This window comes from Roseibium salinum, from assembly GCF_026240905.1.
GTDB classification, from domain to species: domain Bacteria; phylum Pseudomonadota; class Alphaproteobacteria; order Rhizobiales; family Stappiaceae; genus Roseibium; species Roseibium salinum.
This window is the reverse complement of the sequence record NZ_JAPEVI010000003.1, coordinates 1,316,850-1,432,192: the sequence shown is the minus strand read 5'-3', so window position 1 is coordinate 1,432,192 and position 115,343 is coordinate 1,316,850. Positions and strand designations below refer to the sequence as shown.

Here is a 115,343-nt window from a genome sequence, read left to right as displayed (position 1 = left end):
GGATGGTCTGTGAGGTCACGATTTCAGTCCTCCCTTGTGGAGTGTTCAATGGGTTGCCGCAACGGGTTCGAAATGCATCGTGCCATATCTGCAAAAAATTAATGTGGCGAATGTCACTAAACTTCGCTTTGATACCAGTATGTCGTATCGTCACCAAGAAGCAAGGGAATAGGGTGGGGCATGACGTTGCTGGCACGGTTAAGAATCTACAAACGATAGCGCCGAATTTTGTGGTCAGCTGCGTAATGCGGATCCCAATTTGCCGTAGGCTTTGGGGGAGGCGTTCAAAGCAATTGCAACAACTGTGTTATTGAGCACATATTTTTTGCCGGAAACGACATAGGAGACTGAATGAATGGCAGTTCATGCGCTGCCAAAGTCAGGAACCGCAGTATTTCCGAGGAGAACTTCGTGGCCCAAGGTCAACTCAAACAAGCAAACCGGATGGCCGAACTGACTTCGGTCTTCGGGAAGGATGAGCTCTCCGTTGTCACTGTCGAGTGTGACGAAGGACTGAGCGAGGATTTCGAGATCCGGCTGGAGGTCGTGAGCCAACAGGAAGACCTGGATTTCGACAAGGCGATTGCCACTCATATGACCGTCAAGGTGGTCACCAACAATGGTGACACCCGTTATTTTGACGGCCTCCTGACGGATGCGAAGTGGCTTGGTCACCAGGGCGCTTATTACGTTTACAGGCTGACCATGCGCCCCTGGTTCTGGCTGCTGACCAAGAACTCCAATTGCCGGATTTTCAAGGACAAATCGGCTCCGGACATCATCTCCCAGGTGCTGGGCGAGCATGACTTCGCCGATTTTCGCAACAAGCTGACCGAAAGCTATGATCCGATCCACTATTGCGTTCAGTACCGGGAATCGGATTACGACTTCTGCTGCCGGCTGATGGAAGAGTTCGGGATTTCCTATTGCTTCGAGCACCAGGACGGCAAGCACACAATGATCCTGGCCGACGCCAAGTCTTCCTATACTCCGATCACCGGCAATTCGACGATACCGTTCATTCCCCTGGGCGGCGATAGCCAGCGGGACGAGGAGCACCTCTCTCACTGGGTACCGAGCCGGAAATTCAGGACGGGAAAGTTCGCGTATAACGATTATGACTTCGAGAAGCCGAGTGCATCGCTCGAAGCCGAAAAGGATGCCGGTTCCAAATACAGGGCCGGTTCTCTTGAAAACTACGACTATCCGGGCCGCTACGTCGAGAAGGACAAGGGCACGAAATTCAGCGACATCCGGTTGCAGGCGGAACAGGCCGAGGACAAGCGCATCGAAACGTCGGGTGAAGTTCCCCGCATCTATGCAGGCGGGCTGTTCACCCTGAAGGACCACCCACACGGACCGCAAAACAAGGAATATCTTGTTGTCCGTGCAAGCCACCGGCTCATCACCGAACAGTACAGAAGCGGCAGCGCGGGGCCTCAGGGGAGGCCTATACCGGAACCTATGATGTACTGTCGACCGACATTCCCTTCAGGACGCCGGCATCGACCCGCAAGCCCCGCATTCCGGGCCCTCAGACTGCAAAGGTGGTCGGGCAAGGCGAAATCGATGTGGACGAGTACGGTCAGATCATGGTCGAATTCCACTGGGACCGTGACAAGACCCAATCCAGGCGCGTGCGTGTGGCTCAGGTGTGGTCTGGCAAAAAATGGGGCGGTATCTACATCCCGCGCGTCGGTCAGGAAGTGATCGTCCAGTTCCTGGAAGGAGATCCGGACAATCCAATTGTTATCGGAACCGTGTATAATGCGGAAAACATGCCGCCCTACAGCTTGCCGGGTGAGAAAAACAAGGCTGGGATAAAGTCCGACTCCACGACGGGCGGCGGCGGCTACAACGAGTTTGTTCTGGACGATACAAAAGGCCAGGAAGAAATCGGCGTACACGCTCAAAAGGACATGAATACGGTTATCGAAAACGACGAGACGCTGCATGTCAAAAACAACCGTGATACCAAGATCGACGTGAACCGCACCGAAAAGGTCGGCAAGAACGTGACCGAAGACATCGGCATGGTCTGGAAGGTGAAGGCCGGCACGATGATCCAATTCGAATGTGGTGCCAGCAAGATCACCATGACACCGGCTTCCATCAAGATCGAGTCGACGATTATCGATGTTGCGGCAACGGGTACACTATCCGCCAAGGGCACCATGACCAGTGTCACCGGCAATGCGATATTGACGCTGAAAGGCGGCCTCGTACTGATCAATTGATACCCGTGTCTGACAACGCGGTATCGGACCAACGGAGTGGAGCTGATGGGATCGCGTATCCGCTTTACCAAGGCCAAACAGGTTTTTGAAACCTATCCTGAACTGTCCGAGACGGTCAGCGAACCGTCCTCTGACGTCACGCCGGAAGACTATGCTCTGGAGCTTCAGGACGGCGATGCCCCGCTAACGGCGCTTGCCTATTTCGCTCATATGCTGCCCAAGCGCGAAGCGGTATGGTGGGGAGTGAAATGCGTTGTCGGCCTCCAGGGGGCCCGGAGCGAGACGGACCGCCGGATCCTGGCTCTCAGCGAAACCTGGGTGCGTGAAGGTGACGAAGATGCCCGTGCAGCGGTCCGCGCTGCCGCTGAAGCGGAAAAAGCCGACAGTGCGGCCGTTTGGCTCGGCCTGGCGGCCGGCTGGTCGGGTGGGTCGCTGTCGCCCAATCCGGATTACCGTGTGGAAATGCCGGACGATTTGACCGCGAAAGCGGTAAATACCGCGGTCGTGATTGCGCTCGGCAATGTGGAAGCAGGCAAACGGCAGGAAGCGCTGAAGTCGTGCCTGTCCGCTGGTCTGTCCTTCGCCGCAGGGGGCGCGATGCCCATTGTGACCGTGAAAGGGCAGGCTCCGGCCTTGCCGTAAGTTTGTTGGGGGACTTGCTGGAATGCGAATTACGCTGCAGATCGAGAATGTCGATCGGCTCGAGACCGGTGGCCAGGTATCTTATAGCTGTGCCGACCGCGGCTTCGATATCGGCCGGCATGAGCATCTCGACTGGAGCCTGCCCGATCCGCACCGGGTCGTGTCCGGCAAGCATTGCGAAGTGCGTTTTGAAGGCGGGCAGTTTGTCCTCTATGACATCTCCACCAACGGCACCTTCTTGAATGGCAGCCCCAACCGCATGGACCAGGCCCATGTGCTGCGGTCCGGCGACCGGCTGATGATCGGCGACTATGTCATCTCGGTCGCACTGGAGGCGGGAGAGAGTGTCGGGAGTGGAATGGGCGGGTTGTCCTCGGGGGCGATGTCTTCTTCCGGCAGCGCGCCATGGCAAACGCCGCAGCCGGTGGCCCCGGCCACACCCGAACCTTCGTGGCCTGCCGCCCCGCCGTCACAGCAACAATCACCTTATCCGCATCACGAACCGGGCGGTCCGTGGGCGACCCCGTCGTCGGGCATGGAAGGACGTCATGCGCCGCCCTCGTCGGCCCCGGGTGTCGGAACTCCGGCGGACGACGTCTGGAGCCAGCAAGGGCACGGCTGGGGAAGCGCCGATCCGTCTCTCTATGACCCGAATGCGCAATATCCCGACCGCGAAGCCGGCAGGCCGTCTCAGGCCGATCCGATGGACCACCTGGCGGTCCAGCCCGATCTGGAACGCCGGGAAGAACCGGCCGCGCCTGCCTACGCACCGCAGGACCAGGGGCCGGCATCGCCATTTTCACAATCATCGGGCGAGCCTGGACAGGAGCAACCGCTGTTTGGCATGCCTGATCTTGGACCGTCAGGGGAGGCGGCACCTGGCGCCGAAGCGCCCTGGGCGGAGGCCGGGCCACCGGTGCAGGAGGAAAAATCGCCGTTTCCCGATGCGTCACCACCAGCGCAACCGGCCCCATCGCAACCAGCCCCGGTGCAGCCCACACCTGCGGAGCCGGTTCAGGCCGCCAGCCAGCCCGGACCGGCGTCTCCGGCAGAAGCCCCGCCTTCCGCAGCGTCTTCCGGCTTCGCGCAGGAAACACCACCACCGCCCGCCACCCAGCCCGACGTCGCAGCTCAGTCACCGGCGACCAGCATCGATTTCATCAAGGCGTTTGCGGCGGGAGCAGGCATCCCGGAGAATGTTCTGGCTGATCGCGATCAGGAGGAATTTGCTCGTGAGCTCGGTACGATCCTCCAAGGTATCACAGGTGATCTGATGGGCCTCTTGCAGGCGCGCAGCCAGGTGAAGGCGATGACGCGCAATGCCAACCGGACATTGATCAGCCGGAGCGGCAACAACGCGCTGAAATTCTCGCCGACCCCGCAAATGGCTTTGCAGACGATGCTTTCGCAAAGCGCGGAAGCCAACGGCTATCTGCCGATCGACAAGGCCATGCGCAATGCGTTCAAGGACATCCAGAAGCATCACGTGTGGACCTATGCGGCGATGCAGAAGGCAGCCGCGCGATTTGATGAGACGCTTTCTCCGAAAGCGATAGAACGCGAAGGGCAGGGGGCAAAGAGCACGTTCGGCAACCAGAAGGCCAAAAACTGGGACCGGCTGCAGGAACGCTGGACTTCCCTGTCCGGGGCTTATGACGACGGGCTTGTCGGTGTTTTCACCCAATACTTTACCGAAAGCTACGAGGAATTGACCGGAGAAGATCCGGAGATGGGCTCCGGGGCCGGCAATTCCGGGCGCATTGATTGAAACGTTTTGAGATTTGACGGGCGCGCGAGCGCTTACGAGTAAGGGAGCAGTGCCTTAATGTCGTGGTATAGCAAGGTTGCATGGACCGAGGGCCTGTTTTTGCGGCCGCATCACCTCCAGCAAAGCGACCGCTATCTGGAGCACCTGCTGGATGAAAGGGTAAGGCTTGCCTCTCCCTATCCCTGGGGCTTTGCCGATTTCGCGATCGACAAGGATGTCGGTCAGCAATGCCGCTTCGCACTGCGCCACGGCCGCGGCATCTTTCCCGATGGCACCGTGTTCAACTTCCCCGCGGACGGCACGCCGCCTCCGGCGATCGACGTTCCGGAAGATGCTGCGGGCCAGATCGTCTGGCTGGGCATTCCCGAGACCACCGTCAATGCGGTTGAGGTGGCCAACGGGCGCGACGATGCGGCCACGCGCTATCTTCAGGGCCGCGAGACGATCATCGATTCGACCTCTTCGATCCGGCAGGAGGAGGAAATCGACGTCGCCCATCCGCGCCTCATGTACTCGATCCGCTCGACGCCGCATCCCGGGCATGTATGTCTGCCGGTTGCCCGCATCACGGAGATCAAGGACCGGATCGTCATCACGGACGGCACTTTCGCACCGCCGGTTCTGGCCTGCCATGTGCACCCGGTGGTGACCGGCTGGATCGACTCCGTCATCGGCTGGGTGGAGCGCAAGCTCAGTGAATTGGCGCGCTATGCGGCGGACACATCGGCCGGCGGCGGCCTGCAGAATTTCGATTACCTGACCTTGCAGTTGCTCAACCGCACCCATCCGCTGCTGATGCACCTGCGCAAATCCGCTTATGTGCATCCCGAACGGGTCTATTCGGAATTTCTGCAGCTGGCCGGCGAACTGGCGACCTTCGCGACCGATGAACGCCGGGCGCGGAACTATCCGGTGTACGACCACGACAAGCTGCACGACATCTTCAAACCCTTGTTGGCAGACATCCAGGCTTTCCTGTCCGCAGGCTACGACCGGCGGGCGATCCGGCTGCCGCTGGAGCAGCTTGCTCCGAACGCTTTCAAATCGACGATTGTCGATCGCAACCTGTTCTCCCAGGCCAGCTTCGTGATCGAAGTTGCCGCCCGCAGGCCGCTGACGGAGATCCAGACGGAGTTTCCGCGCCTCTTCAAGGTCGGGCCGTTCAGCCAGATGCGCCAGATCGTCTATTCCAACCTGCCGGGCATTCCTCTGATCCACATGCCTGTCCCGCCGGCACAGATCCGTGCCTTGACGGATCGCGTCTATTTCAGGCTCGACAAGACGACGCCGCTCTGGCGCGAGTTCAGCCAGGATTCGGCGATCGGTCTGCAGTTTTCCGGCAACTGGCCGGATCTGCAGCTTGAATTCTATGCTATCCGGGAGGGCCGCTGATGGCCGAAAATGACGATCCCTTTGGCGTCTCCAAGCGCAAGGGCAAAACGATCGTCCGGCCAAATCCGGGCGGCCGTTGGAGCGAAACGCAGCCTGGCGGAGCGCCGCAACAGCCTGCCTATCCTCCCGCGCCGCCCCATGCTGCGCCCGGACAGGCGCCCCAGCCATCGCGCCCGGCCAGCGCGCCGGATCCGTGGCAGAGCGGAAGCGGGTCGGGCCAAGACCCCTATGCTCCCACGCCGGCGGGATATGAGTACGGCCAGCAGGAGGCGCCGGACCTGCGAAGGCCGCCGCCTGCCTACCAGTCGGCGCCACCGCCACAGCAAGCGGCTCCGGGCCCCCAGGCGTCTACGCCTCGAGGGACGGGACAGCTGGCGCAGACGCCGGACATCAACCAGATCCGCGTGGCCAACCGGAATCCGATTTCCCGCGCGGCCGCCCCGCTCCTGCTGCTTCTGGGCCGGTTGCACCTGACGATGACCGCCGAGCAGTTCGATGCATTGATGCGGGACGTCTACAATTCCATCAAGACCTTCGAGAAGGAGCTGCGCAACGCCGGCATTACCGACGACCAGATCCGCTCGGCCGCCTATGCGCTTTGCGCCACATCCGACGATATCGTCCAGAACCTTCCCACGGCCGGCCGGCATCAGTGGACGCAGTATTCCATGCTGACCCAGTTCTTCGGACAGGCAACCGGCGGCGTCGAGTTTTTCCAGCTGCTGGAAAAGGCGAAGCAGGACCCCGGCCGGAACTATGGCGTTCTCGAAGTCATGCATGCCTGCCTGTCGCTCGGCTTCTACGGCAAGTACCGCGCCATCCAGGGCGGGCAGCAGGGGCTGGAGCGGGAGCGCCGGGACCTGCACGAGATCCTGAGGCGGGTTCGCCCGCGTCCGGGAGATGATCTTTCCCCGCATTGGCGCGGACTGGAGCTGTCTCAGAAGCGCACGGGCTTTTCCGTTCCCATCTGGTCCGTTGCCGCGGTTGCGGGCGCCTTGCTGCTTGGCGGCTACGTCACGCTGATGCTGCTGCTTTCAAGCGGCAGCGAGGTGATTGCCAGCCGTGCCGCGGCTCTTTACCCGACCGGACCGGTCGAATTGGCGCGCGAGGGGTATCAGCCGAAACCGCCCCCGGCACCGCCACAGCCGGACAACGCGCCCATCGACCAGGTCACCGCACAGCTGGCCGGGCTGGAAGGCCTGGAAATTTCGCAGGCTGGTCCCGCGATCATGTTGCGCATGCGCGCCCAGTTCGACGTCGCCGCGGCAACCCTGCGGCCGGAGTTCCAGCTTCTGGTGGAACAGGTTGCGCAGACGCTTGACGAGGTGGGCGGCGAGATCCTCGTGGTCGGCCACACGGACAGCGACCCGATCCGCAACAACCCGCGCTTCCCGACCAACTGGCACCTGTCGGTTGAAAGGGCGAAGTCGGTGGCCGGTGTCATGCAGTCGATCCTGCGCGAACCCGACCGGGTCGAGGTGGAAGGGCGCGGAGCGGATGAGCCGATCGCGCCAAACACGAGCCGGGAAGGCAAGGCGCTGAACCGCCGGGTGGAAGTCTTTCTGAAGCCGGCGTCCGAAGGGCTGGTGATTAACAACTAGGGTCAACTCCGGGGCAACCGCAGTACAAGGCTTTATCTATGAAATTCTGGCTCGGAATAACGGCAATCGCGATAGGCATTCTTGCCCTGATCGCTCTGATCTGGTTTGGCGGCCCCTTCCTGGCGATTGCCGGCGTGCGTCCGTTCGAGCCGCTCTGGGTGCGATTGCTCCTGGCGTTGTTTTTCCTCCTGACCATCGGTGGCTGGCAGGTCTACCGCATATACAAGCGCGTCGCTGCAAACCGTGCGCTCGAGCGGGAAATCATGCAGCCGAAGGCCAGCGATGAGGATCTTCAGATCATGTCGGAGCGCATGAAAGACGCGCTCAAGACACTGAAGTCCGCCAGCGGCAACACGCGCACCTATCTTTACGATCTTCCCTGGTATCTGATGATCGGCCCGCCGGGTGCGGGCAAGACCACGGCTCTGATGCACTCGGGCCTGAAATTCGCCAATTCCCGCGGCAAGGGCGAAGCGCAGAAGATTGAAGGCCTCGGCGGTACGCGCTACTGCGACTGGTGGTTTGCGGAAAATGCCGTCCTGATCGATACGGCCGGACGCTACACGACGCATGATTCAGATGCCGAACAGGACCGGGAAGCCTGGCTGGGTTTCCTGAAGATCCTGCGCAAGGCCCGGCCGCGCCAGCCGGTCAACGGGGTGATGGTGTCGATCAGCCTGGAAGACCTGATGACGCTGTCGGACGCGGACCTGAAACTGCACACCGACGCGATCAGGGCCCGCCTGATCGAACTCTACAAAACCCTGAAGATCGATTTCCCGGTCTATGTCATCTTCACCAAGGCGGACACCGTCGCCGGGTTCATGGAATTCTTCGGCTCCTATCCGGAAAGCCGGCGCAATCTTGTCTGGGGCGCGACGTTCCAGACCCGCGAGAAGACCAAGAACATGGTCGCCGAGGCGCCCGCCGAGTTCGACCTCCTCGTTGAGCGTCTCAACGAGGAGATGGCGGACCGGCTGCAGGAAGAACCGGACCCGCGTGCCCGGTTGATGCTCTACGGCTTTCCGACCCAGGTCGCGGCCCTCAGGAGCCGGATCACCGGCTTTCTGAACGCGGTCTTCGAGCCGAGCCGCTATTATCCCAACGCCGTCCTGCGCGGCTTCTATTTCACCTCCGGCACGCAGACCGGAACCGCCATCGACCGGGTGATCGGCTCCATGAGCCAGGCCTTCGGCACCGCCTATCAGGCGGCCGCGCTGTCAGGCCAGGGCAAGAGCTATTTCCTCAGGGACCTTTTGAACAAGGTGATCATAGGGGAAGCCGGTTGGGTCACGCACAACCGACAGGTCGTCAGGATGGCCACGGCCGCGCGCATGGGAGCCTATGCCGCCATTGCGCTCGTTGCCATTGGCCTCGGCAGTTTGTGGACGATCAGCTATCTCAACAACAGGGCCCTGATCGACGAAACGGCCAAAGCCGTCGCGGCTGTCAGCGCCGAGGGCGAGGGTGTCCTGGATCAGCGGATCGTACGCGATGACAGCCTGCGCGATGCAGCTTACATCCTGTCGCTGCTGAGGGGCTTGCCGGCCGGATATGACAGCCGCAACAACCCGACTCCGCTGACCGAGCAATTCGGTCTCAGCCAGCGCGAACGCCTGGAAGCCGCGGGTGTCACGTCCTATCGCAGCGGACTGGAGCGCCTGCTTCGACCGCGCCTGCTTCTCAGGATCGAGGAGCAGATGACAGACGTGCTTGACAACCGGACGGGACCGGGTGGCCAGGATATCGATACGCTGTACAATCTTGCCAAGCTCTACCGCATGGTTGCGGGTGACGCGCCGGAGATCGACAAGGATCAGATCAAGAATTCCTTCAGGGCGGACTTCCTGCAGAGCTTCCCCGGCCCACAGGGCGAAATTCTGCGCAACGAGCTGAACAATCACATCGAGGCGATGCTCGATCTCGACTTCGGCGGCAACGTGCTGACCAGTCAGCTCGACGGCGTTCTGGTTGCCGAGGTCCAGCGGGAGCTCGCCAGGGTCAGTGTCGCCGAACGGGGATACGCCCTTCTGAAATCCCGGTCGAAAGGTCTCGCGAGTGAAAACTGGATCGCGGAACAGCGGGGCGGTCCGGATATGGAGACTGTCTTCGAGACAGTGAACGGCGACACGCTCGACACCGTGACCGTCGACAAGTTCTTCACGTATTCGGGCTTCCACCTGTCCGTTCTACCCAATCTTGCCGGCATCCGGGAGGAGCTTGAGCGTGACAAATGGGTCTTTGGCGAGATTGCCGAAGCCGACGCGATCACGGATCAGTACCAGTCGCTGCCCTCGGAAATCCTTGAACTTTACACCCGCGATTTCATCGAGGCCTGGGAGGAGGCGCTCTCAAACCTCAAGTTCCGGTCCATGCGCGACGACAAGCCGCTTTACACGACATTGCAGGCGGTCTCCGCACCGACTTCGCCGGTCGTCCAGCTTCTGGAAAGCATTCGCCGCGAAACGCTCCTGACGCAGGATCTGACCAGCGACCAGCTGTCCGATTCAGTGTCCTCGGGCAACGCACAGGATGCGGGCTCGGATGCGGCCCAGAAGGTCTTCCAGCGCTATGTGCTGGATCTCGTCGGGCGGCCTGAAACGTATCGGTCTGGAGGCAGGTCTCAAGGCGCTGGCGCCGGACGGTCTTTCGGGAGCGCTCGGAAGCGCTGACAGCGGTGGCCCGCAGGTCGTTCCCGGCAAGGCCATCGAGGACCATTTCCGGCCCTATCACGTGCTTGTTGAGGGGGAAAACAATCGCAAGATCGACGCGCTTCTGGTCAATTTCAAGAACATTCTCGACAACTTGCTGGTGGTTGCCAACAACCCGCTGCAGAGCGAAACGGCAAATTCCAATGTTCAGATCCAGGCATCGCTCCTCCGGAGCAACGCGACACGGTTTCCCAATCCGTTCGACGATCTGATCCTGCAGGCGGCGAAGGAGTTTGACGAGGAGTACAAGGAAACGTCGATCACGCAGCTCAACGAGAAGCTGAAATCGCAGGTGGTCGGTGAATGCCAGCGGATCGTCGCGCGCAACTACCCGTTCGCGAACGGCCGTTCGGAAGTGCCGATGACGGAATTCGCCAAGCTGTTTTCACCCAGCGGAATCATGCAGCGGTTTTTTGACGAAAATCTCAAGGCTCTCGTCGATACGTCCACGAAGCCCTGGAGCTGGAAGCCGGGGTCGCGCAGTCCGACCGTCTGTCGAATGCCACCCTGCGTCAGTTCGAAAGAGCCGATCTGATCAGACAGGCCTTTTTCCCCACGGGTAATGCCTTCCCGTCAATCGGCCTCCAGGTCGTGCCCCGTGCGCTGTCGCAACAGGCGGATGCCGCCAGTCTCGAGGTCAACGGCAACCTCGTTCTGGTAACACGCGGGCCCGGCTTCAACGCGGAGATCGAACCGTTGCCTGCCAGTTTCGACTGGCCGAGCAACACGGCGACACCACGTGTGGTTCTGGTGATCCAGCCTGAAGTGCCGGGATACAGGTCCCGTCAGGAGATCCATGGGGACTGGGCGTTCTACAGGTTTATCCAGTCCAACCGGGTCAGTTCCGATCCCAACAAATTCGTTGTCCGGGAAACCCTCGGCGGTCGTCAGGTTGCGTTCACAATTACGCTCCGAACGAAACCGAATCCGTTTTTCCTGTCTGCCGTGGGCGACTTCAGCTGCCCGACGAGCTTTTAGGCGATGGCAATCTCTTCCGGACGCCCCGGCTATTTCGGCAAGTTGCCGGCCCGGGCGGACTTTGTAACCCGGGCATGCCCGGCCGGGTTCCTGAGACTGTGGGAGGCGTTTCTTCTCAAGGGACTCGCACAGTCCAGGCTGGACCTGAAGGACACCTGGAAGGATGCCTACATGACCATGCCGGTCTGGCGGTTCCGGCTGTCGCCTTGTGAGACCGGCGGATTGCTGACCGGCGCGGTTGCCGGGGCGCTCATGCCGAGCATCGACGGCGTGGGGCGCGAGTTTCCCCTGACGATCGTCGCACCCTTCGATGCCGACGGGGTGGCCGCGGCGCCCGCGGATGCTTGGTATGATGAGGTTGAAACGGTACTGTTGAATGTGCTGGAGGACGGGGCCGCGCTTGAAGCGTTCCAGACGGCAGTGGCCCGCCTCGATCTTCCCGTTCCTGCATCGGGCCGAATGGAACTCGAGACGGACGGGGACCTTGCGGCGATGGCGGAGACGGAAGGTGAAGTCCGCTCCGATTTCTGGTGCCGGGCCGGGGAGGGGCACTACGCGTTCAGATGCTCCGGCCTGCCGGACGCAAACGCTTTTCGCTGGCTCTTACTGCCGGATGCTTATGGTTCGGCCGGCGAGGAGAAGGAAGAGGGTGGGAAATCTCGTGGGCTGTATCATCCGGAGGATAATCGGACATGATCGGAAGAGCACAGGAAGCCTTTCGGGGACATGCGGTCGGGGTCACCCATGTCGGACGGGTGCGGGAGGAAAACCAGGACGCCTATTATGTCGATGAGGGCAAGGGTGTGTTTGCCGTCATGGACGGCGCCGGCGGCATGAATGGCGGGGCGATAGCCTCCGGACTGGTCAAACAGTCACTGACAACCATCACCCAGCCGCGCAGCGCGGAAGATCTTCTGGAACAATTCGAGAGCCGCGTAATCGTGGCCAAGGACCGGATTGAAAACGCTGCCGAGAAAGCCGGTGGCGGCGCGATGGGAACGACGATCGCGGCCCTGCTGACCTACGGAACGAACTTTGCTTGCGTGTGGGCCGGCGACAGCCGGGTCTACCGGCTCCGCAACGGACATCTGGAGCAATTGACGACGGATCACACGGAAGCCCAGGAACTGATCGACCAGAATGTTCTGACGGCGGAAGAGGCCAGGTCCTTCGCACGGCGCCACGTGATCACGCGTGCCATTGGCTCCGGACTTGAACTGGAACTGGAAATGGTCTCCGGCAATCTCAGGCCGGGCGACAGATTTCTGCTGTGTTCGGACGGTTTGACCGGACATCTCGACGACACGGTGATAGGAACGTTCCTGATGAACGGAGCTCAGAATGCCACCGCGCAAAGCCTTTTGAACGGAGCTTTGGATGGCGGGGGAACGGACAACGTGACCGTGGTCCTCGTGGACATCGACCGCGTCTCCGCAGGTGAAGGAGAAGCGAGCAGATGAAGCCTGGTGACAATCTGCTGCCGGCGGGAACGAGACTGAACAATCTTTACGAGATTGAAGAGCACATTGCCGACGGCGGCATTGGCACGGTTTACCGGGCACGGGACGTGGAAAGTGGCGACCCGGTCGCCATCAAGGTGCTCCTGGCAAGCTTTGCCAGAGATCCAATGATCCTCGACCTGTTCAAACGCGAAGCCAAGATCCTGCGCAAGCTGAAGCATGATGCGCTGACGCACTACTTCGTTTTTGCCAAGGAGCCGACGCTCGGCATCTACTATCTCGCGATGGAATTCGTCAGTGGGCCGTCTCTCAGCCAACGGCTTGAAGCCGGTCCGCTGGAGCCGGAAGCCGTCTACCGGCTTCTTCAGCGGGTGGCCTCCGCGCTCCAGGCTGTCCACGACCGGGAGGTCATTCACCGCGATCTTTCACCGGACAACATAATCCTGCAAAACGATGATGTCGGTCAGGCGAAGATCATCGACTTCGGAATTGCCAGGGCCAATACCGGCGGGCCGACGATCATCGGCGACGGTTTTGCCGGCAAGATCAACTACGTCTCTCCGGAACAGGTCGGCATTTTCGACGGAAAGGTCACTGCCCGCAGCGATATCTATTCGCTCGGCCTGGTGATCGCCGAGGCGTTGACCGGTAAGCAGATCGACATGGGCGGCACCCAGGCGCAGATCGTCGACAAACGCCGCCACGTCCCCTCTCTGGAAGGCATGGACATCCGGTTCCGGCCCTTGCTTGAAGCCATGCTGCAACCCGATCCCGCGAACAGGCCTGCCACCATGGCGGAGATTGCGGAATGGACCCTCGGGGCGCCGATGATGCGCCAGATGCCGGACAAGACCATCATCAGGCCGTCAGGACCATCGCCGGAGCAATCCGCACTGGACGAACCTCAACAACCGGCAAGATGGGGCCGCCGGATCCTGGTCGCGCTGTCCTTGTTGGGATTCGCAGGTGCAGGAGCGGGCGGCGTGTATTTCCTGGTCGGCCAGAATGTGCCGGAGGTCGTGCAGCGGCCCGTGCTGGTGGCGCCTCCACGGGACAATGCGCCCGACGTACCGATCAAGCCGACCAATCTGCAACCGGATGACACAAAACCGGAGACGGGAACCGGGGCCAATACCGTTCCCGAAATCCCCACGCAGCCGGTGGACGAAAGCAATGGCGGACAGCCGCCTGTCGCGGATGATCCGGTAATCGAGGATGGTCCGCCGGAGGTCATACCCGCACGGGAAGAGCCGCCGGAAGAAGTCGCGCCGGAAGATCGGATCCGGAATTTCGTCAGCAGCTACCAGGCAGGGGACTGCATGTATCTGCAGCCGGTCAGGATCGCCAGTCGCATAGCGGAAATCGAAGGCTTTGCCTCAAGAACGCCGCCCTTCATCTCCTTTGACAGCGATTTCACCCAATCGCAGGGGTTCGAAGCGAAGATCCAGGTCAACCTCGTCAGTGATGAACAATGCCCGGCAATCGCCTTTTTGCGGGCGACGCCTCAAGGCAGCGCGAAAACCAAGTTGCACCTGGATATGCAGCGGACGGTCGTCCCGAACGGCGAAAGCATGGCCGGTCGCATCTCCGGATATGACCCCTCGACCGGCGGACTGGGGCTCCTTTTCGTCGGCAGCAAGGGAGAGGTCACCAACCTGTCTCCGTATCTCCAGACGGACGATGGCGGCGCAGGTTTCGTCATCCCGCTGAATCTCAAGACCGCCGTCGAAGAAACCGGTCTGGTCATTGCCATGGTCGGCAAGGATATCACCTCGACCCTGGCAAAGCGGCAGGAAAAGCAGGCGGAGCCGTTCTTTGAAAACCTAATGCGGGATGTACCGGTCTTGCGGGCGACCGCCACGACAGTCAAAGTGGTGCCGTAAGCAACAGCGGGAATGCGATCGCGAAACAGGCATGAAGCGTTATACGAAACCGATCCATGTGCCTCAGGTGGTGAAACACCGGGCGGCGGACAGCTCGCTGGCGCTGATCAACGTGGTGTTTCTGCTGCTCATGTTTCTGCTTGTGGCCGGAACCTTGAAACCGGCATTGCCAGAAGACTTTTCCTGGGCGGAAACCACTGCCGATACGGGCAGCGGCAACATCCAGGGCAGTCTGGTTCTGGCGCAATCCGGTGAGGTGTGGCTCGAGGGCAGGCGGCTGGATGCCGCGCTGGTCGAGGCCTATCTGGAGGAACTGGCCGGGGTCACGGACCGACTGTCGATCCAGGTCGACAAGCGCACCAGGATGGAAGCTGTCGCCAGCCTCGCTGACAGGCTCAGGGCAAGCGGCATCCGGCATCTGACCCTTGTGACGATCGAGGCGGATCAGCCGTGACTGCAGCGGTCTATAACCGAAATGAGCAAGTGGGAATTCCCGCCTACATGTGGCCGGTCGTCCTCGGCGCGTCTGTTGCCATCCACGTTTCGGTGCTGATTTACGGTCTTCCAGATATGTCCTGGCTCACGGAGAAAGAGCCGCCGCCGCCCGAGACAGAACTTATCATCGAAAGTGGCGGCTTCACCTTCGAGCCCGTTGCCGCCATTGAAACCGTTCCGACACAAAAGGCGGTTCCCGAAGCGGTGCCGACAGTTGCCCCGGTGGAAACACCTCTCCCTGTCAGGCCCCAGACGACCGCCGTTCCGGTCCGTCCGGCCCAAAGTGACGCCGTGCAGGCGGTGAAACCGGACGCAGCGTCGCTTGAGATCTCACAGGCCACTGTTATTGAAGAAACGGCAGACGCCGCCATCGTCCAAACGCAGGAAGCCGCCGAAAGCGCCGCGCCGCTGAAGGTCGAGGCAACTCCGGACAATCAGACGATTGCCGCCGTTGAACCGTCGCCGGTGGAGAACCAGGTGTCGACGCCTGCCGCTTCCCCGGTTGCTGCCCCGGTTCTCCCGGCACAGAGCAGCAGCCCGATCAGCCGTATCACTGCGCCGGATGCGGTGGAGGTTGCCGTTGTCAGCCCTGTGGCACGGCCGTCTACTGGCACAGGTGTCCGCGTTCAGGGGACTGACGTACCGTCGGTGTCTGTGCCGGTTGTCCAGTCGCCGGCTGCGAACAAGGTGACAGGTTCCGGGGCACAGCAGGTCACGGCATCGTCTGTTCAGGCAGCCAGGATTGATGCCTCGTCTGCAACGACCGTGAACGTAACCGGCAACGCGGTCACGTCAGCGAAGCCCGCTCCAACGCCGGCAAATCCAGTGGCAAAAGCGCCTCAAAAGGTCGCCGCCAGCAGCGTGCAGCAGGGTGGGGCCGTTTCCGTTGTCAGGCCGCAGATCGGGGCCGGAACGGTTCAGGCCGTCAAGCCCCTGGAATCGCAGGTCGCGGCGCTCCGGCCGGCCGATGATGAACCGGCCGCCATCGCACCCGCGCGGCCGGATGCCTCTCAAATTCCCGCCGCGCCCCAGGCATCCGTACCGGCGGCAAGCGTTCCGCCGGTGGAGCTCGCCAGCATCGACCCTCTCGCAAAGGTCACGTCCTATGTGGCCAATTATGATGTCGGCGCGTGCGCGCATCTGACGGTAACCTCGGCGGGCTCGGAAAGTGCCGCTGTGACCGCCTACGGGATGGGCATTACTCCAATCGCCATGTTTGACCAGAGGTTCGCGGCAGATCACGGCTATGAAGCCAACGTCGAACTGCGTCTTGTGACCCAGCAGCAATGCGCCCTGCTGGATGCACTGGGTCTGTCCGAAGGAATTGAAGCCGCCGATCTGGTGGAACTCGACAGGACGGTTGTGCGCAGCGGAGCAAATGTTTCCGGTCTTGTTCAACGAGACTTGCCCCTGGGCCGCATCGCGGCCGCGGAAGCTGCCGGTGTCGAGTTGAACGGAAAGGGGCCGCCGGAACTCTATCTGATCGATGACGGCGGACGGATCCACGACGGCCGGGACTATATCCTGCCCGAGTCGAATGCCATGACTGCGGGAAGCTGGCGCTTTTCGGTGCCGGTCACGCTCATGTCGAATGCAGAGAGCGAGACCGCCCTTGTGCTTGCAATCTGGAACCGGCCGAAGGCCAGGCAGCCGGCACGGTTCGATACGCTCCCGGCCGAGCGGATCGCCAGCGTCCTTGCCGAGCCGGGCGTCTACTCGCTCGCTGCTTTCAAAGTGTCGCGTTAGGGGCTCTTGCGGTTGCGGCATGTTCCGCCAGTTGCGGAGCCCCGGCGCCGGCCGTGAAGACGCCCGTCAGAAGCACTTCGAGCGTGGCCCGTTCCTTTTCCAGCCGCGTTTCGAACCACGTCACGGCGACGGAGACGGGCATGGCGACGGCAAGGCCGCAGGCCGTCGTCAGCAGCGCAACCCAGATGCCGCCGGCAAGCGAAGCCGGATTGGCCGAGGAGCCCGACTCCTGCAGCGTCTGGAAAGTCTCGATCATGCCGAGGACCGTGCCGAACAGGCCGAGCAGCGGCGCAATCTGTGTGACCAGATCCAGAGCCTTCAGCCAACTTGCCAGGGCGAACAGGCGGTCGGCGGCCCGCGCCGAAATCTCCTCTCTCAGCCGTTCCTCCCTGATGTCCCGTTCCTGGGAGGACATCGGCTGCTGATCCAGCAACTGGATGGCGTCCATGGCGCCGCGCACGAGCGCTCCGGACAGGGAGCGGTCTTTCAGAAGGTTCTGCGACGCCTTGCTTCTCTCCCCCTTGCGCCACTGGGCAACCGCACGCCGGACATGGCCGTGGCGTCCCACACGGGCACTTGAAAACTGGAACGCCTTGGCGAGGATCACCGCTAGCGCGGCGATTGAAATGCCCAGCAGGACAAGGACGACTGGTCCTCCCAACTGAAGCAAAGAGGAAGATGTCTCAACCATGCGGCCGAAATTCCCTAAATTGATGCAATGCCTCAGTCACCGAACTCGATCGGTGTGCGGTTCTTCAGTTCCAGGAGGTCCGGACAGTAAACATCGGTAATGCTCGGCGGCACGCAATTGAGGACATCGTTTATGTGAAGGCGGGAAATGCTGTCGCACGCCTTTCCGGCAAGGTCGAATTGCAGAACCTTGGTCTTGCCGGCTGAAATGCGCGAAAAATCGAGGCGGAGAAACTGATCGACCAGCCCCTCCGTGTTGAAGGCGACGATTTCCAGGCCGAGTTCGTTAATCGGCCGCTCGAGACCGTTGGTGGCGATGATTGAAAGACGGCAGCCGCCGTCCTGCGTCGCTTGAACGTGATTGAGCTCAAGTCCGATCTTGCCGGTCACCTCCTGGGCCGCACCGGGTGCGGCGAATGACAGGGAAATCAGTCCAAGCATGAAAGTTCGAAACATCAAGCGCATTAGCATCCCCCAGGTAACGCTTTGGCCGTGGTTCCGGCGATGGCCGTTCGTCCGTCATCCGGAACCGGTATCAATCATAGGACAGGAGCACGGTCCAATCCGGCGCTCCTTCGGTTTCGATCTGAAAGAAATCCGCTTCGATCAGTCCCCGCTGCCAGCACTGATCGCCATCATACAAAACGAATTTTTCTTCGCGAATGCAAAGGGTAATGTCGCCGGCTAGCCGGCTTTCGCTGAATCCATCGGCGACGTGAAGATAGTAACGGGCGCTCGAAAGCGGCTCCTGGATTATCTGACTGCAGGCATTGGAGGTGATCGTCCACCATCCTTCGGTCCGCAAGCCCTCATCGGTTTCGTAGCCGATCGCCACGTTCACCAGGTCGACAGATCCGTTGCAGACACGAAGACCAGCCTCTGCAGCGCGGGGAATGACCAGAGCGATGCCGATGGCGGCGATCCCCGAAAAGACCTTCAGCCAACTGATCCGGAGATCGAAGGTCTTCGTGTGGAACTGGGCAATCCGCATCGTGAAGCAGAATCCAAATGGCGTTCTTCATTGACACGCTACGGAAATGCCGGCGCGTGGTCAATTTCCCATTAGCGATTGCGATTGCACAAAAACTACAGTTCAATCGGCATCGACCGTATTATCGAAACAAATGTCCATCCCATGATCTCGATCCACAGTCCAACGGGAAATCGGCGGCGGATTCCGCTAACGCCGCTGATCGACGTGATCTTCATCCTGGTCATGTTTTTCCTGCTGTCATCGACCTTTGGCGTCTGGCGACCGCTGGACGTCTCGCTCGGTCCGGAGAGAGAGGGGGAGGCGGCTACGCAGTCTCCGGCGGGCGCCCCCGCGGTCCTTATTCTCGTGCGCACGGACCAGGCAAACGGTGGAACGCGGATTTCCGTAAACGGGATTGATGTGCCCCTCGATAACCTGGCCGGCGAGTTGGACAGGTTGGCTGGTCGCGGTGCCGAAGATGCCGTCCTTGTTCCAGCTCGCGGGACCAGCTTCCAGCAGGTGGTGCGGATACTGGACGAGGCAAGGTTGTCTGAGATCAAGAGGGTGAGCCTGAAACTGGATTAGCGGCTCCGAATGCAGGCAGCGGGAATCAAACGTGCGGTTGAAAAAAAGCCCGGCAAGGTGCCGGGCTGATGATGCTGACAGGACTGTTGGATCGTCAGTGCCCGGCAAGTTCCGGGCACTGTTTGCTTCGCGGTTCAGCGGCCGATTGCGCCACCGAGGATGCCACCAACGACGCCGCCGATGAACGCGGCACCGGCCGGGTTGAAGGTACCGCCATTGTTGGTGTTGGTGGCGGGCGCCGGTTGGCGCTGAGGAGCAGTCGTCTGACGCGTAGGGGTCGCACTGCGTGACGCGGCTGCCTGCTGCTGCTTGCGCCGGATCTCAGCCATGTACGCGGTGTACTGCGTGGCGGTCTGGGTGGTCAGCAACGCGTACTGGGCTGCCGTGAAATAGCCGGTCTCGGGCATGCCGTTTGCGGCCTGCCATGAGGAGACGCCGGACCGGGTTTTCGGACCGAAGGCACCATCGGGACGGCCAACATCGTGACCTGAAAGATTCAGGCGGGTCTGGACCTCACGCCGGTCATTCCGGCTCCAGCCGAGAGTGGATTCGGTCGCGTCCGTCCCGGCAACCCCTACCTGCGGATCGGGGAGTTTCGCGGCTTCAGCCTGGGCGCCGGTTCCGGCCGCTGCGGAGGGATCTACCGAGGCAACCTGGGATTTGGTTTCCAGCCGTTTGATTGCGTTGCGGGCAAAACCTGCGAAAGTGCCACTCGGATAGCCTTCCAGGTAGGACTTATAGTCCGCAACCGTGTCATTCGACTTGACGGTCTCCCAGACCAGCTTTTCCTGTTCCCAGGCAATGGCGGACTGGGTATTCGCATTGACCGCCGCCTGGTTGACTGCCGAGGCCGGTGCGGTGGTCGCGGCATTTCCAAGCGAGGCAACTTCGGTGCCTTCAGCCGTGGCCTGCTTGTTCAGGAACACTTCACCGATCAGCGAAGCGTTCACCCAGGGACGCTGGCGCTTTTCGGTCTCTTCATAGACGTCGCCGGTCACCCGGGTCATCACGGTCTGGATCGAGACATTCGGCGTATCGATATGCCGGATGAGCGCGGAGGTGAATGGTGAATTGTCGCCGTCGCCGTCCAGGGCCACGTCGCCGGGGCTGGTGGCGAACGCGATGACGGAACCTTCGCCGCCGGTTTCCTCGGTCCTGATTTCAGCGAGTCCTGACCCGATGTTGGCCGAACGACTCGGGCCCATGCGGCGCGCCAGAGTTCGGGCCAGCGGATTGTCGCGGCACGCATCCAGGAACACCATCTGCACCTTCACGTCTTTCGACATCTGGCGCAAGATGAAGTCGACGGAGATGGTTTCAAAATCGAGAGATGTTTCGTCTTCGATCTTGGCGTCGACCGGAATAAGAAGGTTTTGGCCAGCGATCTGCATGCCGTGCCCGGCATAAAACAGGAGCGCAACCTCGGCACCATAGGCTTTCTTGGCGAACTCCATAACGGTACGACGCATTTCGCTGTATGTCTGGTCCTGGCCCGCCACAACCTCGAAACCGAGTGCGCGCAGTTTTCCCGCCATCTTCTGTGCGTCATTGGCGGGGTTGGGAAGGGTTACCGTATGCTCGTAGGCGCCATTGCCGATAATCAGGGCAACGCGCTTTGCCAGTGCCGGGGCAGTTCCTGCAATCAGAATTGCCAACACGGCGATTATTCGTTTGAACATGTCCTGTCCTCTCGTCGATCAATATTTCCTGTCGGTTTGACCGATCTTCACTCGAGGTCTGTGTCCTCTTGAGACCAGGATTACCTCGAGCAGCAATTTGGTTCTGTAATGCGTGTCACAGGAACTCGACTTATAAAAAACTGCCCCCACGACAGATAAATGCGGCCCGACCACGGGCCGGTTCAATTGCCATCACTCAAAACAAGGCGATATAATAGCTAATTCTTCCGATGAACACCATTACTAACGCCTAGCTTCCGTGTCATTTTATACAGGTTGGTTTAACAAGCCGTGCCGCGTCGGTGCTCGATTTGGTCTTCATGGGCAAGACGCGGGAAACCTTTCCGCTGCTCAGGGGCAACCACACTTGAGAAGCTGAACTCAGTGACGAGCGTCACGGTCGCATGAAGGCACGTTTTGCTATGCTGCTATCCGTTGGCAGGTCGGACCGGACCTGGTTTCAGAGGAGGCCGACATGGCCGGAAATTCGGATATTCTCAAGCACATGCTTCCCAGGCATGTCGGCGTCTTCAAGTCCGCGGCGCGGCTCTACAACGTGGCAATTCTCGTCAGGCGGACCAATACCGCCTCCCTTCAGCACATCGGCCAAAGCTATGCCAGCCCGAAGCGTCTGGACTGCAAGGCCAAGACAGCGGATTTCGACGTCGCGCCGAAAGGGTGCCGAGTGCCGGAGAGCAAGCGTGGCTGCATCGCCGGGCTGGTGGTCGATCCGGGGATCGTCGGTGAAAGAGCCTACACGGATGGCAAATATGTCAAGGCGTTGGAGGCGTGGCGCGCATTCTCCGGTCAATTGCGTCCGGAAATGTCTTCCCATGAAAATCAAAAGCAATTCACCTACGTCCCGGGCGGCGGACTGTATTTTGTCGAACGCAATCCGGAGGATCCGTATTTTGGCTGCGTGAAGTTCACGTCCAGTTCGCTGATAACGGCCGGAAAGTGCATTCACGGCGATTTCGATCTGTACGGTATCGTCGATATGGAGGCGCCGGGGCAGATTGTCCGGGTCAAGGAGGAGAGGCTGGGTCAGACCCACGCGCGCTCGCCGAAATTTTTCGACGTCCAGAATTTCGTCAACAGCAGGATCGGCGTGACCATGGTTCTGCACGGCTCTCAGGAAACCTATGCCTCCAGGCACGAAGACGATGATCTGGACGTGTTCTTTCCCGACGGTCGGGTCGACTATGCGGGTCCGTCAGCGGCGAGCATTACCCAGTTCTATCAGCGGGAATTTCCCGGCAGAACGTTGTTTCGCAAAGATGAGGCGGCACAGCAGGTCCAAGGCCGCTACATTTCTCCCGGCAGCGCCTGAGACCGGATATTCTGGTCAACGTGTGTGGTCTGAAGGGGGGAGAAATTGGCACGCCCAACGGGACTCGAACCCGTGTTTCCGCCGTGAAAGGGCGGCGTCCTAGACCGCTAGACGATGGGCGCGCGGTCGACGCGGTTGCGTCGTGGGGAGGCTTATAGGCGGGAATGGTCTTGCCCGCAAGAGCCTTTGAAACAATTTTTTGCAGGCCCGGATTACCGGACCTGCGCTTGTTGAAAACTGCCCGAGTTACCACTCGCCGACATTTTTCATGGACGCCCAAGGCTCTCTGATTTCAAGAGCTTCGCCCTTCTGCAGGATCTCGATTGAGATATTGTCCGGCGAACGAATGAAGGCCATGCGGCCGTCGCGCGGGGGCCGGTTGATTGTCACGCCGCTGTTCTGCAGGTTTTCGCAGTACTCATAGATATTGTCGACCTCGTAGGCGAGGTGGCCGAAGTTGCGTCCGCCGGAATACTCTTCCGGATCCCAGTTGTAGGTCAGCTCAAGAAGCGGGGCCGAGGCGGCCTCCGCAGACGCAAGATCTTCTGAGGCGGCCAGGAAGACCAGCGTGAAGCGACCCTTTTCGCTTTCGTTCCGGCGGACTTCGGTCATGCCCATCTTGTTGCAATAGAAGTCGAGGGAGTCTTCAATACTGGTTACGCGAACCATCGTGTGCAAATAACGCATAGCTTATCCTGTTCCTCGATCGAGGGGTTCTTGAAAAAGATCATCGGACCCATCCATGACACTCATCACCAGCCTGCCCGAAGCTCAGCGATTTGTGGCACAATTCCTGGACGGCTCCAACCGGCGGATCGTCGCTCTGACCGGCGCCGGTATCTCGACTGACTCCGGCATCCCGGATTTCCGGTCTCCCGGCGGGATATGGTCCAAACGCCAGCCTGTTCAATACCAGGAATTCGTCGCCCATGAGGAAAGCCGCATGGAGGACTGGGAGCGCCGGTTTGAGATGCTGGACTTCTTTGAGCGGGCGGAGCCGAACGCGGCTCATATTGCTCTCAGCAAGCTGGCGCGGGCCGGCCTGCTAAGGATGCTCATCACGCAGAATGTCGATGGCTTGCACCAGGCAGCGGGAATTGACGAAGACCGTCTGATCGAAATCCATGGCAATTCCACATATGCAACCTGCCTGTCTTGCGGGGAGAGGGCCGGGCTCGAAGAGCAAAAGCCCCATGTGCAGGAGGGCAGGAGCCCGCTCTGCGTCCGGTGTGGCGGCTATTTGAAGGCCGCGGTGATCAGTTTCGGGCAGCAGATGCCGGTCAGCGAACTCCAGAGAGCCGCCGAAGCGGCGCAGGACTGTGACCTGTTCCTTGTGCTGGGCTCCTCGCTTGTCGTGCAGCCGGCAGCACAACTGCCCGCCATTGCGGTCGACTGCGGTGCTGAACTGGTGATTCTCAACGGTCAGGAAACGCCGCTCGATTCGCTGGCTTCAACCATCATCCGCACCCCTTTGGCCGAGACGTTCGCGAATTTTGGCCTGGAATAGGCGGAAATATTGCAAATGGCCTGTGGTTAGTTCCACAATTTCCCTTCTCGCAATAATACGCAATGTTATCCTTTTATTAGGAATCGACTGAATGGTGAGTCGTAGTAGCGCCTCCAGTCGAATATTGCGGACCAGAGACGGGACAAATGGCTATGGGGGTTAAAACCGCACGGGAACCCCGCGCACTCGACACACTGGCAGAAGATGTTGCTCTGGATGTGTTCGAGATTGCCGGAACGATTAAATGGTTCGATGTCGGTAAGGGTTACGGCTTCATTGTGCCGGATCGCGGCGATGGCGACATCCTGCTTCATGTGACGTGTCTCAGACGCGACGGCTATCAGACCGCCTATGAGGGGGCCCGGGTCGTCTGCGAGGTCCTGGACCGGCCGCGCGGCCTGCAGGCGTTCCGCATTCTTTCCATGGACGAGACAACGGCAGCGCATCCCTCGCAACTGCCTCCGTCGAGAACCCACGTTCAGGTTGTTCCGGAAAGCGGGTTTGAGAAGGCGACCGTAAAGTGGTTCAACCGCGTGAAGGGCTTCGGCTTTCTGACACAGGGCGAGGGAACGGAAGACATCTTCATACATATGGAGACCCTCCGCCGCTTCGGCATTACCGAATTGCGGCCCGGCCAGGACGTTCTCGTGCGTTTCGGCGAGGGGCCGAAAGGCCGAATGGCTGCGGAAATCAGGCCGATCGGCGCCGGGACGCATATCCCCGCATCCCATTGACGGCGACAAATCGTTGGCACAGCCAGGTCGGCCGGACATGATCCGGCCGTTTTGTTGTTCGCAATTCCGCCGGCCTGAGGGATCGTTAATTCCGGGACCAGGCTGCCCGGTCTTGCAAAAGCCTGAAATCTGCCGGATCAATGCTGGGTAAGGGCATGCGGACGAACAAGGGTTGTCACAATGATTTCACGCTTCTTTCTTGACGCCATCTTTGGTTTCACGCTTTGTCTTGTCGTTCTATTTCCCTCGTTTTCCGCAACGGCGCAGACGCCGCAGACAGGCCTTCCCACGGAAGACCTGGTGATCCGGTCCGCAGAGCAGGAACATCGTTTCGTCGCGGAAATCGCCGCAACCAGCGAGCAACGCGCGCGCGGGCTCATGTTCCGGGAGGAAATGGCCGCCGATCACGGCATGCTTTTTATCTTCGAGGGGGAAAGCAACCGAAGCTTCTGGATGAAAAACACGCCCCTGCCTCTCGACATCATCTATATCGACGCCGCTGGCCGGATTGTCAGCATTGCCGCCGACACGACGCCCTTTTCCGAAGCAGTCATCCCGTCGGGGGCACCGGCCCGGTTTGTGCTGGAGCTGAACGCAGGAACCGCGGAAAAGATTGGTATCGAGAGGGGCGACCAGGTCTCCAGCCCATCCATGAGCGAGTAGACGCAAGATCATCCGGCGGTCATGGCATGTCGCCGACCCCAATTGATAGGGCAGGGCCGGTATGGCCCCATTCGAATGGTCCGGCGGCTCGACGGACCAAGATCACTCTTCGGGACAATTTCGAGACTCGTTTGTCCCGAACTGTTCACAAATGCCCGCTGCTCCCGGTTCGTTCGCTCTTGACGCAGGCGTTCGGTGTCTATAAATCCCCTGAAACCAGCAGTTCGGGGCATAGCGCAGCCTGGTAGCGCATCTGGTTTGGGACCAGAGGGTCGCAAGTTCGAATCTTGCTGCCCCGACCATTTTCTTTCCAATCATTTTCCTCACGGCGCCTCGAAGCGCATCCGGATGTCGTGTTGCATGGTTTCGGGCAGATGCGACATGGAAGTCGCTCTCTCCTCACCGGGTGCAAATGCCGGGATAACTATGGGGAAGCTGCACGCGTGCCCTTGTGCAACCTCTCGAGCCATAACACTCTGTTTGTCCGAAAATTTTTTGATCTTCGGGGGAGGCGCTGCGCTTATACCCGCCGCGCATTGGGCAGGGGCATATGTTTCCGGATCCAAATGACCAGGCCACTCTGGATGTTTCGGCTGCGATCGCCGTATTACAGTCCAGGATTTCCAAGCTCGGGCTCACCTTGAAGGAAAGCGCGGATTTCGATCTGTTCGAGAAAACGATCAGGGCCACTGAAGACAGATACCTGATGGAGGACTTCTCCCCGCGTTTTTTCGACCTGCACGGAAAAACCGCGTTCTGGGTGGGGGCCTATAACAGCCACGACAATGTCGTCTCGGTCCAGGCCGCCAAAGTCGAAGAGCTCCAGGATCGCAGCCTTGCAGAACACTGGCAGCAGCAGCAGCGGCGCATGTTCGTGGACCCGAACCCTCAGGCGCGAATTGGAACCACGCATGCGCACGACGCTTATTTCATGCGCGGCAGGATTGTTTACCACGGCAATCTGTGGCTGCGTAAAGACGTTCGCGGGCAGGGGCTCGCGGAGCCTTTGACCCAACTCGGCTTCCTGCTGTCGCTTCTGAAATGGTCGCCGGACTATCTGTACGGCCTGATGGCGGCAAAGAGCGCCGAAAAGGGCTTTGGAATCCGGGTCGGCTACCGCCGCTTCGTTCCCAGAGGAACACATTGGGAAATTGCACCGGGCCACATACGGCACGACGACTGGCTGGTCTATTCCACCCGCGCCGATCTTTTCGGCCTGGCGAAAACCATTCTCAGAACTTCCGGTGAAGATCCTGAATGATGCCGAGATAGGCGCAGAACCTGTAGTCCGATTTTAGGGACGGGCGCATGGCGATGATCAGGCGCTCAAAGGCCACTTCGAACTTCCCGCCGTTTACATCGACCAATGTCCTTGCATAGCCGTAATACGGCGTACCGCTGAGCGCATGGCGGTATCCTTCGGCCGAGGCCAGTTCAAGCTGCGGGTCGGGAGTCCGAAGCGCGGGACCGGTGCCGGTAGGGGTCGCCCAGTCTTCTCCGAAGAGTTCCCTCTGACCGCACTTGCCTCCGACATAGAAGATCGGCGGGGGCGCGTCGCTGGACATCTTGTCCGAGCACAGGCTCAGATGCGGCAGGAAGGGTTTCAGCTTTTGCTGCACTTCCTCCGGCCTTGCGGACATGACGGCTTCATAGAATTCAGACAGCAGCGGATCCGCCAAGCCATGTTCGATGGTCTTGGTTCCGAGTTCTGTGAAAACTGTGTCGGGACGTGTCAGCACGGTCTTTCGAAGCCCAGAGTTAAACTTACCGGTCGAATGCTTTCAGGAGCAGCGACATGACATTCAGGAATTCATCGCGTTTTTCAGGCGACAGTTCCTCAGGAGTGGACGCGGCATAATCCAAAGCCAGAATCATGTCCCACATCTCGGTGAGATTAGCCTTGTCTATGGCCGCTTTGAGGTTGACCGGTACTGTCGCGCTTGGTTGCACGTGCTCCGGAACATAGGCACCAAGACCTCTCGTAAATCCATATTGCATCAGCGTGCCCTGTTATTGTGGTTCTGGCAACTTGCCGTGTCTTTCACGCGGCAAATGCAGCGGCTACCTGTTCCAGTCACAGCGTATCCGGCAAATGCGGATGCCTGTTTCGGTTAAAATGCACGAAAATCACAAGTCAAAATAATTCAACCCGATCGCAGATTGTGCGAATTGTTTTCAGAGCCGTGACCTTTGCGCGGACAGCGGGCACGCTTGCCGTGTATTTGGCGAAGTGACCCTAGGGGACTTGTAGCATAGGTTGCATTGGGACGCCATGTCACAAGATCGTCATATTCACAAGTTCCGAAGTATCGTTAACGCAGGATTGCCGGGATCCCGTAATTGTCCGCAGGCCCTTGATTAGGCGTGGCATCGTCAAAACGGTGTTGACTTCCTTGGAAAAGGCGGGAAAAAGCTCCTAGGAGAAGTCGTCAATCTCCGGAACCTATTTAGGGACACTGCACATGGTCGCGCGCATTTACCGTCCGGCAAAAACCGCCATGCAGTCAGGCAAGGCGAAGATGCATCGCTGGGTGCTGGATTACGAGCCGGAAGTCGCGAAATCCGTCGAGCCGCTGATGGGGTACACGTCGTCTACCGACATGAAGCAGCAGATCAGGCTCTATTTCGACAGCCAGGAAGACGCCGTCGCCTATGCCAAGCGACACGGCATTCCGTATCGCGTCGAGAAGGTGCACGAACGGCAAGTCCGCGGTGCGGCTTATGCGGACAATTTCAAGTTCAACCGGGTCGCTCCCTGGACCCACTAGGATTGGCCAGAGGCTGATCCAAGTCTTTCCCGGTGCCCGAAGGGATTGGCTGTTGAAACCGGCAAAAGCGGATCGACACAGGCAAAACTTTTGGCGCATTAATGGGGCTGCGGGCAGAAGAGCTGCCCCGACGCCCACACCGGGCCCCGTAGCTCAGCCGGATAGAGCACTCGCCTTCTAAGCGAATGGTCGCAGGTTCGAATCCTGCCGGGGTCGCCATTTTCTTCGTATTGTTGTTGTAAAACAATCGCTTAAGGGAAGATGCGGGAGCGTTGGAGCGCTAGCTGTGGGAGTTCCCTTTCCGGTCCAAAAGAGCGCCGTGCTCGAGGCCTATTTTCTTCCGCTTTGCCTTCCTAGTGTACAGGCTTGCCATGCTCTCCGAGGTCCAGCCAGAGATCGCAACCATCTGTCCCGTTGTCGCCCTGCGATCGGCGGCAAGCACCGCGCCAGCTTTTCGAAGGCCGCGCGCGCTTGGGTCGATTTCCCGTCAACTGCGCCTAAACGCGTTGAACAAGAAAATACCGGCCTCCTCGCGGGGAAGAAGCCGGTGTTTGCTACTGCGATTCTCGGACCGTTCAAGCGGACTCGGATTTGTTTGCATTGTGCTGGCCGACCATGATCGGCGTGACTTTGGTCTTGAGAATCATGTCCAGGTCTTCAGACCCGTCTTCCAGGGACTGCAGCGCCATATCAAGGAAGTAGGAGCAGAACGTCCGTCCGTCTTTGTCCGCTTCCTTCTTGGTGTAGCGGATCATCCGTTTGATCGCTTCAACCGCATCCTGTTGTTGAGCTTCTGAGAATTCCGGTTTGCCAACTGTCTTAGACATACTACTTACCCACCAGTATTAAGTTTGCCGTTTGCAGCACCGCTGCCGTGACCATCCGCAAAAAGCATGCAGTTGCAGCGTGAAAGGAGCGTGATAAAGTGCTGTTGTGTTTTCGGCATCGTGATATTCGCGGTTGCGACACCACGCTGCCGGGATTGTGTAATCCAAATACGGGGAATTGATGGCAAACGCTTCCTGCTTCGCTTGCCTAGGGCGACCTTTGCTGCTCAGCAAAAGTCAGGAGCCTGTTGCGGTCAAGACTCGTAAAGCTTTGGCCATACTGGGTTATTTGAGCCGAATGGGGGGTATGGCTGCGCCGAGAGAGACGCTGGCCGATCTGCTATGGAGCGGTGCGGACCGGCACAAGGCGATGCAGTCCCTGCGTCAGGCTCTGCGCCAGCTGAAAACGGCCGAGCAGGAAGCGGGAATCGACATCGTCCTATCTTCTTCCGGTCATGTTCAGCTCAACGGCGCGGTCTTCTCGTCCGATCTGATCGAGCTCTTCGCGCGATTGAAAAAGGGCCGGGCCGTGGACTTTCGCGAAGCCGAAGATCTTTGGCGCGGCGATTTTCTGGCCGGCTTTGAGGATATCGATCCGGAGTTTTCCGATTGGCTGATGGTCGAGCGTGAACGTGTACGCTCCGAAGTGACATCCGCAGCGTTCCAGCATCTTAACGATATCAGAATCAACGACGGCGGAATGCAGGTCGAGGCCGGTGGACGGTTCCTGTTGAGGGTCGATCCCGCCCTGGAGTCGGCGCACCGCGTTCTAATCCGTCTCTACAAAAAACTGGGGCAACATGACCGGGCCGAGCAGCAGTTCAAAGACTGCGAGCGCGAATTGCGGTTGCATTTTGATGTCGAACCGGAGCCCGAAACACGCGAACTCCTGGAGGAAAAGGAAGGCGATGCCTGGCGGCCGCCGACTTACCGGCTGGCGGGCGAAGTCGGGCCGATTCCATCATTCCTTTCCAACAGCGAAAATGTCGTCCGTCTGCCCGAGATTTCGATTATTTCGTCATCGATCCAGAAGCAGGGCCTGAACGATGCGCTGCATCTGCGTGAAGAAGTCGTATCCGGACTTTCCTCGTTTCGTTCGTTCGATCTGTTCCAGGCCGAGTACTTCACCGAGGGGGATGTTCCAAAACCGACGCTGGTCGAAGGCCATGAACTGGGCAGCTATTTGCTCCGGTTCAGGCATGACGAGCGCTCGGGAAAGATCGTCATTCAGTTCGAAGACCGGACCAGTGGTCAAATCGTCTTCAACGAGATTGTCGATCTAAGTCTTTGGAATGGCATTACATCCGTTGCCAGTCAGATCGTAAGTCGTATCCATGTTCATGCGACGGGGCGGCTCCGGAATCCTGCCAATACCTCCGCATTTGCGCGCTGGTGTCAGGCGGAAGCATTGTTGTGGGACTTCACGCCGCAATCGGACGAGAAGGCGATGCGGCTTCTCGATGATCTGGAGCGGACCAATCGCAACTTCTCGATGACATATGCCGGCAGGGCATCCATCATCATGAAGCAGGAACTGCATTTTCCGCTCCATGACAGAACAACGTCTGATGGCCTGAGCGGTCTGTTGGATATGGCGGAACGAGCCATCGTTCTCGATCCTTGGCAAGCGGTCAACCAACGGGTTTACGGCTGGGCGCTTATCCTCTCCAACATGCCCGGAGAAGCCCGAAGAGCCTTTCAGAATGCCGGACGCTTGAGTTCTGCAGATCCGGCGAATTTGATGTCGGTTGCGGAGGGGCTTGCGATTTCCGGGGATGTTGGCGAAGCACGGGCCACTGCCGAGCGTGCATTCTCACTATTCTCATTCGTTCCAAGGGTTTTCTTTGAGTATCTTGCAAACATTCACTTTGCGGCAGATGACTACGACAGCGCAATTCGTGAGATCGAACGAGGCGCAGGAGTAAGCATCGGCGGACTGACAACACGGATTGCAGCACTTATTTGTTCCGGACGACGGGAAGAAGCAGTGCAGACCCTGCACCGCTTTGGTGACCATCGCGCGTCCCTGCTCAAGAATTTGCCCCAGTCAGCGAAAGATCCCGAAAACTGGAGACGACGGGTCAATTTTTTCCAGGATGCGAGAGTCCGCGCTAACTTTGATAAGGGAGCCGCTCTGGTGCAGAGCTTCTTGTTCGAAGGCAGTGGGTCAATTTAGCCGTCCGTCCGTTACTAGGTTCGACAGTGCGGTCAGGTATTCTCGGTTCGAAGACTGAAGCTTGCGTTCGTTCAAGCGAAATGGAAGTGCAATGCATTTCGCGCCCGGCATTTGCTCGACAACCTTGAATCTGAGCAGTTCCGTTGCCTGTGGCGGAAGACCTGCCGACCTGAGAACCGACTTGGGATCGTTGCGCAATTGCTCAGCCAGTTCGGGGTTCAAACTTGCCGTTGCAAGCAGTCTGCCAAGGGCACTCACATTCTTCGCGTAATACGGAAAGCGGGCCATTTTCGCCTCCTGACCTCGAAGGGTGCCCATCTTTGCCGGTGGGCAGCAAAGATGGGCAAGAGCGCTGAAAGATTCAGCGCTGCTTATTCAGAACGGACAATTATTCCGGGAGATCGTCGTAGAAACAGGTGCCAAGTGCGAGCCTGCCCAGTTCCTCGAAATAGGCTTCATCACCTGCCGCAACGCGGTCTGCGTCGACGTTCGCCGGAATGATCAGATGCACCAGATCCGCTGTGTCGGCATAGATCGTCAGATCGGACTTCGCGCCGATTTCACTCAGCGCTTCAGCCGGATTTTCGACCAGACGGGCACGGGCCGTAGTATCCTGAATCATGGCACCAAGTTTTGCGCCGATTTCCAGATCTCTTTCAGAAGCTTTATGGACGTGCATGGCGTGTCTCCAGAAGTTGAAGTTGCATTCTGTCTTAGCTGGTGGTCGTATGGTCATCCGGCTAATCTGAAATAAGTCAAACTTTAGTAAAAACTCTAATGCAGAGCGTCTGTTGCTGCTGAGTGACTTCTTTCATGGGTAAAGTATGACCGAAATTGGCCTTGTCTCAATAGTAGACGTCGCAATTTACGGGAAGTGCAATTGCAGGCTGAGTGAAAGTATTTCGCGGTTACTTGAGAGGGGTCCGTATGGAAGGTGAGGTAATGCACCTACATCTGGGTAAAGACGGCGGAGACGTTCATCTGCCAGAACCCGTGGCGGCTGATCTGATCCGGGCGGGATTGCTGGTGCGTGACGGAAGCGAAGACGCAGGGCGTTTGCGGATGACAGATGCGAGTCTGTCCATTTTTTTGCCGTTGTTGACGGCCTTTAATGTGAGGTTGGTGCCGGTCGCCAGGGAGGGGTGTCCGGTTTACTTCTGCTCCGGAATCCTGAAAGCCGCTCCGGGCACTGCCAATGTGAGCGGGAATCGAACAAGCGCCATCCCGGCTGGCGGGCAAGGTGCGGCGGCTATATATGCAGCCCTTAGTTGTCTTGGCGAGATTTCGGAACGTCTAAGTCTTTGCACTCATGGCATCAATGATAGCCGGATTCTGGTTAAGGAGAATCTCCAACCGGAAGTTGCGTTTTCCCGGCTGCTGGGTCTAAGCAGAAATCAGGAACAACAACTGGCCGGGAACATGCGACTAAGGGGAGTCGTGTCGGATGATAGGCCGGACTGGGAAGGTCTGTCGGAACGCAGGATCCAACTTCGATCGATCGATGGACGCGCAACCGCGCAATTTCCTAGTTTCGGCGTTCTGTTCAACGAAATGGAACTGATCGGCGTGCGCGGGATTTCGCTCGCCTCGAGTGCCGGCTGCGCAGTTTGGCGTGACCTCGGTGGGGCGCGCGAGCGGGCATTGCTGGAACTCGTTGAGCGCGATGCGGTCGCCCAAGCCTGGTACAACCGCCTGGGGATAACTTCGTTGAATAGGGCGTTCTTGCGCGAGATTTTGCCCGCTCCGTTGTTTTCATTCTTGGCCGATCGGCGACGGCATTGGAGCCTTTGCCTGGCGTCTACCGATCTCGATGCATTTGTAGTCATGGCTTTGTCCCATGACGACGGCGGTCGCCGTGCCGCGCTGGGGACGTCAGCGGGATGGGACATCGCTTCGGCGTGCGAAAGCGCAATCCAGGAGTTGCTCCAGTCGGAATACGCGTTGGAGCTGATGGAGAGAGCTCATCCGGAGACAGGCCGCCCGGGTCAATCGTCGTCGCCGGTGCCACGTCAACTGGCTTATGCCAGGCATGGGAACATCCTTGAGGATTTGCCTCTGCCGGATGCGCCTGCTGCCGACGAACGGCAGCTCCGACGAACCGCCAGCTATGAGAACCTGCTGCAATCCTGTTTCGACAAGGGCTTGGAGATCTGGGAGTTCGATGCAACCCGTCAGGACCTGAACATACCCTGTATCAAACTTCTCTCATCGGATCTGTGCAGCTGGGAGCCCCGGTTTGGCAAAAAAAGACTGTTTGAAGGTGTCGTTCAGCGCGGCCTTCGTGCGACGCCGGCAACGGAAGCCGAATTCGCCGCACGCCCTTTTCCCTTCTGACGATTTGACAGCTGGCGCGCGGCGGGATAGAGAAATATGACTCTTGCATTCAGGTATTTGAGTGCCGGATGTCCGGATGAGACTGGGTCATCCGATCTCTGGAAAACTTTACGGGCGGGGGAAACCCCGCCATTTTTTATCTCACGACGACCGGGCGCCCGTCCGCATGGGGCCGGGCGAGGGTCATGACCCAGAAATTGCGCCATTTGCCCGTGTTCCGGTTGGTTCGGGCAATCCCGACGCGGGTCACATACGAATTAAGCAGGTTCCTGTTGTGCCCTTCCGATCCCTGCCAGCCACGGAAGGCGGCGGACAGGTCGGCATAGCCGGCACCCAGGTTTTCGGCGGCCGCGTAGTTTGCATATCCAGCCTTGTCCAGCCGCTGCGACAGGCCGAACGCACTGTGAGCCCAGGTATCCATGCTGTCGCGCCCTGCGATGTGGCGCGCCATCTTCTGGGAAACGGCATCCAACTCCGGATCATGTCTGATCTCCGGCAGGCCGTTCTGTTGTCGATAGGCATTGATCATGGCCACCATCTGGCCCCTGTCGACGGGCTGGTCCGTAAGAATGGTTCGTTCTTCCATGTCGCTCGGCAGGACGCTGCAGGCGGCGATTGTCCATGCAGCCAGTCCGACCGTAAGGGCGACTTTGAACTTGTTTGCAAGGCCCGGAACGCGCATCAGGCTTCATCTCCCGGCCAGACGACGCCATCATCGGCGAAGAAGTGATGCGGTCCGGGGAAAGCCTCGACATAGGCCATGTGGGATACGACTCCCGTCCGCTGCGAATAGTAGTGGAGGAAGTAGGCGGCCGGTTCAAAGTTGAACAATGCCGGGCCGTTTTCCGTCAGATCCAGAACCACTTGGTGACTGGTGCTCGGCGAGAGGGTCATGACCTTGCCTGCAAAGCTGGCGATGATCGGTCTGTGCAAATGCCCGCAAAGCAGCCGTTCGACGTGATCGTGCGGCGCAATCACTTCCGCGAGCGCCTCGGCGTCGCTGAGGCCGATATCGTCCATATGGGTGATGCCTGAAAGAGCCGGCGGATGGTGAAGGGCGATGAGGGTCGGCTTTGTGCCTGCACGGAGCGTCGAGATCGAGCCAGGCGAGCTGTTCCGCCCCGAGTTCCCCTCCGGCTGCACCGGGCAGGTGCGTGTCGAGAGCGATCAGCTGAACGTCACCGATATCCGCCGTGTACGAGATTTTGCCGGTTCTGCTTTCCGCAAAGCCTGGAAAATCCTGCATGGCCTCACGCATCCCGGCGCTGCTGTCATGATTGCCGGGGATCAGATAGACCGGCATGTCGAGACGGGAAAGCAACTCCCGCGCAACTGCATATTCGCGCGGATCGCTTCCGTCCGTCAGATCTCCTGTAATGACCAGGGCATCGGGTTTCGGAGTGAACGCAAGCAGGGACCGGATCGCGCGTTCGGCCAACATGTTCGTATCGGAAACCCGGTAACACGCCAGGCCCCTCGGGCGCAGGTGCAGGTCCGTCATATGGGCAATCAGAGTCATACAGAACCTTGAGACTCAACAGGTGTTTCAGGAAACCGGACGATAGCTCAGCGGGCCGTGAGGGCAAGCACTTGTTTCCCTTTTTGAAAAGCTCATGTAGGACATGCCTTTGAAAACAGGGCCTGCGGCAAATCGGGTCCGGAAGCAGGTATTCGGAAACGCGAATTGATGGCTGATACAAGCGACGTTCAAACGGCTCACGCTCAAGAGAAGGCGCTCGGATCTGGAAGTTCCGCAACGGCCGCGGACGCTGCCGGCGCGGAAAAAACGGAGGAACGGTCCGCTCAGCACGTCGGCGGGGCAGGCAAAATGCGCAAACCCGTCTGGCTGCGGGTTTTCGGCCACGATATCACGGCACCCTTCCTGCTGCTCTTCCTTTCCCTGATGCTTTTCGTTCCCGGGCAATGGACCATTCCGCCGCTCGACAGGGATGAGCCCCGCTTCACCCAGGCTACCAAGCAGATGCTGGAAACGGACGATTATATCGACATCCGTTTTCAGGAGGAGGCGCGCCACAAGAAGCCTGTCGGCATCTATTGGCTTCAGGCTGCTGCAGTGAAACTGACCGGGCATGGCCCGGATGCGCCTCTGTGGGTCTACCGGCTGCCATCGCTCATCGGCGCTGTAATCTGCGTCCTGGCAAGTTTCTGGCTGGCACGCGCATTCATGGGTCCGGCCGGAGCCCTGCTTGCCGGCAGTTTTGTGGCTCTGGCAATCATCACAGGCGTTGAGGCACGGCTTGCCAAAACCGATGCGATGCTTTTTGCCACGATCATCATTGCGCAGGGGGCGCTCGCGCGGGTGTGGCTGAAAGACCCGGAACGCAGATTGTGGCGGCTGAGCTTCCTGTTCTGGACGGCGCTTGCGGCGAGCGTGCTCATCAAGGGGCCCGTGGGGCCCATGGTCGTCGGTTTGACCGTTGCCGGGTTGATGGTTTTCAGTAGAAGGGCTGCCTGGTTTAAAGGAGCGTCGCCGCTGCTGGGAGCCATCTGGTTTGTGCTGCTCGTGTCGCCCTGGTTCGTAGCCATCTGGATTGCGACCGACGGCACCTTTTTCACCGAATCCATCGGCAAGGACCTGCTTGGCAAGGTAGGGCAGGGACAGGAGGGCCATGGCGCTCCTCCGCTGACGCATCTCGGGGCAATGCTGGGAATCTTCTGGCCGCTTCCGGCGTTCTTTCTTGTTACCCTGCCGCTGATCTGGCGCGAGCGCTCCAGCCCTGTTGTGGTATTTTCCGCCGCCTGGTTCCTGCCAAGCTGGATCGTGTTCGAACTGGTGGCGACGAAGCTGCCACACTACACCATGCCGCTGCTGCCGGCGCTGGCGCTTCCGGTGGCCGCGGCACTCCTGGACGGGGCGGGAACGCATACAAGAACCTGGATCTCGCTGGATTGCGGCGATCCTGCTGGCACTGCCTGCCATCGGCCTGGCCGTGGCCGCTTTCGCCGGGCCGGTCTTCCTGGGTGCGTGGCCGTCGCCCCCGGGGTTGTGATCATGGCACTGGGCGCCGTATTTGCGATCGGTGCGGCCTCAAGGGTCTTGCGCGGACGGGCAATTCACGCATTCCCGGCTGTAATCCTCACCGCCATATGTGTCGCTGTCGGCTTTTGGGGCTTTGTCGGGCCGGCTCTCACGCCGATCTGGGTCAGCCCGCGGCTCATTCAGGCAATCGACGAGATCCCGGGTTGCGCCGACCGGCAAACCCGTGAAGTGGTCACGTCCGGATTCCACGAACCGAGTTTCATCTTCCTCGAAGGAACCCGAACCCGCATCATTTCACCGAAAGGAGCTGCTGAGTTCCTGGCGCAATTCACGGGCGATGATCCCGGCATCTGCCGGGTTGCAGCTGTAGAAAGCCGGGAAGAACCGGCCTTTTTGGCGGCGGCCAAGGAGATTGGTCTTGTGCCGGAGGCGCGAAAAAGGGTAGACGGCCTCAATATCAATGGCGGTGATAAAGTCGATATAGCGCTTTATCAAAATGCCAGGGTCGGCACGAGTGCAGAAGACGGCAATGAAGAGCAACAGTGAATTGGTCTGGCGGATACTTGCGCGGATGCGCGGGAATGCCAGGCGCATTGCCATTCTGTTTTCCGGCCGCAAGGAGCGCGCGCGCCACAGCATGGATCCGCTGCCGCCCGGGCAAAGACCGCAGGATATCCTGGCGGTTTTGCTGCTGACGGTCGGCATCGCCGTTGTCGCCTTCGATTTCCCGACCTATCCGTGGCTGCGCTCTCTGCCGGGCGAATACCGCTCGGCTTTCCGCATGTTTACCGATCTGGGAAAATCGGATTGGATCCTGGGGACGACCGGCGTCGCGTGCCTGGCGCTGCTTGCTCTGGACGCCGGCCGGTATGCCTTCCGCCTGCGCATGGCAATCGGCGCGCTCTTCACCTACTGCGCGTTCATCTTCTATGTGGTCACGGCAACGGGGCTTCTCGCCATCGCCTTCAAATGGACGCTCGGCCGTGCCCGTCCGAAGCTTTATGAGCAGGTCGGCCCGGTTCATTTCGAGTTTCTGGCCTTCGACGGAACCTACACCAGCTTTCCCTCCGGCCATTCGACGACAGTCGCAGCGCTTGCCACTGCGCTGGCCTTCATCTTCCCTGCGTATCGCTGGCTGATCGTCGTCGCTGCCTTCTGGCTGGCCTTCAGCCGGGTGATGGTCGGCGCGCATTATCCGAGCGACGTCATCGCCGGTACGTTGCTGGGGATGACCTTCACCTTCTTCACCGTCCGGGCCATGGCCCGGCGGCGGCTCGGCTTTCATCTATCTTCTTCCGGAAAAATCATGCCCAACATGAACGCGTTGTCCGCCAGGGCGTGTCTGCGTGCGGTCTGGCAGGTGGTCCGGGGGCTGCGCGGCGCTGACCGCGTTCTTCTGGAAGTGCCCAGGGCGGACGAGACGGAACGGACGGGTTCATGACACAGAGCTTTCTGGAGGGGTTGGCGGCGAACAGGGGTGCGCTGGCTGTCACGGTCGTTGTTCCGGCCAAGGATGAAGCGGAAAACCTGCCGTTTCTGCTTGACGAAATCGAGGGCGCGCTCGAGGGGCGGCAGTTTGAAGTAATCGTCGTGGATGATGGCTCCTCGGACGGCACCGATATCGTCTTGCAGGACTATGCGGCCACCCATGACTGGCTGCGGCCGATCCGTCATGAAAAATCCTGTGGCCAGAGTTGCGCGGTGCGCACCGGGCTGCAGCATGCCCGAGGGAATATCGTTGCCACGATCGATGGTGACGGGGAAAATGATCCCGCCTACATTTCCGATCTCCTCGATGCCCTGGAGGCGGCCGGCCCGGAGGTTGCGCTTGCCGCCGGCCAGCGGCTCGGCCGCAAGGCCAGCCTTGCCAAGCGCTATGCGTCCAGATTTGCCAACAAGCTCCGGGGCGCAATCCTGAAGGACAACACGCGCGACAGCGGCTGCGGCCTGAAAGCCTTGCGCAGGGAGGTCTTTCTGCAGCTGCCTTACTTCGACAGCTGGCACCGCTTTCTGCCGGCTCTCGTCATCCGCGAAGGCTATGGCGTGACGCATATCGACGTGCAGGACCGTCAGCGGCGGCACGGCACGTCGAAATATGGAATCTTCGACCGGGCGCTTATCGGCGCTCTGGATCTGGTCGGCGTCTGGTGGTTGCGCAAGCGGCGCAAGAAAGTCCCCGACGTCCGGCCCCTGACCTGACTTTGGCCTGCATCAAATTGGCGGTGAGCCCGAAAACACTGACTGGATCTTCCAAATGAGCGCCCTTCTAGACTGGTTGCATACGGTATTTGTCGAGCAATTCGATTTCTGGATCATTCTGGGCTTCTTCGCCCAGGCCATGTTCATGATGCGCTTCGTCATTCAGTGGATTGCATCCGAACGGGTCGGCCGTTCAATCGTGCCGGTCGCGTTCTGGTTCTTCTCTATTGCCGGCGGCTCGCTGCTGCTGATCTATGCCATACAGCGAAAGGACCCGGTTTTTATTGCGGGTCAGGGCCTTGGACTTGGAATCTACTTCCGGAATCTCTGGCTGATTTATAAGGAAAACCGGGACGATCCAACCATTTGACCGCCCCGCTGTCCTCATCGGTCAATCCGGCCCAAAGGCGCGGCCGCTAGGCAAACGCCTTCTTCAGTGCCTGATCGATGTCATTGATCAGGTCTTCCGGATGCTCCAGGCCAATATGCAGACGGACGGAATGCAGGTCCTCGGCGACTTTCGTCGCCGTCCGCTGACCTTTCAGCCTTACCGGGATCGCCAGACTTTCATATCCGCCCCAGGAGAAGCCGAGCCCGAAGAGCGCAAGCGCATCAAGGAAGGCGTGGGCCTGCTCCCTGGCGGTATCTTTGACGAAATCGAAGGCGCAAAGACCGGAACTGCCGGTAAAATCCCTTTTCCAGAGATCGTAACCGGGATCCGAATCAAGGGCCGGATACCTGACCGCGCCGACCTGGGGCTGGTTCTTCAGCCAGTTCAGGACGGTCAAGGTGTTCCGCTGGTGACGTTCCAGGCGCACCGAAAGTGTCCGCAGTCCACGCAGCCCGAGATAGACATCGTCGGGCGCCACATGGCAGCCCATGGCGCCGTGAAGGGCGTTGAGGCCTTTCCAGGCCTTCTCACTCGCAGCGACGGTGCCGAGCATCACGTCGGAATGTCCGACGATGTACTTGGTTCCCGCCTGGAGCGAGAGATCGACGCCGAGGGCCAGGGGCTGGCAATAGAGCGGGCTCGCCCAGGTGTTGTCCATCAGTACGGTTGCATCGATCTCGCGCGCGGCGGCAACGATCGCCGGAATGTCCTGCATTTCAAAGGTGAGGGATCCCGGCGCCTCGGTAAAGACGGCCGCCGTCTGCGGACGGAACAGGGACTTGACGTCGCCTCCCAGCAGCGGATCGTAATATTCGACGCTGACACCGAAGCCGGGAAGAACGGTATCGGCAAAATGCCGTGTCGGGCCATAAGCCGTGTCGGGCAGAAGAAGGTGATCGCCGGACCTGACGCAAGACAGGATCGCCAGCGCGATCGCGTTAAGTCCCGAATTGGCAAGCTTTACGCCAGCTGCCCCCTCCATTTCCTTGAGCGCATCCTCGAGCGCGTCGGTCGTGGGGTTTCCGCGCCTGCCATAGGAATATGTCTGCTTTCCGCTCACCATTGTCTCGACATCCGGGAATAGAACCGTGGATGCATGAACAACGGGCGGGTTTACAAAACCATGGAAGGCCAGGGGATCCTGGCCGGAGTGAAGGAGCCTGGTATCTGGTTTCAGGGGCGCGCGGGATTCGGATCTGGACATGATGGCACATCGGTCTTGGGTGATGGGGGCAGAGCAGCCAACCCTGGGTGGGGCCACTTTAATCATTCACTTATCGTCCGCAACCAGGTTCTGGCATTGCTGCCGTATCTTGCATTTCATGAGAATTTTCAGATCAGCGTTAACGATGACGATGGTGTCGCTAAATGGATTGAAGCTATTTTAGGCATTGCATGATTTCGCTTTAGCCACATTCGCTGACAATGCATCAATCAGGGTCACAATGACTGGCGGTTCCGGAAATTTGACGAGATAAGTGCAGCAAGTACTTGACCCGAACGGCTAAATGCCATCGTATGGGATCGTTGGGTGGGACGGAAGTCGTCTGGAGGAAGCAGCCGGTAAGGCTGGCATACGTCCGAAATGAGACGGCGAAGATGTCTTTCGATCATTCCCAGCAAGACAAAGTATGGGTAACAAAATCAAAGGCTGCATATCCATGTCAAAAAAATCCTTCCGCTCGTAATCGGCGCTGCTATGGGAGTCGCCGCGACGACGGCTGCCGGTGCAACGACGCTGGAAGACGTCAAGGCAAAAGGCTTCATTCAGTGTGGTGTGAGCCAGGGGCTCCCCGGTTTTTCCAATCCTGACGCTCAGGGGAACTGGACAGGTCTGGACGTTGACCTTTGCCGCGCAATGGCTGCCGCGGTGTTTGGCGATGCGTCCGCTGTAAAATTCACTCCGCTGTCCGCTAAAGAGCGCTTCACCGCTCTGCAATCCGGCGAAGTTGACGTTCTGTCCCGGAACACCACCTGGACGATGTCCCGTGACACTCAGTTGGGTCTGAACTTTGCCGGTGTCAACTACTATGACGGTCAGGGCTTCATGGTCCGCAAGGACCTTGGTGTGACCTCCGCTCTGGAGCTGTCCGGCGCTTCCGTCTGCACCAACACCGGTACGACAACCGAACTGAACGTTGCTGACTACTTCCGCGCCAACAACATGCCGTACGAAATCGTTGCTTTCGAAAAAGCTGACGAAGTTGTCGGTGCATATGACGCTGGCCGTTGCGACGTCTACACGACCGACGCCTCCGGCCTGTACGCACAGCGCCTGAAGCTGACCAGCCCGGGCGACCATGTAGTTCTGCCGGAAGTCATTTCCAAGGAGCCGCTGGGTCCCGTGGTTCGTCAGGGTGACGATGAGTGGTTCAACATCACCAAATGGACGCTCAATGCGATGATCAACGCAGAAGAGCTCGGTGTGACCTCTGAAAACGTCGATGAGATGAAGTCTTCCGACAATCCGGAAATCAAGCGTCTTCTCGGTGCCGAAGGTTCGTTTGGCGAGGCGATCGGCCTGTCCAACGATTGGGCTTACAACATCGTCAAGCATGTTGGTAACTACGAAGAAACCTTCAATGCGAATGTTGGTCCGGACACTCCGCTCGGCATCTCCCGCGGCATTAACGCCCTGTGGTCCGACGGTGGCATCCTGTACGCTCCGCCGGTGCGCTAATCCTCATTTGAGTTGAGGGTTTAAGGGGTTCCGGCGGCACGCCTGCCGGAACCCTCAATAAATTCCACGCACGAAAAATCGGGATATACCGACCGACGCGTGGGGGGAGCATGCTGCTTCGAGCCGATAGGGGAGCGCGAAAACGCGCAGCAGAAGCAGTTCAAGACGTGAAAGAGGAGAGGCATCCAGCCGGGCTCTTTCCGTATAACTTGGGCGAGGTTCTATGTCAGTAATGGAGCAGGACTCGGCGGGGGTGCCGGCACGTGCTTCGCTGTTCAACGATCCCAAGGTCCGCGGCATCTTCTACCAGTTGCTACTGGTTGTCGTGTTGGGTTTACTTGGATATTTCATCGTTTCGAACACGATCACCAATCTGGAGCGGCAAAACATTGCGTCCGGTTGGGGTTTTCTTTCAAATACGGCAGGGTTCGGAACCAACCAGTCTTTGGTTCCCTATTCCGAAACGTCGAGCTATGGCAGGGCGATCTACGTCGGGTTCCTGAACACCCTTCTGGTCGCCGGCGTTGGCATCTTCTGTGCCACAGTGATCGGGTTTGTCGTCGGTATCGCCCGGCTTTCCAATAACTGGGTCATCAACCGGCTGGCGTATTGCTATGTCGAGCTGGTCCGCAACATTCCGCTGTTGCTGCAGATATTCTTCTGGTATTTCGCGGTGTTGCGTTCGATCCCGAGCAAACGCGAAAAGTGGTCCTTCTTCGACACGTTTCACCTGAATATCGGCGGATTGCGGGTTCCGAAACCGATCTGGGAACCGGGGTCCCAGTGGATCGGCTATGCGCTGATCATCGGGTTCATCGCCTCCTTCCTCATCTCCCGGTGGGCACGCAAACGCCAGGAAGCGACAGGTCAGCAATTTCCGACCTTGGCGACAGTATTGGGGCTCATCATCGGTCTGCCGCTGATCGCCTATTTCATCGCCGGAATGCCGGTCAGCCTGGAACATCCGAATTTCGTGGAAAGTGGGCCCATCCTGCTCCAGGGATTCGAATTGAACGTGGGGATCAATGTCATCCCTGAGTTCCTCGCGCTCACTGCGGCGCTGGCAATCTACACGGCATCCTTCATCGCCGAGATCGTTCGTGCAGGCATCCAGGCAGTCAGTCACGGCCAGACCGAAGCAGCGCACGCTCTTGGCCTGCGCAACGGACAGACGCTGCGTCTGGTGGTCATTCCGCAGGCAATGCGCGTGATCATCCCGCCGCTCACCAGCCAATATCTGAACCTGACCAAGAACTCGTCCCTGGCGGTGGCCATTGCCTACCCGGATCTTGTGTCCATGGGCGGCACGGTATTGAACCAGACCGGTCAGGCAATCGAAATCATCGGCATTTGGATGATGGTCTATCTGTCGCTCAGCCTGATCACTTCCGCCTTCATGAACTGGTACAACCAGCGCATGGCGCTCGTGGAACGGTAAGGAGCGCACAACATGGCAAACAGTAACATGTTCCAATTCAGAACCGAGGAGGCGCCGACGTTGTCGGCGCCGGTCTCGACCAGAGGCATTATCGGCTGGATGCGGCAGAACCTGTTCTCGTCGGTCGGCAATACCATTCTGACGATCATCGGCATCCTGCTGGCCTATTCGATCTTTGCGCCGCTCATTCAATTTGCATTGATTGACGCGGTGTGGACCGGCCAGAACCGTGAAGCGTGTCTTCCGCAGGAAGGTGGGCACAGCGGCGCCTGCTGGGCTTATGTGAAGGCCTACTTCCCCCAGTTTATCTATGGTCGGTATCCGGCTGAGGAAATCTGGCGCGTCAATCTCGTCTACTTCCTGTTCGCGGCGCTGCTGATCCCGCTGGCCACTCCGACGATTCCGTTCAAGCGGCTCAACACAATCCTGTTTTTCGGCGTGTTTCCGTTCGTCGCGCTTGTCCTGCTGACCGGCGGCGACTTCGACATCGGTTTCTGGGCGTGGTCGCTTGTCGGCGCAATCGCGCTGATCGGCATCTTGCTGGCTGCCTTCCAGATGCTTGCCGGCGGACGCGGATTGTCCGACGTCACACCTGTCCTGACAGCTTTTGTGGGAACCGCGGTCGTTATCGCCGCGATACTCCTGTTCGTGTCGGTCGACTTCGGTCTCGTCGTCGTCGAAACGGCTGTCTGGGGCGGCCTGCTGGTTACCCTGGTCATCGCGGTTACCGGTATTGTGGCTTCCCTCCCGCTCGGCATCGCGCTGGCGCTGGGGCGCCGGTCACAGATGCCGATTATCAGAATGTTCTCGATCGTGTTCATCGAGTTCTGGCGCGGAGTGCCGTTGATCACCGTTCTGTTCATGTCGTCCGTGATGCTGCCGCTGTTCTTGCCGGAGGGGGTCACGTTCGACAAGCTGCTGCGCGTGCTTATCGGTGTGACGCTGTTCTCCGCCGCCTATATGGCGGAAGTGGTCCGGGGCGGTCTGCAGGCTATTCCGAAGGGGCAATATGAAGGGGCAATGGCGCTCGGCCTGCGCTTCTGGCAGATGATGTATCTCGTCATTCTGCCGCAGGCGCTGAAGATGGTGATCCCGGGGATCGTGAACACCTTCATCGGCCTGTTCAAGGATACGACCCTGGTCTTGATCGTCGGCATGTTCGATCTTCTCGGCCAGATCCAGTCCTCCTTTACGGACCCGACCTGGTCGTCGCCAAGTCAGGGACACACGGGGTATCTGTTTGCAGCCATGGTGTTCTTCTGCTTCTGCTTCGGCATGTCGCGATACTCCATGTTCATGGAGAAGAAGCTGCACACAGGACACAAGCGATAGGACATGACCGGGGCGCGCGAGATCGCGCTTGCGCCCTGGCCCAATGACATTCTTGGAGCTAGAAATCATGACTGGAACCACAGTGCGCGACGACGAAATCGCCGCAGATCTGACAAAAATGAAGATTTCGGACACCGATGTTGCTGTCGAAATCAAGAACATGAACAAGTGGTTTGGAGACTTCCACGTTCTGCGCGACATCAACCTCAAGGTCATGCGCGGCGAGCGTATTGTCGTCTGCGGCCCGTCCGGTTCGGGCAAGTCCACCATGATCCGTTGCATCAACCGCCTGGAAGAACACCAGGCCGGCGACATCATCGTCGACGGCATCGAACTCACCAATGATCTGAAGAAGATCGACGAGATCCGGCGGGAAGTCGGAATGTGCTTTCAGCACTTCAACCTGTTCCCGCACCTGACCATTCTGGAAAACTGCACCTTGGCACCCATCTGGGTGCGCAAGATGCCGAAGAGGCAGGCCGAGGAAGTCGCGATGCACTACCTGGAGCGCGTCAAGATCCCCGAGCAGGCTCTCAAATACCCGGGGCAGCTTTCCGGCGGCCAGCAACAGCGCGTGGCGATCGCCCGTTCACTGTGCATGAGCCCGAAGATCATGCTGTTCGATGAACCGACGTCGGCACTTGATCCGGAAATGATCAAGGAAGTTCTGGACGTAATGGTCGGTCTTGCTGAAGAAGGCATGACCATGGTCTGCGTGACCCATGAAATGGGCTTTGCCCGCAAGGTTGCCAACCGCGTCATCTTCATGGATGCAGGACAGATCGTGGAAGAGAACGAACCCGAGGAGTTCTTCACCAATCCCCGCCATGAGCGGACCAAGCTCTTCCTCAGCCAGATCCTCCATCACTGATCTCGCTCAAAGAGACTGACAAGTGCGGTTCGTTCGAAAGGTCCTGTTTGGGCTGGGCGCAACTGCCTTGATCGTCCTGATCGCAATTGGCCTTGGGACCTTGGTTCCAAGGCCAATTGCGTTGATGGCCGCATCGAGCAACGCGGGTGATTTGCAAGAGCGCACCCGGCGCGTTCTCATTCTGTCCAATCCAATCCACACCGATATTGCGCTTCCCGCGGACCCCGATGTCCTGGTGGCCTTTTCCTTCGTCTCCGATGCCGGTTTGACGCTGGACCATCCCGGTGTGTTCTGGGTTGCCTTCGGTTGGGGAGGCCGGTCCTTCTATGTCGAAACACCGACCTGGGCCGATCTCAAACCCAGTCCCGTCTTCAATGCGCTGACTTGGGATGCCTCCGTCATGCATGTGCGCAGGGCCGGCGATATCCCGCTAGAGCTGGAGAGTGTCATGCCTGTCGATTTGTCGCCGGACGCGTTCGACAGGCTTCTGGAAGGTATAGGGAACAGTTTTCAGTCCAAAGCAGGCGCTGTCCCGCAGGCAATTGAAGGTGCCGCCTATGACGGCCACGATATTTTCTTTCCCGCAAAAGGTGGGTTCAATGCCTTTGCCGGCTGCAATGTCTGGACGGCCCGCATGCTGCGTGAAGCCGGGCTCCGGACGGGGGCCTGGACATCTTTGCCAGTGACGCTGAACTGGTCGCTTCAGTTGCATAACCAGGGTAAGGACCGATAAAATTGAATGCACTGGTCGCTCTGGAGCTGACTGTATTCAAGGCGCGAAGGCGCAGGAAACCCGGCCGGTTTTCAAGTCTTCGCAACGCAGGAGACGGTCCGCCCCAGAGCTATCCGAAGGACGCCAAAACGGCTGCGAGCGGCAGCGTCAAAGCCCTTGGCCGATGCACCGGCATCGACCTGCGGACTTTTCCTCCCCGCTCCTGGCCGTTTTGACGCCAGTGCGTTCAATTTTATCGGTCCGTACCCTAGAGCGTTTCCGGACTTGCGGCAGGGATGATCCTGTCGACGGCGCATTCAGCCAGCTGTTTCAGCCTCTCCGGCTTTTCTCCTGCCCTGGCGCGGATTGAAAGCCCATGGAGCATCAAGGCAAGCAGTTGGGCTGCGGTGCGTATTTCCTCCTCCACGATTGCGCCCTGCATTTCATGCCGGATGAGGCTGGCAAAGCCTTTGTCCATTCTTGCGGTCACTGTCTCCAAAGCGGATTGAATGTCCTTGTCCCGGGCAGCTTCCGACGGAAGGGTGGAAATCGCCAGGCATCCGTAGGGAGCACCGCTCAGACCGGTTCGGCCGGTGTACAGGTCTATGGCGGCGGCCATGATTGCCTTCAGGCGGCCTTTGGCGCCCTTCGCGGTTCGTCCGGCTTCGCGCAGACGGCTTTGCACCTGATCTGCGAAACGTTCGACCACCTTGAGATATATGTCCTTTTTACCGCCGAACGCGGCATAGAGGCTTGGGCGATTAAGATTTGTTGCCGCACAAATCTGATCGAGGCTCGTTGCGGCGTATCCGTGCTTCCAGAACACCTGCATGATCTGGTCGAGTGTCTCGTCTTCGTCAAATTTGCGTGGACGGCCACGTCTGGTTCCAGCTTTCATTTTTTACTGAATCGCATAAAAAGATCGACCTGTCTATTTTTGTGCGATACGGTACATAAAAATGGAGGAAGACTTATGGATAGCTTTTGCGTATCGCCGGAACCAAAGTCTGCCATGGGGACGCTCACATGGGGCAGGCGAAAGGGTCCGTTTGGGCAGGGCCGCCTGAAGGCTGCGGAAAAACTTAAGCTTGTCGTAAGTCTCGGCCGGATTTCGGCGCTGGAGGCGATAGATACCATCCTGGACAAGGCCGGGCTGCTCAAGGCCTATGGCGCGGATTTTGAGGGGCTTGTGCCGCCGCAAACTCCTCTGGTGCGCGATGCTCTTGCCTTTGCGGATGAAGTGCAGGGCATGGAATTGATGCGGCACAGTTGGCGCACGTACTATTGGGGCATGCTTCTGGGCGGTTACAGAGGTCTGGAGATCGATAGCGAGATCCTGTTCGCAGCGTCAATTCTGCACGATGTCGGCCTTGCCCGGGGCAGAACATCCGAGCCGGGAGACTGCTGTTTCGTCGTTTCTGGCGCCGAACGCTGCACCCATCACCTGGTGGGCAAAGGTCATGACCGGGCGAAGGTTCGCAAGGTGGCTGACGCGATCGGCCTTCATCTCAACGCCTATGTGTCTGCGCGCGTTCACGGCATCGAAGCGCATTTGCTTTCGCGCGGCGCAATGTGCGACGTGTTCGGCATGGGCCGTCGCCGGATCGCAGCGAGCTCGCGCGGCCGCATAGATGCTGAATATCCGACGGGGGACCTGATCAATGAACTCGAGATCTGGCCGGGCCATCACCTGCGCGGAACAAGAGCGGACGTCCTGATTCTGTTTGGGAGGCAGGACGTCCCGTCGGCCCAATACACCATCCGGATATGCCGATCGTCAGGACGGCCCGGTTGCAACGTCGGTGTCTTCCCGGCTTCCCCATTCCGCCCATGACCCGTCGTAGAGCGCAAGATCCCGCGAACCAATAATGGTCAGCGCAAGGGTCAGGATGGCCGCGGTTACTCCCGAGCCGCAGGTCGTCGTGACCGGCTTGTCCGGATCTACACCGGCGTCCCGAAATGCAGCGGCAAGTTCCTCTTTCGACCGGAATGTTCCGTCGTCGCGGATAAGCTTCGTGAATGGCAGGTTCAGGGAGCCTGGAATATGACCCGAGCGCAGGCCGGCCCGCGGCTCTGCCGCGGTACCTTCGAACCTTCCGGCTGATCTTGCGTCGACGATCTGCCTGGTTCCGGTGGAAACGGCGTTCTGAATGTCGCCGATATCCGCGACGGCACTGTGGTTCAGCCGTGAAGAGAAGTGACTCTGGACGCGGCGGGTTTCGGTGTCTGCCACCGGCCGGTCTTCCGCCTGCCACTTGGGAAAGCCGCCGTCCAGTACATGCACTCGCGTGGCTCCCATGCTGCGCAGGGTCCACCAGACTCGCGGTGCGGAATAGAAGCCGAAATCATCGTAGACCACCAGCGTCTGGCCGTCGCCGACACCAAGCTTGCGCATGGCTGAGGAGAACACATGGGGAGCCGGCAGCATATGCGGCAGGTCGGAGGATTTGTCACAGACTTCGTTGACGTCAAAGAAGACCGCGCCGGGAATATGCGCATCCGGATAGACCGGCCGCAGATCGGGCGTATTGACCGGCGGCATCCAGGCATTGATCACGACGAGATCGGGAGAGGCAAGATGATCGGCCAGCCATTGGGTCGATACGAGCGGATGGTCGGTCATTGGATCTCCTTAGGGTCTTAAATGCGAACGCGCCGATCGAATTGAAGCGGACTTGTTTTGACACGGAACAAAGGCTCGGGAAAACCTGTCTCCTGGATCAACCCGCCGTCAGCGTGACACCCGAACTCACAAAGGTTGACCGCTCCACTAAAAGCAGGACCATCTTGCCTGCGTCATTCGGTGATCTAGCAGTCGTAGAGGCCCTTCGCCTTGTGCCAGTCCTCGATTGACAGCTCGGGATAGCCCTGGAAATGGACATGGCCCGGGCCTTCGGGAACCTCGACCCAGTCCGGCTTGAATTCAAGCATGATATGGACGGTCTCAGGCGGCGTTGGCAAGGCAGAATCGATTGCGCCGGCATGCGGGTGGACGAGTTCGGGCCAGCGCGGATCCCAGAGCCATAGATGGCTGCCGCAGGAGACGCAAAAATGCCGTTCTGCCGGGCTCTTCTTTCCGTCGATCTCGGCATTGTAGACAGCCTTCGATTCCGCGCCCTCGATCCTGAGGCTTCCGGCATCCCCCATGAGATTGATCGCGGATCCGGAACTCCCTCCGGTCTTGCGGCAGATGGAGCAATAGCACCGCATGCAAGGGTAGGGCGTCTTGCTCTCCACCTCGAATTTGACGGCCGCGCAGCGGCAACTGCCTGAAAGTTTCATGTTTCCCTCCCTCTCGGTCCGATCAATCGCTCAGGCGAATCCGGACCCGTCTGTTCTGTTTGCCTTTCTTTTCAATCTTGCCGAGTGCGAGCGGCCCGATTTCCGACGTCCGGGAAACGTGGGTTCCGCCGCAGGGCTGCAGGTCGACATTGCCCCCGATCCGCACCAGCCGGACGCGGCCCGAGCCGCGGGGCGGTTGGACGGACATGGTCTTGACCAAGCCGGGATTGGCATCGAGTTCGTCGTCCGTGATCCACTCCATGGTGACCTCGTGGTCGCCGGAAGCAAGTCCGTTGAGTTCTTCGAGCAGGGCTTCCTTGTCGATGGTCTCGTCACCCATGTCGAAGTCGAGCCGTCCCTCGGGATCTCCGATCTGTCCTCCCGTCACCGGGAAGGGCAGCGCTACGGACAGAAGATGCAGGGCGGTATGCATGCGCATCAGCCGGTAGCGCCGCGCCCAGTCGATGTGGGCGGTGAGCGCCGTTCCGGCAGCGGGCAAGCTCTGGCCTTCCGCCGGCACATGGACAATCGAGCTCTTGTCATCGTCATAGACCGCCGTGGCAATTTGTATCCGGCTGCCGTCTTCCAGCTCCAGATAGCCGCAATCACCGGGCTGCCCGCCCCCAGCCGCGTAAAATACGGTCCTGTCGAGAAGGATGCCGCCACGATCATTTACCCCGACCACCTCGGCTTCGCAGGTTCGAAGATAGGCATCATCGCGAAACAGCGGCGTGGTCATGGTGGTCTCCCGAAAATTGTTCCTGCCCTGAATTGAGCAATGATCCAAGCCCCTTGCAAGACCCAATTGATGATCTTGCCCGGATGGAGTAGGCCTCTAAACCGGTGGCCTCAGAGAACCGTCAGTTCGATGCCTTGGCGGCCAGCAGCTTGAGCGCAAAGCTGCCCATGATGCCTGCAAAGACCCAGTCAAAGGCGCGCATGACTTTGGGAGACGATTTCAGAGCTCCTGCAAACGCGCTGGCACCTGTCACCATCAAGAGACATATCGGCAGGCCGAGCGCCAGAAAATAGCTGCCAAGGAACAGCAGCTTCTCAACGGCGTACGGATCCGTCGCACTGACGAATTGCGGCAGAAAGGTTACGAAGAACAGGACGATTTTCGGGTTGAGAATGTTGATGCCGAGTCCTTGCAGCCAAACCCTGTGAAGCGGTTGCCGCGAGGCCTCGATCGGGTCAAGCCTGAAGGACGAGCCGTTGCGGACAGCCTGAAAGGCAAGCCAGATCAGATAGGCCGCCCCGACGATCTTCAGGACGGTAAAGGCCAGCGCCGATGCCGCCAGCAAGGCGGATACGCCGATGGCGGCAAGCACGGTGTGAATGACCAGCCCGGCGGTTGCGCCCAGAACGGCGGCAATGCCGGCCTTGCGGCCCTGGGTGAGCGTCTTGCTCATAAAGAAGGTCATGTCCGGCCCCGGAGTAACGGCCAGCACCAAGGCTGCTACGGTGAAGGCAGCAAGGACGGAAACGGACGGAACGAAATCGGGAAGCATCTGCGGCACCTCAAACGAACGGCTTTAGGCCCAGAAGAACACCGACCAGGGGCCTCGTGTCAAAGGCAAAAGCCGACCGCTGTGCCAAATGCGTGATCGGCTTCGCCTGGCTTCGGGGTGGTGGGCATCCTGCCGTCCGCGAGAGACCTGCGTTCAGAACGCAGATCAGACACTCACGCGCTAGCGCCGCTTGCCGAACACCTTGTTGCCCGGGCGCCCCGGAGGTGCTGCAGCTGCTGTCTGACGGGGCGTTTCCGGAGTGCGTGCTTCGGGAAGGCCTGCAGGAACCGGACCGGCTCTTCGTCCCAGCATCTTCACGAGGAGGAAGACGCCTATCAGAGGGAAGATCACCAGGGTTGCAATGCGATTGAACAGATGGTCCTGACCGACGTCGGAGGTAATTGCGCCGGTCGCCGCGTTTTTCAGAAGCATGATGGAATCCGGTGCTCCAAGCGCAACGAAGATGTAGTCCTGGTTGTGCTTCTCCGGGCCAATCTCATAGTCGTAACTGCAATGGTGAAAGAGAAAGACCCAGGATTTGCACTTTCTGTCCGAAGTCGCGATCAGCGCGGGAGAGAGTGTTTGTGACCGAAGGCCCAGATCCTTCGCGATGCTTCCGTCCAGCACATAGAAGAACGGGGCGCTCAGTAACATCATGGCAATAAAAAGTAACGCTCTCATGGAAAACCTCAATCAAAAATTGCAGAGGCAGAATTCGCGTTTTCTTTTAAAATTGCATTAAACGAATGGGCAAAAAGGTGGCAAATGGTTTACAGGATCGGGGAAAGCAGCCTTGCACCCTGGGCCAGCACGCGGAACACATAGCTGCGCGACTGAAACGCGTCCGGCCAGGTCAGCCTGGCACGGCTGAAATCCTCTTCCAGCATCTCCGTTACGTTCTTGATCATGCGCTCGTGGGTGAACCACAGCGTGAGCTCGAAGTTGATCTGGAAGGAGCGATTGTCCAGGTTCACCGTGCCGATCGACACCAGATCGTCATCGAGCAGTGTGACCTTCTGGTGCATGAAGCCGTCCGTGTAACGGTAGATCTTCACGCCCCGCTGCACCATCGTGTCCTCATAGGCATGACTGGCCAGCCACACGGTCCAGTGATCCCGCTTTTCCGGCAACAGGATCCGAACATCGACACCTCGCATGGCCGCGGCACACAGCGCCGTCTGCACGTCGAGGGACGGCACGAGGTAAGGCGTCGTGATCCAAAGGCGCTCTTTCGCCCGGGCGGCGGTTTCAACGAAGGCAAGCGCGCATTCTTCCAGCTTGTCGGCCGGCCCGGTCGGCATGACGAGAACGGCTTCGTCGCCCGGCAACGGTGCTTCCGCCGCCTGCGGCATGTTGATCTGCTCACCGCTTGCCCAAAGCCAGTCCTCGACGAAGGAAAGTGCACAGGCAACCGCGGCGGGGCCTTCCACACACACATGGGTATCCCGCCAATGGCCGAACCAGTTGTCCCGTCCCACATACTGGTCGGCAACGTTGTGACCACCCACGAAAGCCTTGCCGAAGTCGGTCACGACCAGCTTGCGATGGTTGCGGTAATTGAGCCGCATGGGGCCGAGAAGACGGAGAAACCGGTGTTTTTCGTTGAAGCCGCAGACCTTGACGCCGGCTTCTTTCAGTCTCAGCAGAAACGCCTTCGGGAGCGAATGGCTGCCGACATCGTCATAGAGGAAATAGACGCGTATTCCGTCCCTGGCGCGCGCGATCAGGGCGTCCGCCATTTCCCGTCCGAGTTCATCGTCATGAACGGCAAAAAACTGAAACAGGATTACGTCCCGCGCCTCGGCGATGGCTTTCCTTATCGCCGAGAAGGTGGCGTCACCGTCAATGAGCAACTCGGTTTTGTTGCCGGCCAGAAACGGAACGCCGGCGACACGGGTCAGAACCGGCCAGCCTCGTGTTTCCTTGTGGTCCGTGAGCCCGAGTTCGTCGGCCCGCCGGGCTCGTTCCGCACGGCCGAGTGTCGACTGGATCTTGGCGTAGTCGGTGAACGAGCGCCAGCCGAACACAAAGTAGAGCGGAACGGTCAGGTAGGGCAGGAAAAACAGGGACAACAGCCAGGCGACCGATCCCTGGGAGGTCCGGGAGTTCATTATCTCCCTGACTGCGCAAATGACCCCGACGACGTACATGACCGCGACGAATGCGGCCACCAGGCCAAGATTGTTGGCCATGACCTCAACGATATCGAAATCCGTCACGGCATCCTGAACGACTGCGTCGGTCACAGCAGCGTCCTGCGCCAGATTTGGATCATCCGACGGCATGGAGTTTCAGGCCCGGATCAGGAAAATCATACAAACGGCGGCTCGATATCGACTTTGCGTTCCAGCCATGCGGGCACCGGCAAATCCTTCGAGCGCAGGAACTCCGGATTGTATAGCTTTGACTGGTAGCGTGTGCCGTGGTCGCACAGAATGGTGACAATGGTTTTCCCAGGACCCATTTCCTTTGCTAGGCGGCGGGCACCCGCGAGGTTGATTGCCGTCGAACCGCCGAGGAGCAGTCCCTCCTGCGCGGCGAGATCGAACATGAGGGGGAGGGCTTCCTTGTCGGAAATCGTGTAGGCGTGATCGACCTTCACATCCTGGACGATGGGGGTGCTGCGGCCCAGTCCGATCCCTTCGGCAACGGAGCTTCCCGCGGAGGCGACGGCTTCGCCTGTGGTGAACAGCGACTGCATTGCCGCGCCTTCAGGATCTGCGCAGCCGATGATGGCACCGGCATTCTTCTCGTGCAGGTATTGCGAGACGCCCGCCAGGGTTCCCCCGGAACCGACTGCGCAAATGAAACCGTCCACCTTGCCGCCGGTCTGCTCAAAGATTTCCGGTCCGGTGGTCAGGTAATGGGCCTTGCGGTTGTCGAGATTGTTCCACTGGTCGGCAAAAATGGCACCATTCGGTTCCGTCTTTGCCATCTGCTCCGCCAGGCGCCGGGCGACGTGCTGGTAGTTGTTCGGGTCCTTGAACGGTTTTGCGGGAACCTCGACCAACTCCGCGCCGCACAGGCGAAGCATGTCCTTCTTTTCCTGGCTCTGGGTCTCGGGAATGACGATAACGGTGCGGTACCCGCGCGCACTGGCAACCAGGGCAAGTCCGATCCCGGTATTTCCGGCCGTCCCCTCGACGATCACCCCGCCAGGCTTCAGGTCTCCGCGGGCCTCCGCCTCGAGTATCATCTGGCGGGCCGGCCGATCCTTCACCGACTGGCCCGGGTTCATGAACTCGGCCTTGCCGAGGATTTCACATCCGGTTTCTTCAGAAAGGGCTCTCAGGCGGATCAGGGGCGTGTTGCCGATTGCGTCGACAACAGAAGCGGACACAGACATTTATTCAATCCCGGCTGCTCTGGCCCGAACGCGACACCGGCCAGATGAAATCTGATGAATCCGGAGCGTAGGGTTCCGGACCTTATGGATCAAGTTGGCAATGTAAGGCTTCAAGTTCGGATTGCCACCATCCTCGTAGGAAATACAGAGGTTTTTCCGGCACCCGACAGGTTGAAAAGGCGGCCGTCAGGATGCTTTCACGTAGACGATCTGGCGGACATCGATGTTGCCGGAGCGAAAACCCGCTTCGCAATAATGCAGGTAGAATTCCCAGAGCCGCTTGAACCTGTCATCGAAGCCCAGGGGCCGGATCTGCGGCCAGGCATGGCGGAACCGGGCGCGCCATTCGGCAAGCGTACGGGCGTAGTCCTGGCCGAAAATCGTCTGCTCGGCGACGTCAAGGCCGAGCGATTTGCCGATGTCGGCCAGTCTTCCGGGGGATGGCAGCATTCCGCCCGGGAATATATGGCGCTGAATGAAATCGGTCCCGCGGCGGTAATCCTCAAACATCCGGTCCTGAATGGTGATGATCTGCAAACCGGCCTTGCCGCCGGGCTTCAGGCATTGCGTCAATTGCCTGAAATAGGTCGGCCAGTATTTCTCGCCGACCGCCTCGAACATCTCGATCGACGCTATCCGGTCGAAGACGCCCTTCTCGTCGCGATAGTCCTGGAAGACCACATCGACCTTTTCCGTCAATCCGGCCTTGAAAATACGCTCCCGGGCATAGTCGAACTGCTCCTTGGAGATGGTCAGGGCCCTGACATGCGCGCCAACCGACTTTGCGACATATTCCGCAAAGCCGCCCCAGCCGCAGCCGATTTCCAGAACCTTGTGGTCGGGCGCGATGCCGGTCTGGCGAACCAGGGTCGCATATTTTTCAGCCTGCGCCTGTTCCAGATTTTTGGTTTCGTTGCTGTAGATCGCCGAGGAGTAGGTCATCGACGGATCCAGCCACTCTTTGTAGAAAGCGTTGCCCAGGTCATAGTGAGCGGAAATGTTTCGCTTGGAACCGCTTCTGGTATTTGCATTCAGCCAGTGGCGGATAGACAGGAGAACGCGGGTGAGCGGACGGCCCCGCAACGCGTCCAGCGTGGACTCCTGATTGATGCAGAAAAGTTCAAGAAAGGTTGTCACGTCCGGCGACGACCAGTACCCGGCCATGAACGCCTCACCGACACCCACGTCGCCCGCTTGAACGGCCATGCGGAAAAACCGCCAATCGTGAACGTCCAGGACCCCGTAAGGGCCGTCTTCCTGACCGTGCACGATAAATGTCCGGCCATCGGGGAACGTGACTTCCAGACTGCCGTGGCGGATCTGAAGGGCCAGCTCGGCGGCCATTCTGGCAAGTCGGGGCATCCCCTTCAACTGGTCGCGGTAATTGTCTCGTGTCAGAACAACAGGCTCACTCATCGCCGAACCTCTCTTCAAAGCCGGTCGCACCTTGCGGACATGTCGTCCCCGCCGGAAATGCAATAGATAGGCGGGCGGCAGTGAAATGGTACACACTCTCGAGAGATTTTAAAGAGTTGGCGACGAGAGTCGTTCAAGCACTCTGCTGGTCTGGATCATGGGGCTCCAAGTGAGGCATATTGGCTGCGTCCCGCGCGGAAGAAGGCAGGGAAAAGTCCGATGCCAACGGCTCGCGCAGATCAAGTCATCTCGCTCGCGTAGAATTCAAGCTGCGCGAAACTGTTATATCGCGTTAAAGGGAGCGGCATCAGAAGCCGACCCGTCAGGCCTGTATCGAGTCGACAAGCCAGTTCCAAGCGACCTGAACGCGGAATTTCGCGGCATCAAAGAAGGCAACGACGTTCTCCCACACCAACTGACCGAAGTCAGCCACCTGGAGCATCGTCCCGCGTTCGACGGGCGTTTCCTGCGTTTCGATAAGTTCTACCGTCGCCACATCCGAACCGTTATCGACCACGCGGCGGGTGACCGTCAGGGTACCTTCGGTGACAAGTCTGGATTCATCCTTGTCGGCAACAACGGTGTCGTCATCCATGGAGCGGACAACAACGGCACGTCCATCCGGAAGCAGATGGGTCTCGTTGGTGTTCACCTCGGAATCGTAGATGACTTCGCCATAGGAATCGATCAGTTCGACCCACACGGCTTTTTTGCCGTCGAGCTCAATTTCGCCGACCCAGATCGTGAGTTCGCTTTCAAGCGGATCTTTCTGGTCCTGCGTCGCGGACGCGACGGTGACGGACAGGCGGTCGTCAGGCAACGCGATGGTTTCCTGAGGCAATGGGGCCGCGGCTACGCTTCCTGCCGTGGCAAGGATGAGGCCAAGCGCAATAATTCCGGCTCTGCTATTCCGTTGCATATACGCCTCCCAAGGCTCATACAACTTTGTTCACCGCACTGGGGCCTTTTTTAAACCGGTCCTGAACGGACTCTCATTGAAGCTGTCGTTTTTCCGACTTGGTGCCCCGTTGTGCACGGTCACGATTTGGCCATTATCGCACCACAATCTTCCGAATGCGTGTGATAAAGATCATAAATACAGTCGATTTCGGATATCTTTCCTTAATATCTGTGGTCCGGGCTCATCCCTACAAGGTCGTTCACCTCAATGTGAATGCAATCACCTCGTAAAAACTACCCATCACCGCGGCATTCTTCCATCGACTGTTCGGCCTATAAACGCGCCGCCGAACAAAAGGTTCCAGGAAACTGCCTCTGAACCTCCATCAGGTCGATGATTGAAAGCTGTGGCGGCCGTCGCATCAAGGTCAAATGGGGATCTTTGCAATCGCGGCAGGCAAACGGTCTCGGGTTCGCTCGCTCATGCCACAGGTGCTGGAAGTCGTGCTTCTTCGTCCAGAAGGATCATCTGTAACGCGTTGAAGAACTCTGACGCGATGGACTGTCGCGTGTGGGCGCATTGTGGCGAAAAATTCAGGTTTTTGCGGGGCTCTGGGCATCCTAGATTTGAAATGCTCTGCCGGTCGGATGATCGGCAGAGCATTCCTGGGATCAGCACAGTCGATGGGGTCTTACGTCTCAAATCCCAGGCAACTAAGGTTTCGGGTCATCCGGCTGGCGATTTGCTTTACTTCGTTATGTCCTGCCATTTGCCTGATAGCCAAAACCGGCTGGTTTCCACGTGTTTACGGGCGTTCTTTGCAAGTGAATGCTTGGCGCATGTTGATCCGAATTGTCCTACAAGGTCATCAGATGCCGTCTGTCTCGACTCAAGCAACCCTGTAAAAACTACCTAGTTTAGCGGGAATGAGGCGATTTGCTGACGAAAATATGTCGGCAAATCATGGAAATGTTTGGGTGAATCGACACCGCATACATTGCGATGTCTTTTTTCGTTCACTTAAATAATTGCGAACAAAAGCCCTGCGGGTTCAAAAGGAAACCCATGTAGACCGGCGTCGCCGTTGAACGGGAGCCGCCGGCGGTGGCTGATCCCCGCTTCCGCCGCGCAAAGCACAGGGGCCGGGATACGCCTGGAAGAATAACGGCAGTGGGTCCGTACCCTAGACGCCTGATGCACGCGCGGACACTCTGGCAAGCGGCTCCCAGTCAAACCGGCTCTGAAAGGGGTAACTGGGTGTTGGGCGGTGCAGATTGGTCAGCGCGCGAATGTCCTGGTTGACCGCGCCGTCGGTGAGAGCCATGCGGGCCGGGTTGGCGAGCGGCGAAAGCTCCGGGGACAGGTAGCCGGACTTGACGATCAGGTATCTGACGTTCCCGGGTTCGATCCCGAAGCGCCGGAAGTCATCCAGTTTGTGAAAAGGCCGCCGGCGCTCGGTGAGGACAAGCAGATTGCCGCCAATTTCCACCAGTACCTCGCGGCTGCCCTCCGATCCGGCCGATCTCTTGACCGTCACATTCGCTGTAAGCCGGGGACAATCGCTTCCGAATGCTCCGCCAATGGAAATGCGAACCGTTTCACCATCGCCGGCCGCCCAGGCGGTGCCGGTCGCATCCGGATCCGCGATGCCGGCAAAAACAGCCCCCGTGAGACCGCGCTCCAGCCAGGCCTTCAGCACATCGGTACGGTCACCGACGCCGCCGCCGGTTGGGTTGTCGCCACTATCGGCCAGGATGAAGGGGGCTGTTGTCGCCGCTTCCGCATCGCTCAGGCATTCCGCCAGCGGCTTGGCCGGCACTCCGAATGCGAATCTCGCCCGGTTCGCCCAGTAGCTGGACGCGATTTCCTCGGCAGCTTTCGCCGCAGCTTCCGGCTGGCTGCCCGTGACTACGGCGGCCGCGGTCGTGCGGCCGGAATCGGCCCAGACATAACCAACCATAAGATTGGCGTCGCAAACACCGGGGCGTCGATCGAATTCCGGCAGCCCAGCATAAAGCGACCTTGCCGGTTCGTCGGCAGTGCTGGTTTTTTCACCTGGATGAAGAACCGGGACAGGCGCCCAGGCCACCATCCGGCGGGGTCCGCCGCGCAGTTGGTCCAGGAGGTTGCCGGCCGCACGCAAATGGGTTTCGCGCACATCGATATGAGGCGCGGTACGATAGGCGCAGAAAATGTCGATCTGATCGACGATCTTCTGGGTAACGTTTCCGTGGAGATCATAGCTTACCGCGATCGGAATCTCGGGGCCGACAAGGCGGCGGACAGCCGATATCCAGTCGCCCTCGACATCTTCCAGGCCAGGCACATGCATGGCGCCATGCATGATCAGAAGAACGCCGTCCAGCGGCAATGCCGCCTCCAGCTCCGTCAGAAATTGCGACTTGAAAGTCCGGTAACAATCGGGCGAGACCGGGCCGCCGGGGAGAGAGCGCGCGTGGAACAGGGGAGCGAACGTCGCATCGGCAAAGTGGTCTGCGTCGAGTCCCAACTGATCCTGAAGTGCCGTTCCTCGGGTGACATTGAAGTCGTCAATAGTCTGAAGCAGAGGAGAGTAGGTGCTGCATTCCGTGTGAATGCCGCCGACGGCGATCTTCATCTTCTCTTCCCTCCAAGGGTTTCCTGCCACCAGCGGCTCCGGCCGGTGTCGCAGTGACACATGGGAGCGTTCCCGGTCAAAGCGCCGGGAACAACGGCGTCTGAGCGGCAAAGCGTGCCCAGTTCTTCTGCTCCGGCAGCGTCCAACCAGCCTCCGCCACGCCATAGAGCCGCGGGAAGACCATGTGATTGAAAATGTCGTTGTCGGTCATGTGCTCGCACCAGATGCAGGCCTGAACACCTTTCAGCAATCCCGTGCCATCCTCGCTCAGCCCTTCCGTCGGCTCATAGGCGTAGGTCGCCTCAGGTGTCGAGACGCCGGCCCAGCTTGCGCCCGGCTCATGCCAGCCGGATGCCTGGACCATGTCCATGTAATAGTGCTGGCCCGGGGTGCAGATGACCTCGTAGCCCTGGGCGATCAGGTCCCGGGTGACTTCCTGCTTCTGCCAGGCCATCAGCAGGACGCCGTCCGGGTCGATGCCGCCGCCATGAGAGACTTCGTCCCAACCCGCCAGTTTCTTGCCGAATTTCCTCAGGATGTCTCTAACCCGGCCCATGAAATAGGCTTGGACCTCCATCGTGTCCTTGAGCGCCCGTTCTTCCATGAGGCGCTGCGTTTTCGGCGACGCCAGCCAGGACTTCGCGTCGACCTCGTCGCCGCCGATATGGATGTAATCACCTGGGAACAGGTTTGCGACTTCGGCGAACACCTTTTCGAGAAACTGGTAGGTCTCTTCCATCGCCGGGTTCAGCGCATTGTTCGGATAGCCCTGAACCGAATGATAGCTTTCCGGCAGTTCCGCCTGGTCGGCAAGGTGGGGATAGGTTTTCAGAACGGCGGTAGAATGACCTGGAACGTCGATTTCCGGCACGATGTCGATGTTGAGACTTGCCGCATGTGCCACGATCTCGCGAACCTCGTCCTGCGAGTAGAAGCCTTCATGGACCTCGGAGGCAAAGCCGAGCTGCGGCACCTGCTGACAGCCGGGGCCGCGCCTGGCGCCGCTGACCGTGAGCTCCGGATAGGACTTGATTTCCAGTCGCCAGCCTTCGTCGTCGGTCAAATGCCATTGAAAGACATTCATGCGGCCCCAGGCGAGGATATCGAGGAGGCGCAGGATGTCCGCCGCGCCCCTGAAATGGCGAGACACGTCCAGATGGGTGCCGCGCCAGGAAAACCTTGGTGCGTCTTCAATCGCGCCCTTGGACGGAAAGCGGTAGGTATCCGGAGCGCGGTAGGCACCATAGGCGAGCTGCGCCAGGACGGTCAGCCCGTAGTCGCGCCCGGCATCGCCGCCATAGGCGAGCGTGATGATGTCTCCCGAAAAGCGCAACCGGTAACCGGCCGGCGCAAGCTCGCCATCCTGCTGGAACGCCATCTTCGGATGGGGCAGGGAACTGGTGAACCGGAACGGATAGGGAGCATCCGGGAAAAGCCGTCTGGAGAGCGCGTTGATCTTGTTCGCCGCCGCTTTCTCTTCCACCGTGCCGCTTGTAATCAGAACCGAGGAGACGCCCGTCCGGTAGTCGGAAATCTCGACGGATTGCGGCCAGGGCACGATATGAAGCGGCTCATCGGGTCTGCCCGCAGGCAGGGACTTCCGCTCCCCCGTATCCAGGTCCGCGGTCGTTTCCAGGTCATTGCAGACAACGTCGATGATTGCGCCGCCGCAGGAGACGTAACCGGACTTGGGCCCGTCCAGCCGGTGCCGCGCAGGATTTGCAAGTCCCCGAATGGCGAAGGTCCAGGTTGCGCCGGGTTCCAGCTCCAGGCCATCTGGAGGCGTCACTTCATGAAAATTGGCGAGCCGCAGCAGCCCGTCTGCGTTGTCCAGTTCATGAGTTCGTGCTGCGCGGGTCAGCGCCGTATAAGCGAGGGTGAAGGACTTGAGCGTGGTCTGACCCGTGTTGGTCAGCGCAAATTCCAGTTGGGCATCCTTCAGGTCGGCTGCGGGGCGATAGAAGCAATCAAGAACGAATTGGATCATGTTTTACTGCCCGTCAAAATCAGGGGATTGTGTGAAGGTTCGTGCGAGGGCCGGGGAGCCGGCCGAAAGACCGCTGTCGACCGGCAGGCAAATGCCGGTAATGCACCGCGCCGCCGGACTGAGAAGAAAGGCGACAGCCGCGGCAATGTCGTCCGGTTCCGGCAGGGTTTTGAACGGATACCAGGAAAGCGCCTCGTCGAAGACGGCAGGATTGGCCTCCTGACGTGCCTTCCATGCCTGCGTCTTGACGGTGCCCGGTGCCACCGCATTGGCCCTGAGGCCATATCTGCCGTATTCGATGGCAAGCGCCCTTGTGGCATGTATCAGCCCGGCCTTCGCGGCGCTGTAGGCCGGATGCCCGAATGTGCCGAGCCCGTTGACCGAGACTATGTTGATGACCGTCCCGGCACGGCTGGCCACGAGCGCAGTTTCCAGCACCTTGAAGCAGTTGAGTGCCGCTTCAAGGTTGAGCGCAAGATCGCGCGACAGCGTGTCCGCGGTCATCGAATGGAGGGAGAGCGCCGCGCCGCCGCCGGCATTGTTGATCAGCGCATTGACGCCTCCCGCCTGCCGGGCTGTCTCGGCCATGCGGCTCAGGTCGTCAGGTTTCGTCACGTCGCATTGCACGGCAATGGCATCCGCGCCGGCGCAGTTGAGCTTCGATGCGGCGACCTTCAAGGCCGCGTCATCGATGTCGACGGCAACAACCCTGTGCGTAACGGCCAGCCGGGCGGCGATCGCGGTTCCGATGTCTCCGGCGGCGCCGGTAACCACTGCAACGGGTTTTGAGCTCTGATCAGTCACCGAGGGCTTCCTTGTCATCCGGGTCGCGGGTGTTGCTGAGTTGGTGTTTGACCCGCCGCAGGCTTTCCCGCGCTTCATCGCCGCGTTTCATCGCAACCAGCGTGGCAAGAAGATCGATGACGAACAGGAACGCGTAGCGACTGCCGCTCGGCCGAAGAATGTTGTCTCCCTCCGGCACATCGATGCCGATCGTGATATCCGCGAGGTCGGCGACGGGACGGCCGGGGCGGGTGAGCGCGATTACCGCGGCGCCGTAGGTCTTCGCCGCTTCCAGCGCCCGCACCATCTGAAGGTTCCGGCCGGAAACGGAGGACGCGATGATGACATCGCCGCTGCGCATGGTTGCCCCCTGCATCAACTGCATGGCGTGGTCCGTCACGCTGATCGTCCGCAGTCCGAGACGGAACAGCCGGTTCTGGATTTCACCGGCGATCATCGAGGAGGTGCCGCCCGAGCCGAATGCCGCGACCAGTTCCGCCGTGCTGAGAAGGTCGACGGCGCCCAGGACCGCTTCCATGTCGAGCGCCTCGCGCGTCCTGGCGGTGGCTTCCTGGAACTGCCCCAGCAGACTGTCTGCCACATCCCGAGGCGCGGCAGATGCAGTGTTCACCGTCAGATATCGGGTGCCCGCGAACGCGACCTGCGCAACCTGCACCTTGAAGGCGGTAAAGCTGTCGCAGCCGAGGCGGCGGCAGAACCGGGTTACCGTCGGAGGAGAAACGCCCGCCCGTTCCGCCACATCGGTAATGCCGGCATTCAGGATGAACTGCGGTTCGCTGCGCAGGAGTGAGGCGAGGATCCGCTCGGATTTGGAGAGATCAGGCTCGACCTTCTGCAGAACGGAAAGGAGGTCCCGCATGTCATCAGGCCGGTTTCTTGTAGGCGATACAGTCGATCTCAACCTTGCAGTCCACCATCATCGAAGCCTGTACGCAGGCGCGCGCTGGCGGGTGTTCGCCGAAATAGCTCTTGTAGACGCCGTTGAAGGACCAGAAGTCGCGCGGGTCATCGAGCCAGACGCCGACGCGCACGACATGTTCCGGCCCGTATCCGGCTTCTTCCAGAATGGCCAGGACGTTCTGAACGGTCAGGTGGGTCTGGTCGACGATGCCGCCGGCAACGATCTCGCCGTCCTTCATCGGAACCTGGCCGGAAACATACAGCCAGCCGTCCGCCTCCACTGCCCGGGCAAAGGGCAGGTTCTGGCCGCCGGCACCGGACTTTTCCGCGCCGTAACGTGTAATCGACATATCAGCCTCCAGATATGAAAATGATTTACATAGTGGTTTGACATTGGTCTCATTTCATCCGTATATTTTTGAAAAATCAACCATCAAATTGAAAATGGTTTCCGGAATGCAGGATCTTCTCAACAGCCAAATCAATCCCTTTGCGGGCATGGATCAGGATCGTTCCCAGATCTGGGACATGCTCGTCCGGCGCGACATCGATGCCTTCGTGGCGGCCGACTGGTCCATGGTCGCGGACGATTTCGACACCCATGCATTTTTCGGGGTTGATGCGCGAAAGCGGCCAAATCCTGACGAGTGGAAACTCGGATTTCCCGATCTGGAATCCTACAAGGCGGAGTGGCTGCGTCAGGCGGACGAATTCGGAACGACCGAATTTGCCGAGGACGCGCGCGCGGCCATTTTCAACGCGACCCGCCTCGTCGATATCGACATCGAAGGCGCGCGCGCGATCGCCCGCAAGAAGTTCGACGGACGGATCAGGAAGGCTGACGGCGGGGAGGATCGTCTCCTCTGGCAGACGCTCTACTATTGCGTTCGCAAGGACGGGCGCTGGAAGATCTGCGGCTTTACCGGCTATCTGCCGAACCCGCTCGGAGCCGCGTCCTGACCATGAACCAGCCACGTGCCTTTGCCGCCGTGCTCGCCACGGAAACCAACACTTTCTCGCCGATCCGGATTGATATCAACGCGTTCAAGGCGTCGTTGCTGGCCCGGCCCGGCGAGCATCCGGAAACGCCGACGCTTTGCTCGGCCGTCGTCACGGAAGGGCGACGTTTCGCCAGGGAAAACGGCTGGCAACTGGTGGAGGGAACCGCGGCCTGGGCCGATCCCGCGGGCCTGGTGTCCAAGGCCACCTATGAAGGCTTGCGGGACGAGATCCTGGATCAGATCGGTGCCGGCGGACCCTTCGACGTGGTCGTGCTTGGACTGCACGGGGCCATGGTGGCTGATGGATATGACGATCCGGAAGGGGATTTTCTCGAGCGCGTTCGAGCAGCAGTCGGCCCCGACGTACCCGTCATAGCAACGCTCGACCCCCACAGCCACCTGACAGCCAAACGGGTGGCCGCCGCCGATGCCCTGATCGCATTCAAGGAATTTCCGCATGTCGATTTCGTCGACCGTGCCGTGGATGCCTGGCGGATTGCCGGGGATACGGTGGCCGGACGGGTCAGGCCTGTGATCAGCATCTATGATCCTAAAATGATCGATGTCTTTCCGACCTCAACACAGCCCATGCGCCGGTTCGTCGACGATATGGTCCGCAAGGAAGCCGAGATCGCCGGTATTCTGTCGCTATCCGTCATTCACGGATTTTTGGCCGGGGACGTGCCGGAAATGGGCACCAAGATCATCGCGGTCACGGACGATGACAAGGTCCTGGGGGGTGCCGTCGCGCAGGAACTCGGCGAGGCCCTGTTCAAGTTGCGGGGCAAGGTCCGTAGCGCGGAACTCGGCCCGTCGGAAGCCTTCGACCGCGCCCTGGCGTATGATGGCGGCCCGGTCACGGTCGCGGACATGTGGGACAACCCGGGCGGGGGAACAGCGGGAGACGCAACGGTCCTCCTGCGGGAAGCCATCGACCGGAAACTGGACAGCATCGCGTTTGGCAGCGTGTGGGATCCCATTGCTGTTCAATTGTGCCATGCCGCAGGCGAGGGTGCCCGCATGATGTTGCGCTTCGGGGCAAAGTCCGCGCCCGAGACCGGCAATCCCATCGATGCCGAGGTCGAAATCGTGCGCAACATCGCAAAGGCGGAACAGCGCTTCGGCGACAGCATCGTGCCGATTGGCGACGCTTCGCTGATCCGCGTCGGCGGCGTCGAAGTGATCTTGAATTCCACGCGGGCCCAGTGTTTCGATACGAGCCTGTTTTCGAATTTCGGCATCGATCCGTCGGACCGGAAAATCCTGGTCGTGAAATCGACGAACCATTTCTACCAGTCCTTTGCGCAGGTCAGTCCGCTGATCCTTTATTGCGCGGCAGGGCGGGCCTATCCGACGGATCCGCGGACCACGCCCTACAAAAAGGCGCCGCGGAATATCTGGCCGATCTGCGATCGCGAATCGCCGGAGGAGCCGCAATATCTGTTCGAGCCCGGTCTTGCCGGCAGTCTGGGGGAGTGAGCAATGAGTGTCGGGCTTTCCATAAACGATCTGCTGACGCCGGTTGCCGTGATCGATGAAGCGATCATGGAGACCAATATCAGGGTGGCGCAGGAATATTTCGACCGGATCGGCCGGAACTTCCGGCCGCACATCAAGACGCACAAGATACCAGCGCTCGCTGCGCTTCAGGTCGCGGCCGGAGCCAGGGGCATCAACTGCCAGAAGGTCAGCGAAGCGGAGCTATTCGCGGAGGCCGGATTTACCGACATCCTGATTACCTTCAACATGCTCGCGTCCGCACGGCTGGAGCGGTTGAAGGCGCTGAACGCCAAGGTGGATCTGCAGGTCGTTGCCGATAACGCCGTTGTGGTCGACGGGCTGGCCGCGTGTTTCTTGTCCGGAGAGCCGTTGAAGGTCCTGGTCGAATGCGACACGGGAGGCGGGCGCAACGGCGTGCAATCGCCCGCGGCCGCTCTGGAACTTGCCACATTGATCGCCGGCAGGCCCGGGCTCCGGTTCCACGGATTGCTCACCTACCCGAAACCATCGTCCGAAGCGGCGGTAGAGGCCTTCTTTGCGGAAACGATCGAACTCCTGAAAGGAGCCGGTCTCGACTGTCCCGTCGTGTCGCATGGCGGATCACCGAGCCTGTTCGACTCCGATCTGGTGCCGAGCGCGACGGAGCACCGTGCGGGAACCTACATCTTCAACGATCGCGCGATGGTCCGGGCAGGCATGTGCGATCTCGATGATTGCGCCATGCATGTTCTGGCCACCGTCGTGTCCCGCCCCACCGACACCCGCGCTGTCCTGGATGCAGGATCGAAGGCGCTTACGTCCGATCTGCTCGGGTTTGCCGACTACGGCTTGATGCTCGACTATCCGGACGCTTCGATCGTGTCGCTCAGCGAGGAGCATGCGGTGGTGGATTTGACCGGATCAGAGCGACGACCGGAGATCGGCGAGCGGGTGAGGATCATTCCCAACCACACCTGCGTCGTCTCCAATCTCTTCGACAGGCTGGTGTTTCACCGCGGCGGCGTGGTGACCCGCTCCGAAGCCGTCGCCGCCCGAGGTCGTGTGATCTAGCTACGACCTTTCGGTGGAACCCAGTGCGGGCGCAAAAGAAGGGGCCGGTTCCGGGAGGAAGGGAACCGGCCCAGTTTGGCTACTGGCGTTACAGCACTGATCCGCGTCAGATATGCATTTGGGTCGGATCGATTTCGGAGGTTGAGATTTTCCGCTCGAAGGCATGGCCGTTCTCGTCGAAGAGATGGCATTCGGCACCGTTCAGACCCATGGTCAGCTCTTCGCCAACGCGTGCCGGCGCATCGCCAGGCAGCAACCCGCAAAAGACACTATCGCTGCCGTCGAGGGAGGAATGGGTCACGGTATGTATGCCGAGCCGCTCAACAACTGTCGGCACGACTTTGACCGCGGCTTCCGCCTCCGTCAGGTGAATGTGCTCCGGGCGCAGGCCGAGCGTGAGCGTCCGGCCGGAAACGTTGGTGTCAGGTGTCGCACCTACCTTCACGTCGGCGCCATTGGGCAAGGTGACGACGATGCCGTCTTCCGACGCGGATTTGCCGGTCACCTTGATGAAGTTCATTTTCGGATTGCCGATGAAGCCGGCGACGAACAGGTTCTGCGGCTTGTGATACAGCTCGAGCGGCGTACCGACCTGGGATATGACACCCTGATCCAGCACCACGATCCGGTCCGCCATGGTCATGGCTTCCACCTGGTCGTGGGTGACGTAGATCATCGTCGCGTCGAGACTGTTATGCAGTTTGGCAAGCTCGATGCGCATTTCCGCCCGAAGCGCTGCATCGAGGTTCGAGAGCGGTTCATCGAACAGGAACACCGACGGCTGGCGCACGATCGCGCGGCCGATTGCAACCCGCTGGCGCTGCCCTCCCGACAGTTCGCCCGGCTTGTGCTGCAGGCGGCCGCCCAGTTGCAGAATGGCAGCAGCGGCCTGAACCTTCTCTTCCACCTGCGCGTTCGGCAATCGCTCGACGCGTAAGGGAAAGGCGATGTTCTCATAGACGGACATGTGCGGGTAAAGCGCATAGGACTGGAAGACCATGGCGATACCGCGTTTGACCGGCGGAAGCGTGTTCACGATCTTTCTGTCGATGGAGACATCGCCGCCGGTAATTTCCTCCAGCCCCGCGATCATGCGCAGCAAGGTCGACTTTCCACATCCCGACGGGCCGACGAATACGATGAATTCACCGTGGTCCACATCGAGATCGACACCCTTGATGACTTCCATCCGGCCATAGTTTTTGCGTACGTCGCGCAGCTGCAACTCGCCCATGGTCATTCCTTCTTTGAAAGAGATGGCCGGGCCCAGGCATGGGTAGCGGGGCCCGGTCACTGGTCATGGTGTTACTTGTATTCTTCGAGCTGTTCGGCAGCGATCTCGACCGCCTCGGCGGCGTCGACTTCACCCAGAACAACACCCTGGACGGCTTCGTTGATCGTGTCCTGAAGGCCGACATAGTCGGTCACGAACGGCTCCGGACCACCGGTCGGGATGGCATCCAGGAACGCCTGCCAGGTCGGATCCTCCTTCACCAGCTCCTTTACTTCCGCCATGTCGCGCAGCGGCGTGTAGCCTTCCGCGATTTCGAAGGCCATCTGGTTTTCCGGGTTGGTCAGCAGTTTGGCGAGTGAAAGCGCCTGCTCCTCGACACCGGATCCCTTGAACACGGCAAGCGAGTCGGTGATCAGGAGGGTGCCCGCACCGCCGCTCGGACCGACCGGAAGCGGTGCAACGCCCCAGTTCACATCTTCCACGCGGACCCGCTCCCACGGACCGGAGATGAACATGCCGATCTTGCCTTCCGAGAACAGCGGGCGAAGCTTGGCGCGGTCATAGGCAACCGGTCCCGGCTGGGAGACTTCGGCCATTTTGCCGTAGAAAGCCAGGGCTTCGACGTTGTTCGGAGAATTGAAGACGATCTCGCCTTCTTCGTTAATGACTTCACCGCCATTGGTGTACACGTAGTTCAGGAACTGGTGCATGGTGTTGTCGAAGGACGCGGCGGCAAGTCCGAAACCGTCGGCATCGGTCTTTTCCTTGATCGCCTTGGCGGCATTGTACATCTCGTCCCACGTCTTCGGCGGGCTCTCCGGATCGAGCCCGGCTGCCTTGAACAGGTCCTTGTTCCAGTAGAGCGCCTTGGTGGAGAAGGCGCGCGGCAGGCCCCACTGCTTGCCGTTGGAGGTGATTGTGGCGAGGATCGGTTTCGCGTAGGTCGCCTTTTCCTCCTCGGTCATGTCGACCGGGATGATCAGGTCATTGGCGGCGAGCTGTTTCAGCGTGCGCGATCCCATATAGGCGACGGCCGGCGGGTTGCCCGCACTTGCCAGCGTCGTGGATTTCTCCTGGCACTGGCCCCAAGGCACGAACTCCACCTGAACCTTGTAGCCCGGGTTCTCCGCTTCCCAATTCTTGATCAGCTCGGCCTGGATCGGAATACCGGCTCCGGTATTGTCGCCGCAGTTGATCATGTGGATGTTCTTGTCCTCCGCCTGGGCGGTGCCGATCAGGGTGAGGCCCATGGCTCCACCCAAGAACAGTGATTTCAACGTCATCTGATTTCCCTTTCCTGGTTAGGTGTTTTCTTGTTTTTGTTATTCCTTGACGGCGCCTGCCGTGAGACCGGCGACGATGTAGCGTTGCAGGAACACATAGACGAACAGCACGGGCAGGATGCCGACGATGCTGGCGGCCATGAGTTCGTTCCAGACGACAGTCTGTCGTCCGAAGAATTGGAACAGGCCGACCGGCAACGGGTTCAGCTCGTTCACGGAATTGAAGGTCAGCGCATAGATGAACTGTTGCGCATAGGCGGTGATGAAGGCGGTGATCGTGACGACCACAATGCCCGGAAGCGCGACAGGAATGATCACCCGCACCAGCGTGTAGATCTTGCCGGCACCATCGGCCCAGGCCGCTTCCTCAAGTTCTTTCGGAATGCGCACCAGATAGGAGCGCAGCAGCCATATGCCGGTCGGGATCACGAAGGCCGTGCCCGGGGCGATCATCGCGAAGTAGGTATTGAGCAGGCCATACTGCTGCATCAGCTTGAACAGCGGGATGATCAGCACCGCCCCGGAAAACATGTTCACGGCGATGAAGATGCCGAGCAGGGAATTGCGGGCAGGGAATTCGAACCTGGCAAAGGCGTAAGCGGCCGGAATGATGCAGATGAGGCCGAGCACCGTCACCACGCTGGCAATGAAGAACGAGTTGAGCATGTATCTCCACAGGAGCGGCACGTTCTCCCACATGGTGAAATAGGCGTCGAAGCTCATCTTGTTGGTGATGAACCGGTAGGGGATCGCAAACAGGCTGCTGAGCGGGCGCAGCGACACCACGAAGGCTTCCACGAACGGTGCCAGCACGAAAGTCAGGAACACCGCGACACCGAAATAGATCAGCACATATTCGTACCAGCGATACTTATGCAGCATTGTGGGGGCTCCTTCTGGCAAGGCGCGTCAGCAGCATGAAATAGACCAGGGTGAAGGACCCGAGGAACAGCACGATCATCACGGTCCGTGCTGCGCCTTCGCCGTATTTGAAGCGGCTGATCGCGGTCTTGTAGGTGTCGATGATCATCGTCGTGGTCGCCCCGCGCGGGCCGCCTTCGGTCAGGATCCAGATGATGTCGAAGGAGTTGAAGGTCGCGATCGCCGACAGGAGCGCCATGGTGGCGATCGAGGGGAAGATCAGCGGCAGGGTGATCCGGCGGAAGCGATAGGACCGGGAGGCGCCATCCACCCAGGCGGCCTCGTAAAGATCCTTCGGTATGGATTGCATGGAGGCGAGCAGGTAGAGCGTCACCATCGGCACGCCGATCCAGACATCGGTGACGATCGTCGCCATGAAGGCGGAGTTCTTGTAGGCAAGAAACTCGAACGGCCCGGAAAGAATGCCGATGCGCTGCGCCAGGCCCGAAATCATCCCGAACTGGCCGTTATACATCCAGCCCCAGATGAAGACGCCGATGGCGATTGGGATCACCCAGGGCGGCATGACCAGGATGCGGAACAGCGTGCGTCCGGGAACCATCGCGTTCAGGAGAACGGCCCCCAGCGTTCCGATCAGCATCTTGAGCGCGACCGACAGGCTCATCCAGTAGAACGTCCGCGCTATAACTTCGGGAAACCTGCGGGACATCAGCTTTTCGTAGTTGTCCAGCCCGACATATTCGAAGTTCGGGCTCATGCTGGTGTTGGTGAAAGACAGCCGGAATGTCTCGAACAGCGGGTAGGCGACAATCGCCACCATGACGATCGATGCCGGCAGCAGCAGAAGGTATGGAAAATAGTCTTTTTGTTTTGCCGTATGCGCCATGGGGCCCCCTATGCCATCCCGTAGCTGTCGAATTGCTGCCAGGTCTCATGAAGATCGAGGACGGAGCGCGTCTGGCGGGCTTCATCCAGCTTGATTGCCGTGAGCCCGGCTTCAAGCGCATCCAGAACACTGACCGGCAGCTTTCCGCCGTTGTTGAAATAGTCGGCAAGATCCTTGGCCATGGCTTCGTCCGCGCCGTAGTGGCCGTCGCTGTGTTCGGCGAGCTTGGGCTTGTCGACAAGGCACCTGGAGGTCAATGCATCGTGGACCCGGTAGTAGTTGCGGATGAAATCCCCCTCCGCCATGCCCCGGGTCCCCATGATGGCGAACCGGCGAAACTCGTCGGGCACATACATGTTGGTGTGGAAGCACAGGTTGGCGCCGTCTTGGTATTCGATCAGGGCGGTCTGGTAGTCGATGATGTCGCCGTCTGATTCAAAGTCCGCATTGCCGCCGCCCCAGCGCGGCGTGAACGGATCGGCGCGGCCGACGACCTTCGGAGCCGGAAAACGATGGTCCTGGTCCGGCCGGTTTTCGGGGACGAAGCTCTTGCGGCCACCGAAGCTGGAGACGTAACGCGGCCGGCAGCCAACCACGCCCTGATAGAGATCCAGGTCATGGCAACACTTTTCCAGCATGAAACCGCCGGAGTTCTTCGCGTAGCGGCGCCAGTCCCGCATGAAGAACGAGCCGTGATAGGGGCCGATATGCTCAGCCGCCTCGATGGAAACGACCTTGCCGATCTGTCCCGCTTTCAGGCTCTTCTGGAGCTCCGTATAGAGCGGAGAGTATCGCAGAACGAGGCCGACCAGCACCCGCTCCGGACCGCCATGGTCCTTCAGCAGATCCAGGAATTCAAAGGTCTCCGTCTCCGTGGTGACGATCGGCTTCTCGCAGAAGATATGCCGGACATCGGACCGAAGAGCCGTTTTCAGATGCTCCAGATGCAGGAAGTTGGGCGAGCCGATCATGAGAAGATCGAGCTTTTCCGCCTTCAGCATTCCGGCAAGACCGGAATGGGCCGTCAGGCGGTTGCCGCTTTTCTCCTCGACATATTTCAACCCTGCGGGGGTCGGGTCGACATAGGCGCAAGGATCGAGCTCCGCGCAGACCTCCTGCAAACAATTGCTGACATTGGCAATTCGCGCGCCAAGGCCGACATAGCCGGTCTTCATTCCGCAGCCTCCCTGAAGTGGTTCATCGCGTCCCGAAGGGCTCGGACAAGTTCTGCGTCGGTGGATCGGGTGCCGGTCGAAGGCATGAACCCGAGCCGGAGCTCAGCAGCTCCCGGTGCCACAGCCTGTGACGGAGACGAGCAGGACGCATGCAACTCATCGACATGCGCATCCTTCAAAAGACGCATTGCGTTGCCGGCCGAGACGCCTGATCCGGCCATGATCGAAATCCGGCCCGCGGCACAGGCGACCGCGGCCTTCAGGCCTTCCAGCCCCTGGTCGGCTTTCGCAGCCTGGCCGGATGTGAGGATCCGTTCGAAACCAAGTTCGATGGCCTCGCAAACGCTCTTGCCGATATCGGCCAGCGTGTCGAAGGCGCGGTGAAGGGTTGCCGGCAGCGGCGTGCCGGAGAGTGCGGCGGAGAGGAAACTCCGATCCAGTTCCTGCCGATCATCGGTTGCCCCGATCACGATACCTGCAAGGCCGGCTTGTTCTGCAGCCTTGATGTCCCGCAGCATTAGCGCCTTTTCGGCGTCGGAATAGCGGAAGCCACCGGAACGCGGCCTGATCATCGCGTAGACGGGAACCGGCAGACTGGAGGCTGCGCTCATGAGGCCGAGGGAAGGGGTCAGCCCGCCTTCCGTGAGGGCTGCACACAGTTCGATGCGGTCCGCACCGTTTTCCGCCGCCGTCCAGGCGCCTTCGATCGTGTCGACGCACACTTCCAGGAGGACGCGGGTCATGGCGTCACCCCGCCAAGCGTGGTTCGGGCGACGATCCCTGCACCGTGCAATCCGCCATTTTCCGCAAATTGACCCCTGATAACCAGCGGTTCGGTATACTGCGCCAGCACCAGGGATCTGACCTTGCGGTCCACCAGGTCAAGCAGCGCGACATCATTGGAAAGCCCGCCGCTTACCGGAATGACATCCGGGCCCAGCGTGTTGACGAGCACCGAAAGGGCGCGCGCGAGCAGGGTGGTATAGGCGTCGATCGTTTCGGTCGCGGCAGCATCTCCTGCGTGCCAGGCCTCTGTGATTTCCTTGCTGGTAAGCCGGGAACCATGGAGAGAGGTGTGAATACGTTCCATGCCGCGGGCGGAGCAAACGGCGTCGATGCATCCGGTCTGGCCGCATCCGCAAGAGTAGTGGTCGATCCCTTTCAGCTGCCCGCCTGCGGTCGGATCCATGATGGGACCGTGACCCCATTCGCCGGCCATACCTCCCACGCCTTTGACCAGTTCGCCGTTGACGACGAGACCGCCGCCGACACCGGAGCCGAGGATAATACCAAAGACGACAGGCTTGCCGCGGCCGGTGCCGTCGACGGCTTCGGCCAGTGCGAACGCATTGGCGTCGTTTGTAATCAGCACAGGTCGCCCAAGGGCCGCTTCCAGTTCCTGGCGAACAGGGCGTTTGTGGAGGCACGGAATATTGGCAACATCGGCAATGCCGGAGCGCTCATCATAGGCACCGGCAAGAGAGATCGATATCGCTGAAGAGTCTTTCCCGGCGCAGTGTTCGATGGCCGCGACGAAGCGATGCCAATCGCTGCCGGGTGTCTCGACACGCCCGCTTTCGGCAACGGCGCCGTCCTCCTGGAGCGCACCATAACGGATGTAGGTGCCTCCAATATCGAAACAGGTAGTCATGGCCTGTTCAAACGCCCCTGGATTGTACTTGTTAACGTTTGCTTATAATACCAATATGCAACCAATTAAGAGCCGAGTAAACCGAAAAAATAATTGGCATGGCTTTTTTGATGAATTGGTGTGTGCAGATGCGCGCCTACACAGCGACCGTTTCAAGGCTATTTCAGGGGTTCGGGTCGCCAGGACACACGTGGTGTCGCGGCCGCGAAAGCGTCCTCGGGAAGGTCTGCCATGCGGTGGGAAATCAGAGAAGGGCCCGCAGGTCGCCATTGTGCAGGATGAGAGCGTTTTCAGCGGCGTTGACGTCCAATCCCTCCCGCAGCATGAGAACGGCGATCTTGACCCGGCCACCGGCTTCTTCGAGCGCGCGGACTGCCGAGTCCGGATCGCATCCGGTCAGATCCTGAAGGATGCGCTGCGCACGCTGGCGCAGCTTCTTGTTGTCCGCCACCATGTTGACCATATGGCCGCGCACGGCGTGTCCGAGGCGCAGGGCGACCAGCGTGGAGATCATGTTCAGCACCGCCTTCTGGGCACTGGCAGCGCCAAGCCGGGTCGATCCGGCAACGATTTCGGGCGGCGTCTGCAGGAGAATCGGGTGGTCCGATCTCGCTTAGGAGCGGTGTGTCGGGATTGTTGGCGATCGCGATGGTTTCCGTCTTTGCCGCCGTCGCCGCTCTCAACGCGCCCAAGGTATAGGGCGTTGATCCGCTTGCGGAAACGGCAATCAGTATATCGCCTTTTCCGAGGCCGGATTTGTCGAAATCCCTGGTGCCGCCATCCTCGTCATCCTCATGGATTCCCGCCAGATGCAGGAGGTTTTCGGCGCCGCCGGCATAAAGAATGCGCATGCGCTCGGGGGGAAGCCGAATGTGCCCGGCAGTTCGAGGCAATCAGCCAGGGCCGTCAGGCCGGCGCTGCCTGCTCCTGCATAGCCGATCTTTCCTCCGTCCCGGGCGGCACGCAGCAGCGCTGCCGCGGCCTGCGAGATCTGCGGGATGGCCCGTGCGGCTGCATTGAGCGCCGTGATCTGGCGATCCAGGAGAAGAGACAGCACGTCCTCATCAGACTTTTTCGACAATCCAACGGATTGGGGGTCGCGGTCTTCGGTCGCAGGCAGCTTCATGTTTGACGGACTCGGGATAAACTCAAACGGTCATAGTGCGGATTTCGCCCGGAAGAGACAAGCCTCTGGTCTTCGCGGGAGCTCGAGTTGCGCTGTGTCACGAGCGAGCATGAAATTTCTTTTAACACTTGATTTTCGGTTTCGATAGAGTTTAAATTGGTATCTGAAAGGTATTATTTCATATCTCCAAGGCGTCCGTTTCATGACCGAATTCATTTCCCTGCTGCAGAACGGCGAGTGGCTCGCAAATTCCAGCGGCCCGCGCTATCTGATGCTGCGGCGGCGGATACAAGAGGCCATCGAAAATGGGGTTCTCAAGGAGAATGAACCGCTGCCGTCCGAGCGGGAGATTGCCGCGATCACCGATCTGTCGCGGGTGACGGTCCGCAAGGCTGTCGCGGGTCTGGTGGACGACCAGGTCATCGTGCAGAAGCGGGGCAGCGGCTCCTTCGTTGCTCCCAAGGTGCACAAGGTCGAGCAGCGGCTCTCCAGTCTGACCTCCTTTACGGAGGACATGGCGCGCCGTGGCCTGTCGGCGAGCAGCGAATGGCTGCGCCGCGGACTGTATCCGGCCTCTCCGGAGGAGATGTTCACCCTCGGCCTCACATCGGGGCAGAAGGTCGCCCGTGTCGATCGCCTGCGCAAGGCCGACGGCACGCCGATGGCGATCGAGCGGGCATCGCTGTCCGAAAGCGTTCTCCCCAATCCGGAGCGTGTGTCCACGTCGCTTTATGCGGTCCTGCGAGCCTCGTCGATGCAGCCGGTGCGCGCCATCCAGAGGATCTCGGCGCGCAACCTGGAACAGGCTGATGCGGAGATCCTGGGCGTGCCGGTGGGCTCGGCCGGTTTGAAGATCGAGCGCGTGTCCTATCTTTCCTCTGGCAAGGTTGTCGAATTCACCCGTTCCGTTTACCGCGGCGATGCCTACGACTTCATCGCCGAACTGCAAATTTCGGAAGACTGAGCCTATGACCGACGCTGCAACACCGAGCGGGCCGACGCATATGCGGCGGGAAATCGAAGAAATTCCGGATGCCGCGCGCCGTTTGCTCGAGCAGGGTCACCCTCGGATCAGGGAAATCGCAAGGCGCGCAGGCACGCCGGTGTTTCTGGCAAGTGTCGCCCGCGGGTCCTCCGACCATGCTGCCATGTTCCTGAAATATGCTGCGGAAATCTATCTCGGTCTCGCCATGGCCTCGCTGGGGCCGTCGGTTTCCTCCGTCTATAACGGCCGGGTGAAACTGGGACAGGCCGTGGTCATCGCCATATCCCAGTCCGGTGCCAGCCCGGATATTCTGTCAGTCGTCAAAAGCGCGGCAGAGCAGGGCGCCTTCACGGTCGGTCTGACGAATACCGCGGAAAGCAGGCTTGCCGAATTGTCTGGTGCGGCGGTCGACATCTGCGCCGGGCCGGAAAAAAGCGTCGCTGCCACGAAAACCTTTGTGAATTCGGTGCTGGCGGGCTTGCTTCTGCTTGCGGAAATCGGCGGCGATCAGGCGTTGCTGAATGCCCTGGAACGGCTGCCCGATCATCTGGAAAACGCAATCGACCAGAACTGGCAGGCACTTGCCGGGCCGATTGAAAACCGCGGGTCCCTTTATGTCGTCGGCCGTGGGCCGGGACTTGCGGTCGCGCATGAAGCGGCCTTGAAATTCAAGGAAACCTGCCAGATCCACGCGGAAGCCTATTCATCCGCGGAAGTCATGCATGGTCCCATATCGATTGTCGAAAACGGCTATCCCATTCTGGCCCTGGGCGTGCGCGATGCGGCGGAAGAAAGCTTGGCGCAGTCTGCCGATCGCATGGCCGAGCAGGGGGGCAGGTCTTTGCCACCACCGGCAAGGTTCTGCGCGCCGAAAAGTTGCCGTTCGAGGCGGCGGATCATCCGCTGACCGATGCGCTGGTGCAGATCGTGTCCTTCTACGCCTTCATCGAGTGGTTTGCCCGCCGGCGGGGTTTCAATCCCGACGTTCCCAAACATCTGAAAAAGGTGACCCGAACGGTATGACAGGAATGACCGCCTACCGCTGCAGCCGGATCTTCGATGGCGAGAAAATCCACCGGGACGCTGCCCTGCTGGTGGAAGGGGGCGTGGTGGCCGGTCTGTGTCCGGTCGAGGACCTTCCAGGTGCCATCACTTCGGTGGACCTCGGCGAGGGAGTTCTGTCGCCGGGCCTGATCGACCTTCAGGTGAATGGCGGCGGCGGACTGATGCTCGGTGATGCGCGGAGCGTCGAAGACATCGCCCGGATTTGTGTCGCCCATCTGCAGCTCGGCAGCACGGCGCTGACGCCGACACTGATCACCGACACGCCGGAAACAACCCGAAGGATCATTGACCTGGCGATCGACGCCTGGACGCAGGGCGTTCCCGGGTTCCACGGCTTGCACCTGGAGGGGCCGCATCTCTTCGTCGGTCGCAAGGGCGCCCATGATGCCAGCCTGATCCGGCCGATGACCGACGAGGACCTCGATCTCTATATTTCAGCTGCGCGCCAGCTGCCGAGCCTGATGATGACGCTCGCGCCGGAAACCGTCGATCCCGGACAGATCGCCAGTCTGGTTGGGGCAGGGATCCACGTGAGCCTCGGCCATAGCGGGGCCTCCTATGCGGAATGCCGGAAGGCAACGGAGGCCGGCGCCTCCTGCGTGACGCATCTTTTCAACGCCATGAGCCCGTTGCAGCATCGCGAACCCGGTCTCGTGGGAGCGGCGCTTGACCTGGGAGCCCTGAATGCGGGCCTGATTGCCGATGGCATTCATGTCGACCCGGCGGCCATCCGGATTGCGCTCAAATCCAAGACGGGTCCGGGCCGGATCTTTCTGGTCACCGATGCGATGTCGCAAACCGGAACCGACGTAACGTCCTTTACGCTTGGCAACCGGGAAATCTTCCGCCGGAACGGCATGCTGACGCTTGCGGACGGTACGCTGGCCGGTGCCGATATCGATCTGCCGTCCTCTCTGAAATATCTGACCTCAGAGTTGGGTGTCGGCCTCGAAACCGCGCTTGCCATGGCGACCAGCTATCCGGCGGATGTCATCCGACTTCCCCTGGGCCGCTTCAAGGAAGGCTGTGCCGCCGATTTCGTGCTGTTGAGCGAGGCGATGGCGGTCATGGACGTCTGGCTGTCCGGCACATCACAGCAGCATAGCGGCTGACATCCGCTCGGGGTCCTTAATCAGGCCGGTCTCCTCCACGTCAGGCAATTGCCCTTTGCTCTTCCAGGCCTGGATGCCTGGCTTCGGACGCGATCCAGGCCAGGTATTTGCCGTAGGCCGTGTTCGGGATCGCGCGCGCCAGGCTTTCAAGATGCAGCCTGTCGATCCAGCCCATGTTGAACGCGATCTCCTCAGGGCAGGCGATTTTGAAACGCTGCCGGGATTCCAGCGTCTGGATGAAGGAGGCGGCGTCGAGCAGGGATTCCGGCGTGCCGGCATCCAGCCATGCATAACCGCGCCCGAGCTGCTGCACGTGCAGTTCGCCGAGTTCGAGATACAGCCTGTTGAGATCGGTAATCTCGAGTTCCCCGCGCGCGGACGGCTTCAGCATCCGGGCGAAATCGGCCGCCCTTGCATCATAGAAGTAAAGACCGGTGACCGCCCAGTCGGACAAGGGGGCCTGAGGCTTTTCAACGATCGACCTGGCGCGTCCTGTCGGCTCGAATTCCACCACGCCATATCGCTCCGGATCGTGCACCTGATAGGCAAAGAGGGATGCGCCGGAAGGCCGCGCACGGGCGGATGTCATTTTCTCAGCCAGACCGCTGCCATAGAAGATGTTGTCGCCGAGAATGAGCGCGGAGGCTTCGCCGCCCAGGAATTCCTCGGCAATGAGATAGGCATGGGCGATCCCCTCGGGGCGTTCCTGAACTGCGTATTTGATCGAGATCCCCCACTTGCGGCCGTCCCCGAGCACGCGGCGGAACGCCGGAAGGTCCTGGGGCGTGGAAATAAGCAGGAACTCGCGGATGCCGGCCAGCATGAGTGTCGTGAGCGGGTAGTAGATCATCGGCTTGTCGTAGACCGGCAGAAGCTGCTTCGAGCTTGCCAGGGTCATCGGATGCAGGCGTGTGCCTGCACCTCCGGCGAGGATGATGCCCTTCATTATACGCAACTCCTTTGAGAAAGAAGGTCTCCGACGACTTTCGTCAGGCTCTGGTCCGGCTGCGGGAAGCTGAGGCCGAACGTATTCCGGTACCGCGAGGTGTCGAGAGCTGTTCGGAGCGGCCGTGTCGCCGGTGTCGGGAAGTCTGCAGTGCTGGCGGAGCGGATCTCGCAGCTTGGTCCGGCCAATCTTTTCGAGGCCGCCATAATCTGTTGAGCGAGTTCGTGTCGCGACATCGAAATCGGCCCGGCCAGGTGATAGATCCCCGAGAAGTCGTCCCATTCGCTTCCGGACAATTGCCCGCACAAATCAAGCAGGGCGTGTGCAAGGTCGAGCGCCGACGTCGGATTGCCGATCTGGTCGTCGACAATGGACAGCTTCGTGGCGCCGGCCGCGGCCTTTAGAACCTTTGAGACGAAATTCACACCGAACGGAGAATAGAGCCACGCGGTCCGCAGAACGAGGTGCCGGGGATTCGTCTCCCTCACCAACTGTTCGCCTTCGAGCTTGGACTGTCCGTAGACGTTGATCGGGTTGGTTCGATCAAATTCGGCATAGGCCGTTTTCGCCGTTCCGTCGAACACATAGTCCGTCGAAATATGGATCACCGGAATTCCGTTGGACGCGGCGGCCTTTGCCAGGTTCTTCGCGCCCAGCACGTTTATCCGCCGCGCTTCTGCCGGATTGCTTTCCGCTCCGTCGACATCCGTAAAGGCGGCCGCATTGATGACGATGTCGGGCCGGAGCGCGGCGATGCCGATCTGGCAGGACGGCAGGCTCGTGATGTCAAAATGGGGCCGGCCGAGCAGATGCAGGCCGATTTCCGGGTAGTCCACGGCGCAGTCCTCCAGGGATCTCGCAAGCTGGCCGCTTTTGCCGGCAACCAGGATCTTTCCCTTGTGGATCATGCCGGAACCTTTGCTCTACGCCGGTAGTCGGTGTCGGCCAGCGCGTTCTGCCAGTCGGGATTGTCCAGATACCAGCGGACGGTTTCCCTCAAGCCGTCGTCAAAGGAAATGGCGGGCCGCCAGCCGATCTCGGATTCGATCTTCGACGGGTCGATCGCATAGCGCTCGTCATGTCCCGGCCGGTCCGGAACAAAAGTGATGAACTGCTCGTGCGGCGCCCCGGATGGGACCAGCTGATCGAACACCCGGCAGATCCTTCGCACGAGATCGATGTTGCGGCACTCGTTCCTGGCCCCGATCGCATAGGTCGAACCGGGTGCGGCGCGGTTAAGAAGGCGCCACAACGCGCGGGCATGGTCGTCCGCATGAAGCCAGTCGCGGATCTGCGCACCGTCGCCATAAACCGGCAGCGGCCAGCCATTCATCGCGTGACGGCATATGAGCGGGATCAGCTTCTCAGGATATTGCTCCGGTCCGTAATTGTTGGTGCAGTTGGAGATGATGACGGGCAGGCCATAGGTGCGCGACCATGCGCGGACCAGATGATCCGAGGCGGCCTTGCTCGCTGCGTAAGGCGAGGAAGGTCTGTAGGGCGAGCTTTCCAGAAACGTGCCAGTCTCGCCAAGATCGCCGAAAACCTCGTCGGTGGAAACATGAAGGAAGCGGAAGGTGCCGGCGGCCCTCGGGGCCGAGGACAGATAGCGCCGGGCCGCCTCGAGAAGGACGAGTGTTCCCTTGACGTTCGTCTCGATGAAGGCCGAGGCGTCGGCTATGGACCGGTCCACATGACTTTCGGCCGCCAGGTGCACTACCGCTGCCGGTCTGTGGGTCTGGAACGCATCGTCGAGCTTGTCGAAATCGCAGATATCGGCTTTGATGAACGTGTAGCGCGGTTCGCCCGACAGTTCATTGAGCGCCGTCACATTGGACGCATAGGTGAGCTTGTCGAGAACGATGATCTCGGCTTCGGTGTCTCGCAGCAGGTAACGGCAAAGAGCCGTGCCGATGAAGCCTGCACCACCGGTAATCAGGATGCGCATGCTTCAGCCCCGCTCCCGGCGATGCAGGTGAATTCGGGTTCAAGATGTTCGAAGCCCGGCAGCTGCCTGTCCTTGTCGGAAACGGCGGGCGAAATGCCGCCGAGCCGCCAATCGATGCCCAGCATCCCGTCGTCAAAGGCAATGCCGCGCTCGCATTCGGGCGCATAGCGCGCATCGACCTTGTAGTGAACTTCCGTGTTATCGCTCAAGGTGGAAAACCCGTGGGCGAAGCCCGCGGGGATGTAGAGCTGACACATGTTTTCGGCCGACAGGAGATGGCGTACATATCGCCCGTATGTGGGCGAGCCGATGCGAATATCGAGCGCCACGTCGATGATCGCGCCGCGTGTGCAGCGGATCAGTTTCGTCTGCGCGTGGGGCGGCGCCTGATAGTGAAGGCCGCGCACCGTGCCCGCACGCTCGGAATAGGACATGTTGTCCTGGATGAACCGCGTTTGTATTCCGTGGTCTTCAAGCGCGCGCGCACTGTAGGTTTCAGCGAAATAGCCGCGCGAGTCCTCGAAGCGTTTCGGAGTAAGAAGCAGAACGTCCGGTATTTCGGTAGTTTCGACTTTCACCTTGAACCTCAAGTCTGGCTTCAGGGTCAGGACCCCTGGCAATGAATGGTGGCGGGGCGCCGTGTGGGCAGCCGGGTGACGTTCCCGGTCTTGCGGGTGCCGATGAGCCGCTGGAGCAGGTCTTGCGTTCGCAGAACGCATTCGGCGAGGCCGAAACGCGAGACGACCGTCTGCCGCGCCGCGGTCCGCATCCGCTGCAACTCCGGCGGCTGTCCAAGCGTGCGTTCGATCAGGTGGGCAATCTGCTCAACATCCCAGAAATCGGCAAGACGGCCGTTCTTGCCCTCGCTGATGACCTCCTGCACCGGCGCGGTGGCCGAGGCGATGATCGGCGCGCCGCAGGCCATCGCTTCCAGAAACGACCAGGACAAAACGAACGGATAAGTGAGATAGACGTGGGCGGCAGAGACCTGGAACAGGCGAATAAGCTGGTCATGTGGCAACTGTCCCAGGAAATATGTGCGCTCTGGAGGCAATCCGGTTTCCTTCATCAAGACGTCCCGCCAGGAGCCTCCATCCCGATGCGCCTGACCGTAGCTGACACCATCACCTCCGGCGATCAGGAAGCGAACGTGCGGATTGCGCTTCGCAACGATTGCAGCCGCGCGCATGAACTGCGGAAATCCGCGATAGGGCTCGAGATCGCGTGCGGCGAATGTGACGACGGGATCGCCGGGAGTTAGCAGCGTGCCGTCCGGCAGGCGGAACGTTGCCAGGGGATCGGGATGGGCACGCCCGGTATCCACGCCTTCATGCTGCGCGACGATCTTGGACCGGTAGGCGGCAGGATAGCGGCTCTTTTGCCAAAGGGTGGGGCTGATGCCGCAGTCGACCTGATCCAGCGTTGCCAGCTGAACTGCGTTCCGGAGCCGAAGCGCCTGCCTCTGCTGAAGGCCGACCGGTTGGGACCGGTCGAAGCCGACATCGCCGCCCTGGGGCTGAAAATAGTATTCGCAATAGCCGACGGCCGGCGTGTCGGGCAGGACATCCTTGACGAACATCATTCCGCCCCAGCCGATATGTCCCATCACCAGATCCGGTTTGCGTCCGCTCCGGTTCAGATGGTCCAGTATGCGGGCAACCCGGCGGCCTGCATCGACATAAGGCACCGGCGCGCGGTTGGCGCGATCTGTCGCTCCCGCCGCAGGTTGCCGGTCCGAATAGCGAAGCACCCGCAGGCCAGGCACTGGCCTGTCGGTGCTTTGCGACAGAAGGGTTGCTGTCCATCCTTCAGACATGAGCCTGCGGGCAATGTGCACGAATTGCCCGGGACCGTGCCGGTGCACGAACACGATGTGCATGTTGCCTCGTTCCCGGTCAGAACTTGCTGGTGGCAGAACGGCCGTTGTTTTGCTGGAGATCGGTAGCCCACAGAACTTCCAGCCTCCGCAGCATTCTCAGGGTTTCTTCGAAGGCGTTGTGGTCTTGTTCATCGCGGACGATGAGGTCCTGGTTGAACTCGTCGGCGGCCCTGATCGCTTCGCAAAGCCGTTTACCCTTGTCGGTCAGTCTGATGCGTGCCGAGCGCCGGTCCCTGGGCGATGCCGTTCTGTCGACATAACCGGACTGTACGAGCTGCTTCAGGCTGTAGGAGGCGTTCGATCCGAGATAATGTCCCCGATCCATCAGGTCCCGCACTGAAAGATCATCGTCACCGATCGTGAAAAGGAGCATGGCGTGAGAGGGAGATATATCGTCGGCACCAAGGCGGATCAGGTCGACGCGCAGCCTGTCCAGGTAACGCCGGTACATTCGCTCGATGATTCTGACGAGCTCAAAGTGGTCCACGTCTTTGCGGGCGACGATCCTCGCTACTTCGTCCACACCATATCGGATGTTCTCCTCGGCTGAACTGACGTTGTCTGCGCGCTCGTTCGCCTCTTGCGCCGCATCAACAAAGGTCTTGTGCATCTGCCCCAAACTCCACCTACTTTCGAACTAAATTCGAAATATTTCTAGTTTACTACTGTTCCCTGCCAAGCACATGTATGCATTATTTGCTTATAGTTTTATTTTTTGTCCTGATTTAGACCGCTCTACGCAATCGAAACCCTAAGATCGCCCCAATTAGTCTATAAACTTTCGTCATTGATATGGAGAGGATGTGTCGTTTTCTGGGCAAATACTAGATTTTTTCGCACCTGCGAACACATCCATGGGTTGAGAATCCGGAGAGTTGTATGGCTAAAAAGGAGAAGACGGTGGTCAAAGATGGCGCCTGGCTGGTGAGAGAGGCGCGTAGGACTTTTACTACCGGATTGATCGCGGCTGCAATTTTAAGTGGGTTTATCACGCTTTTGCAACTAACTGGTCCGTTCTTCATGCTGCAGGTGCATGACCGGGTGCTGAACAGTCAGAGCCTGGATACGCTGAGCATGCTGACCATCATCGCGGGCGGCGCACTGATTCTGTATGGGGTGCTGGAATTCATACGCAGCCAGATATTCCAGGTCATGGGCACCGAGCTCGTGCGGCGCCTCAATCTGACGGCGCTCGAGGCCGGGGTGAGAACGTCGTTGGAAAAAGGCGGAGGGCTGGCAACGGAAGTGCTCCGGGACCTGAACGATCTGCGCAGTTTCATAACCAGCAATGCGATCAGTGCGCCGCTGGAGGCCCTGTGGGTGCCGCTTTTCATGCTCGTCCTTTTCCTGCTGCATCCGCTGTACGGATTGCTCGCCGTTATTTCGGCGGTGATTCTCATCGGTCTCAATCTCGTTTCCGACATGGCGACACGTTCGATTCTCAAAGAAGCCAATACGGCGAATCTGGAGAATGTGTCGCGCATCGGGTCGACCTTGCGGCACGCGGAAACGATCGAAGCGATGGGCTTGATGCCGGCGCTCGCGCGGCGTTGGCGCAAGGGACAGATTCACGCCAACGACCTCATGGCGGTCGGCAACAGGCGCGGCAAGGCGATTCACGCGCTGACACGATCCCTGCGATTCGGAATGCAGATTGCGGTTCTGACGCTCGGGGCGCATCTGGTCATCAAGGGCGAAGTGAGCGCCGGTACCATGATTGCCGCGAGCATCACCACCAGCCGTCTGCTGATGCCCTTTGACAACATGACTGAAAACTGGAGGCAGTGGGTCTTTGCGTTTTCCGCGTGGAACCGCGTCAGCGAGCTCGTCCAGGGCCACTCGTCCGTGCGGCAGAAGATTCCGACGCCGCCCAGCCAGGGACCGCTGAAGGTGGACCGGCTGGTCTACGCGGTACCGAATGCACCCATGCCGATCATCAAGGGTATTTCCTTCAACCTCGAGCCCGGTGAAATTCTCGGCATCGTCGGCCCCTCCGCGGCCGGCAAGTCGACGCTCGCGCGCCTGCTCGTCGGAACGCTGCAGCCGACAACGGGCGGCGTCTTTCTGGACGGCCACAATGTCTATCTGTGGGAGCGGGCCTCGTTCGGCGCCATGGTCGGCTATCTGCCGCAGTCAGTGTCGCTTCTCGACGGTACGGTTCGCGAAAACATATCGCGCATGTACGACGCCGATCCCCAGATGGTAATCGACGCGGCGCGATCGGCCGGGGTGCATGAAATGATCGGGCGCATGCCGCTGGGATATGACACGCCGGTCGGGGATACCCGCTATACGCTGTCGGGCGGTCAGAAACAGCGCGTCGCCCTGGCACGGGCCCTGTTCGGAAAGCCCAGGCTGCTTGTGCTGGACGAGCCTAACGCCAACCTCGACACCGAAGGCGAAGTCGCGCTGCTGCGGGCGATCTCGGCCGCGAAGGACGATGGAGCAATCGTCATCATGATCGCCCACCGCCCGGCGATCATGGAAGCTGCGGACAAGATCCTGGTGCTGGAGGATGGCCGGATCAGCCAGTTCGGTGACCGCACGGACGTTGTCAGCAACATATCGCGCCGGCTGCCTCCCGCTCAAAAACGCTCGCTGACGTCGAATGGAGAAGTTGCATGACCCGCCAGATCGAGCACGAAGCGAATATCACGAACGACGTCCGCGCCAATGCGGTTGAACCCTTCTGGAAAACCGTCCATGCCCCGGACGAGGATAAGCGGCCGGGCCTGCGTAAACCGGTGATGTCCGCGGCGATTGCCGTTCTTCTCGGATTTGGCGGTTTCCTGGTGTGGGGATTTACCGCGAACCTCGACAGCGCGGCCATCGCGCGCGGCAAGGTGATTGCCGACAGCAAAACCAAGCCCATCAGCCATCTGGAGGGCGGCATATTGAAACGGTTGCTGGTGCAGGAAGGGGATTTCGTCGAAGCCGGACAACCTCTCATCGAACTGGATGCAACGAGGGCAAGGGCCGAATTGCAGCAGCTTCACGGAAAGAGAATCAGCCTGCTCGCAACGCTGGCAAGACTTCGGGCCGAACGCGACCGGAAGGACACTGTCGAAATGCCTGCCGAGTTGGCCGAGATAAATTCGCCGATGGCGGAGGACGTGATGGAGGCCGAGCGGCGCCTCTTTCAAAAACGCCGTGAGGTCTACGAGGGAAAGTTGAAGTTTCAGCGCAAGGAAATCGAGCAGCACACCGCGCAGATCGAGGCTGCCGAGGCGCAGATTGCCGCCAACGCAGACCGCCGGGTCCTGCTCGAAGAGCGGGTGGCGGCGCTCAGCAGCCTGGAAAAGAAGGGGTTCACCTCGAAGGCCCAGTTGAGCGAGGTCCAGCTTGCCCTGAGCGAACTCATCGGCGACGGCGGTGAACTTGCTGCCGAAAAGGCCCAGTCCGAAAAGGCGCGGCAGGGTGCGGAGGTCGCCCTTCTGTCGACCGAGCAGGAATTGCAGAGCGAGATCGCGGGCAAGTTGCTGGAAGCCCAACTCGAGCTGAACATTACGAACGAAAAGATCATCGCGGCCAGGGATGTGCTCGACCGTCTCGTCATAAACTCCCCTCAGGACGGCATTGTCTACAACATTCAGATGCGCACGCCCGGCGGAGTTATCGAGCCGGGAAAACCGATCCTGGACATCGTACCCAATGATGAAAAGATGATCGTCGAAGTGCGGATGGACACCGAAGACATCAATTCCGTTCATGTCGGATCCGAGGCCCGCATTCGGCTGACGGCCTATGAGCGGCGCAGGACCAGCCCCCTTGAAGGGAAGGTGACTTACGTCGCGGCCGATCAGAGCCTCGATCCGCAAACCCAGTACGCTTACTATGTGGTGCGGGCCATGGTGAACGAGCGCGCGCTGGAGGAAAACCCGGAGATCTCCCTCTCGCCCGGCATGCCGGCGGAAGTGCTGATCATTCGCCGCGCGCGCAAGGCGATGGAGTATCTGCTTGAACCGATCACCGACAGTTTCAATCGCGCCTTCCGGGAAGAATAGGCGGGTCAGATCGATCTGAAATCGTTCGGCTGGCGGTCCATTGCAAAGCGGTCAGCCAGCCGACGCTCTTAAGCCCATTCGTGAAGGGGACTCCCGTGACACAACTAAAAGTAGGTCCTTCTCGGCGTCAGATTACCCGGGCGTAGCGAATGCTGCACCGCACATTCCTGGCGGTGTCAAAGTAAATAATACGCACAGTATTCTCGGCGATGTTGCAGAAACAGAGTCCTCAGGACAGACTTATACACCTGGAAAATAGAGAGAATTTCAACATCATGGGTTCAACTCGATTACCGCTCGCGGAAATTACTTCGAATTTAGAAATAAAACGAAGGCAATGACCGAGTGAATTAGAAATTTCCTGCAGTTAAAATAGCAAAAAAGGCAGTATTAAACAGAATATTGCCTTATTTTTTTCATGATTCATCCCTTTGATGAAGATCAATAGTGTGTATTGTGTCTCTCGCAGCGCAACAGCAGAGATTGTTTTTGTGATGCGACGTGCCGCGGCGTCGGGACGTTTTTAGAGAGGCAAACTCAGGAGCTAACTATGGCTACAATTGAAGGTAGTGCGTTTGACGATTTCTTGCCCGGGACCAATGCCCCTGACTTCATCTTCGGATTGGGTGGAGAGGACATCGTCTTTGGCGACGAAGGCGACGATTTCCTCTTCGGCGGCGATCAGAGCGACGTGATCCTCGGCGAAGCGGGAAGCGACAAGATCTTCGGCGGCGACGCAGGCGACGTCCTTGTCGGGGGTGAGGGAAGTGACATTCTCTTCGGTCAGGAAGGTGCCGACTTCATCTCCGGTGGAGATAACGGTGACATCATCATGGGCGGTGCCGGCAGCGACATCATTGATGGCGGTGCAGGCAACGACATCATGTTCGGCGGTGAAGGCAGCGATGTCTTTGTGTTCACCGGCGGTGGCGGCAACGACGTCGTCATGGACTTCCAGGACGGCGATCTTCTTCAGGTCACCACGAACATCAATGACACCGGCATCGAGTCGGCGGCTGATGTCGCCAGCCGGGCAACGCAGGTCGGCGACAACACCGTCATTGACCTGGGCAACGGCGACAGCGTCACCCTCAACAATGTGGATGCACAGGCCCTTCAGGACAATCCTGACGGATACATCGTCGTATCCTAACGGCGCCCGTCCGGGCACCCGCATCTGCGGGGTGCCCGGCCCGGAATGCAAATGGAATCCTAACTAACAATCACGCAAGAGTATTGAAGCGCAAACATGCTGGAAACCGTAGGCTCTTACGCCGAAGCGCAGTTCGACGCTCCGCAGATATTTCAGCTTGCACCGGATGTTTGCTTTGTCGTTTGGGATACGCCTCATCCAGTTAACGCAGCCCCGCGTCTTGAAGAGCGGTCCGGCCGGCGTTTTGGTTCCCTTGCAAGTCTTCGCCTCGCGCGGTTGGACGGCAGATCGCGCCTTCTTTGGATTTTCTCCCTCAAGGAACAAGCTGCGCTGCACTTGAGGCTGAGCGCCGGCGCCGTCGGATCCGGTGCCGATCTCCACGTGAAAGAGGATCAGGAACAGGCAGACGTCGATCCTTATGCCCTTACGGCCGGCCTGACGCAAAATGCCTGCGCTGTTTTCGTAACGACAATTCTGAATACCTGGGCCGGCATGTTCAGGCTCGGGAGATCGCGCCGGTTCGTTGCGTTCGCGATGGATCTCCTGCGCTCGGTAAACGAGAAACCGGGCGTTGCCGATTGCGTTGCGACGATCGGGGATATCCGGCTCTTTGAAACATTCCTCAACGGTGACTGTGCCGACATCTCGTCTGCGGTGCTTGTCAGCGACTTGGGGGTGAAGCGGGTCGAGAAGAGCTGCTTCAACAAACAATATGGTAACGGAAAAAAGCGGCTCTTTGTCGGTTCTGCCAGCATGGAGCACCTGCCGGAAAAAGGTCTGCTGGTCCTCTCCGGGCCCTGGGGGTTGGCGATCTCGCAAGTTGGAAACCGACAACGGCCGGCGGACGCTCGGCCAGTGGTGGGCCAACTATGCACGCAAATTGCCGGAGCTGAGGGATTTCCTGATATCGGACCTCGGGGGCCGCACCGCACTGGCGCGGGCGGCCGTTTCCGATCTCCAGTCTTCCGAGCCATTGCCCGCCAAACGTCATGGCGTTCTTGGCGACGTGACGCCTTTCTGTTCGATTGAAACCGCATTGACCAGCGAGGATGGGGTACTTGTCGGCGGCTGGCTGCGTGACCCTGCGGGCATGTATGTCGGACTTGACCTGATCGATCCGTCGGGCGAGGCGCACCCGCTTTCGCTGCACTCCTTCGATGGTGTCCTGCCGGACAGCCAGGGAGGGCACCGGATCAAACGGTTTGTCGCCTACGCACCTGTCGCAAAGTCGCTGCAGCATCATCTGCAGCCCAGATTCGATCTGCGGCTTGCGTCAGGAGAAAGCTTCATCCTGATTCCCCCGCCGCAGCCGGGCGAGCTTGGCGATATTCGCGCGAAAGCCCTTTCCGTTGTGCCGCCCCGTCATGCGACCGACCAGGTCATGGAAGAATGCCTGTCGCGGCCGTTTGCCGACCTGCAGTCGCGCGTAAAGGCCGCTGTCGGGGCGCCGGTGGAAGTGTCGATCGGCACGCCGGTGCAAGATCCGGCGATCTCGATCGTCATCCCCGTTTACCGCGTGCTGGAGTTTCTGAAGGCGCAAATTGCCGCCTTCGCGGCTGACAGCTGGCTTGCGGAACATGCGGAAGTTCTCTTTGTCCTGGATTCTCCTGAACAGGCAACCCAGGTGGAGGATCTCCTGGCCGGCTTTCACCTGCTTTACGGCTTACCCGTTCGGCTGATCGTCATGGATCGCAATGCCGGATACGCGCACGCGTGCAATGCCGGGGCAGCCCTGGCGCGGGGACGCTATCTGGCGATGGTGAACTCGGACGTCGTGCCGGTTCAGCCCGGCTGGCTTGAACAGCTGTGCGCCGGCCTGCTCATGGATGAGCATGTGGGAGCCGTGGGCGCAAAACTGCTCTATGCCGATAATTCCATCCAGCATGCGGGCCTGAAGTTCATTCAGGATGAGAAGGGCCGGTGGTTCAACCACCACTATTTCAAAGGCTTCCCGCGGCTCTTCCCGCAGGCCGGCGTTTCCCGCGAAGTGCCCGGCGTTACCGGCGCGTGCCTGGTCCTTTCCAAAGCGGACTTTGACGAAGTGGGCGGGTTCACGACGGACTATATCATCGGTGACTACGAAGACAGCGACCTGTGCCTGAAGATAAGGCGGCTCAATCGGCGAATCTACTATCTGAGCGATGTAGAGCTGTATCACTTCGAAAGAATATCCATAAAGAAAAGTGCCGATTACACCCGCGGTGTCGCCTCCCAGTACAATCGCTGGCTTCACCAGTCCCGTTGGCAGCAGGACATGGAGTACCTCATGTCCGCGCCCGGGGCACAGGACGGAATGACAACATCATGAAAGCAAACGTTCAGATAACCGACACCATCACTCTGCAGCCCGCTGCCTTGAGAGGTGAACGGCTCACAGACCTCCAAAAGATTATCGAACGAAACCGCTTCCTGCCCGTTCCCTCGCAGGAAGACGTTTTTGTCGGCGACGGCGACTACCTGGCGATCGGCACGGAATTTCTCGGCCATTTCATCGAACTGGGCGGCCTGCGGGAAAACGAGAGGGTTCTCGATATCGGCTGCGGCATCGGCCGCATGGCCGTACCGCTGACGCAGTATCTGGATCCGGCGACGGGACAATACGAGGGCATCGATCCATCATCGCACGGCATCCAGTGGTGTAGCCGGAATATCTCGTCCGTCTATCCGAATTTCCGCTTCAGGCACCTGGATATTGCGCACGAGCTCTACAATCCCAAGGGCCGTATCCGGGGAATTGAACTTGCGCTACCCTTTTCGGACAGTGCGTTCGATTTTGCCGTCATGACCTCGGTCGTCACCCATTTGCCGGCCGCGGAGATCGGACCCTATTTCCGGGAAATTTCCCGCGTCCTCGAACTGGGCGGGCGCCTGTTCATGTCCGCTTTCGTCGTCGATGACGGCACGGACCTTACCTCGGGAGACCCGCGCGTTGTTTTCAGGCGTGCAGGCGCGGGGCCGGCCTGGTACGCCAACCAGCAGGCGCCGCTGGCAGCGGTCGCTTTTGACGACGGGTTTCTCGACGAGGCGCTCTTTGCCGCAGGGTTCGAAATCGCCTCGAAAAAGCTCGGCCATTGGCGCGGGCGTACGGGCAGCCGGAACTACCAGGATTTCTTTGTTGCCGTGAAGACATCGCAGCGGGGCGAGCAATGAGGATACTCGTCTTCGCGCATAATCACCCCGACCTTCATCCCGGCGGAACGGAAACGGTCGCCTGCGAACTGGCAAGGGCCTATCGCAAGGCCGGTCACGAGGCGCTTTTCGTCGCGGCGACCAATCATTTGCACCGGGAACCGCACCCGGGCACGAGTTTCCAGGCAATCAGCGACAGCGGCGACGAGCTGCTCATGTGGGCAGGTCACTTCGACCGTTTCAACATGAGCCAGATCGATCTCAAGGCGTTCGTTCCGGACATGCAGACGCTGCTGGAGAGTTTCCGTCCCGACGTCGTGCATATCCATCACCTTCTGCTCTTCGGCGTGGAACTGCCGGTCCTGATCAGGCGCGTGCTGCCGCATGTAAAGATCGTGATGACGCTCCATGACTATTATCCGATCTGCGCCAATGACGGCGTCCTCATGCAAACGCCCGACGAGCCGTGCGCGGCGCTTGGAGCCGGGGGCCTGTGCCGGTGCATTCCCGAGGCAAAGCCGAACGACCTGCGCCTTCGCGAGCGCTTCATAAAGACCCACTTCGATGCAATCGACGAGTTCGTCGCTCCCAGCAATTTTTTGCGCGGTGTCTATGTGCGCTGGGGTCTTTCAGCGGACAGGATCAAGCTGATCCGCAACGGACGGCCTGATGCGGCGCCGGCTCCCTTGCGTTCCGCTCCCGGCGCACCCAGGAATGTCTTCGGGTTCTTCGGAAATCTGACCCCATGGAAGGGCATTGAGGTGCTCTTGCAGGCCGCAAGGATTCTCAATGAACGCGAGGTCGATTTCGAGCTGCGCGTTCATGGCGGAGCGCCGTTCCAGGATCCGGACTTCGTCGAGAGAATCGAGCGATTGTTCGAAGAAACGGCGCCGAACGTGACCCGTCTGGGTCCCTATAAAACGCACGACGTGCCCGAACTGATGGGACCCGTCGACTGGGTTGTTGTCCCGTCGGTCTGGTGGGAGAACGCACCTCTCGTCATCGCCGAAGCACAGCAACACGGGCGCCCCGTGATAACCAGCGGAGTGGGCGGCATGGCAGAGGCGGTGTGTCACGGTGTCGACGGCCTGCATGTTCGCAAGAACGACCCCTCCGGTCTTGCGGGCGTTCTGGCCGCGGCCGCCCGCGACCCACAGCTTCACGAGACGCTCGCTGCAAACACACGTCCGCCCGAAACCGTCGCGGCGGTGGCCGAACAGTATCTGCGCCTGTTTGCAGGACAGCACGCAGCCGCAGAAGAACCCGCAGCCTAACGAGCAGAGCCATGTCAGCAGCTGAAATGGAAACCAACGTAGCCCAGGCCCCGAAAGCGGAGCAGACCCAGGCTCCCAAAATTCAGGGGCGTGTCGACGCCTTCGAAAGCGGACGGCTGTTCGGCTGGGCCTGGGATGCCGCAAATCCGCGCGACCGCATGACCATCCACGTCTACCACGACGGTCAAAGGGTCATGAGCAAGACAGCCGAGGATGCGCGGATCGACCTGCGGCGAAACGGGATCGGCGACGGTGCCTACGCTTTCGATCTTGAGCTGCCGCAGGCGGTGGCTGCGGCGCCGGAAGGGTTGTCCGTGGTGGCGGAGTCGCCCCAGGACGGCACGCAGCTCAAATTGCCGCGCCCGAGTGCCGAAGAACGGGCCGCGGAAGCCGCGATCGCGCTGCCGCTTTCCGTCGTGATGGAGAAACTGGACCGACTGACCGCAGCTCAACGCCAAAGCGCACTCGGGCAACGGGACGCAACGGTCCTGCTGCGCGAAACGGCACAGCGGATCGACAAGCTCGCCTCGACCGACGGCGAACTCGGCGAAGCGCTGACGATCCTGAAGGGAGGACAGAGCGAGCTTTCCCAACGCGTCAAGGAGCTCGAGGTCTTTCTTCTGCGCTTTGATCAGACGCTGAAGGGATTCGACGACCGCCTGACGGTTCTGGCGGAAAAGAGCCAGAGCAACATCAGGGTTCACCTCCTTTTGCTGGCAGCGTTGCTCGGCATTGTCGGCGGCCTGTTGCTTGCCGCAATCGGTGGGGTTTGGGGGTAACGCATGGAACCGGTCGTGCCTTTGGAGGGCGTCCAGAAATTGCGCGCGGGCGCGGATCATTTCGCCGCCCGTCCGGGGGAGTCGGATGGGCGCCGGAGAGACGGTGTCGGTGTGCCGCTCGACGGCCGCTCCGTGCTCTTTTCCACGCTCGACCGGGAGACCCTGCTGGTCGCAGGTGTCGGCGACGCTTTTGCCGGCAATCTGCAGGTCATCCTGAATGACGACCCGAAGACTGCGGCTCCCTGCACCCTGGTGACCCTGCCGTTGAGAAAGCCGGCTTCGGCCAACAAGCCGCCGTTTATTGCCGTGCTTTCATTGCGCCAGATGCGCGGCGAGACGCTGGAACGCGTCACGATCCGGAGCCACGGGCATTCCTACCCTTACGTGCTCAAGCACGGCCCGGTGGACCTGGCCGCGTTCCTGAATCTCGTCAGTGAAGTCTCGAAGCAGCCGGAAACGGAGATCGTCGACAGCCTGGTTGATGCCCTGCTGTCAGGCAAGTCCGCCGCCGGCGGAACGGAGATTGCCGCGAAAGTCGTCCGCAGCATCGCAAGGCAGGACGGCTTTATCGAGGTGCTCGGCAGCTTCGATCAGGGCGACGCCTATGTCCAGGGGTGGGCAAAGGGCCTGCCCGCAGGCAGTTGCCGGGTTCTGGTCCTCGGAGACGGTTTGACGGTTGCAGAACTCACCAGCGGCCTCTTCGAGCGCAAGGATACCGGCGGAAAGGCGTTCGGCTTTTCCGGGCTGCTCACCGCACAGACCAGATTGAACGCACATGCCATACGCAGCCTCGTGTTCCGCGGCCGCAGCAACTGGAGCACGGTTGATGTTCACGAGAAGCGCTCGCTCCTGGAGGCTCACGGCATACCGGGCCAGATCCGCTCCCTGCTTCCCAGGCTTTCGGGCTCCGGTGACGGAAAGCGGAAGCTGGTTGCCGCCGCTCACCGCTTCGATGGGCGGGAGACCGTAAGCGAACTCGACGTCCCGGTGCGCATCGGGATCGATTTCTGCGCAGCGGTCGACAGGGGCGGGGTCATGCTCAGCGGCTGGTTGCTGGATCCGGAGGACCGGGTGGAGGCCGTCTTTTTCCAGTCGGCTGACCGGTCGTTCCGAATCGACGAAACATGGACCAGCCAGCCGCGTCCGGACGTCACGAGTGCATTTGAAGACCTGTCGCCTTTCCTGAGGGGGCCGTCCGCTCACCATCGCCATGGTTTTCTCGCCTTTCTCACCTGCGAGCCGGACGTGGGCACGCGCGCGTCCTATCTTGAAATCGTTCTCAAGAACGGACACCCGGCCTACGCCCCGCTTGCGCTCGGAACGGCGCCGCTCAGAACCGCTTTCCGGAGGCTTGTCGCCAGCCTCGACCCGGTAACCGCGCTGAGCTCCAACGTTGTCGAGCGCCAGTTCGTACCGATGCTTTGTGAGGCGGTCCGCACTGAACCGGTCGTCGGGGAAGTGATCGACATCGGCCAGGTGCCGCCCGATACTTCAAAGGCGGTCGTCATTGGTCTCGATGATGACGTTGAAAAGGCGCTTGTCCTGTTGCCTTTGCTCGCACTCGACCCCTTCTTGCGAGGAGTGCCTCTTGTCCTGTCAGGGCCGGCGGCCGCGTTGGCCGAGCAGCTTGAGGAAGTCAAACGGCTTGCCGGGTTCTACGGCGTGGCTGTACGCGCCGTTCTGGCAACCAACGTTGAAGACAAGCTCGATGCCGTCGAGGCCGGCATCGCCGCCGCTCCTTCCGAAACGATTGTCTGCCTCAACTCCAGTCTCGTGCCCAGAAGCGCCGGATGGCTGGAGCCGCTGATTTCAGCGTTCCAGGCACGGGACGGACAGTGCCTCGCGGCGCCGACGATCCTTTATGAAGACGACACCATCCGATGGGCGGGAAGCTGGATCGACGAGGAGGGCAGTGAGACCGCCTTGAAGCAGCACTACCTGGGCTATCCGCGCAGAACGCTGCATGGCGCGGCGGTCTGCGAGGTGACGGCGGCCACGTTCGACTGCTGTGTCCTGCCGAAATCCGCCCTGGAGGCGGCAGGAGGCTTCACGCGCCGGTATCTGGGAACGGACGAAAAGGGCATCGATGCCGCCTTGAAACTGCGCGCGAGCGGGGTGCCGTCGATCTGGGTTCCGCAGGTGGAAATGGTCCATCCCGAAGACAGTTTCGGCGGCGAACGGAATTGGCAGAAACTCGTGTCCGTGATCGATCGAAAGGTCTTCGACCGCAATTGGTCGGCCGCGCTTCCGAAACTGGCGGGGGCATGCTGATGAACGACCCAAGAGCTCCAGGCGGATCTTCGGCCAACGACATGCTCCGGGTCCTGGTTGTGTCCCACGGGCATCCGAACCTGTCGCTCGGCGGTGCGGAGGTCGCCTCCTACAATCTTCATCAAGGCCTGAAATCCATTCCCGGAGCGCAGTCGTTCTTTCTGGCACGCGTCGGGGAGGATTATCCTGGCCATGGGCGCTCTGCCCTCATGGGAGCGGAGGATGCCGATGACGAATTGCTCTATCATGCGGACGATTACGATCCATTCCTGATTTCGAACCGCAATACCGCCGACATCCGGAAAGACCTGCGCCGGCTGGTGCGCACTCTCCACCCGGATGTGGTGCACTTCCACCACTTTCTCGGCTTGGGACTGGAAGCGCTCTATACGGTGCGCGAGGCGCTGCCGAATGCGGCAATTCTCGTTACATTCCATGAGTTTCTGCCGCTGTGCCACCATCACGGGCAGATGGTCAAGACGGAGGGTCTCAAGCTCTGCGAGACCGCTTCGCCGATTTCCTGCCATGGCTGCTTTCCGGAGATCGCACCGGGGGCGTTCTTGCGCCGGAAGCAGTTCATCCAGTCCATGCTGGGGCTCGCCGATGCCTACATTTCCCCGAGCAGGTTTCTTGCCGACCGCTACGTCCAGTGGGGACTGCCCGCCGACAATTTCTCGATCATCGAAAACGGCCTGAACGTCAGCGAGAAGGCCGAGCCGCGCAAGCTGACCGGATCCCGCAACAGGCGCTCCAAATTCGCCTTTTTCGGACAGATGACGCCCTACAAGGGCGTCGATATCCTCATCGATGCCGTACAGCGCATTCCCGAATCCGTCTGGGGGGACGATGCGTCGCTAACCATTTTCGGCGGCAATCTCGGCCGGCAGCCGGAGCCTTTCCGGAAGAAGATCGCCAGCCTTCTGGAAAAGGCGGAAGACCGCGTCAGATTTGCAGGTTCCTATCAGAACAAGGACATGCCTGCTCTCATGCGCCAGGTCGATTGGGTGATGATGCCTTCGATCTGGTGGGAAAACTCGCCGGTGATCATTCAGGAGGCGTTCTTTCACGGCCGTCCGCTGATCTGCAGCGATATCGGCGGCATGGCCGAAAAAGTCAGGAACGGTATCGACGGCCTGCATTTCAGGGCGGCCAGCCCCGAGGACCTTGCGGACAGGATGATCGAGATCCTGAGCAACCAGGGGCAGTGGGAGCACCTGCACAAGGGCATCCAGCCGCCCAAGACTCATTTGGACACCGCGCAGGAACACTTGAACCTTTATCGCGCGGTTATCGCCAACCGCCGCGTACCGAGGGTCGAGTTGTCCGGCGACCTGCAACAGAGCGCATGAGTAAGAACAAGGAAGCCGATATGTCACGCATTCTGGTCATGATCCCGTCCGGCGAGGTCTACGATCATGACAATGTCCGCTGGTATAACTATCGGGACGTTCAGCGAAATTTGGATCACTACCATAATATCGGCGATGCGTTCGTTTTCGATTCTTCTCTGAAGCTTCTGAATTATTCGAAACTCGGCGTTCTGGAGATCAGGAAATACGATCCCCGGCAGGTCGACAGACTGCGCGATGAATATGACTACGTGGTCCTGCGCGGGTCGAACTACATTCACAGCCAGATGAACTGGGAGCAGGCTGAAGCCGTGCTGAAGCATCTTGGGCTGCCGGTGCTTGCCTTCGGAATCGGCGCCCAAGCCCCCGTGGACGGCAAGATCGCACTCAGCGACTCCACCAGAAACGTGCTGCGCATCATAGCGGACTCCACACAGTCCGTTGGTGTGCGTGGCGCCTATACAGCGCAGGTGCTGGCGGATATCGGGATCAACAACACCCGCATCATCGGATGTCCGACAGCATTTCGGAATAACGATCCCGACCTTACCATCACGTTGCCGGACCTTGGCAGTGTGAAGAAGGTCGGCCTTACGGTACGCAGAGAAGTCTCCCCGGCCTATGCCCAGGACATCCGCCAGTATCTGACTTTCCACCGAAGTCTGATCAAATCCTGCGCCACCCGGTTCGACACGATCCTGATCGCCCAGGGTGAACTGGAGGAAAAGAAGCTTGTCTTCGGTAATGACCGGCAGAAGGAGGAGGCGATTGCCGCCCTGAAGGCTAATGACTGGGTCAGGCAATGGTACCTGGACGATGAAATCGAGAAGCTTTACCGGAGCCGCCTGTTCTATTCGGACGTGGTTGCCGACTATGATGCGGTTGTAAGCCGGTGCGACCTGGTTCTCGGCTACCGTCTGCACGGCAACCTGATGGCCTTGGCAAACGGGGTCCCCGCCATCTACTTCACCTACGACAGCCGCACGCGCGAGTTTGCCGACACGTTCAGGATACCGAGTTTTGACGTGTTCTCCGAGAAGCTTTTCCGGCTAAGCGACTTTTGGCGCCAGGACACGTTCGACGCGTTCAACCGGGCCTATGCCGGGACCTATGACGCGATGCGGGACTTCCTGGAGGAAAACGGCATCGAAAACGCGATGCGGGACCGATCGCTTCCCATAGCGGAGAAGGCACGAGGGGTTGCGTGAAAATGCTAACAAAATACAACAAAACTCGAAGTAATATTTCTGATTAGTAAAACAAATGTCATGACAAAATTGCAAATATATTTGTGAATAGAAGTATTAACCTATCTAAGTCAGCTCTGCTGTCGTATTGTTGACACAAAAAGACTTGATCTTCCAGGGGAGTGTTTGATCGGCACGAATAAGCGTGTCCTTCAGCGGTTATATCAGCTTGGTAGATTGGGGGCTGCATGACAGTCGTAGCTACACACGAGACGTTTCCGGTTCACAGGGCGGTTCGGGAAGTATCTCTTCTGAAAGAACCTGTCCTGATCGTTATCGGCCTCAACAGACATGAGGTGCCGGGACCCCTGGTCGAGGCGGTCAAGACGGTGTGGTTCGAAGGTGTTGACGATGGGCTCGCCCTCTTTTCCGATGAAACTGGCGAGAGGTTCGAAATCGGCGAACTGCCGTTGATGCTCCTTGCCGTTATTGTCAGCCCGGAGGCGTCCGGCGACAAGGATCGCTTTCTCAGATGGCTGCAGCAGCGCGGTGCCGCACAGCTTCCGCCGGTGATCGGCTGGGGCAGAGGCGGGGAGGTCGAAGCGGTATCCTCCCTGATCGGGCTGGTTGCCGAAGGTGTGAGGGCCGGGGCGAGGCGTCTTGTCCTGTCCAACAAGGAGCTACGGACCCTCAGAAGCCTCAACGACGAGCTTCAGAACCGCTTTGCCTCGCTCGAGGCGTTCCTGAACCGGCACGGTCTGCAGCCGCTCGACCTGGTCTTCAGCAACGAACCCACTGAAAACCCGCTGAACCCGAATGTATTGGCGAGTGCGTCGCCTGAGGGGATAAGTCAGATCCTGCCGGTGGCGAGCTCCGGCGTCAGCGGTATTGCGGTTCACGTGGAGAAGCCCGCTTCGCGGCACGATATCAAGCTGCGCGCGCAACTGGTCGCGCTCGAAGAACTCAGGATCATCGACACCTGGCAGATCGCCAGCGGCGACCTGACCGGCGGATGGAACATATTCGGCCTGTCAAAGTCGACGGCCGGACTGCGGAGAACGCTGGAATTCCGGCTCCTTGTCGAAGAGGCTGATGACGATGTTCCGCTCCTGTCCATGGGCGGGCTGCAGCCGGTCGAAATGTTCCAGGTTAGGGACGCGGCGACCGGGTCGCCTCTTCTGAAGAACAGTCTCGCCTTGCAGGTGTGGGCCGGAATTCCCGGTGTGACCCTGCCGTCTCATGCCAATTACATTCCGGCTCAATCGCAACAGGTCACCACGGAGGAAGGCTTCCGGGACGTTCCGATCGCCGCAGGCGTTCTGGAGCACGCGAGCCTGGCAAATTCCGACGAGGTCTCCTTCGAATTCGAAGCGATCATGCCGTTGCCGGCGGAGCGGGCGATCGGTTGTCATCCCCCGGCCGAGGGCATCACGATCGGACATCTGCCTGCGGCGTGCCCGCCCCAGGTCCTGCGCATGTCTGCGAAGGCCTACATCGACAACAACCGCGCTGCGGACATCGATTTTGCGATCGTGGTTGCGCGAGACCTCGAACGTGCCAAAGCCTTGTTCGGCGAGGAGCGGCAACCGGCCGCCGGCGAGGCGTTTTCCGGGTGGAAGACGGTGACCTATGGCGATACCGCGCATCTGAGCGCTTTTGCCGGAGAAAAGCTCGACATCTGGCAGAATGTCTATTTCGCCACGCGCATGGCTGAGCCTGGAGGAAATGATTTCGCCTGGGCCAAGTTCGCCAATTTCCGTGCCGTCGTGAGCGGGTAAGCGGCATGCTTCATCGCAAGGTCATCAAAACGGACGAACCGAATGTGCGCTACGCTCAGTTCGGAAGTGCCGGCACGCCATCGGCGACGGTTGCCATCCTGATCCCGGTCTACAAGCATTCGGTCTTGTTGACCGAGGCCGTCGACGCGGCTCTCGCCCAGGAGGCGCCATTCAACATCGCCGTCGTCATCGTGGACGATGGCTGCCCGTATCCCGAAACCGCTCAGGTCGGGCAAGCTTATGCGCTGGCGCACGAGAACGTCTATTACCTCAGAAAGCCGAATGGCGGCCTGAGCTCGGCCCGCAACTATGGGATCGAGTTCGCCTTGCGCACGTTCGGCGATCTCGAGGCCATCTATTTCCTGGATGCCGACAACCGGATCACGTCGACCGCCATCCATGTGCTCATGGACTATATGCGCCGCAATGACGGGGTCGACTGGATCTATCCCAATATCGACAAGTTCGGGATCGAGTGGAACGGCAACTACACGGCACAATATTCACGGCTGCTGCACGTGACCTTCGACAATATCTGCGAGGCAGGCAGCCTGGTCTCCAGGTCGATTCTCGACGCTGGTGTACGCTTCGATGAAAGCATGAAGTCCGGCTTCGAAGATTGGGAGTTCTGGCTGCAGGCGATCTCGCACGGCTTCAAGGGTGCCAATTATCCGTTCTTTGGCTTTGAATACCGTCAGCGCGCCGAAAGCATGCTGCGCGATTCCAACCGGACCCGCGAAAGCATTCTCGGCTACATCAAGGACAAGCACAAAAAGCTGTTCTCCACGGATACGCTGCTCCAATGGGAGCACGAGGAAGCGCCGCGGTATGGAGCGTTCGGCCGGGGCTCCAACCTGGTCGACCTGTTCACCGACCCGCTGATCGAGCACGACAAGCGGGAGCTGGAGGAGTTCGTCAGGACGTTCTGGTCCTCCCGGGCCGAACCGGAGACCTTCGGGGTGCCGCCCTTCTGGCTCTGGATGTTTCCGGTCCACAGGGATGCGCTGAAGGGGCTCGGGCTCCTTCACAACGTTCTGTGGCTCGGCGAGCGCTTGTCGCAGGCTTATCACTTTGTGGCGATCCGTTTTGAACGCGACAAGGACAAGCTGGGCGTGGAAATCCATCCGCTGGAAGAGGGGCAGGGACTTGCAAAGAGGCCGCTCGCCTGGATGACGTCGCTCGGCATCGTGCAGCAATGTGCGGAAGATACGTCCGACGACTGGGTGCGGTCGCTCAGAGGAGCTCATCCGGCGCCCAAGATCGTCGAGCTGGTTGTCCGGGGACCGTTCTCTGCTGAAGACATCCAGAGAACCGCTCTTTCCGCCACCAACAGCCTGCTAGCGACACTGGGCGCTCTGAGGGACTCCGGATACCAGAACGGACCCGCCAAACGCTGGATCTGGCGTTCACCCTATCTGCCGGAACGCAGCAAATACTTCCAGCTTCTGCGCCACGCCGTCGGCGCTGCCCCGGTTATGCCGCGTCTGGCCAAGGCGGACGGACCCTTGCGCGTTGGAATGCTGTTGCCGATCGCGACGTTCGGCGGGGTTGAAAAGGTCGCCTATGCGGCCGCCCGTGTCCTGAAGCGGGCAGGATGTGAAGTACACCTCTATGTGTTCGGCCAACCGGTCTACAACCGGATTGCGGAAAACGACGAGGTCTTTGACAGTATCAACTTTCTTGCGGACGATTATCCACTCTGGGGAGGGCCGAACACGTTTTCCGGCCACGACATCCTGATGGGTCACGACGAGAACGCCCGTGCCGAACAGGTTCTCGGATTTCTGTCCGGTCTCGACGTGGTCATCAACAATCAGCTTGCCCCGGCCAACGCGATCTTCGGCGAACTCAGGCGGCGCGGCGTCAAGGTGGTGAACTACGTGCACGTGCTCGACAATTCCGAAATGGGGCGCCCGGCGGGCCATCCCTACCTGACCCTTGCCTATGAGCACATCTACGACGCGGTTCTCACCTGTTCGCGGGACATGGCGGAGTGGCTGCACGGCATGGGCGTGCCGATGGCAAAGCTGCTGCATATACCGAATGCGCCGGGTTACCCGATGGAGACGGAGGAGGTCAGGGTCCTTTCCGCGACCCGCATGCAGGAACGGGACGGCCGCCTCAGGGCGATTTTCCTGGGCCGCCTCGACCGTCAGAAAGGCATCGAGCGCATTTTTGCCGCTGCCCGCACCCTGCAGCGGCGTGGTGTCCAGCTCGACTGGCGCATCATCGGATCCGACGTGATGGATTCCGGGGCCGGGGGATCCTGGAAGGAGCGTTTCGAGGAGATCGGCATCCAGGTGGAGCCTCCGGTCTACGACAGCCGCCGGCTCAGCAAACTCATGGCGTGGGCGGACGTATTCGTGCTGCCTTCCCGGTGGGAGGGGGCTCCTCTCACGATCATCGAGGCGCAGCGTCTTGGCTGCGTGCCCGTCGCCACGAATGTGGGGGCCGTCTCGGAACTCATCGAGCACGGTGTGGACGGCATTCTGCTGAGAGCGACGGACGACGGCATCGTTACGCAGGACCTCATTGCCGCCCTCGAAGGCCTCGGCAAACGGGAGGGACGATTGAACAGCCTGTCGGCGCGCGCGGCCCAACGCGCAGGCGAACGCAACTGGGACAAGCACATGCAGCCGTTCCTGAGGCAGCTCTACAAGTGGTTCCCGGACCGCTTCAGGGGCATCCGGATCGCGAAGGCGAGGGGCGCGCAATCCACCGACCAGCACAGAACGGTATCCCCGGGAGCGGAGCCGGCCACGGTCGGCGACCGCAGGACCGTCATTCGCCAGTCCACTCATTGAAGGGCTGTGGCCCATATATTTAAAGGTGACAGATCACATGAAAAAGCTCTTCGTTCTGAACGGTGGTGCTGCAGTCAAGCCAGGCAACAAATCCGCCTTTTTGAAGATCGACGACCCCTTGTCCACGTTCGCGCGCGGGGGGATCAATACCGGCGACGTTCTCGTCTACGACGCGATGCTCAAGGCACTGGATTATGACCAGGTCTCGAACATTCAGTTCGCACATGCGGGCGATGAGAGCCTGTGGCCGAAGCAGGACTACGATGCGACGGTCATCCGCGGTTCGAATTACCTGACGGAAAGCGTCGATATCGGCAATGTCATTCCGCTGCTCAAGAAGCTGAAGGGTCCCATCGTACCGGTCGGCGTCGGGGCTCAGGCCGCGAAGTACAAGAAGCTCGAAATGCCCAAGGGCAGTGTCGAGGCCTGGAAGATCATCGCCGACAAATGCGAAACCATCGGTGTGCGCGGTGTCTACAGCGCCGAGGTGTTCAACGATATCGGCATCAAGAATATCCGGATCATCGGGTGCCCGAGTTTTTATCGCGGCCTGCGCCCGTCCATCGAGATCAAGCCGCTCGATCCGGCCAATGCGCGTGTCGGTTTGACGCTGAATAGGTATCTGTCGGCCGACTACGCTTCCAACGCCACCAAGACCAACCGGATGCAGCGGGCGCTCATCCAGGCTGTTGCTCGCCGAGAGAAGAACCGGCTCTACTCCCAGGGCGAGCGCGAGGAGACGCTGGCGATTTATGAAACCGGAGAGGAAAAGCAGAAACACATCCAGGGCATCCTCAGCAAATACGACCTGATGGGCGACAAGGACGTCGAAGCCTTGATGAGCGATCGCATGCAGGCGTTTTTCGACGTCGACGAGTGGGCGGCCGATGCGAAGAAGAATGTCGACGTGCTCGTCGGATTCAGGCTCCACGGCAACGTGATCGGGCTCCACCAGGGCATTCCCGCCGTGTTCTTCACCTACGATCTGCGCATCCGGGAGCTTTCGACCCTCTTCGCAATTCCCTCGGTCGAGGTCGAGGACTACATGCCGATCGACCTGGAAAAGATTTTCGAGAACGCGGACTTCACCAAGGTGCAGCATGTCTACAGGCTAAACTACGCGGAGTACCACCAGTTCCTGACGGAGAACGGTCTCAACCACGTTCTTCCCAAGCCGGTTGCATCTCCGCCTGAAAAGCCGATCACCAAACCCAACCTCGTTCAAATGGATCCGAAACTGGACGACGTCACGGGCTGGTTCCAGGGCGAGGTTGACTACATGACCAGCGAAATCGAGGTCCTGCGCCAGCGGGCCTGGCGGCTCGAACTCGCATTGCGAGAACACACGAAGGCCGACGGGGCAGCCAAGAAACTCGCCAGCTGAACCATCACGTTAGGGCATTATGCCAGATATGAATATGAACGGGTTTTCATCCGGCCGCAGGCGGTTCCTGACCGCCGCGGCCGGTGGTCTTGTCTCAGCTGGCCTGTTGGCGAGGTCCGGTTGGGCGGTTGCGAACCCCGGACTGGAATTGCCGCCGCCACTTGCCGTCGCAAAAGGGGACTGGCAGCTCACTTTCGAAGACAGTTTCGATGATCCTGCAATGTCTGAAGAGATCTGGAAATCGGTCAAGAAGGGCGGCCATCAGCACAAGACGATGCGCTACCCGGAGAACGTCGTGGTGGAAGGCGGCCAGGTGGACCTGCGCCTGGGGCACCAGAGCGATCCGAATCGCCCCTTTACCGGCGGCTACATCCAGACCCGCAGTTTCCGGCAGTGTTACGGCTATTTTGAATGCGATATGCGCATTGCCAGCGAAGCCGGGGTCAACAATGCCTTCTGGCTGATCGCCGACAAGAAGACGTCGGGAGACACGCGGTTCGAGCTGGATGTCGCCGAGGTCAAGTATCCGAACATCATTCAGGTTTCCGCCCGCCGCTGGAAGCCGGAAAAGATCATCCTGGCCGCGAGTTACCGCACCGATACACCTCTGGATACCGCGTTTCATCGCTACGGCATGCTATGGACCGAAAATGAATTCCGCTTCTATGTGGATGATGTGGAGATCTTTGATGTCCGCAACACTTTTGCCCACACGCCGGCACTGATGCTGCTGAGCAATGCGGTCGCGCCATTTGCCGGCAAGAATGACGGCGACATTGAGGGCGCTGCAACGAGTATCGGGCGGGTAAGGGTATTCCAGGACATGAGCAGGGACGTTTCGAGGTGAAGCCGTCGAATGTGACACGGCGCCCGCTGCGGTGAAACTCGGCGGCGCGTGCGCATGCTCGGTTGTAGACAACCGTTCAGATCGTCCTCCCGGACGCAGCGAAGCGGAGATCCGGGATCGGTGAGCCGAAAGCGCTTGTGGACGGAACAGGAACCCCTGAGGCTCTCCGGTTCCGGCTCGCGCTGCGCTTGGCCGGAATGACGATGGAAATGAAATCCGGTGTCACAAGCCCGAGTCGGCGCTCACGCCGGCTTTTGCGCCCGGCCTTTCCCGCCTAATCCACCGCGGTTTCATAGCCGCGCGGGTTCTTGCAGACCCAGTTCCACGTATCCCGGCACATGGCATCCAGGTCGCGTTCGGCCTTCCAGTTGAGCACCTTGTGGGCAAGCTCGGTATTGGCGTAGCATTCAGCGACATCGCCGTCCCGGCGCGGCGCAAAGCTGAAGCGGATTTCCTTGTTCGATGCCCGTTCGAAGGCGCGGACCATTTCCAGAACGCTGTAGCCGTTGCCCGTGCCCAGATTGACCGCAAAGCAGTTGGACGGCGCGGAACCCGACGCCAGCACCTCATGCGCCCGCAAATGACCTTCCACCAGGTCGGTCACGTGAATGTAGTCGCGCACACCGGTGCCGTCCCGCGTATCGTAGTCGTTGCCGAAGACGGACAGCTGTTCGCGGCGCCCGTCCGCGACCTGCGTGATGAACGGCATCAGATTGTTCGGAATGCCGAGCGGGTTCTCGCCGATAAGGCCGCTGTCATGGGCGCCGACAGGATTGAAATAACGCAGGATGCCGAAGCCCCAGGACGGATCGCTCGCGGCAACGTCACGCAGCATGTCCTCGATGATCAGTTTGGTCCGGCCATAGGGATTGACCGCGCGTGTGGGATGATCTTCGGTCAGCGGCAGGAACTGGGGCTCCCCGTAAACCGTCGCCGAGGAGGAGAAGATCATCTGCTTCACGCCGCAATTGGCCATGGCCGATAGCAGGCGGTGTGTGCCGACGACGTTGTTGTCGTAGTAGGCGAGGGGGACTTTGGTGGATTCGCCCACCGCCTTGAGACCGGCGAAATGCACGACTGCGCTGCAACGATGCTGTTTCAGGATCGTCTCCAGCTTCGCCTGGTCCCGGATATCGGCCTGCTCATAGACGACTTTCTGGCCGGTGATCTCGGCAATGCGGTCAAGACTGATGCTGGTGGCGTTCGAAAGATTGTCCAGAACGACAATGTCATGACCTGCCTGAAGAAACGCCACACAGCAATGGGATCCGATATATCCGGCACCTCCGGTAATGAGTACAGTCATACAGCCCTCGAAAGTTCAGAATTAGACGTCTATTGCGCGTTTGTTTGGTTTGAAAGTAGATCTATTTTCAATCCATCACACCTGTGGAAATCGTCACGCGCTTTGTTAGTTCTTTTTGTAGTCGTTTTTGTTGAAAGTAGGGCGCGCAGGCAAGTTAAATATTTGTGTCAGTTAGACAAAATTATGCATTGCCCAGTGCGGGCCGATCGCGCGAAGAATTGGGAAATTCGAACTTGATGGAGGACGAGCCGCATGGCAAGTGCTCGAACCTGCCAAGCGCCGGGCGGGACAAGGCATGGGTCGTGCGAATCCACAGGAAGGCCATGGGGATCGGACCAGAAGAATACAGCCATTTCAAAGGAAGAATGAGAGGGTGGTGATGGCTCCCCAGGCCGGACTCGAACCAGCGACCCAGCGATTAACAGTCGCTTGCTCTACCAACTGAGCTACTGGGGATCACCACGCTCGGGGCCAGCAAGGAGCCGCCCCGTCGATGGAGATGCGTATATCAAAGGCTTGATCTGTTTGCCAAGCCCCCGGCTGCGTTTTTTTCGCCGCCCCGATATCTTTTTGGCCAGCGTGTGGAAAACCGTATATTTTTCATGACTGTCGCCCGGTCGGTCGCGTTGGAAAACGGCACGTTCCAAACGTCTGCTTGCACCCGATGACCGACAGATTTCGGGTGTCTACAGAAAAAGCTGACACATGCATCCTTCAAATCCGGAAGACCCGGCCGATCCGGGCGTTTGCCGGCACCCGCTTGTATCGGCTCAGATATACGGTTAGGAAGAAAACCGACGGTTCCGGAAAAGGCCTCGGCCAATTCCGGATGAAACGGGAATCCGGTCGCGGCCAGTTGGCCAAATCCGGAGCTGCCCCCGCAACTGTGAGCGGTGAGCGTCTGCACGAAAACCACTGGCCGGACGGGCCGGGAAGGGGTGCAGGACGCGTCGAGCCGCAAGCCAGGAGACCGGCCGTCAAGGAAGCAACCCCTTAGCACGCTGTCGGGTGGACGGCCGGGAGAATTCAGGTGACGGAAACACAAGGCCCTCGTGCCACACTGGTCTTAGGCGGTGCCCGGTCGGGAAAAAGCCGGTTCGCGGAAACCCTGGCGGAAAAATCCGGCCTGCAGAAGGTCTATGTCGCAACGGGCGCCGCCCTGGACGCGGAGATGGCCGACCGGATTGCGGCCCACCGGCACCAGCGCGGTGCCGCCTGGCACACGATCGAGGAACAGTTCGACCTGAAAGGCGTCCTGTTGCGCGAATCCCGGCCCGACAGGGTTGTGCTGGTGGATTGCCTGACGCTGTGGCTGTCCAATCTGACCTTTTCCGAAAAGGATGTCGGTGCGCAGACGGCGCAACTGTGCCAGGTACTGCCGCGCCTTGAGGGCACCTGCATTTTCGTTTCCAATGAGATCGGTATGGGGATCGTGCCGGAGAACGGTCTTTCCAGGTCGTTCCGCGATGCTCAGGGACGGCTTAATCAGAGTATGGCACAGGCGTGCAGCCAGGTGGTCTTTGTCGCCGCCGGCCTGCCTTTGCTCATGAAACCCAACACACAAGCGGAAATTTCAATATGACCACTTCCACCTTGCAGCCCGGCCAGAAGATACCGGCAACCATCGTCACGGGGTTTCTGGGTGCGGGCAAAACGACCCTGATCCGCAATCTCTTGCAGAATGCCGGCGGCAAGCGCATCGCCCTGATCGTCAACGAGTTCGGCGATATGGGATTTGACGGCTCGCTGGTGAACGGCTGCGCCGACCCGGGCTGCTCTGCGGAAGAAGTCGTTGAACTTACCAACGGCTGCATCTGCTGCACGGTGGCCGACGATTTCCTGCCGACGATGGAAATGCTGCTGGCACGCGACAACCCGCCCGAGCACATCGTCATCGAGACATCCGGCCTGGCCTTGCCGCAGCCCCTGGTGCGCGCATTCTCATGGCCCACAGTCAGGCAGAAGGTGACGGTCGACGGCGTGGTGACGGTGCTGGATGCGGCCGCTCTGGCGGAAGGCCGGATCGCGCTCGACGAGGAGGCACTGGCAGCTCAGCGTGCCGCCGATGACGCCCTGGACCATGACAGCCCGGTGGAGGAACTCTTCCACGACCAGCTGCGCTGCGCCGACCTCGTGGTTCTGAACAAGGCGGACCTGGTCTCCGAAGAGGCTTTGAAAGCCGTTCGGGAAAAGATTGCCGCGGACATCCGTCCCGCGGTTCACATCGTCTCCGCCGAAAAGGGAACGCTGCCGATCGAAGTGCTGCTCGGCCGCGGCAGCGCAGCCGAAGACGACATGTCCGACCGGCACGAGCATCATCATCACCACGATGATGACCATGATCACGATGAAGACCATGACGATCATCGCCATGACCACCATCATCACGATGATTTCGAAAGCCATGTTCTTGAAGTCGCACCCTTTGAGACCCTGAAGGCGGTTGAAGCGAAGGTTCTTCAAGCTATGGCGCTAAAGGGGGTCCTGCGCATCAAGGGTGCGGTTCGCATCGAGGGGAAGACGGCGCCCGCAATGGTGCAGGCCGTTGGTCCGCGTGTGGAAACATGGTTTGCGGCCGGCGCCGATAGTGCCGGGAAACTGGTCGTGATCGGTCTCAAAGGTCTGGACCTTGACGCCGCACGCGCACTTCTGGGCGAGCTCAAGATTGCTGCCTGAGACATGAAGGCCGTCAAGCTTACTCTTCACACACCATTGCCGTTCCAGCCGGTTGATAACCGCGCCGGGGCGGCAGAACCGGATTTTGCGAAGTCTTAAATGCATATACTTGCCAGTCAGACGCGCCGGATCGATGACGGCGGCGATGCGGTCGATCTGGGTCAGACGCCGGCGGATATCCTGTTTCTGTCCGCCGCTGATACGGAACTCGGCAGCTTTGCCGCAGCGCATGCGCAGTTGGGCCAAACCCGTGCAAGCCTGCGCCTTGCCAATCTGATGGCCTTATCCCACCCCTATTCGGTCGATCTTTATGCCGACCAGACGGTGCGCGGATCAAACCTGGTTATTCTCCGGATCCTGGGCGGAGTGGAATACTGGCGCTACGGCCTTGAGCGGTTCGAGGAAGAGGTCCGCGCGAACGGGATCGACTTGATCGTCATTCCCGGCGACGACAAATGGGATGAGGGCCTCACGAAACGCTCCACCCGTCCGGCCGACGAGGTGCACAGGTTCTGGAGGTATTGCGTCGAAGGGGGGCGGAGAATTACGCCAATGCGCTTCGTTTTGCCGCCTTTTTGATCGGCAAGGCTGAAGAACCGGCGCATCCCGTGCCGCTGCCGCGCGCCGGCATCCATCTGCCGGGCCATTCTGCTCCCGGCCTCGAGGCCTTGAAGGCCACCTGGACCGATCCGGCGAGGCCGGTGGCGGCAATCACCTTCTACCGCGCATTGGTCCAGGGCGCCCAAACCGCGCCGGTGGACGCGCTCGTGAAGGCCCTCGACGAGGCGGGTGTGAACGCGCTTCCCGTGTTCGTTTCGAGCCTCAAGGAAGCCGAATCCATTGCCGTTCTGGAAAGCCTCTTTGACGGTGCGCGGCCGGACGTGATCCTGAATGCAACGGCCTTCGCGGTCTCCAAGGCCGGGGCGGCCCACCAGCCGACACCGCTCGACCGGCCGGGAAAGCCGGTTCTCCAGGTGGTTTTCTCCTCATCTTCGAAAGAAGGCTGGCTGGAAACCGATCAGGGGCTGTCGATCCGCGATCTGGCCATGCATGTGGTGCTGCCGGAAATCGACGGGCGTATTCTGACCCGCGCCGTTTCGTTCAAGGAGGAGGGTGTCCTGGACGAGGCGACCCAGTCGACGCCGGTCAAGTTTACGCCGGTGCCGGACCGGATGGATTTCGTTGCTACGCTTGCGGCCCGATGGGCCGGCCTCGGGCGGCGGCAGAATGGCGAGAAGAAAGCCGCGCTGATCCTGGCCAACTATCCGAACAAGGACGGGCGTCTTGCCAATGGCGTCGGCCTGGATACCCCGGCTTCCTGCGTGTCGGTGCTGAAGGCACTGGGCGCGCAGGGATATGACGTGGGTGACCCTCCGCAATCGTCTGCCGCCCTGATGGAAATCCTGACGTCCGGCGTGACCAATTCGCTTCGCGACCGCAACTCGAGAACCCGGTTCGAGGTTCTGCCGGTCGAAACCTACAGGGGCGCCTTTGAAAAACTGCCGAATCCGGTGAGAACGGCTGTCCTGGACCGCTGGGGCCGGCCGGAAGACGATCCGCAGGTCACCGATGGCGCGTTCCGCCTGGCGCTGCATCGGTTCGGTAACCAGGTCGTCGGCATTCAGCCCGCGCGTGGTTACAACATCGATCCGAAGGAAACCTATCACGATCCGGACCTCGTGCCGCCGCATCACTATTTTGCATTCTACATCTGGCTTCGGGAACACTTCCGGGTCGACGCGGTGATACACCTCGGTAAACACGGCAATCTGGAATGGCTGCCTGGCAAGGCGCTGGCCCTGTCGGACGCCTGTTTTCCCGAGGCCGCGCTTGGCCCGGTCCCCAACATCTATCCCTTCATCGTCAACGACCCGGGCGAGGGCGCGCAGGCCAAGCGTAGGACCTCCGCCGTCATCATCGACCATCTGACCCCGCCGCTGACACGCGCCGAAAGCCACGGCATTGCGGAAGAACTGGAGACCCTGCTCGATGAATATTACCTGGCCAGCGGTGTCGACCCGCGCCGCCTGAAAGCGCTCACCCGGGACATTCTCGATGCGGCCGCGCGCCATGGCCTCGACAAGGACATCGGTGTCGATGACACGATGGACGAGGAAACGCGCCTTGCCCGGCTGGATGCCCATCTGTGCGACCTGAAGGAGCTCCAGATCCGCGATGGCCTGCACATTCTGGGCGACTGCCCGGGCGGCGATCAGCTCACCGATCTGCTGGCAGCGCTTGCCCGTGTTCCAAGAGGAAGCCAGCCCGCCCAGGAAAGCCTGCAACGGGCCATCGCCCGGGATCTTGGACTGGGCGACGGCTTTGACCCCCTCGACTGCGATTTCTCGTCGCCCTGGACCGGCACAAGACCTCCGATCCTGCAGGACGTCGCCGAGACTTCCTGGCGATCGAACGGCGACACCGTGGAGCGGATCGAACTGCTGGCGCGTGACCTGATCGCGGGCGACAAGGCCGCGCCCGGGGACTGGGTGTCCGTCCAGGCTGTTCTGCGGGAGATTCAGGAAAACCTGCGTCCCGCCGTGACGAAATCGGGACATGCGGAAACGGCCGCGGTGCTCACCGCGCTTGGCGGCGGCTTTGTCGAACCGGGCCCGTCGGGCGCGCCCTCACGCGGGCGGCCGGATGTGTTGCCGACGGGCAGGAATTTCTATTCCGTCGATGTCCGGGCCGTGCCGACCGAAACGGCCTGGCGGCTGGGACAGCAATCGGCAAACCTTGTCGCGGACCGCCATTTCCAGGAGGAGGGCGAGTGGCCCAGGGCGCTGGTGCTGACCTGCTGGGGCACCGCCAACATGCGCACCGGCGGCGACGACATCGCCCAGGCGCTGGCCCTGATCGGCGCACGGCCGGTCTGGGAGGCGGGATCGGGGCGCGTCAGTGGGTTCGAGATCCTGAAGCTTTCCGAACTCGGCCGACCGCGCATCGATGTGACCTTGCGCGTATCGGGTTTCTTCCGCGACGCGTTTCCCCATCAGATGGATCTATTCGACAGCGCCGTGCGCGCGGTGGGTGCCTTGGAGGAGCCGGCGGAGGCCAATCCCGTGGCCGCCCGCATGAAGGCGGACACGTTGGCGCTTCAGGAAGGCGGGCTGAGTGCCGAGGAGGCAGCGCGCCGCGCCGGCTACCGGGTCTTCGGCTCCAAGCCCGGCGCCTATGGGGCAGGGCTTCAGGCGCTGATCGACGAGGGCATCTGGGAAGAACGGAAAGACTTTGCCGACGCGTTTCTGAGCTGGGGCGGCTATGCCTATGGCGGCGGCGCGGAAGGCGAGGGAGCGAGGGGCGAACTGGAAACCCGCCTGACATCGGTCGATGCGGTCCTCCACAATCAGGACAATCGCGAGCATGATCTGCTCGACAGCGACGACTATTACCAGTTCGAGGGTGGATTGGCAGCGACCGTGGAAACCCTGCGCGGCGAAGCACCCAAAGTCTATCACAACGATCACTCGCGCCCAGAAAGGCCGGTCGTGCGCACCTTGAGCGAGGAAATCGGCCGCGTCGTCCGCGGGCGGGCCGCCAACCCGAAATGGATCCGGGGCGTGATGCGCCACGGATACAAGGGCGCCTTCGAGATGGTCGCGACCCTGGACTATCTCTTCGCTTTCGCCGCCACGACCCGCTCGGTCGCCGATCACCATTTCGACCAGCTGTACGACGCCTATCTGGATGACCAGGTCGTGCGCGACTTTCTCAAGGACTCCAACCCGGCCGGACTGAACGAAATGCTGGCCCGGTTTCTGGAAGCAATCGAGCGCGGCCTCTGGACGCCGAGACGCAATTCGACCCATGCTGCACTGAATGAATTGAAACTGACATTTGAAGGGACCGAGACGCCGTGACCGCAGATAGCGAAAAGCCCGAACTGTCCGACGAGGAACTGAACGCCCGCCACGCCGAAAAGATGCGCAAGAAGAAGGCCGCGCGCGACAAGATCATGGCCACGAAGACGATCGAAAAGGGGCTGCTGATCGTTCACACCGGCAAGGGCAAGGGCAAGTCGACCGCCGGCTTCGGAATGGTCTTCCGTTCGCTCGGCCATGGCCACAAGGTGGGCGTCGTCCAGTTCGTGAAGGGACGCATCGAAACCGGCGAGCGTAAGGCACTGGAGCGGTTTTCGGATCTCGTGACGATCAAACGCATGGGCGAAGGTTTCACCTGGGAGACCCAGGACCGCCAGCGCGACATCGACGCCGCCCGTCAGGCGTGGGACGCCGCAAAGCAGATGATCACCTCGGGAGAATACCGTCTCATCCTGTGTGACGAACTCAACATCGTTCTTCGCTATGACTACCTGGACATTGCCGAAGTGGTCGACTTCCTGAAGAACGAGAAACCGGAGGATGTGCATGTCATCATCACCGGCCGCAACGCCAAGGACGAATTGATCGAGATCGCCGACCTCGCAACCGACATGACGCAGATCAAGCACCCCTTCCGCTCCGGCGTCAAACCGCAGGAAGGCATCGAGTTTTAGGAGGCGGCTGCCGAAAGATGCCGTTAACGGTTGTTCCTTCCAGTAGCACGGACGCCCAGGAGATCGCGATCCTGCTTCAACGCTCCATCACCGAGCTCTGTGTGGCCGATCATGGCAGCGATCCGGACAAATACGGTCCGTGGCTGGCAAACAAGACCGCGGAGAACGTCAGGGGCTGGATAGAGGCACCTGGTCGCGTCTTCAGCGCACTCGACGGGCACGGCAGGGTGATTGGTGTTGCCATGGGGTCGACCGATGGGGAAGTACTGCTCAACTATGTGCTGCCCGAGGCCCGGTTTTCCGGCGTCAGCAAAAGACTGATGCGGGCGGTGGAGAACTATTTCGTGGAACGGGGTCTGACGGTTTCGCGCTTGAAGAGCACGCAGACGGCCGCATGGTTCTACCGGTCGATCGGATATGTCGAAACAGGTGAGAAAGAGGAGCGCAAGGCAATGACGTTCCGCCAATTCGAAAAGGCGTTGCAGGAATGAACAAGCTGTTTGAGCACTCCCTCCGGACGGCGACGGCACAGCACGCGGAAGCGGTCAGAAAGTATGAGCTGTACCGCACGGTCGTCGAGTTCCTTGCAGCACTCATGTTCCTGATCGGCAGTGTCTTTTTCCTCTATGACAGCCTGATGTATGCCGGAACCTGGCTGTTCGTGATCGGATCGGTTCTCTTTGCCGTTCGCCCCGCGATTCGCCTGATGCTTGAATTGCGCCTGGTCAACCTGCCTGTCCCGGACGAGTTCCGGCCGTACGGCGCCCCCTCCCGCGACAAAGACCGTTCCAGATGAGCGTAAGCACTGCGGGCAAGCCTTGCCCGGCAATCATGATCCAGGGGACGGGGTCGAATGTCGGCAAGAGCCTGATTGTCGCGGGTCTGTGCCGGCTGTTCGCCAATCGCGGCGTGAATGTGCGCCCGTTCAAACCCCAGAACATGTCGAACAATGCCGCGGTCACCGCGGATGGAGGCGAAATCGGCCGGGCCCAGGCGTTGCAGGCGATGGGCTGCCGCGTGCCGCCTTCGGTTCATATGAACCCTGTCCTGCTGAAGCCGGAAACGGATACCGGTGCCCAGGTAATCGTGCAGGGAAAGCGTTTCGGCACCATGCGTGCCCGCGAATATGGAAAGCAGAAAGCAGAGCTTCTTCCGAAAGTTATGGAGAGTTTTTCTATAACCGGTTCAGGAGCGGATCTGGTCATCGTGGAAGGCGCCGGCAGTCCGGCGGAAATCAACCTGCGCTCCGGTGACATAGCCAATATGGGCTTTGCCGAAGCCGCCGGTCTGCCTGTCATTCTGTGCGCGGATATCGACCGGGGCGGTGTCATCGCCTCCGTTGTCGGCACCCATGCAGTCCTTGAGCCCCACGAGCAGCAGCGGATCAGGGGGTTCTTCATCAACCGCTTCCGTGGAGATCCCGGGCTTTTCGACGAAGGCATGCGGGAGATCTGCCGGAGAACGGGCTGGCTCGGGCTGGGTGTCGTTCCCTGGTTTGCCGATGCGGCAAAACTGCCGGCGGAGGACGCGCTCGGTCTTGCCGACGGTCTCGGCAGGGACGGGCTGAAAATCGTGGTGCCGGTAATCTCCCGCATCGCCAATTTCGACGATCTCGATCCGCTACGCCTTGAGCCTGGCGTCACGCTCGAACTCGTTCAGCCCGGCCATCCCTTGCCGGGGGACGCCGATGTCGTGCTGCTGCCCGGCTCCAAATCGACCATCGGTGACCTGGCTTTCTTCAGGGCGCAGGGTTGGGATATCGACCTGGCGGCCCATCATCGGAGGGGCGGGCATGTCCTGGGCATTTGCGGCGGCTACCAGATGCTGGGCAGGACCATATCCGATCCGGAGGGGATCGAAGGCGCGCCCGGTACAGTCGATGGGCTCGGCTTGCTGGATGTGGACACGCTCCTGACCGCGGAGAAATCAACGGTCACTGCCTCCGGAACGCACCTTGCCAGCGGTGCTCCGGTCTCCGGCTACGAAATCCATATCGGCCGCACCACGGGCGCCGATTGCCGCAATCCGATGATGATGCTGGAGGGCGGTTGCCCGGACGGTGCGGTTTCTTCCGACGGCCGTGTCTCAGGAACCTATATCCACGGCTTGTTCACCCACGATGCTTTCCGCGCAGCCTATCTGGGATCATTCGGAGCCGGATCCGATCTGGCCTATGACCGGAGCATTGACCGGATCCTGGATGCTCTGGCAGCTCATCTTGAAGAGGCGCTGGATGTCGATGTTTTGTTTGATATTGCGCGTAACGACTGAATACTTAGAAAAGGTTCGGAAGAGTCCTAAGTTTTTCGGTCGCTGGTTTTACAACGCCTTCAGGAAACCATTGCCGCAACCGCCACAGTCGCAATCAGCAGGGCCTGAAGTCCGGAGGCGCCGAGGATTACGCGTAGCGCCCTGGAAATATCCTCCGCCGTTGCCGCCGTTCGCCCTGAAGAATTCAAGAAGCGGTCGTTGACCGTGTAGCCGGGATAGATCCTGGGGCCTGCAAGGGCCAGACCAAGCGCACCCGCCATTGCCGCTTCCGGCCAGCCGGCATTGGGAGAACGGTGTTTCTTGGCATCGTGCAGGACGCACGAAATGCTCTTGCGCGCGGAGCCAC

107 protein-coding genes, 4 tRNA genes, 3 pseudogenes and 1 riboswitch (2 of these 115 cut by a window edge) are annotated in these 115,343 nt (G+C 60.0%); of the genes and pseudogenes, 65 read left to right on the top strand and 49 right to left on the bottom strand.

The genetic code is table 11. The features are described 5' to 3' along the window. On the bottom strand, positions 1–19 hold the 5' portion of the coding sequence (locus ON753_RS11190; protein ID WP_265962591.1) for an OmpA family protein. 662 nt of this gene lie to the left of the window's left edge; the window shows 19 of its 681 coding nt (coding positions 1–19); it begins with the start codon at positions 17–19; its stop codon lies off the left edge, out of view. Between the two features lie 332 nt (positions 20–351). Between ON753_RS11190 and ON753_RS11185 the strand changes: the two are divergent. From ON753_RS11185 to ON753_RS11120, 14 genes and pseudogenes are all read left to right on the top strand, one after another. Beyond that, positions 352–1,434, top strand: a pseudogene (locus ON753_RS11185) (type VI secretion system Vgr family protein); the annotation flags it as partial. Further along, positions 1,374–2,237, top strand: coding sequence for a type VI secretion system Vgr family protein (locus ON753_RS11180; protein ID WP_265967128.1), 864 nt, complete (start codon positions 1,374–1,376; stop codon positions 2,235–2,237). The pseudogene ON753_RS11185 and the gene ON753_RS11180, both read left to right, overlap by 61 nt. Positions 2,238–2,282: 45 nt before the next feature. Next, positions 2,283–2,879, top strand: a complete 597-nt coding sequence (locus ON753_RS11175; protein ID WP_265962590.1) for a DUF6931 family protein — start codon at positions 2,283–2,285, stop codon at positions 2,877–2,879. A gap of 22 nt (positions 2,880–2,901) precedes the next feature. After that, entirely contained in the window at positions 2,902–4,647 is a 1,746-nt protein-coding gene (tagH, locus tag ON753_RS11170) for a type VI secretion system-associated FHA domain protein TagH (RefSeq protein ID WP_265962589.1), read from the top strand. A gap of 57 nt (positions 4,648–4,704) precedes the next feature. After that, on the top strand, positions 4,705–6,039 hold the full coding sequence (gene tssK / locus ON753_RS11165) for a type VI secretion system baseplate subunit TssK (protein WP_265962588.1): 1,335 nt from the start codon (positions 4,705–4,707) through the stop codon (positions 6,037–6,039). Continuing rightward, positions 6,039–7,640, top strand: coding sequence for a type IVB secretion system protein IcmH/DotU (gene icmH, locus ON753_RS11160; RefSeq protein ID WP_265962587.1), 1,602 nt, complete (start codon positions 6,039–6,041; stop codon positions 7,638–7,640). Before tssK ends, icmH begins: the two co-directional genes overlap by 1 nt. 38 nt (positions 7,641–7,678) lie before the next feature. After that, positions 7,679–10,312, top strand: a complete 2,634-nt coding sequence (gene tssM, locus ON753_RS11155) for a type VI secretion system membrane subunit TssM (RefSeq protein WP_265962586.1) — start codon at positions 7,679–7,681, stop codon at positions 10,310–10,312. Next, positions 10,212–10,886, top strand: a complete 675-nt coding sequence (locus ON753_RS11150; protein WP_265962585.1) for a hypothetical protein — start codon at positions 10,212–10,214, stop codon at positions 10,884–10,886. Before tssM ends, ON753_RS11150 begins: the two co-directional genes overlap by 101 nt. A 56-nt stretch (positions 10,887–10,942) precedes the next feature. Continuing rightward, entirely contained in the window at positions 10,943–11,329 is a 387-nt protein-coding gene (locus tag ON753_RS11145) for a type VI secretion IcmF C-terminal domain-containing protein (protein ID WP_265962584.1), read from the top strand. Positions 11,330–11,332: 3 nt separating this feature from the next. Continuing rightward, complete coding sequence (tagF, locus tag ON753_RS11140) at positions 11,333–12,025, top strand: type VI secretion system-associated protein TagF (RefSeq protein WP_265962583.1); 693 nt, start codon at positions 11,333–11,335, stop codon at positions 12,023–12,025. After that, positions 12,022–12,789, top strand: a complete 768-nt coding sequence (locus ON753_RS11135) for a PP2C family protein-serine/threonine phosphatase (protein ID WP_265962582.1) — start codon at positions 12,022–12,024, stop codon at positions 12,787–12,789. The genes tagF and ON753_RS11135 overlap by 4 nt, the downstream gene beginning before the upstream one ends. Continuing rightward, the gene (locus ON753_RS11130; RefSeq protein WP_265962581.1) at positions 12,786–14,672 is read left to right on the top strand and encodes a serine/threonine protein kinase; all 1,887 of its coding nucleotides are present in this window, start codon (positions 12,786–12,788) and stop codon (positions 14,670–14,672) included. Before ON753_RS11135 ends, ON753_RS11130 begins: the two co-directional genes overlap by 4 nt. A gap of 31 nt (positions 14,673–14,703) precedes the next feature. Beyond that, a complete protein-coding gene (locus ON753_RS11125) occupies positions 14,704–15,126 on the top strand; it encodes an ExbD/TolR family protein (protein WP_265962580.1) in 423 nt (140 codons plus the stop codon). Between the two features lie 47 nt (positions 15,127–15,173). Beyond that, positions 15,174–16,913: a hypothetical protein gene (locus ON753_RS11120; RefSeq protein ID WP_265962578.1), complete on the top strand. Its 1,740-nt coding sequence runs from the start codon at positions 15,174–15,176 to the stop codon at positions 16,911–16,913. On the opposite strand, the gene ON753_RS11115 is transcribed toward ON753_RS11120, so the two are convergent. The 3 genes from ON753_RS11115 to ON753_RS11105 form a co-directional block, all read right to left on the bottom strand. After that, positions 16,897–17,604, bottom strand: a complete 708-nt coding sequence (locus ON753_RS11115; protein WP_265962577.1) for a MotA/TolQ/ExbB proton channel family protein — start codon at positions 17,602–17,604, stop codon at positions 16,897–16,899. The two genes, ON753_RS11120 and ON753_RS11115, sit on opposite strands and share 17 nt — an antisense overlap. A 32-nt stretch (positions 17,605–17,636) precedes the next feature. After that, on the bottom strand, positions 17,637–18,044 hold the full coding sequence (locus ON753_RS11110) for a hypothetical protein (protein ID WP_265962576.1): 408 nt from the start codon (positions 18,042–18,044) through the stop codon (positions 17,637–17,639). Positions 18,045–18,138: 94 nt separating this feature from the next. Beyond that, a complete protein-coding gene (locus ON753_RS11105) occupies positions 18,139–18,594 on the bottom strand; it encodes a DUF1036 domain-containing protein (protein ID WP_265962575.1) in 456 nt (151 codons plus the stop codon). Between the two features lie 84 nt (positions 18,595–18,678). Between ON753_RS11105 and ON753_RS11100 the strand changes: the two genes are divergently transcribed. Continuing rightward, positions 18,679–19,161, top strand: coding sequence for an ExbD/TolR family protein (locus tag ON753_RS11100; RefSeq protein ID WP_265962574.1), 483 nt, complete (start codon positions 18,679–18,681; stop codon positions 19,159–19,161). A 134-nt stretch (positions 19,162–19,295) separates the two neighbouring features. Here ON753_RS11100 and ON753_RS11095 read toward each other — a convergent pair whose 3' ends face one another. Further along, positions 19,296–20,840: a caspase family protein gene (locus ON753_RS11095; RefSeq protein WP_265962573.1), complete on the bottom strand. Its 1,545-nt coding sequence runs from the start codon at positions 20,838–20,840 to the stop codon at positions 19,296–19,298. Between the two features lie 475 nt (positions 20,841–21,315). Here ON753_RS11095 and ON753_RS11090 point away from each other — a divergent pair, with 475 nt between their 5' ends. Continuing rightward, positions 21,316–22,170 (top strand): hypothetical protein, encoded by an 855-nt coding sequence (locus tag ON753_RS11090; protein WP_265962572.1) that lies wholly within the window; start codon positions 21,316–21,318, stop codon positions 22,168–22,170. Between the two features lie 46 nt (positions 22,171–22,216). Here the strand turns inward: ON753_RS11090 and ON753_RS11085 are convergent. Beyond that, positions 22,217–22,292 (bottom strand) — tRNA-Glu (locus tag ON753_RS11085). 124 nt (positions 22,293–22,416) lie between these two features. Further along, entirely contained in the window at positions 22,417–22,857 is a 441-nt protein-coding gene (locus tag ON753_RS11080; protein WP_265962570.1) for a VOC family protein, read from the bottom strand. A 55-nt stretch (positions 22,858–22,912) separates the two neighbouring features. Here ON753_RS11080 and ON753_RS11075 point away from each other — a divergent pair, with 55 nt between their 5' ends. The 5 genes from ON753_RS11075 to ON753_RS11055 all read left to right on the top strand — a co-directional run bounded on the left by ON753_RS11075 (position 22,913) and on the right by ON753_RS11055 (position 26,335). Continuing rightward, positions 22,913–23,677: an SIR2 family NAD-dependent protein deacylase gene (locus ON753_RS11075; protein ID WP_265962569.1), complete on the top strand. Its 765-nt coding sequence runs from the start codon at positions 22,913–22,915 to the stop codon at positions 23,675–23,677. 152 nt (positions 23,678–23,829) lie between these two features. Beyond that, the gene (locus tag ON753_RS11070) at positions 23,830–24,411 is read left to right on the top strand and encodes a cold-shock protein (protein ID WP_265962568.1); all 582 of its coding nucleotides are present in this window, start codon (positions 23,830–23,832) and stop codon (positions 24,409–24,411) included. Positions 24,412–24,591: 180 nt separating this feature from the next. Then, complete coding sequence (locus ON753_RS11065) at positions 24,592–25,074, top strand: DUF192 domain-containing protein (RefSeq protein ID WP_265962567.1); 483 nt, start codon at positions 24,592–24,594, stop codon at positions 25,072–25,074. Positions 25,075–25,299: 225 nt separating this feature from the next. Further along, positions 25,300–25,376 (top strand) — tRNA-Pro (locus ON753_RS11060). Positions 25,377–25,624: 248 nt separating this feature from the next. Continuing rightward, positions 25,625–26,335 (top strand): hypothetical protein, encoded by a 711-nt coding sequence (locus ON753_RS11055; RefSeq protein ID WP_265962566.1) that lies wholly within the window; start codon positions 25,625–25,627, stop codon positions 26,333–26,335. On the opposite strand, the gene ON753_RS11050 is transcribed toward ON753_RS11055, so the two are convergent. Both ON753_RS11050 and ON753_RS11045 read right to left on the bottom strand, forming a co-directional pair. Then, entirely contained in the window at positions 26,307–26,813 is a 507-nt protein-coding gene (locus ON753_RS11050) for a hypothetical protein (protein WP_265962565.1), read from the bottom strand. The genes ON753_RS11055 and ON753_RS11050 overlap by 29 nt on opposite strands. 25 nt (positions 26,814–26,838) lie before the next feature. Further along, positions 26,839–27,072 carry a hypothetical protein gene (locus ON753_RS11045; protein WP_265962564.1) on the bottom strand — a complete coding sequence of 78 codons (234 nt, stop codon included), beginning with the start codon at positions 27,070–27,072 and terminating at the stop codon, positions 26,839–26,841. Between the two features lie 464 nt (positions 27,073–27,536). Between ON753_RS11045 and ON753_RS11040 the strand changes: the two genes are divergently transcribed. Both ON753_RS11040 and ON753_RS11035 read left to right on the top strand, forming a co-directional pair. Beyond that, positions 27,537–27,842: an ETC complex I subunit gene (locus tag ON753_RS11040; protein ID WP_265962563.1), complete on the top strand. Its 306-nt coding sequence runs from the start codon at positions 27,537–27,539 to the stop codon at positions 27,840–27,842. 142 nt (positions 27,843–27,984) lie between these two features. Further along, positions 27,985–28,061: transfer RNA gene (locus ON753_RS11035), tRNA-Arg, on the top strand. 356 nt (positions 28,062–28,417) lie between these two features. Here ON753_RS11035 and ON753_RS11030 read toward each other — a convergent pair. After that, complete coding sequence (locus ON753_RS11030; protein WP_265962562.1) at positions 28,418–28,669, bottom strand: hypothetical protein; 252 nt, start codon at positions 28,667–28,669, stop codon at positions 28,418–28,420. Between the two features lie 220 nt (positions 28,670–28,889). Between ON753_RS11030 and ON753_RS11025 the strand changes: the two genes are divergently transcribed. Beyond that, positions 28,890–30,845: a BTAD domain-containing putative transcriptional regulator gene (locus tag ON753_RS11025; RefSeq protein ID WP_265962561.1), complete on the top strand. Its 1,956-nt coding sequence runs from the start codon at positions 28,890–28,892 to the stop codon at positions 30,843–30,845. Here the strand turns inward: ON753_RS11025 and ON753_RS11020 are convergent. Continuing rightward, positions 30,837–31,133, bottom strand: coding sequence for a hypothetical protein (locus tag ON753_RS11020; protein WP_265962560.1), 297 nt, complete (start codon positions 31,131–31,133; stop codon positions 30,837–30,839). The genes ON753_RS11025 and ON753_RS11020 overlap by 9 nt on opposite strands. A 100-nt stretch (positions 31,134–31,233) precedes the next feature. Then, positions 31,234–31,524 carry a hypothetical protein gene (locus ON753_RS11015; protein ID WP_265962559.1) on the bottom strand — a complete coding sequence of 97 codons (291 nt, stop codon included), beginning with the start codon at positions 31,522–31,524 and terminating at the stop codon, positions 31,234–31,236. Positions 31,525–31,787: 263 nt separating this feature from the next. Between ON753_RS11015 and ON753_RS11010 the strand changes: the two genes are divergently transcribed. Further along, on the top strand, positions 31,788–33,179 hold the full coding sequence (locus tag ON753_RS11010; RefSeq protein WP_265962558.1) for a YcaO-like family protein: 1,392 nt from the start codon (positions 31,788–31,790) through the stop codon (positions 33,177–33,179). Positions 33,180–33,315: 136 nt separating this feature from the next. Here the strand turns inward: ON753_RS11010 and ON753_RS11005 are convergent, their stop codons facing one another. The 3 genes and pseudogenes from ON753_RS11005 to ON753_RS10995 all read right to left on the bottom strand — a co-directional run. After that, positions 33,316–33,861 (bottom strand): CAP domain-containing protein, encoded by a 546-nt coding sequence (locus tag ON753_RS11005; protein WP_265962556.1) that lies wholly within the window; start codon positions 33,859–33,861, stop codon positions 33,316–33,318. After that, positions 33,861–34,199: a metallophosphoesterase family protein gene (locus ON753_RS11000; protein WP_265967289.1), complete on the bottom strand. Its 339-nt coding sequence runs from the start codon at positions 34,197–34,199 to the stop codon at positions 33,861–33,863. The genes ON753_RS11005 and ON753_RS11000 overlap by 1 nt, the downstream gene beginning before the upstream one ends. A gap of 232 nt (positions 34,200–34,431) precedes the next feature. Then, positions 34,432–34,680, bottom strand: a pseudogene (locus tag ON753_RS10995) (metallophosphoesterase); the annotation flags it as partial. A gap of 186 nt (positions 34,681–34,866) precedes the next feature. Between ON753_RS10995 and ON753_RS10990 the strand changes: the two are divergent. The 4 genes from ON753_RS10990 to ON753_RS10975 are packed head-to-tail and all read left to right on the top strand — an operon-like array spanning position 34,867 to position 38,749. Beyond that, the gene (locus ON753_RS10990; protein WP_265962555.1) at positions 34,867–36,726 is read left to right on the top strand and encodes an ArnT family glycosyltransferase; all 1,860 of its coding nucleotides are present in this window, start codon (positions 34,867–34,869) and stop codon (positions 36,724–36,726) included. After that, positions 36,710–37,621: a phosphatase PAP2 family protein gene (locus ON753_RS10985; protein WP_265962554.1), complete on the top strand. Its 912-nt coding sequence runs from the start codon at positions 36,710–36,712 to the stop codon at positions 37,619–37,621. The genes ON753_RS10990 and ON753_RS10985 overlap by 17 nt, the downstream gene beginning before the upstream one ends. Next, complete coding sequence (locus tag ON753_RS10980; RefSeq protein ID WP_265962553.1) at positions 37,618–38,379, top strand: glycosyltransferase family 2 protein; 762 nt, start codon at positions 37,618–37,620, stop codon at positions 38,377–38,379. The genes ON753_RS10985 and ON753_RS10980 overlap by 4 nt, the downstream gene beginning before the upstream one ends. Positions 38,380–38,434: 55 nt before the next feature. After that, positions 38,435–38,749: a lipid-A-disaccharide synthase N-terminal domain-containing protein gene (locus ON753_RS10975; RefSeq protein ID WP_265962552.1), complete on the top strand. Its 315-nt coding sequence runs from the start codon at positions 38,435–38,437 to the stop codon at positions 38,747–38,749. A gap of 46 nt (positions 38,750–38,795) precedes the next feature. Here ON753_RS10975 and metC read toward each other — a convergent pair whose 3' ends face one another. Further along, positions 38,796–39,974, bottom strand: a complete 1,179-nt coding sequence (gene metC, locus ON753_RS10970) for a cystathionine beta-lyase (protein ID WP_265962550.1) — start codon at positions 39,972–39,974, stop codon at positions 38,796–38,798. On the opposite strand from metC, the gene ON753_RS10965 reads away from it, so the two are divergent. From ON753_RS10965 to ON753_RS10940, 6 genes are all read left to right on the top strand, one after another. Next, on the top strand, positions 39,867–40,169 hold the full coding sequence (locus ON753_RS10965) for a hypothetical protein (RefSeq protein WP_265967288.1): 303 nt from the start codon (positions 39,867–39,869) through the stop codon (positions 40,167–40,169). The genes metC and ON753_RS10965 overlap by 108 nt on opposite strands. A gap of 300 nt (positions 40,170–40,469) precedes the next feature. Beyond that, positions 40,470–41,450 (top strand): amino acid ABC transporter substrate-binding protein, encoded by a 981-nt coding sequence (locus ON753_RS10960; protein WP_265962549.1) that lies wholly within the window; start codon positions 40,470–40,472, stop codon positions 41,448–41,450. Positions 41,451–41,673: 223 nt separating this feature from the next. Next, complete coding sequence (locus ON753_RS10955) at positions 41,674–42,888, top strand: amino acid ABC transporter permease (RefSeq protein WP_377047013.1); 1,215 nt, start codon at positions 41,674–41,676, stop codon at positions 42,886–42,888. Positions 42,889–42,900: 12 nt separating this feature from the next. Next, entirely contained in the window at positions 42,901–44,220 is a 1,320-nt protein-coding gene (locus ON753_RS10950; RefSeq protein ID WP_265962548.1) for an amino acid ABC transporter permease, read from the top strand. A 67-nt stretch (positions 44,221–44,287) separates the two neighbouring features. Beyond that, on the top strand, positions 44,288–45,091 hold the full coding sequence (locus tag ON753_RS10945; protein WP_323054721.1) for an amino acid ABC transporter ATP-binding protein: 804 nt from the start codon (positions 44,288–44,290) through the stop codon (positions 45,089–45,091). A 22-nt stretch (positions 45,092–45,113) separates the two neighbouring features. After that, complete coding sequence (locus ON753_RS10940; protein ID WP_265962547.1) at positions 45,114–45,824, top strand: TIGR02117 family protein; 711 nt, start codon at positions 45,114–45,116, stop codon at positions 45,822–45,824. Positions 45,825–46,071: 247 nt separating this feature from the next. On the opposite strand, the gene ON753_RS10935 is transcribed toward ON753_RS10940, so the two are convergent. Then, on the bottom strand, positions 46,072–46,587 hold the full coding sequence (locus ON753_RS10935; protein WP_265967125.1) for a TetR/AcrR family transcriptional regulator: 516 nt from the start codon (positions 46,585–46,587) through the stop codon (positions 46,072–46,074). Here ON753_RS10935 and ON753_RS10930 point away from each other — a divergent pair. Further along, positions 46,483–47,637 (top strand): HD domain-containing protein, encoded by a 1,155-nt coding sequence (locus ON753_RS10930; RefSeq protein WP_265962546.1) that lies wholly within the window; start codon positions 46,483–46,485, stop codon positions 47,635–47,637. The genes ON753_RS10935 and ON753_RS10930 overlap by 105 nt on opposite strands. On the opposite strand, the gene sseA is transcribed toward ON753_RS10930, so the two are convergent. The 14 genes from sseA to ON753_RS10860 all read right to left on the bottom strand — a co-directional run bounded on the left by sseA (position 47,581) and on the right by ON753_RS10860 (position 62,917). Next, the gene (gene sseA, locus ON753_RS10925; protein ID WP_265962545.1) at positions 47,581–48,426 is read right to left on the bottom strand and encodes a 3-mercaptopyruvate sulfurtransferase; all 846 of its coding nucleotides are present in this window, start codon (positions 48,424–48,426) and stop codon (positions 47,581–47,583) included. The genes ON753_RS10930 and sseA overlap by 57 nt on opposite strands. A 185-nt stretch (positions 48,427–48,611) precedes the next feature. Then, a complete protein-coding gene (locus tag ON753_RS10920) occupies positions 48,612–49,085 on the bottom strand; it encodes a GFA family protein (RefSeq protein WP_265962544.1) in 474 nt (157 codons plus the stop codon). A 22-nt stretch (positions 49,086–49,107) separates the two neighbouring features. Then, on the bottom strand, positions 49,108–49,824 hold the full coding sequence (locus tag ON753_RS10915; RefSeq protein WP_265962543.1) for an alanyl-tRNA editing protein: 717 nt from the start codon (positions 49,822–49,824) through the stop codon (positions 49,108–49,110). Positions 49,825–49,945: 121 nt separating this feature from the next. Continuing rightward, a complete protein-coding gene (locus ON753_RS10910; RefSeq protein ID WP_265962542.1) occupies positions 49,946–50,596 on the bottom strand; it encodes a LysE family translocator in 651 nt (216 codons plus the stop codon). A gap of 180 nt (positions 50,597–50,776) precedes the next feature. Further along, positions 50,777–51,277 (bottom strand): hypothetical protein, encoded by a 501-nt coding sequence (locus ON753_RS10905; RefSeq protein WP_265962541.1) that lies wholly within the window; start codon positions 51,275–51,277, stop codon positions 50,777–50,779. A gap of 89 nt (positions 51,278–51,366) precedes the next feature. Next, entirely contained in the window at positions 51,367–52,842 is a 1,476-nt protein-coding gene (cls, locus tag ON753_RS10900) for a cardiolipin synthase (protein ID WP_265962540.1), read from the bottom strand. A gap of 65 nt (positions 52,843–52,907) precedes the next feature. Then, positions 52,908–53,942 (bottom strand): cysteine synthase A, encoded by a 1,035-nt coding sequence (locus ON753_RS10895; RefSeq protein WP_265962539.1) that lies wholly within the window; start codon positions 53,940–53,942, stop codon positions 52,908–52,910. 186 nt (positions 53,943–54,128) lie between these two features. Further along, positions 54,129–55,358, bottom strand: a complete 1,230-nt coding sequence (locus tag ON753_RS10890; protein ID WP_265962538.1) for an SAM-dependent methyltransferase — start codon at positions 55,356–55,358, stop codon at positions 54,129–54,131. A 322-nt stretch (positions 55,359–55,680) separates the two neighbouring features. Further along, on the bottom strand, positions 55,681–56,277 hold the full coding sequence (locus tag ON753_RS10885) for a hypothetical protein (protein ID WP_265962537.1): 597 nt from the start codon (positions 56,275–56,277) through the stop codon (positions 55,681–55,683). A 1,165-nt stretch (positions 56,278–57,442) separates the two neighbouring features. Next, positions 57,443–58,876, bottom strand: a complete 1,434-nt coding sequence (locus ON753_RS10880; RefSeq protein ID WP_265962536.1) for a M81 family metallopeptidase — start codon at positions 58,874–58,876, stop codon at positions 57,443–57,445. Positions 58,877–58,952: 76 nt separating this feature from the next. Beyond that, positions 58,953–60,863: a beta-N-acetylhexosaminidase gene (locus ON753_RS10875; protein WP_265962535.1), complete on the bottom strand. Its 1,911-nt coding sequence runs from the start codon at positions 60,861–60,863 to the stop codon at positions 58,953–58,955. 3 nt (positions 60,864–60,866) lie between these two features. After that, positions 60,867–61,667 (bottom strand): SDR family oxidoreductase, encoded by an 801-nt coding sequence (locus tag ON753_RS10870; RefSeq protein ID WP_265962534.1) that lies wholly within the window; start codon positions 61,665–61,667, stop codon positions 60,867–60,869. Next, entirely contained in the window at positions 61,660–62,526 is an 867-nt protein-coding gene (locus ON753_RS10865; RefSeq protein WP_265962533.1) for a MurR/RpiR family transcriptional regulator, read from the bottom strand. Before ON753_RS10865 ends, ON753_RS10870 begins: the two co-directional genes overlap by 8 nt. 4 nt (positions 62,527–62,530) lie before the next feature. Beyond that, positions 62,531–62,917 carry a RidA family protein gene (locus tag ON753_RS10860; protein WP_265962532.1) on the bottom strand — a complete coding sequence of 129 codons (387 nt, stop codon included), beginning with the start codon at positions 62,915–62,917 and terminating at the stop codon, positions 62,531–62,533. 106 nt (positions 62,918–63,023) lie between these two features. Between ON753_RS10860 and ON753_RS10855 the strand changes: the two genes are divergently transcribed. The 3 genes from ON753_RS10855 to ON753_RS10845 are packed head-to-tail and all read left to right on the top strand — an operon-like array spanning position 63,024 to position 66,118. Next, on the top strand, positions 63,024–63,527 hold the full coding sequence (locus ON753_RS10855) for a hypothetical protein (protein ID WP_377047014.1): 504 nt from the start codon (positions 63,024–63,026) through the stop codon (positions 63,525–63,527). Positions 63,528–63,529: 2 nt separating this feature from the next. After that, entirely contained in the window at positions 63,530–65,047 is a 1,518-nt protein-coding gene (locus ON753_RS10850; protein WP_265962531.1) for a M81 family metallopeptidase, read from the top strand. Between the two features lie 3 nt (positions 65,048–65,050). Beyond that, positions 65,051–66,118 carry an alanine racemase gene (locus ON753_RS10845; protein WP_265962530.1) on the top strand — a complete coding sequence of 356 codons (1,068 nt, stop codon included), beginning with the start codon at positions 65,051–65,053 and terminating at the stop codon, positions 66,116–66,118. A gap of 106 nt (positions 66,119–66,224) precedes the next feature. Here the strand turns inward: ON753_RS10845 and ON753_RS10840 are convergent, their stop codons facing one another. The 9 genes from ON753_RS10840 to ON753_RS10800 form a co-directional block, all read right to left on the bottom strand. Beyond that, on the bottom strand, positions 66,225–67,352 hold the full coding sequence (locus ON753_RS10840; RefSeq protein ID WP_265962529.1) for an ABC transporter ATP-binding protein: 1,128 nt from the start codon (positions 67,350–67,352) through the stop codon (positions 66,225–66,227). A 71-nt stretch (positions 67,353–67,423) separates the two neighbouring features. Next, a complete protein-coding gene (locus ON753_RS10835) occupies positions 67,424–68,635 on the bottom strand; it encodes an ABC transporter substrate-binding protein (RefSeq protein WP_265962528.1) in 1,212 nt (403 codons plus the stop codon). 39 nt (positions 68,636–68,674) lie between these two features. After that, positions 68,675–69,517: a carbohydrate ABC transporter permease gene (locus tag ON753_RS10830; protein WP_265962527.1), complete on the bottom strand. Its 843-nt coding sequence runs from the start codon at positions 69,515–69,517 to the stop codon at positions 68,675–68,677. Beyond that, positions 69,507–70,403 carry a carbohydrate ABC transporter permease gene (locus ON753_RS10825; protein WP_265962526.1) on the bottom strand — a complete coding sequence of 299 codons (897 nt, stop codon included), beginning with the start codon at positions 70,401–70,403 and terminating at the stop codon, positions 69,507–69,509. Before ON753_RS10825 ends, ON753_RS10830 begins: the two co-directional genes overlap by 11 nt. A gap of 8 nt (positions 70,404–70,411) precedes the next feature. Then, positions 70,412–71,578 carry a Gfo/Idh/MocA family protein gene (locus ON753_RS10820; protein WP_265962525.1) on the bottom strand — a complete coding sequence of 389 codons (1,167 nt, stop codon included), beginning with the start codon at positions 71,576–71,578 and terminating at the stop codon, positions 70,412–70,414. Further along, positions 71,575–72,321, bottom strand: coding sequence for a copper homeostasis protein CutC (locus ON753_RS10815; RefSeq protein ID WP_265962524.1), 747 nt, complete (start codon positions 72,319–72,321; stop codon positions 71,575–71,577). The genes ON753_RS10820 and ON753_RS10815 overlap by 4 nt, the downstream gene beginning before the upstream one ends. Then, positions 72,318–73,229, bottom strand: a complete 912-nt coding sequence (locus ON753_RS10810; RefSeq protein ID WP_265962523.1) for an ROK family protein — start codon at positions 73,227–73,229, stop codon at positions 72,318–72,320. The genes ON753_RS10815 and ON753_RS10810 overlap by 4 nt, the downstream gene beginning before the upstream one ends. Before the next feature lie 244 nt (positions 73,230–73,473). Then, on the bottom strand, positions 73,474–73,743 hold the full coding sequence (locus ON753_RS10805) for an N-acetylmuramic acid 6-phosphate etherase family protein (RefSeq protein WP_265962522.1): 270 nt from the start codon (positions 73,741–73,743) through the stop codon (positions 73,474–73,476). 213 nt (positions 73,744–73,956) lie between these two features. After that, positions 73,957–74,355 (bottom strand): phosphoheptose isomerase family protein, encoded by a 399-nt coding sequence (locus tag ON753_RS10800; RefSeq protein WP_265962521.1) that lies wholly within the window; start codon positions 74,353–74,355, stop codon positions 73,957–73,959. Positions 74,356–74,557: 202 nt separating this feature from the next. Between ON753_RS10800 and ON753_RS10795 the strand changes: the two genes are divergently transcribed. Genes ON753_RS10795 through nagA form a run of 4 tightly spaced genes read left to right on the top strand, consistent with a single transcriptional unit; the run spans position 74,558 to position 77,517 of the window. After that, a complete protein-coding gene (locus tag ON753_RS10795) occupies positions 74,558–75,319 on the top strand; it encodes a GntR family transcriptional regulator (protein WP_265962520.1) in 762 nt (253 codons plus the stop codon). Positions 75,320–75,323: 4 nt separating this feature from the next. Beyond that, a complete protein-coding gene (locus ON753_RS10790; protein WP_323054718.1) occupies positions 75,324–76,247 on the top strand; it encodes an SIS domain-containing protein in 924 nt (307 codons plus the stop codon). Beyond that, a complete protein-coding gene (locus ON753_RS26705; protein ID WP_323054717.1) occupies positions 76,217–76,363 on the top strand; it encodes a hypothetical protein in 147 nt (48 codons plus the stop codon). The genes ON753_RS10790 and ON753_RS26705 overlap by 31 nt, the downstream gene beginning before the upstream one ends. Continuing rightward, a complete protein-coding gene (nagA, locus tag ON753_RS10785; RefSeq protein WP_265962519.1) occupies positions 76,360–77,517 on the top strand; it encodes an N-acetylglucosamine-6-phosphate deacetylase in 1,158 nt (385 codons plus the stop codon). The genes ON753_RS26705 and nagA overlap by 4 nt, the downstream gene beginning before the upstream one ends. 40 nt (positions 77,518–77,557) lie before the next feature. Here nagA and rfbA read toward each other — a convergent pair whose 3' ends face one another. Genes rfbA through ON753_RS10755 form a run of 6 tightly spaced genes read right to left on the bottom strand, consistent with a single transcriptional unit; the run spans position 77,558 to position 82,900 of the window. Then, the gene (rfbA, locus tag ON753_RS10780) at positions 77,558–78,463 is read right to left on the bottom strand and encodes a glucose-1-phosphate thymidylyltransferase RfbA (protein WP_265962518.1); all 906 of its coding nucleotides are present in this window, start codon (positions 78,461–78,463) and stop codon (positions 77,558–77,560) included. Continuing rightward, positions 78,463–79,371 carry a dTDP-4-dehydrorhamnose reductase gene (rfbD, locus tag ON753_RS10775; RefSeq protein WP_265962517.1) on the bottom strand — a complete coding sequence of 303 codons (909 nt, stop codon included), beginning with the start codon at positions 79,369–79,371 and terminating at the stop codon, positions 78,463–78,465. Before rfbD ends, rfbA begins: the two co-directional genes overlap by 1 nt. Then, positions 79,368–80,411 carry a dTDP-glucose 4,6-dehydratase gene (rfbB, locus tag ON753_RS10770; protein ID WP_265962516.1) on the bottom strand — a complete coding sequence of 348 codons (1,044 nt, stop codon included), beginning with the start codon at positions 80,409–80,411 and terminating at the stop codon, positions 79,368–79,370. Before rfbB ends, rfbD begins: the two co-directional genes overlap by 4 nt. After that, positions 80,399–80,989, bottom strand: coding sequence for a dTDP-4-dehydrorhamnose 3,5-epimerase (gene rfbC / locus ON753_RS10765; protein WP_265962515.1), 591 nt, complete (start codon positions 80,987–80,989; stop codon positions 80,399–80,401). The genes rfbB and rfbC overlap by 13 nt, the downstream gene beginning before the upstream one ends. Positions 80,990–81,015: 26 nt before the next feature. Continuing rightward, positions 81,016–82,290, bottom strand: a complete 1,275-nt coding sequence (locus ON753_RS10760) for a glycosyltransferase (protein WP_265962514.1) — start codon at positions 82,288–82,290, stop codon at positions 81,016–81,018. 16 nt (positions 82,291–82,306) lie between these two features. Next, positions 82,307–82,900, bottom strand: a complete 594-nt coding sequence (locus ON753_RS10755) for a MarR family transcriptional regulator (protein WP_265962513.1) — start codon at positions 82,898–82,900, stop codon at positions 82,307–82,309. A 269-nt stretch (positions 82,901–83,169) separates the two neighbouring features. On the opposite strand from ON753_RS10755, the gene ON753_RS10750 reads away from it, so the two are divergent. The 15 genes from ON753_RS10750 (at position 83,170) to ON753_RS10680 (ending at position 104,249) form a co-directional block, all read left to right on the top strand. Next, positions 83,170–84,915: a type I secretion system permease/ATPase gene (locus ON753_RS10750; RefSeq protein ID WP_265962512.1), complete on the top strand. Its 1,746-nt coding sequence runs from the start codon at positions 83,170–83,172 to the stop codon at positions 84,913–84,915. Then, positions 84,912–86,294, top strand: coding sequence for an HlyD family type I secretion periplasmic adaptor subunit (locus ON753_RS10745; protein ID WP_265962511.1), 1,383 nt, complete (start codon positions 84,912–84,914; stop codon positions 86,292–86,294). The genes ON753_RS10750 and ON753_RS10745 overlap by 4 nt, the downstream gene beginning before the upstream one ends. Before the next feature lie 550 nt (positions 86,295–86,844). Beyond that, entirely contained in the window at positions 86,845–87,447 is a 603-nt protein-coding gene (locus ON753_RS10740; protein WP_265962510.1) for a calcium-binding protein, read from the top strand. A gap of 96 nt (positions 87,448–87,543) precedes the next feature. Then, positions 87,544–88,476: a hypothetical protein gene (locus ON753_RS10735; RefSeq protein ID WP_265962509.1), complete on the top strand. Its 933-nt coding sequence runs from the start codon at positions 87,544–87,546 to the stop codon at positions 88,474–88,476. Positions 88,477–88,483: 7 nt separating this feature from the next. Next, positions 88,484–89,755 (top strand): glycosyltransferase family 2 protein, encoded by a 1,272-nt coding sequence (locus ON753_RS10730; protein WP_265962508.1) that lies wholly within the window; start codon positions 88,484–88,486, stop codon positions 89,753–89,755. Next, positions 89,752–90,597, top strand: a complete 846-nt coding sequence (locus tag ON753_RS10725) for a class I SAM-dependent methyltransferase (RefSeq protein ID WP_265962507.1) — start codon at positions 89,752–89,754, stop codon at positions 90,595–90,597. Before ON753_RS10730 ends, ON753_RS10725 begins: the two co-directional genes overlap by 4 nt. Then, on the top strand, positions 90,594–91,850 hold the full coding sequence (locus tag ON753_RS10720; protein WP_265962506.1) for a glycosyltransferase family 4 protein: 1,257 nt from the start codon (positions 90,594–90,596) through the stop codon (positions 91,848–91,850). Before ON753_RS10725 ends, ON753_RS10720 begins: the two co-directional genes overlap by 4 nt. Before the next feature lie 11 nt (positions 91,851–91,861). Next, entirely contained in the window at positions 91,862–92,629 is a 768-nt protein-coding gene (locus ON753_RS10715) for a hypothetical protein (protein ID WP_265962505.1), read from the top strand. 3 nt (positions 92,630–92,632) lie between these two features. Then, positions 92,633–94,900: a glycosyltransferase family 2 protein gene (locus ON753_RS10710; protein WP_265962504.1), complete on the top strand. Its 2,268-nt coding sequence runs from the start codon at positions 92,633–92,635 to the stop codon at positions 94,898–94,900. Then, positions 94,900–96,249, top strand: coding sequence for a glycosyltransferase family 4 protein (locus ON753_RS10705; protein ID WP_265962503.1), 1,350 nt, complete (start codon positions 94,900–94,902; stop codon positions 96,247–96,249). Before ON753_RS10710 ends, ON753_RS10705 begins: the two co-directional genes overlap by 1 nt. Before the next feature lie 20 nt (positions 96,250–96,269). Then, the gene (locus tag ON753_RS10700; protein WP_265962502.1) at positions 96,270–97,457 is read left to right on the top strand and encodes a polysaccharide pyruvyl transferase family protein; all 1,188 of its coding nucleotides are present in this window, start codon (positions 96,270–96,272) and stop codon (positions 97,455–97,457) included. A 227-nt stretch (positions 97,458–97,684) separates the two neighbouring features. Then, a complete protein-coding gene (locus ON753_RS10695) occupies positions 97,685–99,214 on the top strand; it encodes a DUF6212 domain-containing protein (protein ID WP_265962501.1) in 1,530 nt (509 codons plus the stop codon). A 5-nt stretch (positions 99,215–99,219) separates the two neighbouring features. Then, positions 99,220–102,018, top strand: coding sequence for a glycosyltransferase (locus ON753_RS10690; protein WP_265962500.1), 2,799 nt, complete (start codon positions 99,220–99,222; stop codon positions 102,016–102,018). Positions 102,019–102,055: 37 nt separating this feature from the next. Beyond that, the gene (locus tag ON753_RS10685; RefSeq protein ID WP_265962499.1) at positions 102,056–103,402 is read left to right on the top strand and encodes a polysaccharide pyruvyl transferase family protein; all 1,347 of its coding nucleotides are present in this window, start codon (positions 102,056–102,058) and stop codon (positions 103,400–103,402) included. A gap of 34 nt (positions 103,403–103,436) precedes the next feature. Beyond that, the gene (locus tag ON753_RS10680) at positions 103,437–104,249 is read left to right on the top strand and encodes a glycoside hydrolase family 16 protein (protein WP_265962498.1); all 813 of its coding nucleotides are present in this window, start codon (positions 103,437–103,439) and stop codon (positions 104,247–104,249) included. Positions 104,250–104,523: 274 nt separating this feature from the next. Here the strand turns inward: ON753_RS10680 and galE are convergent, their stop codons facing one another. Together galE and ON753_RS10670 are read right to left on the bottom strand one after the other, a co-directional pair. Further along, the gene (gene galE, locus ON753_RS10675) at positions 104,524–105,555 is read right to left on the bottom strand and encodes a UDP-glucose 4-epimerase GalE (protein ID WP_265962497.1); all 1,032 of its coding nucleotides are present in this window, start codon (positions 105,553–105,555) and stop codon (positions 104,524–104,526) included. A gap of 380 nt (positions 105,556–105,935) precedes the next feature. Beyond that, positions 105,936–106,011: transfer RNA gene (locus tag ON753_RS10670), tRNA-Asn, on the bottom strand. Between the two features lie 325 nt (positions 106,012–106,336). Next, positions 106,337–106,548: riboswitch (cobalamin riboswitch) on the top strand. Positions 106,549–106,585: 37 nt separating this feature from the next. Here ON753_RS10670 and cobU point away from each other — a divergent pair. The 7 genes and pseudogenes from cobU (at position 106,586) to ON753_RS10635 (ending at position 114,997) form a co-directional block, all read left to right on the top strand. Further along, the gene (gene cobU, locus ON753_RS10665) at positions 106,586–107,137 is read left to right on the top strand and encodes a bifunctional adenosylcobinamide kinase/adenosylcobinamide-phosphate guanylyltransferase (protein ID WP_265962496.1); all 552 of its coding nucleotides are present in this window, start codon (positions 106,586–106,588) and stop codon (positions 107,135–107,137) included. Next, complete coding sequence (cobW, locus tag ON753_RS10660) at positions 107,134–108,231, top strand: cobalamin biosynthesis protein CobW (RefSeq protein ID WP_265962495.1); 1,098 nt, start codon at positions 107,134–107,136, stop codon at positions 108,229–108,231. Before cobU ends, cobW begins: the two co-directional genes overlap by 4 nt. A gap of 99 nt (positions 108,232–108,330) precedes the next feature. Next, positions 108,331–112,091, top strand: a pseudogene (cobN, locus tag ON753_RS10655) (cobaltochelatase subunit CobN). Next, positions 112,088–112,726, top strand: coding sequence for a cob(I)yrinic acid a,c-diamide adenosyltransferase (cobO, locus tag ON753_RS10650; protein ID WP_265962494.1), 639 nt, complete (start codon positions 112,088–112,090; stop codon positions 112,724–112,726). Before cobN ends, cobO begins: the two are co-directional and overlap by 4 nt. A gap of 17 nt (positions 112,727–112,743) precedes the next feature. After that, positions 112,744–113,217 (top strand): GNAT family N-acetyltransferase, encoded by a 474-nt coding sequence (locus ON753_RS10645; RefSeq protein ID WP_265962493.1) that lies wholly within the window; start codon positions 112,744–112,746, stop codon positions 113,215–113,217. Then, the gene (locus tag ON753_RS10640) at positions 113,214–113,522 is read left to right on the top strand and encodes a YrhK family protein (protein WP_265962492.1); all 309 of its coding nucleotides are present in this window, start codon (positions 113,214–113,216) and stop codon (positions 113,520–113,522) included. The genes ON753_RS10645 and ON753_RS10640 overlap by 4 nt, the downstream gene beginning before the upstream one ends. Further along, entirely contained in the window at positions 113,519–114,997 is a 1,479-nt protein-coding gene (locus ON753_RS10635; RefSeq protein ID WP_265962491.1) for a cobyric acid synthase, read from the top strand. The genes ON753_RS10640 and ON753_RS10635 overlap by 4 nt, the downstream gene beginning before the upstream one ends. Positions 114,998–115,056: 59 nt before the next feature. Here the strand turns inward: ON753_RS10635 and cbiB are convergent, their stop codons facing one another. Beyond that, a protein-coding gene (gene cbiB, locus ON753_RS10630; protein WP_265962490.1) for an adenosylcobinamide-phosphate synthase CbiB crosses the window boundary here: on the bottom strand, positions 115,057–115,343 show its end. 694 nt of this gene lie beyond the right edge of the window; 287 of the gene's 981 nt are visible here — the last part of the coding sequence; the start codon falls outside the window, past its right edge — the gene reads right to left on this strand; its stop codon occupies positions 115,057–115,059.

Coding starts and splice junctions, on each gene's coding strand:
- ON753_RS10945 (WP_323054721.1), top strand. CDS start 44,288: ATGACTGGAACCACAGTGCGCGACGACGAAATCGCCGCAGATCTGACA.
- ON753_RS10850 (WP_265962531.1), top strand. CDS start 63,530: ATGAACCAGCCACGTGCCTTTGCCGCCGTGCTCGCCACGGAAACCAAC.
- ON753_RS11045 (WP_265962564.1), bottom strand. CDS start 27,072: ATGCAATATGGATTTACGAGAGGTCTTGGTGCCTATGTTCCGGAGCAC.
- ON753_RS10880 (WP_265962536.1), bottom strand. CDS start 58,876: ATGAAGATCGCCGTCGGCGGCATTCACACGGAATGCAGCACCTACTCT.
- tagH (WP_265962589.1), top strand. CDS start 2,902: ATGCGAATTACGCTGCAGATCGAGAATGTCGATCGGCTCGAGACCGGT.
- ON753_RS10965 (WP_265967288.1), top strand. CDS start 39,867: ATGAACAACGGGCGGGTTTACAAAACCATGGAAGGCCAGGGGATCCTG.
- tssM (WP_265962586.1), top strand. CDS start 7,679: ATGAAATTCTGGCTCGGAATAACGGCAATCGCGATAGGCATTCTTGCC.
- ON753_RS10680 (WP_265962498.1), top strand. CDS start 103,437: ATGAACGGGTTTTCATCCGGCCGCAGGCGGTTCCTGACCGCCGCGGCC.
- ON753_RS10845 (WP_265962530.1), top strand. CDS start 65,051: ATGAGTGTCGGGCTTTCCATAAACGATCTGCTGACGCCGGTTGCCGTG.
- icmH (WP_265962587.1), top strand. CDS start 6,039: ATGGCCGAAAATGACGATCCCTTTGGCGTCTCCAAGCGCAAGGGCAAA.
- ON753_RS10920 (WP_265962544.1), bottom strand. CDS start 49,085: ATGAAACTTTCAGGCAGTTGCCGCTGCGCGGCCGTCAAATTCGAGGTG.
- ON753_RS10820 (WP_265962525.1), bottom strand. CDS start 71,578: ATGAAGACCGGCTATGTCGGCCTTGGCGCGCGAATTGCCAATGTCAGC.
- ON753_RS10740 (WP_265962510.1), top strand. CDS start 86,845: ATGGCTACAATTGAAGGTAGTGCGTTTGACGATTTCTTGCCCGGGACC.
- ON753_RS11125 (WP_265962580.1), top strand. CDS start 14,704: ATGAAGCGTTATACGAAACCGATCCATGTGCCTCAGGTGGTGAAACAC.
- ON753_RS10875 (WP_265962535.1), bottom strand. CDS start 60,863: ATGATCCAATTCGTTCTTGATTGCTTCTATCGCCCCGCAGCCGACCTG.
- ON753_RS10830 (WP_265962527.1), bottom strand. CDS start 69,517: ATGCTGCATAAGTATCGCTGGTACGAATATGTGCTGATCTATTTCGGT.
- ON753_RS10710 (WP_265962504.1), top strand. CDS start 92,633: ATGGAACCGGTCGTGCCTTTGGAGGGCGTCCAGAAATTGCGCGCGGGC.
- ON753_RS10635 (WP_265962491.1), top strand. CDS start 113,519: ATGAGCGTAAGCACTGCGGGCAAGCCTTGCCCGGCAATCATGATCCAG.
- tagF (WP_265962583.1), top strand. CDS start 11,333: ATGGCAATCTCTTCCGGACGCCCCGGCTATTTCGGCAAGTTGCCGGCC.
- cobW (WP_265962495.1), top strand. CDS start 107,134: ATGACCACTTCCACCTTGCAGCCCGGCCAGAAGATACCGGCAACCATC.
- ON753_RS11055 (WP_265962566.1), top strand. CDS start 25,625: ATGTTTCCGGATCCAAATGACCAGGCCACTCTGGATGTTTCGGCTGCG.
- ON753_RS11130 (WP_265962581.1), top strand. CDS start 12,786: ATGAAGCCTGGTGACAATCTGCTGCCGGCGGGAACGAGACTGAACAAT.
- ON753_RS10955 (WP_377047013.1), top strand. CDS start 41,674: ATGTCAGTAATGGAGCAGGACTCGGCGGGGGTGCCGGCACGTGCTTCG.
- ON753_RS10980 (WP_265962553.1), top strand. CDS start 37,618: ATGACACAGAGCTTTCTGGAGGGGTTGGCGGCGAACAGGGGTGCGCTG.
- ON753_RS10810 (WP_265962523.1), bottom strand. CDS start 73,229: ATGACTACCTGTTTCGATATTGGAGGCACCTACATCCGTTATGGTGCG.
- ON753_RS10720 (WP_265962506.1), top strand. CDS start 90,594: ATGAGGATACTCGTCTTCGCGCATAATCACCCCGACCTTCATCCCGGC.
- ON753_RS10915 (WP_265962543.1), bottom strand. CDS start 49,824: ATGACCACGCCGCTGTTTCGCGATGATGCCTATCTTCGAACCTGCGAA.
- ON753_RS10790 (WP_323054718.1), top strand. CDS start 75,324: ATGACCGACGCTGCAACACCGAGCGGGCCGACGCATATGCGGCGGGAA.
- ON753_RS10725 (WP_265962507.1), top strand. CDS start 89,752: ATGAAAGCAAACGTTCAGATAACCGACACCATCACTCTGCAGCCCGCT.
- ON753_RS10895 (WP_265962539.1), bottom strand. CDS start 53,942: ATGTCTGTGTCCGCTTCTGTTGTCGACGCAATCGGCAACACGCCCCTG.
- ON753_RS11020 (WP_265962560.1), bottom strand. CDS start 31,133: ATGGCCCGCTTTCCGTATTACGCGAAGAATGTGAGTGCCCTTGGCAGA.
- ON753_RS10755 (WP_265962513.1), bottom strand. CDS start 82,900: ATGCACAAGACCTTTGTTGATGCGGCGCAAGAGGCGAACGAGCGCGCA.
- ON753_RS11095 (WP_265962573.1), bottom strand. CDS start 20,840: ATGTTCAAACGAATAATCGCCGTGTTGGCAATTCTGATTGCAGGAACT.
- ON753_RS10795 (WP_265962520.1), top strand. CDS start 74,558: ATGACCGAATTCATTTCCCTGCTGCAGAACGGCGAGTGGCTCGCAAAT.
- ON753_RS11015 (WP_265962559.1), bottom strand. CDS start 31,524: ATGCACGTCCATAAAGCTTCTGAAAGAGATCTGGAAATCGGCGCAAAA.
- ON753_RS10990 (WP_265962555.1), top strand. CDS start 34,867: ATGGCTGATACAAGCGACGTTCAAACGGCTCACGCTCAAGAGAAGGCG.
- ON753_RS10975 (WP_265962552.1), top strand. CDS start 38,435: ATGAGCGCCCTTCTAGACTGGTTGCATACGGTATTTGTCGAGCAATTC.
- ON753_RS10705 (WP_265962503.1), top strand. CDS start 94,900: ATGAACGACCCAAGAGCTCCAGGCGGATCTTCGGCCAACGACATGCTC.
- ON753_RS11150 (WP_265962585.1), top strand. CDS start 10,212: ATGTGCTGGATCTCGTCGGGCGGCCTGAAACGTATCGGTCTGGAGGCA.
- rfbB (WP_265962516.1), bottom strand. CDS start 80,411: ATGCGCATCCTGATTACCGGTGGTGCAGGCTTCATCGGCACGGCTCTT.
- ON753_RS10750 (WP_265962512.1), top strand. CDS start 83,170: ATGGCTAAAAAGGAGAAGACGGTGGTCAAAGATGGCGCCTGGCTGGTG.
- ON753_RS10715 (WP_265962505.1), top strand. CDS start 91,862: ATGTCAGCAGCTGAAATGGAAACCAACGTAGCCCAGGCCCCGAAAGCG.
- ON753_RS10950 (WP_265962548.1), top strand. CDS start 42,901: ATGGCAAACAGTAACATGTTCCAATTCAGAACCGAGGAGGCGCCGACG.
- ON753_RS10860 (WP_265962532.1), bottom strand. CDS start 62,917: ATGTCGATTACACGTTACGGCGCGGAAAAGTCCGGTGCCGGCGGCCAG.
- galE (WP_265962497.1), bottom strand. CDS start 105,555: ATGACTGTACTCATTACCGGAGGTGCCGGATATATCGGATCCCATTGC.
- ON753_RS10865 (WP_265962533.1), bottom strand. CDS start 62,526: ATGCGGGACCTCCTTTCCGTTCTGCAGAAGGTCGAGCCTGATCTCTCC.
- ON753_RS10800 (WP_265962521.1), bottom strand. CDS start 74,355: ATGAAGCTGCCTGCGACCGAAGACCGCGACCCCCAATCCGTTGGATTG.
- ON753_RS11075 (WP_265962569.1), top strand. CDS start 22,913: ATGACACTCATCACCAGCCTGCCCGAAGCTCAGCGATTTGTGGCACAA.
- rfbA (WP_265962518.1), bottom strand. CDS start 78,463: ATGAAGGGCATCATCCTCGCCGGAGGTGCAGGCACACGCCTGCATCCG.
- ON753_RS11175 (WP_265962590.1), top strand. CDS start 2,283: ATGGGATCGCGTATCCGCTTTACCAAGGCCAAACAGGTTTTTGAAACC.
- ON753_RS10960 (WP_265962549.1), top strand. CDS start 40,470: ATGGGAGTCGCCGCGACGACGGCTGCCGGTGCAACGACGCTGGAAGAC.
- ON753_RS10700 (WP_265962502.1), top strand. CDS start 96,270: ATGTCACGCATTCTGGTCATGATCCCGTCCGGCGAGGTCTACGATCAT.
- ON753_RS10885 (WP_265962537.1), bottom strand. CDS start 56,277: ATGCAACGGAATAGCAGAGCCGGAATTATTGCGCTTGGCCTCATCCTT.
- ON753_RS10695 (WP_265962501.1), top strand. CDS start 97,685: ATGACAGTCGTAGCTACACACGAGACGTTTCCGGTTCACAGGGCGGTT.
- ON753_RS11080 (WP_265962570.1), bottom strand. CDS start 22,857: ATGCGTTATTTGCACACGATGGTTCGCGTAACCAGTATTGAAGACTCC.
- ON753_RS10890 (WP_265962538.1), bottom strand. CDS start 55,358: ATGAGTGAGCCTGTTGTTCTGACACGAGACAATTACCGCGACCAGTTG.
- ON753_RS11110 (WP_265962576.1), bottom strand. CDS start 18,044: ATGCTTGGACTGATTTCCCTGTCATTCGCCGCACCCGGTGCGGCCCAG.
- ON753_RS10735 (WP_265962509.1), top strand. CDS start 87,544: ATGCTGGAAACCGTAGGCTCTTACGCCGAAGCGCAGTTCGACGCTCCG.
- ON753_RS10835 (WP_265962528.1), bottom strand. CDS start 68,635: ATGACGTTGAAATCACTGTTCTTGGGTGGAGCCATGGGCCTCACCCTG.
- ON753_RS11090 (WP_265962572.1), top strand. CDS start 21,316: ATGGCCGGAAATTCGGATATTCTCAAGCACATGCTTCCCAGGCATGTC.
- ON753_RS10825 (WP_265962526.1), bottom strand. CDS start 70,403: ATGGCGCATACGGCAAAACAAAAAGACTATTTTCCATACCTTCTGCTG.
- ON753_RS10745 (WP_265962511.1), top strand. CDS start 84,912: ATGACCCGCCAGATCGAGCACGAAGCGAATATCACGAACGACGTCCGC.
- ON753_RS11005 (WP_265962556.1), bottom strand. CDS start 33,861: ATGCGCGTTCCGGGCCTTGCAAACAAGTTCAAAGTCGCCCTTACGGTC.
- ON753_RS10905 (WP_265962541.1), bottom strand. CDS start 51,277: ATGAGAGCGTTACTTTTTATTGCCATGATGTTACTGAGCGCCCCGTTC.
- ON753_RS10855 (WP_377047014.1), top strand. CDS start 63,024: ATGCAGGATCTTCTCAACAGCCAAATCAATCCCTTTGCGGGCATGGAT.
- ON753_RS10640 (WP_265962492.1), top strand. CDS start 113,214: ATGAACAAGCTGTTTGAGCACTCCCTCCGGACGGCGACGGCACAGCAC.
- ON753_RS10685 (WP_265962499.1), top strand. CDS start 102,056: ATGAAAAAGCTCTTCGTTCTGAACGGTGGTGCTGCAGTCAAGCCAGGC.
- rfbD (WP_265962517.1), bottom strand. CDS start 79,371: ATGATCCACAAGGGAAAGATCCTGGTTGCCGGCAAAAGCGGCCAGCTT.
- ON753_RS10760 (WP_265962514.1), bottom strand. CDS start 82,290: ATGCACATCGTGTTCGTGCACCGGCACGGTCCCGGGCAATTCGTGCAC.
- ON753_RS11040 (WP_265962563.1), top strand. CDS start 27,537: ATGGTCGCGCGCATTTACCGTCCGGCAAAAACCGCCATGCAGTCAGGC.
- tssK (WP_265962588.1), top strand. CDS start 4,705: ATGTCGTGGTATAGCAAGGTTGCATGGACCGAGGGCCTGTTTTTGCGG.
- ON753_RS10805 (WP_265962522.1), bottom strand. CDS start 73,743: ATGATCTCCACGCTGGTCGCCCTGCGCCTCGGACACGCCGTGCGCGGC.
- ON753_RS10690 (WP_265962500.1), top strand. CDS start 99,220: ATGCTTCATCGCAAGGTCATCAAAACGGACGAACCGAATGTGCGCTAC.
- ON753_RS10910 (WP_265962542.1), bottom strand. CDS start 50,596: ATGCTTCCCGATTTCGTTCCGTCCGTTTCCGTCCTTGCTGCCTTCACC.
- ON753_RS10840 (WP_265962529.1), bottom strand. CDS start 67,352: ATGGGCGAGTTGCAGCTGCGCGACGTACGCAAAAACTATGGCCGGATG.
- nagA (WP_265962519.1), top strand. CDS start 76,360: ATGACAGGAATGACCGCCTACCGCTGCAGCCGGATCTTCGATGGCGAG.
- ON753_RS10815 (WP_265962524.1), bottom strand. CDS start 72,321: ATGACCCGCGTCCTCCTGGAAGTGTGCGTCGACACGATCGAAGGCGCC.
- ON753_RS11105 (WP_265962575.1), bottom strand. CDS start 18,594: ATGCGGATTGCCCAGTTCCACACGAAGACCTTCGATCTCCGGATCAGT.
- metC (WP_265962550.1), bottom strand. CDS start 39,974: ATGTCCAGATCCGAATCCCGCGCGCCCCTGAAACCAGATACCAGGCTC.
- ON753_RS11070 (WP_265962568.1), top strand. CDS start 23,830: ATGGGGGTTAAAACCGCACGGGAACCCCGCGCACTCGACACACTGGCA.
- ON753_RS11120 (WP_265962578.1), top strand. CDS start 15,174: ATGTGGCCGGTCGTCCTCGGCGCGTCTGTTGCCATCCACGTTTCGGTG.
- ON753_RS11010 (WP_265962558.1), top strand. CDS start 31,788: ATGCACCTACATCTGGGTAAAGACGGCGGAGACGTTCATCTGCCAGAA.
- ON753_RS11135 (WP_265962582.1), top strand. CDS start 12,022: ATGATCGGAAGAGCACAGGAAGCCTTTCGGGGACATGCGGTCGGGGTC.
- ON753_RS10985 (WP_265962554.1), top strand. CDS start 36,710: ATGAAGAGCAACAGTGAATTGGTCTGGCGGATACTTGCGCGGATGCGC.
- sseA (WP_265962545.1), bottom strand. CDS start 48,426: ATGACCGACCATCCGCTCGTATCGACCCAATGGCTGGCCGATCATCTT.
- ON753_RS11115 (WP_265962577.1), bottom strand. CDS start 17,604: ATGGTTGAGACATCTTCCTCTTTGCTTCAGTTGGGAGGACCAGTCGTC.
- ON753_RS11030 (WP_265962562.1), bottom strand. CDS start 28,669: ATGTCTAAGACAGTTGGCAAACCGGAATTCTCAGAAGCTCAACAACAG.
- ON753_RS10645 (WP_265962493.1), top strand. CDS start 112,744: ATGCCGTTAACGGTTGTTCCTTCCAGTAGCACGGACGCCCAGGAGATC.
- ON753_RS11000 (WP_265967289.1), bottom strand. CDS start 34,199: ATGGACGATATCGGCCTCAGCGACGCCGAGGCGCTCGCGGAAGTGATT.
- ON753_RS11065 (WP_265962567.1), top strand. CDS start 24,592: ATGATTTCACGCTTCTTTCTTGACGCCATCTTTGGTTTCACGCTTTGT.